Origin of the sequence: Marinovum algicola (genome assembly GCF_900109145.1) — a bacterium.
Classification (GTDB): Bacteria; Pseudomonadota; Alphaproteobacteria; order Rhodobacterales; family Rhodobacteraceae; genus Marinovum; species Marinovum algicola.
This window is the reverse complement of the sequence record NZ_FNYY01000007.1, coordinates 110,759-211,842: the sequence shown is the minus strand read 5'-3', so window position 1 is coordinate 211,842 and position 101,084 is coordinate 110,759. Positions and strand designations below refer to the sequence as shown.

84 protein-coding genes and 1 tRNA gene (1 of these 85 cut by a window edge) are annotated in these 101,084 nt (G+C 66.1%); 51 read left to right on the top strand and 34 right to left on the bottom strand.

Going from position 1 to position 101,084, the window contains the following annotated elements:
- The first annotated feature begins 307 nt into the window (after window positions 1–307).
- Window positions 308–1,045 carry a hypothetical protein gene (locus BMW90_RS12125; RefSeq protein WP_074836791.1) on the top strand — a complete coding sequence of 246 codons (738 nt, stop codon included), beginning with the start codon at window positions 308–310 and terminating at the stop codon, window positions 1,043–1,045.
- Window positions 1,046–1,110: 65 nt separating this feature from the next.
- Here the strand turns inward: BMW90_RS12125 and uvrA are convergent, their stop codons facing one another.
- Window positions 1,111–3,987: an excinuclease ABC subunit UvrA gene (gene uvrA, locus BMW90_RS12120; RefSeq protein ID WP_074836789.1), complete on the bottom strand. Its 2,877-nt coding sequence runs from the start codon at window positions 3,985–3,987 to the stop codon at window positions 1,111–1,113.
- A 168-nt stretch (window positions 3,988–4,155) separates the two neighbouring features.
- On the opposite strand from uvrA, the gene BMW90_RS12115 reads away from it, so the two are divergent.
- Window positions 4,156–6,597 (top strand): VWA domain-containing protein, encoded by a 2,442-nt coding sequence (locus BMW90_RS12115; protein ID WP_083416033.1) that lies wholly within the window; start codon window positions 4,156–4,158, stop codon window positions 6,595–6,597.
- A 60-nt stretch (window positions 6,598–6,657) separates the two neighbouring features.
- Here BMW90_RS12115 and BMW90_RS12110 read toward each other — a convergent pair whose 3' ends face one another.
- Both BMW90_RS12110 and dksA read right to left on the bottom strand, forming a co-directional pair.
- Window positions 6,658–7,833: an FAD-dependent monooxygenase gene (locus tag BMW90_RS12110; protein ID WP_074836785.1), complete on the bottom strand. Its 1,176-nt coding sequence runs from the start codon at window positions 7,831–7,833 to the stop codon at window positions 6,658–6,660.
- A 74-nt stretch (window positions 7,834–7,907) separates the two neighbouring features.
- Window positions 7,908–8,330 carry an RNA polymerase-binding protein DksA gene (dksA, locus tag BMW90_RS12105; RefSeq protein WP_048531962.1) on the bottom strand — a complete coding sequence of 141 codons (423 nt, stop codon included), beginning with the start codon at window positions 8,328–8,330 and terminating at the stop codon, window positions 7,908–7,910.
- Window positions 8,331–8,512: 182 nt separating this feature from the next.
- On the opposite strand from dksA, the gene BMW90_RS12100 reads away from it, so the two are divergent.
- The 5 genes from BMW90_RS12100 (at window position 8,513) to BMW90_RS12075 (ending at window position 13,010) form a co-directional block, all read left to right on the top strand.
- The gene (locus tag BMW90_RS12100; protein WP_048531963.1) at window positions 8,513–9,352 is read left to right on the top strand and encodes an AAA family ATPase; all 840 of its coding nucleotides are present in this window, start codon (window positions 8,513–8,515) and stop codon (window positions 9,350–9,352) included.
- Between the two features lie 430 nt (window positions 9,353–9,782).
- Window positions 9,783–10,232, top strand: coding sequence for a GNAT family N-acetyltransferase (locus BMW90_RS12090; RefSeq protein ID WP_074836782.1), 450 nt, complete (start codon window positions 9,783–9,785; stop codon window positions 10,230–10,232).
- 3 nt (window positions 10,233–10,235) lie between these two features.
- Window positions 10,236–11,609 (top strand): DUF2927 domain-containing protein, encoded by a 1,374-nt coding sequence (locus BMW90_RS12085; protein ID WP_074836780.1) that lies wholly within the window; start codon window positions 10,236–10,238, stop codon window positions 11,607–11,609.
- A 39-nt stretch (window positions 11,610–11,648) separates the two neighbouring features.
- Window positions 11,649–11,816, top strand: a complete 168-nt coding sequence (locus BMW90_RS12080) for an apolipoprotein acyltransferase (RefSeq protein WP_074836778.1) — start codon at window positions 11,649–11,651, stop codon at window positions 11,814–11,816.
- A gap of 9 nt (window positions 11,817–11,825) precedes the next feature.
- Window positions 11,826–13,010, top strand: a complete 1,185-nt coding sequence (locus BMW90_RS12075) for a vWA domain-containing protein (protein WP_048531966.1) — start codon at window positions 11,826–11,828, stop codon at window positions 13,008–13,010.
- 8 nt (window positions 13,011–13,018) lie between these two features.
- Here the strand turns inward: BMW90_RS12075 and BMW90_RS12070 are convergent, their stop codons facing one another.
- Together BMW90_RS12070 and BMW90_RS12065 are read right to left on the bottom strand one after the other, a co-directional pair.
- Complete coding sequence (locus BMW90_RS12070; RefSeq protein ID WP_048531967.1) at window positions 13,019–14,245, bottom strand: sigma-54-dependent transcriptional regulator; 1,227 nt, start codon at window positions 14,243–14,245, stop codon at window positions 13,019–13,021.
- Window positions 14,242–15,993 (bottom strand): sensor histidine kinase, encoded by a 1,752-nt coding sequence (locus BMW90_RS12065; RefSeq protein ID WP_074836776.1) that lies wholly within the window; start codon window positions 15,991–15,993, stop codon window positions 14,242–14,244. Before BMW90_RS12065 ends, BMW90_RS12070 begins: the two co-directional genes overlap by 4 nt.
- Before the next feature lie 58 nt (window positions 15,994–16,051).
- On the opposite strand from BMW90_RS12065, the gene BMW90_RS12060 reads away from it, so the two are divergent.
- The 10 genes from BMW90_RS12060 (at window position 16,052) to BMW90_RS12015 (ending at window position 32,654) form a co-directional block, all read left to right on the top strand.
- Window positions 16,052–17,236, top strand: a complete 1,185-nt coding sequence (locus BMW90_RS12060) for a cytochrome P450 (RefSeq protein ID WP_074836774.1) — start codon at window positions 16,052–16,054, stop codon at window positions 17,234–17,236.
- Between the two features lie 127 nt (window positions 17,237–17,363).
- A complete protein-coding gene (locus BMW90_RS12055) occupies window positions 17,364–19,742 on the top strand; it encodes a glycogen/starch/alpha-glucan phosphorylase (RefSeq protein WP_074836772.1) in 2,379 nt (792 codons plus the stop codon).
- Window positions 19,739–21,949: a 1,4-alpha-glucan branching protein GlgB gene (gene glgB, locus BMW90_RS12050; RefSeq protein ID WP_074836770.1), complete on the top strand. Its 2,211-nt coding sequence runs from the start codon at window positions 19,739–19,741 to the stop codon at window positions 21,947–21,949. The genes BMW90_RS12055 and glgB overlap by 4 nt, the downstream gene beginning before the upstream one ends.
- A gap of 46 nt (window positions 21,950–21,995) precedes the next feature.
- Window positions 21,996–23,255, top strand: coding sequence for a glucose-1-phosphate adenylyltransferase (gene glgC, locus BMW90_RS12045; protein ID WP_074836768.1), 1,260 nt, complete (start codon window positions 21,996–21,998; stop codon window positions 23,253–23,255).
- Between the two features lies 1 nt (window position 23,256).
- Window positions 23,257–24,696, top strand: a complete 1,440-nt coding sequence (gene glgA, locus BMW90_RS12040) for a glycogen synthase GlgA (protein ID WP_074836766.1) — start codon at window positions 23,257–23,259, stop codon at window positions 24,694–24,696.
- On the top strand, window positions 24,693–26,801 hold the full coding sequence (glgX, locus tag BMW90_RS12035; protein ID WP_244526493.1) for a glycogen debranching protein GlgX: 2,109 nt from the start codon (window positions 24,693–24,695) through the stop codon (window positions 26,799–26,801). Before glgA ends, glgX begins: the two co-directional genes overlap by 4 nt.
- A complete protein-coding gene (locus BMW90_RS12030; protein WP_074836764.1) occupies window positions 26,798–28,786 on the top strand; it encodes a 4-alpha-glucanotransferase in 1,989 nt (662 codons plus the stop codon). Before glgX ends, BMW90_RS12030 begins: the two co-directional genes overlap by 4 nt.
- Complete coding sequence (locus BMW90_RS12025) at window positions 28,774–30,405, top strand: alpha-D-glucose phosphate-specific phosphoglucomutase (RefSeq protein ID WP_074836763.1); 1,632 nt, start codon at window positions 28,774–28,776, stop codon at window positions 30,403–30,405. Before BMW90_RS12030 ends, BMW90_RS12025 begins: the two co-directional genes overlap by 13 nt.
- A 295-nt stretch (window positions 30,406–30,700) precedes the next feature.
- Window positions 30,701–31,744 carry an L-glyceraldehyde 3-phosphate reductase gene (gene mgrA / locus BMW90_RS12020; protein WP_074836761.1) on the top strand — a complete coding sequence of 348 codons (1,044 nt, stop codon included), beginning with the start codon at window positions 30,701–30,703 and terminating at the stop codon, window positions 31,742–31,744.
- Between the two features lie 25 nt (window positions 31,745–31,769).
- Window positions 31,770–32,654: a TolB family protein gene (locus tag BMW90_RS12015; protein WP_074836759.1), complete on the top strand. Its 885-nt coding sequence runs from the start codon at window positions 31,770–31,772 to the stop codon at window positions 32,652–32,654.
- Window positions 32,655–32,686: 32 nt separating this feature from the next.
- Here the strand turns inward: BMW90_RS12015 and BMW90_RS12010 are convergent, their stop codons facing one another.
- Complete coding sequence (locus BMW90_RS12010) at window positions 32,687–33,958, bottom strand: DEAD/DEAH box helicase (protein ID WP_074836758.1); 1,272 nt, start codon at window positions 33,956–33,958, stop codon at window positions 32,687–32,689.
- A gap of 376 nt (window positions 33,959–34,334) precedes the next feature.
- On the opposite strand from BMW90_RS12010, the gene BMW90_RS12005 reads away from it, so the two are divergent.
- Entirely contained in the window at window positions 34,335–34,628 is a 294-nt protein-coding gene (locus BMW90_RS12005; RefSeq protein WP_074836756.1) for a GNAT family N-acetyltransferase, read from the top strand.
- A 4-nt stretch (window positions 34,629–34,632) separates the two neighbouring features.
- Here the strand turns inward: BMW90_RS12005 and BMW90_RS12000 are convergent, their stop codons facing one another.
- The 3 genes from BMW90_RS12000 to BMW90_RS11990 form a co-directional block, all read right to left on the bottom strand.
- On the bottom strand, window positions 34,633–35,889 hold the full coding sequence (locus BMW90_RS12000) for an NAD(P)/FAD-dependent oxidoreductase (RefSeq protein WP_211568868.1): 1,257 nt from the start codon (window positions 35,887–35,889) through the stop codon (window positions 34,633–34,635).
- 90 nt (window positions 35,890–35,979) lie between these two features.
- Window positions 35,980–41,067 carry a DUF7507 domain-containing protein gene (locus tag BMW90_RS11995; RefSeq protein WP_074836753.1) on the bottom strand — a complete coding sequence of 1,696 codons (5,088 nt, stop codon included), beginning with the start codon at window positions 41,065–41,067 and terminating at the stop codon, window positions 35,980–35,982.
- A gap of 217 nt (window positions 41,068–41,284) precedes the next feature.
- Window positions 41,285–42,130, bottom strand: a complete 846-nt coding sequence (locus tag BMW90_RS11990; protein WP_074836751.1) for a LysR family transcriptional regulator — start codon at window positions 42,128–42,130, stop codon at window positions 41,285–41,287.
- A gap of 106 nt (window positions 42,131–42,236) precedes the next feature.
- Between BMW90_RS11990 and BMW90_RS11985 the strand changes: the two genes are divergently transcribed.
- From BMW90_RS11985 to BMW90_RS11965, 5 genes are read left to right on the top strand one after another with little or no spacing between them, the layout of a single operon-like run.
- Complete coding sequence (locus BMW90_RS11985; RefSeq protein ID WP_048531982.1) at window positions 42,237–42,836, top strand: amino acid synthesis family protein; 600 nt, start codon at window positions 42,237–42,239, stop codon at window positions 42,834–42,836.
- Window positions 42,808–43,587 (top strand): alpha/beta fold hydrolase, encoded by a 780-nt coding sequence (locus BMW90_RS11980; RefSeq protein WP_074836749.1) that lies wholly within the window; start codon window positions 42,808–42,810, stop codon window positions 43,585–43,587. The genes BMW90_RS11985 and BMW90_RS11980 overlap by 29 nt, the downstream gene beginning before the upstream one ends.
- Window positions 43,584–44,498 carry a flavin reductase family protein gene (locus tag BMW90_RS11975; RefSeq protein WP_074836748.1) on the top strand — a complete coding sequence of 305 codons (915 nt, stop codon included), beginning with the start codon at window positions 43,584–43,586 and terminating at the stop codon, window positions 44,496–44,498. The genes BMW90_RS11980 and BMW90_RS11975 overlap by 4 nt, the downstream gene beginning before the upstream one ends.
- A gap of 3 nt (window positions 44,499–44,501) precedes the next feature.
- On the top strand, window positions 44,502–45,536 hold the full coding sequence (locus BMW90_RS11970; RefSeq protein WP_074836746.1) for an LLM class flavin-dependent oxidoreductase: 1,035 nt from the start codon (window positions 44,502–44,504) through the stop codon (window positions 45,534–45,536).
- Window positions 45,537–45,544: 8 nt separating this feature from the next.
- The gene (locus tag BMW90_RS11965; RefSeq protein ID WP_074836744.1) at window positions 45,545–47,023 is read left to right on the top strand and encodes an aldehyde dehydrogenase; all 1,479 of its coding nucleotides are present in this window, start codon (window positions 45,545–45,547) and stop codon (window positions 47,021–47,023) included.
- A gap of 13 nt (window positions 47,024–47,036) precedes the next feature.
- On the opposite strand, the gene purU is transcribed toward BMW90_RS11965, so the two are convergent.
- The 3 genes from purU to BMW90_RS11950 form a co-directional block, all read right to left on the bottom strand.
- Window positions 47,037–47,921 carry a formyltetrahydrofolate deformylase gene (purU, locus tag BMW90_RS11960; protein ID WP_074836742.1) on the bottom strand — a complete coding sequence of 295 codons (885 nt, stop codon included), beginning with the start codon at window positions 47,919–47,921 and terminating at the stop codon, window positions 47,037–47,039.
- 33 nt (window positions 47,922–47,954) lie between these two features.
- On the bottom strand, window positions 47,955–48,857 hold the full coding sequence (folD, locus tag BMW90_RS11955) for a bifunctional methylenetetrahydrofolate dehydrogenase/methenyltetrahydrofolate cyclohydrolase FolD (RefSeq protein ID WP_074836740.1): 903 nt from the start codon (window positions 48,855–48,857) through the stop codon (window positions 47,955–47,957).
- Between the two features lie 244 nt (window positions 48,858–49,101).
- Window positions 49,102–49,863 carry a hydroxypyruvate isomerase family protein gene (locus BMW90_RS11950; protein ID WP_074836739.1) on the bottom strand — a complete coding sequence of 254 codons (762 nt, stop codon included), beginning with the start codon at window positions 49,861–49,863 and terminating at the stop codon, window positions 49,102–49,104.
- A 250-nt stretch (window positions 49,864–50,113) separates the two neighbouring features.
- Between BMW90_RS11950 and BMW90_RS11945 the strand changes: the two genes are divergently transcribed.
- The gene (locus tag BMW90_RS11945; RefSeq protein ID WP_074836737.1) at window positions 50,114–51,205 is read left to right on the top strand and encodes a helix-turn-helix transcriptional regulator; all 1,092 of its coding nucleotides are present in this window, start codon (window positions 50,114–50,116) and stop codon (window positions 51,203–51,205) included.
- Between the two features lie 165 nt (window positions 51,206–51,370).
- Here the strand turns inward: BMW90_RS11945 and BMW90_RS11940 are convergent.
- A tRNA-Val gene (locus BMW90_RS11940) sits at window positions 51,371–51,445 on the bottom strand.
- A 461-nt stretch (window positions 51,446–51,906) separates the two neighbouring features.
- Window positions 51,907–54,318 (bottom strand): endopeptidase La, encoded by a 2,412-nt coding sequence (gene lon, locus BMW90_RS11935; RefSeq protein WP_074836735.1) that lies wholly within the window; start codon window positions 54,316–54,318, stop codon window positions 51,907–51,909.
- Window positions 54,319–54,650: 332 nt separating this feature from the next.
- Here lon and BMW90_RS11930 point away from each other — a divergent pair, with 332 nt between their 5' ends.
- Window positions 54,651–55,517, top strand: a complete 867-nt coding sequence (locus BMW90_RS11930) for a hypothetical protein (RefSeq protein ID WP_211568867.1) — start codon at window positions 54,651–54,653, stop codon at window positions 55,515–55,517.
- Window positions 55,518–55,524: 7 nt separating this feature from the next.
- On the opposite strand, the gene BMW90_RS11925 is transcribed toward BMW90_RS11930, so the two are convergent.
- The 3 genes from BMW90_RS11925 to tgt form a co-directional block, all read right to left on the bottom strand.
- Window positions 55,525–56,337 carry an extensin-like domain-containing protein gene (locus BMW90_RS11925; protein ID WP_139211347.1) on the bottom strand — a complete coding sequence of 271 codons (813 nt, stop codon included), beginning with the start codon at window positions 56,335–56,337 and terminating at the stop codon, window positions 55,525–55,527.
- Between the two features lie 187 nt (window positions 56,338–56,524).
- Window positions 56,525–57,559: a fatty acid desaturase gene (locus tag BMW90_RS11920; RefSeq protein ID WP_048531993.1), complete on the bottom strand. Its 1,035-nt coding sequence runs from the start codon at window positions 57,557–57,559 to the stop codon at window positions 56,525–56,527.
- Between the two features lie 93 nt (window positions 57,560–57,652).
- Window positions 57,653–58,780, bottom strand: coding sequence for a tRNA guanosine(34) transglycosylase Tgt (gene tgt / locus BMW90_RS11915; RefSeq protein WP_074836810.1), 1,128 nt, complete (start codon window positions 58,778–58,780; stop codon window positions 57,653–57,655).
- Window positions 58,781–58,956: 176 nt separating this feature from the next.
- Between tgt and rimK the strand changes: the two genes are divergently transcribed.
- The 6 genes from rimK (at window position 58,957) to BMW90_RS11885 (ending at window position 63,308) form a co-directional block, all read left to right on the top strand.
- The gene (rimK, locus tag BMW90_RS11910; RefSeq protein ID WP_048531994.1) at window positions 58,957–60,342 is read left to right on the top strand and encodes a 30S ribosomal protein S6--L-glutamate ligase; all 1,386 of its coding nucleotides are present in this window, start codon (window positions 58,957–58,959) and stop codon (window positions 60,340–60,342) included.
- Between the two features lie 272 nt (window positions 60,343–60,614).
- Window positions 60,615–61,502 (top strand): SPFH domain-containing protein, encoded by an 888-nt coding sequence (locus BMW90_RS11905; RefSeq protein ID WP_074836731.1) that lies wholly within the window; start codon window positions 60,615–60,617, stop codon window positions 61,500–61,502.
- Entirely contained in the window at window positions 61,502–61,777 is a 276-nt protein-coding gene (locus BMW90_RS11900; RefSeq protein ID WP_048531996.1) for an NfeD family protein, read from the top strand. The genes BMW90_RS11905 and BMW90_RS11900 overlap by 1 nt, the downstream gene beginning before the upstream one ends.
- Window positions 61,778–61,952: 175 nt before the next feature.
- On the top strand, window positions 61,953–62,315 hold the full coding sequence (locus BMW90_RS11895) for an SUF system Fe-S cluster assembly protein (RefSeq protein ID WP_048531997.1): 363 nt from the start codon (window positions 61,953–61,955) through the stop codon (window positions 62,313–62,315).
- Window positions 62,316–62,321: 6 nt separating this feature from the next.
- Entirely contained in the window at window positions 62,322–62,888 is a 567-nt protein-coding gene (locus tag BMW90_RS11890) for a sugar O-acetyltransferase (RefSeq protein WP_074836729.1), read from the top strand.
- Window positions 62,889–62,912: 24 nt separating this feature from the next.
- Complete coding sequence (locus BMW90_RS11885; RefSeq protein ID WP_048531999.1) at window positions 62,913–63,308, top strand: HesB/IscA family protein; 396 nt, start codon at window positions 62,913–62,915, stop codon at window positions 63,306–63,308.
- A gap of 22 nt (window positions 63,309–63,330) precedes the next feature.
- Here the strand turns inward: BMW90_RS11885 and dddP are convergent, their stop codons facing one another.
- Together dddP and BMW90_RS11875 are read right to left on the bottom strand one after the other, a co-directional pair.
- Window positions 63,331–64,683, bottom strand: a complete 1,353-nt coding sequence (gene dddP / locus BMW90_RS11880) for a dimethylsulfonioproprionate lyase DddP (protein WP_074836728.1) — start codon at window positions 64,681–64,683, stop codon at window positions 63,331–63,333.
- Window positions 64,684–64,785: 102 nt separating this feature from the next.
- Window positions 64,786–65,694, bottom strand: coding sequence for an isopenicillin N synthase family dioxygenase (locus BMW90_RS11875; protein ID WP_074836726.1), 909 nt, complete (start codon window positions 65,692–65,694; stop codon window positions 64,786–64,788).
- Window positions 65,695–65,843: 149 nt separating this feature from the next.
- Here BMW90_RS11875 and tpiA point away from each other — a divergent pair, with 149 nt between their 5' ends.
- Window positions 65,844–66,599, top strand: a complete 756-nt coding sequence (gene tpiA / locus BMW90_RS11870) for a triose-phosphate isomerase (protein WP_074836724.1) — start codon at window positions 65,844–65,846, stop codon at window positions 66,597–66,599.
- A gap of 142 nt (window positions 66,600–66,741) precedes the next feature.
- Here the strand turns inward: tpiA and BMW90_RS11865 are convergent, their stop codons facing one another.
- The 3 genes from BMW90_RS11865 to BMW90_RS11855 all read right to left on the bottom strand — a co-directional run bounded on the left by BMW90_RS11865 (window position 66,742) and on the right by BMW90_RS11855 (window position 69,976).
- A complete protein-coding gene (locus BMW90_RS11865) occupies window positions 66,742–68,118 on the bottom strand; it encodes a TRAP transporter large permease (RefSeq protein WP_074836723.1) in 1,377 nt (458 codons plus the stop codon).
- Window positions 68,119–68,122: 4 nt separating this feature from the next.
- Entirely contained in the window at window positions 68,123–68,812 is a 690-nt protein-coding gene (locus BMW90_RS11860; RefSeq protein WP_048532004.1) for a TRAP transporter small permease, read from the bottom strand.
- 156 nt (window positions 68,813–68,968) lie between these two features.
- Window positions 68,969–69,976, bottom strand: a complete 1,008-nt coding sequence (locus tag BMW90_RS11855) for a DctP family TRAP transporter solute-binding subunit (RefSeq protein ID WP_048532005.1) — start codon at window positions 69,974–69,976, stop codon at window positions 68,969–68,971.
- Window positions 69,977–70,246: 270 nt separating this feature from the next.
- Here BMW90_RS11855 and BMW90_RS11850 point away from each other — a divergent pair, with 270 nt between their 5' ends.
- Window positions 70,247–70,849, top strand: a complete 603-nt coding sequence (locus BMW90_RS11850) for an HD domain-containing protein (protein ID WP_074836721.1) — start codon at window positions 70,247–70,249, stop codon at window positions 70,847–70,849.
- A gap of 9 nt (window positions 70,850–70,858) precedes the next feature.
- On the opposite strand, the gene BMW90_RS11845 is transcribed toward BMW90_RS11850, so the two are convergent.
- The gene (locus BMW90_RS11845; protein ID WP_074836719.1) at window positions 70,859–71,869 is read right to left on the bottom strand and encodes a Hint domain-containing protein; all 1,011 of its coding nucleotides are present in this window, start codon (window positions 71,867–71,869) and stop codon (window positions 70,859–70,861) included.
- Window positions 71,870–72,106: 237 nt separating this feature from the next.
- Between BMW90_RS11845 and BMW90_RS11840 the strand changes: the two genes are divergently transcribed.
- The 3 genes from BMW90_RS11840 to BMW90_RS11830 are packed head-to-tail and all read left to right on the top strand — an operon-like array spanning window position 72,107 to window position 73,793.
- On the top strand, window positions 72,107–72,475 hold the full coding sequence (locus BMW90_RS11840) for a hypothetical protein (protein WP_074836718.1): 369 nt from the start codon (window positions 72,107–72,109) through the stop codon (window positions 72,473–72,475).
- Window positions 72,472–73,083: a DedA family protein gene (locus tag BMW90_RS11835; RefSeq protein WP_074836717.1), complete on the top strand. Its 612-nt coding sequence runs from the start codon at window positions 72,472–72,474 to the stop codon at window positions 73,081–73,083. The genes BMW90_RS11840 and BMW90_RS11835 overlap by 4 nt, the downstream gene beginning before the upstream one ends.
- 26 nt (window positions 73,084–73,109) lie before the next feature.
- Window positions 73,110–73,793: a M48 family metalloprotease gene (locus BMW90_RS11830; RefSeq protein WP_048532008.1), complete on the top strand. Its 684-nt coding sequence runs from the start codon at window positions 73,110–73,112 to the stop codon at window positions 73,791–73,793.
- Window positions 73,794–73,853: 60 nt separating this feature from the next.
- On the opposite strand, the gene BMW90_RS11825 is transcribed toward BMW90_RS11830, so the two are convergent.
- A complete protein-coding gene (locus BMW90_RS11825; RefSeq protein WP_048532009.1) occupies window positions 73,854–74,393 on the bottom strand; it encodes an RSP_2648 family PIN domain-containing protein in 540 nt (179 codons plus the stop codon).
- Between the two features lie 86 nt (window positions 74,394–74,479).
- Window positions 74,480–75,673, bottom strand: coding sequence for an RSP_2647 family RNA methyltransferase (locus BMW90_RS11820; protein WP_074836809.1), 1,194 nt, complete (start codon window positions 75,671–75,673; stop codon window positions 74,480–74,482).
- A gap of 171 nt (window positions 75,674–75,844) precedes the next feature.
- Here BMW90_RS11820 and edd point away from each other — a divergent pair, with 171 nt between their 5' ends.
- On the top strand, window positions 75,845–77,650 hold the full coding sequence (gene edd, locus BMW90_RS11815; RefSeq protein WP_074836715.1) for a phosphogluconate dehydratase: 1,806 nt from the start codon (window positions 75,845–75,847) through the stop codon (window positions 77,648–77,650).
- 87 nt (window positions 77,651–77,737) lie between these two features.
- Complete coding sequence (gene eda / locus BMW90_RS11810) at window positions 77,738–78,382, top strand: bifunctional 4-hydroxy-2-oxoglutarate aldolase/2-dehydro-3-deoxy-phosphogluconate aldolase (RefSeq protein ID WP_074836714.1); 645 nt, start codon at window positions 77,738–77,740, stop codon at window positions 78,380–78,382.
- A 15-nt stretch (window positions 78,383–78,397) separates the two neighbouring features.
- Here the strand turns inward: eda and BMW90_RS11805 are convergent, their stop codons facing one another.
- A complete protein-coding gene (locus BMW90_RS11805) occupies window positions 78,398–78,661 on the bottom strand; it encodes a hypothetical protein (RefSeq protein WP_048532012.1) in 264 nt (87 codons plus the stop codon).
- Entirely contained in the window at window positions 78,658–81,441 is a 2,784-nt protein-coding gene (locus BMW90_RS11800; protein ID WP_074836712.1) for a [protein-PII] uridylyltransferase family protein, read from the bottom strand. Before BMW90_RS11800 ends, BMW90_RS11805 begins: the two co-directional genes overlap by 4 nt.
- A 180-nt stretch (window positions 81,442–81,621) precedes the next feature.
- Here BMW90_RS11800 and BMW90_RS11795 point away from each other — a divergent pair, with 180 nt between their 5' ends.
- The 4 genes from BMW90_RS11795 (at window position 81,622) to BMW90_RS11780 (ending at window position 84,092) form a co-directional block, all read left to right on the top strand.
- Window positions 81,622–82,098, top strand: coding sequence for a YbaK/EbsC family protein (locus tag BMW90_RS11795; RefSeq protein WP_074836710.1), 477 nt, complete (start codon window positions 81,622–81,624; stop codon window positions 82,096–82,098).
- A gap of 102 nt (window positions 82,099–82,200) precedes the next feature.
- Window positions 82,201–82,656, top strand: coding sequence for a DUF2852 domain-containing protein (locus BMW90_RS11790; protein WP_074836708.1), 456 nt, complete (start codon window positions 82,201–82,203; stop codon window positions 82,654–82,656).
- A gap of 58 nt (window positions 82,657–82,714) precedes the next feature.
- Window positions 82,715–83,152, top strand: a complete 438-nt coding sequence (locus BMW90_RS11785; protein ID WP_306456255.1) for an RDD family protein — start codon at window positions 82,715–82,717, stop codon at window positions 83,150–83,152.
- Between the two features lie 115 nt (window positions 83,153–83,267).
- A complete protein-coding gene (locus BMW90_RS11780; protein WP_074836704.1) occupies window positions 83,268–84,092 on the top strand; it encodes an arginyltransferase in 825 nt (274 codons plus the stop codon).
- On the opposite strand, the gene BMW90_RS11775 is transcribed toward BMW90_RS11780, so the two are convergent.
- From BMW90_RS11775 to BMW90_RS11755, 5 genes are all read right to left on the bottom strand, one after another.
- Complete coding sequence (locus tag BMW90_RS11775; protein ID WP_083416029.1) at window positions 84,089–84,892, bottom strand: metallophosphoesterase family protein; 804 nt, start codon at window positions 84,890–84,892, stop codon at window positions 84,089–84,091. The two genes, BMW90_RS11780 and BMW90_RS11775, sit on opposite strands and share 4 nt — an antisense overlap.
- Window positions 84,892–85,788, bottom strand: a complete 897-nt coding sequence (locus tag BMW90_RS11770) for a diacylglycerol/lipid kinase family protein (RefSeq protein WP_074836700.1) — start codon at window positions 85,786–85,788, stop codon at window positions 84,892–84,894. Before BMW90_RS11770 ends, BMW90_RS11775 begins: the two co-directional genes overlap by 1 nt.
- Window positions 85,789–86,012: 224 nt before the next feature.
- Entirely contained in the window at window positions 86,013–88,367 is a 2,355-nt protein-coding gene (locus tag BMW90_RS11765; protein ID WP_074836698.1) for a TRAP transporter large permease, read from the bottom strand.
- Window positions 88,368–88,379: 12 nt separating this feature from the next.
- On the bottom strand, window positions 88,380–89,303 hold the full coding sequence (locus tag BMW90_RS11760; protein ID WP_048532020.1) for a TRAP transporter small permease subunit: 924 nt from the start codon (window positions 89,301–89,303) through the stop codon (window positions 88,380–88,382).
- 113 nt (window positions 89,304–89,416) lie between these two features.
- Window positions 89,417–90,496, bottom strand: coding sequence for a TRAP transporter substrate-binding protein (locus tag BMW90_RS11755; RefSeq protein ID WP_048532021.1), 1,080 nt, complete (start codon window positions 90,494–90,496; stop codon window positions 89,417–89,419).
- Window positions 90,497–91,110: 614 nt separating this feature from the next.
- Here BMW90_RS11755 and BMW90_RS11750 point away from each other — a divergent pair.
- Both BMW90_RS11750 and ilvN read left to right on the top strand, forming a co-directional pair.
- Complete coding sequence (locus BMW90_RS11750; RefSeq protein WP_048532022.1) at window positions 91,111–92,865, top strand: acetolactate synthase 3 large subunit; 1,755 nt, start codon at window positions 91,111–91,113, stop codon at window positions 92,863–92,865.
- Between the two features lie 100 nt (window positions 92,866–92,965).
- The gene (gene ilvN, locus BMW90_RS11745) at window positions 92,966–93,529 is read left to right on the top strand and encodes an acetolactate synthase small subunit (protein ID WP_048532023.1); all 564 of its coding nucleotides are present in this window, start codon (window positions 92,966–92,968) and stop codon (window positions 93,527–93,529) included.
- 154 nt (window positions 93,530–93,683) lie between these two features.
- On the opposite strand, the gene BMW90_RS11740 is transcribed toward ilvN, so the two are convergent.
- Window positions 93,684–94,016: a hypothetical protein gene (locus BMW90_RS11740; protein ID WP_139211345.1), complete on the bottom strand. Its 333-nt coding sequence runs from the start codon at window positions 94,014–94,016 to the stop codon at window positions 93,684–93,686.
- Between the two features lie 297 nt (window positions 94,017–94,313).
- Between BMW90_RS11740 and BMW90_RS11735 the strand changes: the two genes are divergently transcribed.
- Entirely contained in the window at window positions 94,314–95,075 is a 762-nt protein-coding gene (locus BMW90_RS11735; protein ID WP_048532024.1) for a helix-turn-helix domain-containing protein, read from the top strand.
- A gap of 3 nt (window positions 95,076–95,078) precedes the next feature.
- On the opposite strand, the gene BMW90_RS11730 is transcribed toward BMW90_RS11735, so the two are convergent.
- Window positions 95,079–96,815 (bottom strand): divergent polysaccharide deacteylase family protein, encoded by a 1,737-nt coding sequence (locus BMW90_RS11730; RefSeq protein ID WP_139211343.1) that lies wholly within the window; start codon window positions 96,813–96,815, stop codon window positions 95,079–95,081.
- A 167-nt stretch (window positions 96,816–96,982) separates the two neighbouring features.
- Between BMW90_RS11730 and BMW90_RS11725 the strand changes: the two genes are divergently transcribed.
- The 6 genes in view from BMW90_RS11725 to BMW90_RS11700 are tightly spaced (each overlapping or abutting the next) and all read left to right on the top strand, a layout consistent with a single transcriptional unit that may run on beyond the window.
- Window positions 96,983–97,564: an anthranilate synthase component II gene (locus BMW90_RS11725; RefSeq protein WP_048532025.1), complete on the top strand. Its 582-nt coding sequence runs from the start codon at window positions 96,983–96,985 to the stop codon at window positions 97,562–97,564.
- Complete coding sequence (trpD, locus tag BMW90_RS11720; RefSeq protein ID WP_074836695.1) at window positions 97,561–98,577, top strand: anthranilate phosphoribosyltransferase; 1,017 nt, start codon at window positions 97,561–97,563, stop codon at window positions 98,575–98,577. Before BMW90_RS11725 ends, trpD begins: the two co-directional genes overlap by 4 nt.
- Window positions 98,574–99,227, top strand: a complete 654-nt coding sequence (locus BMW90_RS11715; protein ID WP_074836693.1) for a uracil-DNA glycosylase — start codon at window positions 98,574–98,576, stop codon at window positions 99,225–99,227. The genes trpD and BMW90_RS11715 overlap by 4 nt, the downstream gene beginning before the upstream one ends.
- Complete coding sequence (trpC, locus tag BMW90_RS11710; RefSeq protein WP_074836692.1) at window positions 99,224–100,033, top strand: indole-3-glycerol phosphate synthase TrpC; 810 nt, start codon at window positions 99,224–99,226, stop codon at window positions 100,031–100,033. The genes BMW90_RS11715 and trpC overlap by 4 nt, the downstream gene beginning before the upstream one ends.
- A complete protein-coding gene (gene moaC / locus BMW90_RS11705) occupies window positions 100,026–100,502 on the top strand; it encodes a cyclic pyranopterin monophosphate synthase MoaC (protein WP_074836691.1) in 477 nt (158 codons plus the stop codon). Before trpC ends, moaC begins: the two co-directional genes overlap by 8 nt.
- Window positions 100,499–101,084: the start of a molybdopterin molybdotransferase MoeA gene (locus BMW90_RS11700; RefSeq protein WP_074836690.1), read on the top strand. It continues 593 nt past the right edge of the window; only the first 586 of its 1,179 coding nucleotides appear in the window; the start codon lies at window positions 100,499–100,501; its stop codon lies off the right edge, out of view. Before moaC ends, BMW90_RS11700 begins: the two co-directional genes overlap by 4 nt.

Here is a 101,084-nt window from a genome sequence, read left to right as displayed (position 1 = left end):
CGGTACCTTCCAGCGCCACCACTTCGGCAAAGTCCCGATGAATGTCCATTCCTATGATCCGCATACTCCCTCCACTTCAAAAGCATTCACGTCGTGGGAGCAGGCGGGCACGCGGCAACTACAGATCCGTGCTCTCGGCACATCCGGGCAAGCCGCAGGGGCGACCAGATAAAGCTTCGGGCTCGCAGCCCATGTCTCAAGCTCGGTCTGCCCGCACTTTCGTGCTCCCGGCGCCCCAAATCCCGGATGGTGCTACCCTATCTCCGATCTGCACAGACTGGCAGGGTTTCGAAGCGCCGATTCTATCATGCCGGATAAAGCCAAGATCGAGGTCAAGGACGGCAAGTCCAAGGTCGAGATCGATGGCGACGCCGATTTTGCTCGTCGCGCGCTGTCGCGGATCGCCGGGCTGGGCGTGCCGCTGGCGGTGCTTGGCACCTCGGGGCTCAGCGACATTCTGATCGATTGCCCACCGGGGCTGGCCGGGAAAGACGTGCCCTGCGTGCCGCCCGGGCAGGCGAAAAAATCCGTTACCGCCGAGGATTGGGCCAGCCGCAACGACGAGGACGTGCACCTGCACCTGATCGAACGCCAGCGCGACATCGACCGCGAGATCGAACGGGAATATGACCTCGATATCGAGGTCGAGGACGGCGCCGACCTCGACCCCTTCGTCAATGATTTCGCCCTGACGCAAGAGCGGATCGTCGAGATTTTTGCGCTCGACCCGGCTCCCGAAAATCATGCCTATATCATCATCGACGGCCAGCCGGTGCTTCTCGACAAAGAGAATTATCGCCGCATCCGCCTGCTGCGCGGGTTGCAGGATGTTCAGGTGTTCGATGTCGAGGATCTCGACCTGACGTCATTGGCGGGGCATGACCGGCTGCTGGCAACCTATGACCTGCCCGAGCCCGAGCCCGATCATTATTACGCCGCCGTCGATGGCGAGGTGCTGCTGATGCCGCTGCGCGCCTACGAGATGATCCAGCTGCTGCGGATCGCCGCCATCGCGCCCTCGTCCCTTGTCGCCCAAGGCGGCTGAACGGCGCGGCCGGACGTCAAAGCGCCCAGGAAACAGGGCCGGGCCTCGGCGCCCGGCCCTGTTTGTCATTCCGCTGCCAATTTGCGTGGCTTGAGCATCGGCGCGAGGTAATGGCCGGTGTGGCTGGCCTTGACTTTGGCCACTTTCTCGGGCGTGCCGGTCGCGACGATCTTGCCACCGCCATCACCGCCCTCGGGGCCGATGTCGATGATCCAGTCAGCGGTCTTTATGACGTCGAGGTTGTGTTCGATCACCACCACGGTATTGCCGCTCTCGACCAGTTCATGCAGCACTTCCAAAAGCTTGCGCACGTCTTCGAAATGCAGGCCCGTTGTCGGCTCGTCGAGGATGTAGAGCGTGCGGCCGGTGGAGCGTTTGGCCAGTTCCTTCGACAGTTTCACCCGCTGCGCCTCGCCGCCAGAGAGGGTCGTCGCCTGCTGGCCGACCTTGATATAGCCAAGGCCCACCCGCATCAGCGCATCCATCTTGTCGCGGATCGAGGGCACCGCCTTGAAGAACTCCTGCGCCTCTTCAACCGTCATATCAAGAACGTCGGCTATGCTCTTGCCCTTGAACTTGATTTCCAGAGTCTCTCGGTTGTAGCGCGCGCCCTTGCAGGTCTCGCATTCGACATAGACATCGGGCAGAAAGTGCATCTCGATCTTGATGACCCCGTCGCCCTGACAGGCCTCGCACCGACCGCCCTTGACGTTGAACGAAAAGCGCCCGGGCTTGTAGCCGCGCGCCTTGGCCTCCGGCAACCCGGCAAACCAGTCGCGGATCGGGGTGAAGGCGCCGGTATAGGTGGCGGGGTTCGACCGCGGGGTGCGGCCAATGGGCCGCTGGTCGATGTCGATCACCTTGTCGAGATGCTCCAGCCCCTGGATCGTCTCGCAGGGCGCGGGCGTCTGCCGCGCGCCGTTGAGCCGCATCGAGGCGGTCTTGAACAGGGTCTCGATGGTCAGGGTCGATTTGCCACCGCCCGACACGCCCGAAACGCAGACGAATTTGCCTAGCGGAAACTCGGCGGTGACTTTGCGCAGGTTGTTGCCCGTGGCCTTGACCACGGTCACCGATTTGCCATTGCCCTCACGCCGTTCCGACGGCACCGCGATCTCGCGCTGGCCCGAGAGGTATTGGCCGGTGACCGACGACGGTTCCGCCGCCACCTGGGCCGGCGTGCCATGGGCCACCACCTGGCCGCCATGCACCCCGGCACCGGGCCCGATGTCAAAGACGTAATCCGCCTCGCGGATCGCCTCTTCGTCGTGTTCCACCACGATCACCGTATTGCCCTGGTCGCGCAGATTCTTGAGCGTGCCGAGCAGCCGGTCATTGTCGCGCTGGTGCAGCCCGATCGACGGCTCGTCGAGCACGTAGAGCACGCCGGTCAGGCCCGAGCCGATCTGCGACGCCAGCCGGATCCGCTGGCTCTCGCCACCCGAGAGCGTGCCGGCATTGCGGCTCAGCGTCAGATATTCGAGGCCGACATTGTTGAGGAACCCCAGCCGTTCGCGGATCTCCTTGAGGATGGCGCGGGCGATCTCGTTCTTCTGCGAGCTGAGGTGCTGCGGCACCTCATTGCACCAGTCAAAGGCCTCGCGGATCGACATCTGCACCACCTGGCCGATATGCAGCAGATGGTCCTCGGGCGCGCCGATCTTGACCGCCAGCGCCTCGTCCCGAAGACGGTAGCCGCCACAGGCATGGCACGACCGGTTGTTCTGGTAGCGTTCGAATTCCTCGCGAATCCAGTTGCTGTCGGTTTCGCGGTAGCGCCGTTCCATATTCGGAATGACGCCCTCGAAGACGCGGGAAATCTGATAGACCCGGCCGCCCTCGTCATAGCGAAACTCGATCTCCTCGTCGCCGGAGCCATAGAGGAAGACCTGCTGGACGTGTTTCGGCAGATCCTTCCAACGGGTGTTCTTGTCGAACTCGTAATGCTTGGCCAGCGCCTCGATGGTTTGCAGGAAATAGGGCGATTTGCCCTTGCGCCAGGGCGCCAGCGCGCCATCGTAGATCTTCAGAGTGGTGTCGGGCACCACAAGCCGTTCGTCAAAGAACAGCTCCATCCCCAGCCCGTCACATTCCGGGCAGGCGCCGAACGGCGCGTTGAAGGAAAACAGCCGCGGCTCGATCTCGGGGATAGTGAAGCCACTGACCGGACAGGCGAAATTCTCGGAAAAAGTGATCCGCTCCGGGTCTTCGTCGTCGCGCGGTGCGGTTTCCAGGATGGCGATGCCATCGGCGAGGTCGAGCGCGGTGCGGAAGCTGTCGGCCAGCCGCGTCTCCAGCCCCTCGCGCACTACGATGCGGTCGACCACCACATCGATGTCATGGCGGTATTTCTTGTCCAGCACCGGCGGCTCGTCGAGCTCGTAGAAGGCGCCATCGACCTTGACCCGCTGAAAGCCCTGCTTGCGCAGCTCGAGGAATTCCTTGCGGTATTCGCCCTTGCGGTCGCGGATGATCGGCGCCAGCAGATAGCCGCGCGTGCCCTCTTCGAGCGTCATCACCCGGTCGACCATGTCCTGCACCTGCTGCGCCTCGATCGGCTTGCCGGTGGCGGGGGAATAGGGCGTGCCGGCGCGGGCAAAGAGCAGCCGCATGTAATCGTAGATCTCGGTCACGGTGCCGACGGTTGAACGCGGGTTCTTCGATGTGGTCTTCTGCTCGATCGAAATCGCCGGCGACAGGCCGGTGATATGATCGACATCGGGCTTTTCCATCATGTCGAGGAACTGCCGCGCATAGGCCGAGAGGCTCTCGACATAGCGGCGCTGCCCTTCGGCATAGATCGTGTCAAAGGCCAGCGAGGATTTGCCCGAGCCCGACAGCCCGGTGATCACCACAAGCTGATCGCGCGGGATATCGACGTCGATGCCCTTGAGATTGTGCTCGCGCGCGCCGCGCACCTCGATATGTTTCAGTTCCGGCATTTCAGCCCCCCTTCGGCAGTGGTTAACACATAGGGGATGAGGCCGGTTTCGCCAATGGAAAAATGAGAACACAAGGCGAACATCTGCCGAGGCGAGGATTTCCCCTGTTGATCGGCGGGTCCACTTTACGCAGGGTTATCGCATTCAATTGGTCATTTGGGGGTCGGGATGTCATTTCTCCGCACATTGTTAGTTTCTCTGCTCGCGCTGCCGGGCCTGTTGTCGGCGCAGGAAAACCCGCGCACCATCCTGGTGCTCGATGGCTCCGGCTCAATGTGGGGCCAGATCGACGGCCGGGCCAAGATCGAGATCGCCCAGACGGTGATGGGTGATCTGCTGGCCGCCCTGCCCGGAGATCAGGAACTGGGGCTGACCGCCTATGGCCACCGCACCAAGGGCGATTGCAGCGACATCGAGACGCTGGTTGCCCCCGGTGCCGGCACCCGCGACGCCATCGCCACTGCGGTCAACGGCATTCAGCCGCGCGGCAAGACGCCGATGACCGATGCGGTGACCGCCGCCGCCGAGGCGCTGCGCTACACCGAAGAAAAGGCGACGGTGATCCTGGTGTCCGACGGCATCGAGACCTGCAACCCCGATCCCTGCGCCGCCGCCCGCGCGCTGGAACAGGCCGGCGCCGAGTTCACCGTGCATGTGGTGGGCTTCGACGTGAGCGACCCCGAGGCGCTGGAGCAGATGCAATGCCTGGCCGAAGAGACCGGCGGGCGCTTTCTCACCGCCGCCAATGCCGGCGAGTTGGGCGAGGCGCTGACCGAGGTCGCCGCCGCGCCCGAGCCGATGCCGGTGACCGTCGATTTCGCCGCCACCGACGGCGAGGACGGGCCACGCATCGCCACGCCGCTGATCTGGTCCCTTTCGCGGGGCGAGACCGCAATCCTCGATTTCGAGCGTGGCGCCACCGTCAGCGCCGATCTGCTGCCGGGTGATTACCTTGTGTCGGTGTTGCGCCCCGAGGACGAGGCCAGCGCCGAGATGACCTTTGCCCAGGGCGACGCCCCGCAAACCGTCACCCTGGCCCTGCCCGCGCTGTTGCCGCCCGCCAGCCTAGAAGCGGCCGATAGCGCGCCGGCCGGATCGACCCTTCCGGTGACATGGGACGGCCCCGATGCGCAGAACGATTACATCTCTGTCGCGCGCCCCGGCGATGACGGCTATGAAACCTATGCCTATACCCGCAAGGGCAGCCCGGCAGAGTTACTGCTGCCCGCCCTGCCCGGCGACTACGAGCTGCGCTATGTCCTCTCGGACGGGCGCAAGACTCTGGCAACCCGGCCGATCGCCGTCACCGAGGTGACCGCCAGCCTCGACGCCGCCGACAGCGTCGTCGCCGGGGCGCAGTTGCCCGTCACCTGGCAAGGGCCGGATTATGCCAATGACTACATCTCGGTCGCCCGGCCCGGCGATGATGGCTATGAGAGCTATGTCTACACCCGCAAGGGCAGCCCCGGACAGTTGCTGATGCCACCCCTGCCCGGCGACTACGAGTTGCGCTACGTGATGTCGCAGGACCGCACCGTTCTGGCGACCCGCAGGGTGACGGTGACCGAGGTCACGGCGACACTGGCTTCCGAAGACAGCGCGCTCGCCGGCGCCACCCTGCCGGTGACCTGGGAGGGCCCGGATTATGCCAATGATTACATCTCCATCGCGCGGCTTGGCGATGACGGTTACGAGAATTACGCCTATACCCGCAAGGGCAGCCCGGCGCAGGTGGTCATGCCGACGGTGCCCGGCGACTACGAGCTGCGCTATGTGATGTCGCAGGATCGCACCGTGCTGGCGACCAGGCCCATCGCGGTGGTCGCAATCAGCGCCACGCTCGAGGCCCCCGCCGAGGCCGCCGCCGGCCAGCCGCTCGAGGTGCGCTGGACCGGGCCGGATTATGCCAATGATTACATCTCTGTCGCCCGGCCCGGCGACGACGGCCACGAGGCCTATACCTACACCCGCAAGGGCATGCCGCTTTCGCTCACCATGCCGCTGGTGCCGGGCCGCTACGAGCTGCGCTATGTCATGTCGCAGGACCGCACGGTTCTGGCGAGCCTGCCGATCGAGGTGCAGGATGTGCAGGCGACGCTCGCTCTTCCCGAGACCGCCCGCGCCGGGGCCCCGATCGTGGTGAACTGGGAGGGCCCGGGATATGACCGCGACTATATCTCGATTTCGCGGCCCGGCGACAGCCGCCATGATGCCTATAGCTACACCCGGACCGGCTCGCCCCTGTTGCTGCGTACCCCGGCGGTGCCCGGCACCTACGAAGTGCGCTATGTGGCGGCCAGCAACGGCACCTCGGTCCTGGCCCGCAAGGAGATCACCCTGACCGAAGTAAGCGCGGATTTGCAGGCCGCCGAGCGCGGCGCCGCCGGCGGCAATCTGGCGGTGCATTGGGACGGGCCTGATTTCAGCGACGATTACGTGTCGATCGCCCGCGCCCAATCTTCGGACGATGAATACGAAACCTATGGCCGCACCAGTCAGGACAGCCCGTTGATCCTGAAACTGCCCGAACAGCCCGGCGCTTACGAGCTGCGCTATGTGGTCGGCCAGAACCGCAAGGTGATCGCCCGCAAGCCGCTGACGGTCGAATAGCCACCCCCGCCCCGGCCCCGCGCCGGGGCCTCCCCGACCGCAGCGCCGCAGCCCCGCGCGTCAGACCGCGCGGGTCACGTCATAGCCGTAGAGCCAGTCGAACTGCCGCAGCGCCCGCGCCGGGGCCAGCCGCGCGCCAAGGCGCAGCGTGGTATGCGCCGCCAGCCGCAGCGGCCCGGGCCGCAAATGGTATTTCCAGGCGTTGCCGGTGGCCGCGGCCACGATTTTCTGACAGCGCGCCATGCGCAGCGCCTGATAGGCGGCCAGCCCCGCGCCGATATCCTCATGCCCGGCCAGGCAGGCGCCGAGCGCCCAGGCATCCTCGAGCGCCATATTGGCCCCCTGCGCCAGATAGGGCAGCGTCGGATGGGCCGCGTCGCCCAGCAGAGCGCAGTGCCCCCCGACCCAGCGCGGCGCCACCCGATGGCGGAAAAGACCCCAGAGATGGACCGCCTCCACCGCGCCCAGCATCCGCTGCACCGCCGGACCGAACCCGGCAAAGGCCGCGCGCAGGTTGGCCGGATCGTCGCGGTGCTGCCAGCCTTCCTCGGCCCAGGCCGCGCGCTCCTGCGCCGCCACGAGGTTGAGCACCGAGCCGTCGCGCAGCGGATAACACACCAGATGCCGGCCCGGCCCCATGTGCACCTGCACCTCTGCACCCTGGCCGGTGACATTCGGGATTACCGCGCGCCAGGCCACCTGACCGGTGAATTGCGGACTGGCCGGGCCGATCAGCGCTTCGCGCAGCCGCGAATGCAGCCCGTCGGCACCGATCACCAGATCGGCGGTACAGGCGTCGCCATTGGCCATCACCAGTTCGGGCCCCGCGCCGGGCCGGACCTCCGCCACCTTTTGCAACAGCCGGAAGCGCACGCCGCGCGCCCGCGCCTCGGTGACCAGTAGATCGATCAGATCGGCGCGGTGGACAAAGAAATAGCGTTGATCCCGCGGCAACAGCCCGAGATCGAGCCGCGCCACCTCGTCGCCGGCGCGAAAATCGCGCAGCGACACCGCCCGGCCTTCGGCCGAGCGCGCCGCCAGCTCCGGCGCCAGCCCCAGTGCCTCGATCACCCGCAACCCGTTCGGGCTGATCTGAAGCCCGGCGCCGACCTCGCGGATCGCCTCGGCCTGTTCCAGAACTGTGACCTGTGCGCCCCGCCCGGCCAGACACAGCGCAGCGGCCAGCCCACCGATGCCCCCGCCGACGATGCGGATATCAAGACCAAGAAGGCTCATCTCTTTCCCTTCTGACAAAAACGCCGGGGCGAGCGCCCCGGCGTTTTCGGTATTTTGCAATGCAGCGCCGCGGCTCAATCGTCGCGATGCACCTTTTCGCGGCGCTCGTGACGCTCCTGCGCCTCGAGGCTCATGGTGGCGATCGGCCGCGCGTCGAGACGCTTGAGCGAGATCGGCTCGCCGGTCACCTCGCAATAGCCGTATTCCCCCTCGTCGATCCGGCGCAGGGCCGCATTGATCTTGGCGACCAGCTTGCGCTGACGGTCGCGGGTGCGCAGTTCAATGGCGCGGTCTGTCTCTTCGCTGGCGCGATCCGCAACATCGGGAATGTTGCGCGTGCTCTCCTGAAGCCCTTCGATCGTATCGCGGGTTTCGTCGAGCAATTCGTTTTTCCAGGAAATCAGCTTGCGGCGGAAATATTCAGTTTGCCGCTCGTTCATGAATGGTTCGTCCTCAGCGGGACGATAATCTTCGGGTAGAAACGATTCTTGTTTCATATCCGCTCCCTCTTTCTGGCCAGCCTCAGTTGAAATCAATTTTGAATGCTCCTTTTGACCGGCAACCCCTGCGCGCTCGGAGTACTCCCTGAGCACCGGAATGTCACTACACAAAGCGCTGTATTGCGGCGAATTCTCGGTATCGATAGGCTCCGCGCCAGAAGCCGAAACAAGGAGCAGGCATGAAATTTCAGGGCACCGAGAGCTATGTGGCGACCGAAGATCTCACGTTAGCGGTAAATGCCGCGGTAACGCTGGAACGGCCGCTGCTGGTCAAGGGCGAACCGGGCACCGGCAAGACCGAACTGGCGCGTCAGGTGGCCGATGCGCTGGGCCTGCGGATGCTGGAGTGGAACGTCAAATCCACCACCAAGGCGCAGCAGGGGCTGTATGAATACGACGCCGTTTCGCGCCTGCGCGACAGCCAGCTCGGCGAAGAGCGGGTGCATGACGTGCGCAACTACATCCGCAAGGGCAAGCTCTGGCAGGCCTTCGAGGCGGAAGAGAAGGTGGTGCTTCTGATCGACGAGATCGACAAGGCCGACATCGAGTTTCCCAACGACCTGTTGCAGGAGCTCGACAAGATGGAATTTCACGTCTACGAGACCGGCGAAACCGTCAAGGCCCGCCAGCGCCCGATCGTCATCATCACCTCGAACAATGAAAAGGAACTGCCCGACGCCTTCCTGCGCCGCTGTTTCTTTCACTACATCCGGTTCCCCGACGAGGCGACGATGCGCCAGATCGTCGAGGTTCATCATCCCGGTATCAAACAGGCGCTGCTGACCACCGCGCTGACCCAGTTCTACGAGATCCGCGAGCAGGCCGGGCTCAAGAAGAAACCCTCGACCTCCGAGGTGCTCGACTGGCTCAAGCTCCTGCTGGCCGAGGATCTCACGCCCGAGGATCTGGCCCGCGACGGGGCCAACGCCCTGCCCAAATTGCACGGCGCCCTGCTCAAGAACGAGCAGGATGTGCATCTTTTCGAACGCCTCGCCTTCATGGCCCGCCGCGGCCGCTGATCCGGGGCGGCCCGGTCCCGTTCCGGTCGAAAACCTGTGGCGGAGCGGGCCAGGGCCCATGGACGGAAAGACCGCCCTGCCCTGATCGGGAAACCGGCGCGATCGCGCGATAAAAGATCCGGCGGCCGGCGACGAATTTGCGGCGTGGCACGGCCAGTCGGACGGCCCCGCCCGGCATAGCCGGGCATTTGCATCCTGCCCTCGTGCATTACCTGTCGGCAAACGTCGGCAATTCACCATATCTGGTGTGATCCCGATTGCCCGCCCACAACCCAACCCCTTGATTCGGCTGAATTGCAACGCTTTCGGACGCCGGAAAAACTCGGCCGATTTACGGCTTAGGAAATCCCGGCTTTGCCGTATACTCCCCCATAAGGCGATAACGCCAAACGGGATGTCCTGATGCATCCGAAAGAGCAGGCAGACCAGAATGTCGATTGAAATGACTATCCGCGCGCTGCGGCCAGCAGATCGGGACCAATGGCAGGAGCTTTGGCGGCAATATCTCGCGTTTTATGAAACCGAGCTTCCGGCGCGGATTTATGACAGCACCTTTCATCGTTTGCTGGGAGACGACAGCCGCGATTTCAATGGCCTTGTCGCCCTTTCCGGGGACCGGCTCGTCGGGTTGACGCACTTCCTGTTTCACCGCCATGCTTGGAAAGAGGAAGAGGTCTGTTACTTGCAGGATCTCTACGCCGTGCCCGATCTGCGGGGGCGTGGCATCGGCCGCAAGCTGATCGAGGCAGTTTATGCCCGAGCCGATGCGGCGGGCGCGCCCTCGGTCTACTGGCTCACCCAGGAGTTCAACCACACCGCCCGCGATCTCTATGACCGGATCGGCGTGTTGACCCCGTTCATCAAATACCAGCGAGCCTGACACATGCGCCGCAGCCGTCTTTTCCTGCCGCTTTACATGTTGCTCTCGGCCTGCGTGCCGATGGCCTCTTCGGATATGCCGACCCGCGCCGCCAGTCTGGAATCCACATTGCCGGTGATGAAGACCTTTTCGCAGCCCCGCCCGCTGCCGGCGGCGCGGTCGAATACCGATATTGCCCGCGATTTCATCGACCTGCACTTCCAGCTTGAAAGCGGCCGCCCGCTGCCTCGGCTGACCCGGTTCGAAGGGCCGATCGGGGTGCGGGTGACCGGCGATGCCCCGGCCCAGCTCGACCGCGATCTCAAGCAGCTCCTGCATCGGCTGCGCAGCGAGGCGGCGCTGGACATTCGCCAGGTGGCGCCAGACGCGCCGGCGGCGGTGACGATCGAGGCGATCAGCTCGGCCGAGATCCGCCGCGCCCTGCCGATGGCGGCTTGTTTCGTGGTGCCCAATGTCACTTCTCTGGCCGATTACAAGCGCAAGCGCCGCTCCGGCAAATTGAATTGGGCGCAGCTGCAACAGCGCACCACGGTGGCGATCTTCGTGCCCAATGACACCACCCCGCAAGAGATGCGCGATTGCCTGCACGAAGAGCTGGCCCAGGCGCTGGGGCCGCTCAACGATCTTTATCGCCTGCCGGATTCGGTGTTCAACGACGACAATGTGCACACCGTCCTGACCGGTTTCGACATGCTGATCCTGCGGGCGACCTATGACAGCGCGCTGCGCTCCGGCATGGACCGCGCGAGTGTCGCCGCTCGCCTGCCCGCCATTCTCGCCCGGCTGAACCCGCGCGGCGCCGGCATCGGCACCAACCGGCAGTCGCGCACGCCCCGCGCCTGGATCGAGGCGGTGCAGGAGGCATTGGGGCCCGGCGCCAGGCATTCTCAACGCCGGACCGCCGCCACCCGGGCGCTCAGGATCGCCGCCGCCATGGGCTGGCAGGATCACCGCCGCGCCTTTTCGCATTACGCCATGGGCCGCATTCTTCTGATCAGCGACCCCGATCGGGCGCGCGCCGAATTCGAGGCCGCCGACCGGTTCTATCGCATGAGCCCGGCGACCGAGCTGCATCTGGCCTATGTCGCCTCGCAGCTCGGCGCGCTCGAATTGACGCGCGGCCGGCCGGACCAGACGCTGGCGCTGGTGGCACCGCATTTCGACACCGCCGCGCGCCATGAAAACGCGGCGCTGCTGAGCACGCTGCTGCTGTTGCGCGCCGAGGCGCTCGATCTGACCGGACGGGTTTCGGAAGCGCGCGAGGTGCGGATGGACTCTCTGGGATGGGCGCGCTACGGCTTTGGCGCGGATTGGGCGGTGCGCGCGAAACTGCGCGAGATTGCCGCGCTCAACCCGCTCAAGGGCCCGCGCGGGTAGTTCCGGCGGCGCCGGCGCAGACAGAAGGACAAGGAACAGATGCTGGTCATCATCGGCGCCATTATCGGCGGTATCATCGGCGGCACGATCGCCAGGCGGCGCGGCGGCAAGACGCTGGACGTGGTGCAATATGTCGGCATCTATGCGCTGGCCTTCGCGCTTCTGGGCATGTTGGCCACGCTGGTGATCCACCGCCTGGCCCTCTGAGGCGCGGCGATGTTCGTTCCCTTCTTCGAAACCCTGCGCCGCGCCGGCGTTCCGGTGTCGCTCAGGGAATATCTCACCTTTCTCGAAGGCATGAGCGCGGGTCTGGCGACCTATGACGTCGATGCCTTCTATTACCTCGCGCGCACCGCGATGGTGAAGGACGAGCGCAACCTCGACAAGTTCGACCGCGCCTTTGCGCACAGCTTCAAGGGGCTGGAAGAAATTTCGGCGCAGGACGTGCTGAGCGCCGTCGATCTGCCCGAGGACTGGCTGCGCAAGATGGCCGAGAAACACCTCAGCCCCGAGGAAATGGCCGAGATCGAGAGCCTCGGCGGTTTCGATCAACTGATGGAGACGCTGAAGAAGCGGCTCGAGGAGCAGAAAGGCCGCCATCAGGGCGGCAACAAATGGATCGGCACCGCCGGCACCTCGCCCTTCGGGGCCAATGGCTACAACCCCGAAGGCGTGCGCATCGGCCAGGAGAAAAGCCGCCACCAGCGCGCCGTCAAGGTCTGGGACAAGCGCGAGTTTCGCAATCTCGACGACCAGATCGAGCTTGGCACCCGCAACATCAAGGTGGCGCTGAAACGCCTGCGAAACTGGGCACGGACCGGTGCCAATGACGAGTTGGACCTCGACGGCACCATCCGGGCGACGGCCGAACACGGCTACCTTGACGTCAAGACCCGGCCGGAGCGGCACAATGCGGTCAAGGTGGTGCTGTTTCTCGATGTCGGCGGCTCGATGGATGCGCATATCCGGGTGGTGGAAGAGCTGTTCTCGGCCGCGCGCTCCGAATTCAAGCACCTCGAATATTACTATTTCCACAATTGCCTTTACGAAGGTGTCTGGCGCGACAATCGCCGCCGCTGGTCCGAGGTAACGCCGACCTGGGAGGTGCTGCGCACCTATGGTTCGGACTACAAGTGCATCTTTGTCGGCGATGCCAGCATGTCACCCTACGAGATCGCCTTTGCCGGCGGCGCCAACGAACATTGGAACGAGGAAGCCGGCCAGGTCTGGCTGGCGCGCGCCCGCGACCAATGGCCCGACAATCTCTGGATCAACCCGGTGCCCGAACAGCAGTGGCGATACACCCAGTCGATCGGCATGATCCACGAGATCTTTGAGGGCGCCATGGTGCCGATGACGCTCGAAGGGCTGGAACGCGGCATGAAGGCGCTGGCGCGTTAGCCGGCCCGTCAGCGGCGGTAGTCCTCCGGCTTGATGCCATAGCGCGCGAGCTTGTCGTAAAGCGTCTTGCGCGGCAGTTTCAGCTGTTTCGCGGCCTCGGTGGCGCGTCCGTTCTGGCGGCTGAGCGCGGCGATCAGAAGCGAGCGTTCGACCTGCGCCATCTGCGCCGCCAGCCCCTGTTCGGCATTGCGCGCCACCTCTTCCGGCATGCCCAGCACAAACCGCATCGCCGCCGACATCAGCGAGCGCGCATTTCCCGGCCAGCTCTGCGCCATCAGCGCGGCCGCATGATCCGGGCTGATTTCAGGCGCGGCGATGCCGGCCTGTTCGGCGGCCTGGTCGACGTAATGGCGAAACAGCACCGGGATGTCCTCGGGCCGTTCCGACAGCGCCGGAATGCGCACCACATGGACATTGAGCCGGTAATAGAGATCGGCGGTCACCCGGCCCTCGGCAAAGGCCGCATCGATCCCGTCGACCGCCCCCGCGATCAGCCGCAACCCCTGGCCGGAGTCCAGCAGATCGAGCAGCACAAGCTGGCTGTCGGCCGAAAGATCGGCAATGCCATCGAGAAACAGCGCCCCGCCCTCGGCGCGCGAGAACACGTCGCGCAGGCCGGCGGGATCGAGGCTGCGCGCGGCGCGTTTCTCGAACGGCGTCTTGCCGCGGGGCGAGGACAGGTGAATGACCTCGGCCACCTTGGAGATGCCCGATCCCTGCGGCCCGATGATCAGCGCATCGGCGGTCGATGCCGCCACCTGACGGACCTGCGCGCGCAGCGCCTCGGCCAGCGCCGAGGTGCCGAAGATCATCCGCGCCGCCGGATCGCCGGCCTCGATCTGGCTTTTGAACCGGCGGTTTTCCAGCACCATGGCGCGGGCCTTCAGCGCCCGGTCCAGCACCTTGAGCAGATCCTCGGTGGCGCAGGGCTTTTCGAGAAAGGCGAAGGCCCCGGCGCCAAGCGCGCGCACCGCCATCGGGATGTCGCCCTCGCCGGTCAGCAGAATCACCGGCAGGTCGGGATCGACCTGCTGGGCGTGGTCGAGCAGATGAAAGCCATCGCGCCCCGGCATGCGGATATCGCTCAGGATCACCCCGTCGAAGTCCGGTGTGATATGATCCTTGGCGACCACGAAAGACCCCGCCGGAACCGGTGCATACTCTGCCAGTTCCAGCGATTGGCACAGCGCCTCGCGCAGGCCCGCGTCGTCGTCCACCAACAAGACCTGCCTCATGCCGCCGCCTCCTGCGCTTCACGCCATTGGTCGAGCTCGACGGTAAAGACCGCCCCGCCGCCGGGCGCGTTGCTGCCGCGGATGGTGCCGCCAAAGCTCTGCACCAGACCATAGGAGATCGACAGGCCAAGCCCCATGCCGTCGGGCCCGCCGACCTGTTTGGTGGAATAGAACGGGTCGAAGATACGGTCGGGATCGGCAATGCCCGGCCCGGTGTCTGCCACCGTCACCACCGGACGCGTGCCGGCGTCGAGCGTGATGGTCAGGGCGCGGCGCGGGGCGTCCTCCATGGCGTCGGCGGCGTTCGAGATCAGATTGACAAAGACCTGTCCCAGCCGCACCTCGCCGCCCCAGACCCAGACCGGCGCCGGCGGTGGCTGCCAGTCCAGCGTCACCGCGCCCTGGCGCAGCCGCGGCTCGGCCAGTTCGATGGCGCTGTCGATCACCGCGACGATATCGACCTTGCCCATCGGCTCGCTTTCGTTGCGGGCAAAGGCGCGCAGGTTCTTGATGATCCGCGCCATGCGGCGCGCCATGGCGGCGATGCGACCCAGGTTCTCGCGTGCGGTCGCGGGGCGGTCGCGGTCAAGGAAGGCCTGGGCGTTCTCGGCATAGTGCTGGATCGCCATCAGTGGCTGGTTCAGCTCGTGGCTGATGCCGGCCGACATCTGCCCCAGCGCCGAGAGCTTGCCGGCCTGCACCAGATCGGCCTGGGCGCGTTTCAGCGCCGCCTCGGCCTCCTGGCGTTCGCGCACCTCGTGGCGCAGCGCGGTGTTGGTCTGCGACAGCTGGGCGGTGCGCGCGGTGACCCGGCTCTCGAGCCGTGCATTGGCCTGTGCCAGCGCCCGCCGGCGCGCCCCGGCCAGGAACAGCAGCGCGCCGAAGGTCGCCATCAGCGCGGCCACCGCCGCCGCCTGCCAGAGCGCCAGCCGCAGCGCCGGGCTGGTGTCGATCAGTGCCTCGGCGCGCATTCCGATCACCGGCAGATCCTGGCTCAGATGCAAGGCGCGGCGCGGCACATAGGGCGACCAGTCGAGCCACCAGACCTCATGCGCGCCCACCTGCACCGCGCGCGGCGTTTCGCCCGCCGGCGTCTCCGGCCCCAGCGCGCCGGGCGGCTGACGCCAGTACAAGAGCTCGGAACGGTTCGAAATGAAGACCCGGCCGTCGCCGTCGACGAAATAGATCGCCGGGCGGTCGCCGCGCCAGTTCTCTTCCAGCCGGTCGATGTCGACGCCGAGGATCAGCGCCCCGCGCACCTTGCCGGCGGCATCAAAGGTCGGCGCGGCAAAGAACCAGGCGCGCACGCCGAAGGTCTCGCTCACCACATGCGCCGAGCCCAGCGCGCCCTGCATCGCCCGGCGGAAATAGGCGCTGTCGCCCAGAGCCTCCGGCGTGCGTGGCCCAGAGGCCGCCAGCACCCGGCCCGAGGCATCGACGTAATGCATGGTCAGCGCCGAGGTCTTGTCGGCCACGTCGAGCAGCAGCGCATCGGCCGGTGCGCGGTCGCCTCCATCGTGCAGCGCCGCCAGCGCCGGGTGATCGGCGGTCAGCACTGCCACCTCGGCGTGATGCTGCAATTGGGCGGTGAGTCGGTCGGCGGCCAGCGACAGCCCGGCCTCGCCGCGCCGGGCGATCTGATCGAGGCCCTGACGAAAGCCGGTGTGCCAGACGCCGGCGCTCACCGCCGCTATACATGCGATGTAGAGCGCCGCCAGACCGCGAAGTGAGGAAGATTTCGACGACATGACGATACTTTAGCGCGTCCCCCCTTGCAAAGGAAAGCCAGCCCGTCAGGATGATCTCATGGCAGAGCTTTCGCAATCTCCGACCGACCCGGGTTTTGTCCAGAATCCCTATCCGTTTTACGCCGAGGCGCGGGCCAGGGGCGCCGTGCACCAATGGCGCGACTATGGGATCCACTGCGCCTTTTCGCATGCCGCCGTCAATGCCGCCCTGCGCGACAGCCGCATGGGCCGCGAGGCACCCGACGAGCTGAAAGAGCCGCGGCCCGCGCATCTGCGCGACTTCTATGCAATCGACGACAATTCCATGCTGGAACTGGAAGCGCCGCGCCACACCCGGCTGCGCATGCTGGTGCTGCATGCCTTCACCGCTCGCGGCATTGCCGGGCTGGCGCCGGAGATCGAGGCGCTCTGTCACCACTTGATCGACGCGTTCCCCGAGGGCGATTTCGACCTGTTGCCGCAGTATGCCACCCAGGTGCCGGTGATCGTGATCGCCCGGCTGCTGGGCGTGCCCGACGACATGGCCGACCGGTTGCTGGCCTGGTCAAACGACATGGTGGCGATGTACCAGGCCCGGCGAGACCGGGCGATCGAAGACGGCGCCAATGCCGCCGCGCGCGAGTTTTCGGCCTTTCTGGCCGATTACATCGCCACCCGCCGCCGCACCCCCTCGGACGATCTGATCACCCGGCTGATCGCAGCAGAGGCCGATGGCGAAAAGCTGAGCCTGGACGAGCTGATCGCCACCTGCGTTCTGGTGCTGAACGCCGGCCATGAGGCCACGGTGCATACTCTGGGCAATGGGGTGAAGGCGATGCTCGAGACCGGCATGCGCCCCGAATGGACCTCTGATTCGATGATCGATGCGACGGTCGAGGAAATCCTGCGGTTCGATCCGCCGCTGCACATGTTCACCCGCTGGGTATACGAAGACCTCGAGATCGGGCGCAGCCCCTTGCGACGCGGCGACCGCATCGGCCTCTTGCTGGGGGCGGCCGGCCGCGATCCCGAGATGTGGGTCGACCCCGACCGTTTCGATCCGAATCGACATCTGAAGCCGCATGTGGCCTTTGGCGCCGGCCGCCATTTCTGCGTTGGCGCGCCGCTGGCCCGGCTCGAGTTACGCATTGCGCTTCAGGTGCTCTTCGCCCGCCTGCCCGGCCTGCGCCTCGCCGCGTCGCCGCGCTACGCGAACCTCTACCATTTTCACGGGCTTGAGCGTCTCATGCTGTGTGCGCAATGACCTGCCGCCGGTCTCGGGCCCACGCGACCGGGCAATGTGGCAAATTGGCCGGACGCGACGTTCCGAGTGGAAAAATGGCGGGTTTAGCGCTAACAGTACCTCAAAGAAATTGCTGTGAGCAAGCCAGATGAAAGACGAAATCCTTCACCATATCCGCTATTCGCTGGGCAAGGACGCCGAGCATTCCTCGGTTTACGACTGGCGCATCGCGCTGTCGCTGGCGCTGCGCGACCGGATGGTCGATCATTGGTATCGCTCCACGCGCGAGACCTATGCCTCGAACGCCAAACGCGTCTATTACCTCTCGCTCGAGTTTCTGATGGGCCGGCTGGTCGAGGACATGGCCGCCAACCTCGGCCTCGACCGCGAAGCCCGCCACGCCATCGAGGCGCTGGGCCAGGATTACGAGGAAATCGTGCATGACGAGCCCGATGCGGCGCTGGGCAACGGCGGCCTCGGGCGTCTTGCCGCCTGCTTCATGGACTCGCTGGCGACCCTGGGCATCCCGGCTTATGGCTACGGCATCCGCTACGAACACGGGCTGTTCGAGCAGAAGTTTTCCGACGGCAAGCAGGTCGAGACCGCCGAGACCTGGCTGACCCAGCGCCACGCCTGGGAATTCGAACGGCCGGAGGTGAAATACCGCATCCAGTTCGGCGGCCATGTCGAGCATCACGAAGGCAAGGCGCGCTGGATCTCGTCCGAGACCGTGCTGGCCACCGCCTATGACACGCCGGTGATCGGTTGGAAGGGCACCTGGGGCAACACTTTGCGGCTCTGGTCGGCCAAGGCGCCGGGGGCGTTTGACCTCGAGAGCTTCAACCGGGGCGATTACCTTGCCGCCGGCCGCTCCGAGGCGCTGGCGCGCACCATCAGCCGCGTGCTTTACCCCGATGACACCACCGACGCCGGCAAGCAGCTGCGGCTGAAGCAGGAATATTTCTTCACCGCCGCCTCGCTGATGGACCTGATGCGGCGCTACCTGAGCGATCACGACGATCTGCGCGCCCTGCCCGATCACGTGGCGATCCAGCTCAACGACACCCACCCGGCGATTGCCGGGCCGGAACTGGTGCGGCAACTGGTCGACGTGCACGGGCTCGAGATGCCCGAAGCCATCGAAATCGTCCGCAACTGCCTGGGCTACACCAACCACACGCTGCTGCCCGAGGCGCTGGAGAAATGGCACGTCGGGCTGATGGCCTATGTGTTGCCCCGGCATCTGGAAATCATCCGCGCCATCGACCACGACCACCGGGAACGCCACCCCGGCAGCCCGCGCATCATCGAGCATGACCATGTGCAGATGGGCGAACTGGCCTTCATCATGGCGCACAAGGTCAATGGCGTCTCGGCGCTGCACAGCGAGCTGGTCAAGGAGACGGTGTTCGAGGATCTGCACAAGATCCACCCGACCCGGATCATCAATCAGACCAACGGCATCACCCCGCGGCGCTGGCTGTATACCTGCAACCAGCCCCTCTCCGATCTCATCACCCGCGAAATCGGCGACGGCTGGGTGGCCGATCTCGAACAGCTCAAGGCGCTGAACGAGAAATCCGGCGACAAGGCGTTCCTCGCCGAGTTCCAGGCCGCCAAGCGCGCCAACAAGGTGCAACTGGCGCAATGGATCAGGCAAACCTGCGGCACCGAGGTGAACCCCGACGCGATGTTCGACGTGCAGATCAAGCGGATCCACGAATACAAGCGCCAGTTGATGAACATCCTCGAGACCGTGGCGCTCTGGAACGAGATCCGCGACAATCCGGGCGGCGACTGGACGCCGCGCGTCAAGATCTTTGGCGGCAAGGCGGCGCCGGGCTATCACGTCGCCAAGCAGATCATCCACCTGATCAACGACGTCGCCACCCGGATCAACAACGACCCGGTGACCGGCGATCTGCTCAAGGTGGTCTATCCGCCGAACTACAATGTCACCATGGCCGAGAATCTGATCCCCGCCGCCGACCTCAGCGAACAGATCTCGACCGCCGGCAAGGAAGCCTCGGGCACCGGCAACATGAAATTCGCCCTGAACGGCGCGCTGACCATCGGCACGCTCGACGGCGCCAATGTCGAGATCCGCGAGCATGTGGGCGCCGAGAACTTCTTCCTCTTCGGTCTAACCGCGCAGGAGGTGCAGGAACGCCGCCTGCAACATGGCTTCGCCCGCGCCGCCATCGAGGCCAGCCCGCGGCTGAGCCGGGTGCTGGGCCAGATCGTCGATGGTGTGTTTTGCCCGGACGAAGTCACGCGCTACCATGAACTTGTCGGCAATCTCTACGATCACGACTACTTCCTCGTGACCTGCGATTTCGACAGCTATTTCGACGCGCAGCGCCGTGTTGATGTCGCCTATCGCAGCAAGACCGGCTGGGCGGCCATGGCGCTCAAGAACACGGCCAACATGGGCTGGTTCTCGTCGGATCGCACGATTCAGGGCTACGCGCGCGATATCTGGCATGCGGGCCCGGTCAACACTGGTGGAATGGAGAAAATTGCATGATTGACGCCCCCCTGATCCACCCCGAAGAAGCAGCCTCCCTTGCAGATGGGTCGCACGGCAATCCCTTTGCCGTGCTCGGGATGCACGAGACCGACGGCAAGCTTGTCGTGCGTGTGTTCCGCCCCGAAGCAGACAGCGTCGAACTGATCGATGCCAAGACTGGCAAGGCGGTTGTTTCGCTCGGGCGGGTCACGGGGGGCGACGGCGTTTTTGCCGCCGAGGTGCCGCGGCGCAAGAAACGCTTTGACTACAAGCTGCGGATGACCCGGGGCGGCAACGTTTGGACGGAATACGACCCCTATGCCTTTGGCAACGTGCTGGGCGAATTCGACGAATACCTGCTGGGCGAAGGCACGCACGGATATCTGTGGAAAGCGCTCGGCGCGCATGTGATGACCCATGAAGGTGTCGAGGGCACGCATTTCGCGGTCTGGGCCCCGAACGCCCGGCGGGTTTCGGTTGTCGGCGATTTCAACGGCTGGGATGGCCGCCGGTTTGTCATGCGCCGGCGGGGCGCGACCGGTGTGCACGAGATCTTTGTGCCCGACGTCGCCGATGGCACCGCCTACAAATACGAGGTGCTGGGCATCGACGGTCAGCTGATGCCGCTCAAGGCCGATCCGGTGGGCTTTGGCGCAGAGCTTCCGCCGCGCACCGCCTCGGTGGTGCGCGACCTGTCGCGCTACGACTGGCAGGACGGCGACTGGATGGCACGGCGCAGCGGCGCGCACCGCATCGACCGGCCGATCTCGGTCTACGAGGTGCACCTCGAAAGCTGGCGGCGGGTGCCCGAAGAGGATGGCCGCTCGCTCACCTATCGCGAAATGGCCGACGCGCTGGTTTCTTATGTCAAGGAGATGGGGTTCACCCATATCGAGACCACGCCGATCAGCGAATATCCCTTCGGCGGCTCCTGGGGATATCAGCCGGTGGGGCTCTACGCCCCCACCTCGCGCTTCGGCACGCCCGACGATTTCCGCTATTTCGTCGATGCCTGCCACCAGGCGGGAATCGGGCTGATCATCGACTGGGTGCCGGGCCATTTCCCGACAGACGAACACGGCCTTGGCCGGTTCGATGGATCGGCGCTTTACGAACATGCCGATCCGAAAGAAGGCTATCACCCGGATTGGAACACGCTGGTCTATAACTACGGCCGGACAGAGGTGGCCAATTATCTGATCGCCAACGCGAAATTCTGGGTGCAGGAATATCACATCGACGGGCTGCGCGTTGATGCCGTGGCTTCGATGCTCTATCGCGACTATTCCCGGAAAGAGGGCGAATGGGTGCCCAACATCCACGGCGGCCGCGAGAACCTCGAAGCCATCTCCTTCATGCAGCGGATGAACGAGGCGGTCTATGCCGACCAGCCCGACATCATGACCATCGCCGAGGAAAGCACCGCCTTCCCCGGCGTCTCCGCCCCCACCGACACCGGCGGCCTTGGCTTCGGCTTCAAGTGGAACATGGGCTGGATGAACGACACCCTGCGCTACATGGGCGAAGATCCGATCCACCGGAAGTATCACCACGACAAGATGACCTTCGGGCTGCATTATGCCTTTTCCGAGAATTTCGTGCTGCCGCTGAGCCATGACGAGGTGGTGCATGGCAAGGGCTCGATCCTCGACCGGATGCCGGGCGACGATTGGCAGCGCTTTGCCAATTTGCGGGCCTATTACGGCTTCATGTGGGGCCATCCGGGCAAGAAGCTGCTCTTCATGTCCTGCGAGTTTGGCCAGTGGGATGAGTGGAACAACGAAAAGAGCCTCGACTGGCACCTGCTCGAGTATCCGACCCACAAGGGCGTGCAGTCGCTGGTCCGCGATCTCAACCACCTCTATCGCGACACCCCTGCGCTCTACGAGCTCGACAGCAAGCCCGAGGGCTTCCGCTGGATCGACGGCGGCAACGCCGGCGAGTCGGTGTTTTCCTGGCTCCGCCACAGCAAGGACGGCAGCGACCCGGTGCTGGTGGTCTGCAATTTCACGCCGGTGACACGACCCGGCTATCGTATCGGCGTGCCGCTGGCGGGAACCTGGGAGGAAGTTCTGAACACCGATGCGGCCGCCTATGCCGGCAGCAACCAGGTCAACGCCACCCCGCTGGCCACGACGGAAGAGCCGGCGCATGGCTGCGCGCAGTCGATCGAGCTGACCGTGCCGCCGCTGGCGACAACCTTCCTGCGCTATAAAGGCACATGAATTTCAACCATTTATTAGACCATCCGATCAAGTCTGGGAGGACCCGATGACACAGGCACGACACGAACTCGCGCAACAAACGATGGCCTATGTTCTGGCCGGGGGGCGCGGCAGCCGATTGAAGGAAATGACCGATATCCGGGCAAAACCGGCGGTGTTCTTTGGCGGCAAGACGCGGATCATCGACTTTGCGCTGTCGAACGCCGTCAACTCCGGCATTCGCCGTATCGGGGTCGCCACCCAGTACAAGGCGCACAGCCTGATCCGCCACCTGCAACGCGGCTGGTCCTTCTTCCGCGCGGAGCGCAACGAAAGCCTCGACATCCTGCCCGCCTCGCAACAGATGGACGAAGAGAACTGGTACAAGGGCACCGCCGACGCGGTGACGCAGAACATCAACGTGCTGCGCGGCTACGGGCCGAAATACATCCTCGTTCTGGCCGGCGACCATATCTACAAGCAGGACTATTCGGTCATGATCGAGCAGCACGTCAAGACCGGCGCCAAGGTCACGGTCGGCTGTATCGAAGTGCCGCGCGACGAGGCCAGGGCCTTTGGCGTGATGGGAGTGGACGCGAACGACAAGATCCTCGAATTCGTCGAAAAGCCGGAAAATCCCCCCGCCATGCCCGGCGACGAGAGCCGCGCGCTGGCCAGCATGGGGATCTACGTCTTCGAGGCGGAATACCTTTACGAGTTGCTGGAAAAGGACAATGACGATCCGGACTCCAGCCATGATTTCGGCAATGACATCATTCCCGATATCGTGGCCCAAGGCGGCGCCTATGCCCATCCCTTCGGGCGCTCCTGCGTGATGTCGGGGCTGGAGGACCGGCCGTACTGGCGCGATGTCGGCACTATCGACGCCTATTGGCAGGCCAATATCGACCTGACCGATTTCAAGCCCGAGCTCGACCTCTATACCCAGAACTGGCCGATCTGGACCTATTCCGAGCTGACCCCGCCGGCCAAGTTCATTCACAACGAGGAAGGCCGCCGCGGCTCTGCCACCTCGTCGATGGTTTCGGGCGGCTGTATCATCTCGGGCTCGCAACTGCATCGCTGCCTGCTGTTCACCGGCGTGCGGACCCACAGCTTTGCCGAACTCGAGGGGGTCATCGTGCTGCCCTATGCCGATATCGGCCGCAACGCCAAGCTCAAGAACTGCATCGTCGACCGCGGCGCCATGATTCCCGAGGGCCTTGTGGTGGGCGAGGATGCCGAGGCCGACGCCAAGCGGTTTCGCCGCACCGAAAACGGCATCTGCCTGATCACCCAGAAGATGATCGACAAGCTGGATGGCTGACATGAATGTCCTGATGGTCACCTCGGAATGCGCGCCCTTCATCAAGACCGGCGGGCTGGCGGATGTGGCGGGCGCGCTGCCGGGGGCGCTCGCGCCGCTTGGCATCGACCTGCGCACCATGCTGCCGGCCTATCCGGCGCTCATGCCGCTGGTGGCCCGGGGCACCGAAGTCGCCAGCTTCGGCGACCTGCCCGGCGGCCCTGGCCGCGTGGTGCAGGTCGAGGCCGAGGGGCTCACCCTGCTATTACTCGACGCGCCGCAGCTCTTTGACCGGCGCGGAGGCCCTTATTCCCACGAGGGCGGCCACGACTGGAACGACAACCACCGCCGCTTTGCCTCGCTGGCGCAGGCGGCAGCGCGGATCAGCTTTGACGGGCTGGCGGACTGGAAACCCGACATCGTGCATGCCCACGACTGGCAGGCGGGGCTGACGCCGGTCTATCTGAAACAGCCCGGCGTGCCGGCCCCCAGATCGGTGATCACCATTCACAACATCGCCTTTCAGGGCCGCTTCGCCGCGCATGAAGGCCAGCAGCTCGGGCTGCGCTGGGATTGGTTCACCCCCGATGGGTTCGAATACCACGGCGACATTTCCTTTCTAAAGGCCGGGCTGGTCTATGCCGACCGCATCAACACCGTCAGCCCGACCTATGCCCGCGAGATCCTGACGCCGCGGTTCGGCATGGGGCTCGAAGGCGTGCTGAGCGCCCGGCAGTCGGTGCTCTCGGGCATTCTCAACGGCATCGACACCGACGTCTGGAACCCGGCGACCGACCCGGCACTGGCCCGCAACTATGACGCCGACAGCCTCGCCGGCAAGGCGGCCAACCGCGCCGAAATCTGCACCCGCCTCGGCCTCGATCCGGCCCACAAGGGACCGCTGTTCTGCGTCATCAGCCGGTTGACCGAGCAAAAAGGGCTGGATGCGCTGGCCGAGGCCATTCCGCATCTTGTCGCCAACGGCGGCCAGCTCGCGGTACTGGGTTCCGGCGCGCCGGAGCTCGAGGCCGCGTTCCGCAGCGCGGCCGAAGCGCATCCCGGCAAGGTCGGCTGCCACATCGGCTATGACGAAGGCTTTTCGCATCTGCTGCAAGGGGGCAGCGATGCCATCTTGATCCCGTCGCGCTTCGAGCCTTGCGGCCTGACCCAGCTTTACGGCTTGCGCTATGGCACCTTGCCGGTGGTGGCCCGCACCGGTGGCCTGGCCGACACGGTGATCGACGGCAACCTGGCCGCACTGCGGGCAAAGACCGCGACCGGCTTCCTGTTTGATGACGTCGGGGTCGCGGGTGTCACCGAGGCGCTCGACCGCGCCATTCGCACTTATGCCAGCACCGATGACTGGCAGAGCATGCAGCGCGCCGCTATGTCTCAGGAAGTGGGCTGGGACAGCTCGGCCCGCGCCTATGCCGATCTGTACAAAGAGGTTCTGAGCGAATGAACACCCGTGCGCCGATGACGGTCGAAATCCGTCCGGGCCGCTCGCATCAACTCGGGGCGCATTTCGACGGCGAAGGCACCAACTTTGCGGTCTTTTCCGAAAATGCCACCCGGATCACCCTGTGCCTGTTCTCGCCCGACGGACGGCGCGAGGAACACCGCGTCGACCTGCCCGAGCGCAACGGCGCGGTTTGGCACGGCTATGTGCCGGGGCTGGTGCCAGGCACGCTTTACGGCTACCGCGTCGACGGCCCGTACGAACCGTCGCGCGGCCACCGCTTCAATGCCAACAAGCTGTTGATCGATCCCTATACCCGCGAGCTGCGCGGCGCCTTTTCCGACCATGACGCCACCTATGGCTATGACGCGGCGGGCGGCGGTGACGACCTGAGCTTTTCCGCCAGCGACAGCGCACCGCATGTGCCGAAATCTGTGGTCTCCGATCCGGCGCTGTTCCCGCTCGACGCAAGGACGCTGACCTGCGGCCATGACGGCGGGCTGATCTACGAGGCCCATGTCAAGGGCGCCACCATGCTGAACAAGGGCGTCGAGGAAGACTTGCGCGGCACCTATGACGGCATGGCCTCCGACGCGATGCTCGACCATCTGACCCGGCTGGGCGTCGCGGCGGTGGAGCTTCTGCCGGTGCAGGCGCTGAAATCCGAGCCGATGCTGCGCGACAAGGGGCTGGTGAATTACTGGGGCTACAACACCATTGGCTTTTTTGCGCCCGAGCCGCGCTATTTCGGGCCCAAGGGGGTGGCCGGGTTCCGCGCCATGGTCGAGAGGTTCCACAAAGCCGGGATCGAGGTCATCCTCGACGTGGTCTACAACCATTCCGCCGAGGGCGATCAGCTTGGGCCGACACTGTCGTTCAAGGGCTTCGACAACGCCGCCTATTACCGCCTGCTCGACGGTCAGCCGCGGTACTACGTCAATGACACCGGCTGCGGCAACACGCTGGATACCACCCATCCCTTCGTGCTGCGGATGATCATGGACAGCCTGCGGTTCTGGGTCCAGGCGATGGGCGTCGACGGCTTTCGCTTCGATCTGGCCACCACGCTCTGTCGGGGGCGGCAGGGTTTCGATCAGCATGGTTCCTTCCTGACCGCGCTGCGGCAGGATCCGGTGCTGGCCGGGGTCAAGATGATCGCCGAGCCCTGGGACATTGGCCCCGGCGGCTATCAGCTCGGGAATTTCCCGCCGATCTTTGCCGAGTGGAATGACCGCTACCGCGACACCGTGCGCCGTTTCTGGCGCGGTGACGGCCACAGCGCCCAGGATTTGGGATCGGCGCTGCTGGGGTCGGCCGATCTCTTCGATCAGCGTGGGCGGCGGGCCTGGTCCTCGGTGAATTTCGCCGCCGCGCATGACGGTTTCACGCTGGCCGACACCACCGCCTATGTCGAACGCCACAACGAAGCCAATGGCGAGCACAACCACGACGGCCACCACGCCAACCATTCCGACAATTTCGGCGTCGAAGGCGAGACCGACGACCCGATGATCCTGGCCGGGCGCAAGCGGCGGCAGCGCAATATCCTCGCCACGGTCATGCTGTCACAGGGCACGCCGATGATGCTGGCCGGCGACGAGGGCGGCCATTCGCAGGGCGGCAACAACAACGCCTATTGCCAGGACAATCCGACCACCTGGATCGACTGGGACAAGCTCGACCAGGAACAGATCGCCTTTACCGCAACGCTGACCAATTTCCGCAAGGCGCACCCGCTGGTGCGGCAGAAATGCTTTCTGCATGGTGCCAAACGCGCCAGCGACGGCGAACGCGACGTGGCCTGGATGGGCTTTGACGGCGGGCCGCTGAACTGGCGCGATCCGGGGCTGTCGAGCCTCTGCCTGGTGCTGCGCGGTTGTGCCGAACATCCCCTGGGCGACGCCATGGACGACACCATCCTTCTGGCCTTCAACCGTGAGGCGCGGACCGAGGTGCTTGTCCTGCCCGATCCCGGACGCCGCCAATGGGTGCGCGAGATCGACACCTCGCAGGCCGAGCAGTCAGCGGTGGTGATGCCGGTGCGGCGCACCCGCGTGGCGGCGAATTCGGTGGCGGCCTTTGTCCTGAGCAAAGAGGTTTCGGAATGAGTGACGACGGGGCGCTGCGCCAACTGGCCCAGCTTTGCGGCGTGCACCTGGACTTTCACGACCTCTCCGGCACCCGGCGGGAAACTCCGGTGCCCACCCTGCGCGCGCTGTTGCGGGCGCTGGGCGTCGAGGCCGAAAGCGCGGCCCAGGTTTCCGAGGCGCTCGCCCTGCGGCGCGCCGGCACGGCGCATCGCCATCTGCCCGACGAGATCCTGTTGCGGGCCGGCCAGCCGACCGAGATCGCGATCGCCACGCCCTGCGGCTGGCAGCTGCTGGACGAGGACGGCGCCGAACTGGCCGCCGGCAAGGCCGATGACAGCCTCGCGCTGCCGCCGCTCGAAGTCGGTTATTACAGCCTGCATCTGACCGGCGGCGGCTGGCGCGAAGAGAGCTTTCTGCTGGTGCGCCCGGCCCATGCGCCGCTTTTGTCCGAGACTTCGGGCCATTCCCGCAGCTGGGGGGTGACCACCGCGCTCTACGGTCTGCGCTCGGCCCGCAATGGCGGGCTCGGCTCTTATGACGACCTCGCGGTTGCCGCTCGCGCACTTGGTGCACAGGGCGCGCAGTTTCTCGGGATCAACCCGGTCTCGGCGCTGGGCTGGGCCGCGACCGAGACGATCAGCCCCTATTCGCCGACCCATCGCGGCTTTTTCAATGCCGATCATATTGCCGTTGCCGCCGGCCTCGGCCCCAGCCCGGACGGCGCGCTGATCGACTATGCGGCGTTTCGCGCCCGGCAGCGCCCCGCGCTGGAGGCGGATTACAAGAAGACCGCGAGGCGCAAGGATTTCAAGAGCTTCTGCGCCAAAGCCGATGCATCGCTTGAAGATTTCTCTTGCTTCGAGGCGCTCAGCGATCGCTATGGTCCGGATTGCCGCCGCTGGCCCGCCGAGTTGCAACAGCCAGGACCGGCGGCAGTGGCCGCCGCCGGCCAACGCGCCGAATTTCACCGCTGGCTGCAATGGCGTGCCGAAGCCGAGATCGACGCCGCGCAGGCGGCGGCCAGGGGCGCGGGCATGTCGCTCGGGCTTTATCTCGATCTCGCAGTCGGCGCCCGCCCGGGCGGCGCCGAGGCCTGGATGCATAACGACACCATTGCCCATGGCGTCACCATCGGCGCCCCGCCGGACCAGCTCAGCCCCCAGGGCCAGTCCTGGGATCTGGTGGCGCATGCGCCGGGCCGCCTCGCCCGGGCGCGCTACCGACCGCTGCGCCGCATGTTGCGCAAGCTGATGGAGAAATGCGGGCTGCTGCGGATCGATCATGCGCTGGGCCTGATGCGCAGCTACTGGCTGCCCGAGGATGGCAGCCCGGGCGCCTATATCTCGCAACCGTTCGACAGGCTGCTTGCGGTGATCGCCATCGAGGCCCACCGCGCCCGCTGCGTCGTCGTGGGCGAAGACCTCGGGTTAGTGCCCGCCGGGTTCCGGCAGACGATGAACGAGGCCGGGCTCTATTCTTATGCCGTCTGGCAATACGAGACATTCGACGACGGCAGCCTGCGCCCCGCAGGGGATCTGCGGCCCTTCAGCCTCGCCTGTTTCTCGACCCATGATACCCCCACCCTGCGCGGCTTCTGGTATGGCGCCGATGTCGAGGTCTGGCGCGGAATGGGCTGGCTTTCGGATGCCGGGGCCAAGCGCCGCCATGGCGACCGCAGCCACCAACGCGCCGGGTTGCGACGCGATTGCAACATTGCGCCCACCGCCGGGCCGGACGAAATCGCCGGGGTGATCCACGGCGCGCTGACCGCCGCGCCGGCGGCCATGGTCGCGGTGCAGCTCGACGATGTGCTGGGCCAGATCGACGCGCCCAACCTGCCTGGCACGATCGACGAACACCCCAACTGGCGCCGCCGCACCGGCCTCGCCGTCGAGAATTTCGAGACCTCGCCGCGCCTCGCCGAGATCGGCGCCACCATGCGGGCCGGCAACCGCCAACCGCCTGTTCCAGCAGAGAAAGGACCGATGTCATGTCCCGAGTAACCCACTCCTGCACACCCTTTGACGGCCAGAAGCCGGGCACCTCCGGTCTGCGCAAGAAGACCAGGGTCTTCATGCAGGCGCATTACCTCGAATGTTTCGTGCAATCGATCTTCAACGCCATCGGCGGCGCCAAGGGCAAGACCTTCGTGATTGGCGGCGACGGCCGTTACTTCAATGCCGAAGCGATCCAGACCATCCTGCGCATGGCCGCCGCCAATGGCGCGCATCGCGCCATCGTCGGGCAGAACGGTCTCTTGTCCACCCCCGCCGCCTCGAACCTGATCCGCCAGCGCGAGACCGACGGCGGGCTGATCCTCTCGGCCAGCCACAACCCCGGCGGCATCGACGAGGATTTCGGCCTGAAGTTCAACACTGCCAACGGCGGCCCGGCGCCGGAAAAGGTGACGGCGGCGATGTATGAAGAGACCAAGCGGATCTCGGAGTACCACACGCTCGACGCGCAGGACATCGACCTCGGCTCGATTGGCGAGACCCGCCTCGGCGAGATGACGGTCGAGATCGTCGACCCGGTCGAGGATTACACCGCTCTGATGAAGACCCTGTTCGATTTCGATGCCATCCGGGCGCATATCGCCGGCGGGTTCAGCCTGAAGTTCGACGCCATGCATGCCGTCACCGGGCCTTATGCCAAGGCGATCCTCGAAGGCGCGCTGGGCGCGCCGGCGGGCACGGTGCTGAATGGCGAGCCGAAAGTGGATTTCGGCAAGGGCCATCCCGACCCCAACCCGATCTGGGCCAAACCGCTGGTCGACATGGTGATGGCCGAGGATGGCCCGGATTTCGCCGCCGCCTCGGACGGCGATGGCGACCGCAACATGATCCTCGGCAAGCGGTGTTACGTGACCCCCTCCGACAGCCTGGCCGTTTTGGCCGCCAATGCGCATCTGGCGCCGGGCTATGACACGGGGCTGGCCGGGGTGGCGCGGTCGATGCCCACCAGCCAGGCCGCCGACCGGGTGGCCGAAAAGCTGGGTATCGAGTGTTTCGAGACGCCCACCGGCTGGAAGTTCTTCGGCAACCTGCTGGACGCCGGTCGCGCCACGCTCTGCGGCGAGGAAAGCGCCGGCACCGGATCGGACCACGTGCGCGAAAAGGACGGGCTCTGGGCGGTGCTGCTCTGGCTCAACATCCTGGCCGAGCGCAAGGCCTCGGTGGGCGAGATCCTGTTGCATCACTGGCAGACCTATGGCCGCAACTACTATTCGCGGCACGACTACGAGGCGGTCGACAGCGACACGGCCAATGCGCTGATGGCCGATCTCGAGGCCAGACTGGGTGAGCTGCCGGGCACCGAGGTGCACGGGCTGACGGTGACCAAAGCCGACCAGTTCGCCTATCATGATCCGGTCGATGGCTCGGTGAGCAAGAACCAGGGCATCCGCATCTTCTTCGAAGGCGGATCACGCGCGGTGCTGCGGCTGTCGGGCACCGGCACCGAAGGCGCGACACTGCGGGTCTATCTCGAGCGTTACATGCCCGCCGAGGGCGCTCTGACCATCGAGACCCAGACCGCGCTTCGGGAGGTGGCGGCGGCGGTCGCCGAACTCAGCGCCCTCACCGCCCGCACCGGCCGCGAGACACCGGACGTGATGACCTGATCCGATCTGTGGTTTCGGGCGGGCGTGCCGCCGGAGACGGCGGCGGGCCTGCGCGGGGTCGTTTGCGCGGTGATAGGGTTTCGGCCGGCTGCTCAGCGGGTTTATTTCCATCGCAGCGGCGCAACGCCCGCCAGCGCCCCGTCCAAGGCCCCCAACCCACAGCCCGATTATTTCACTCCGGGTGGTGGACCTCGGCCGCCGCTTCCGGCATCCATCGCATACAAGTATCCCAACGGCCTGCCCTGCCCGCCACCCCAAGGCGCGCATCCGGGGCCGCGATCTCAGGAGACATACCATGGTCTGGACCGCGTCCGACACCCGCTATGACACCATGCACTACCGCCGATGCGGGACTTCGGGCCTCATGCTGCCGGCGATCTCGCTGGGGCTGTGGCACAATTTCGGCGACGACACCCCGCATGAGACGAAACGCGCGATCACCCGCACCGCGTTCGATCACGGCATCACCCATTTCGACCTGGCCAACAACTACGGCCCGGAACCGGGCTCGGCCGAGCTGGCCTTTGGTCACTTGATGCAAGAGGATTTCGCGCCCTATCGTGACGAGATGATCATTTCGTCCAAGGCCGGCTATCGCATGTGGCCCGGCCCCTATGGCGAATGGGGCAGCCGCAAGTATCTGATCTCTTCCTGCGACCAGTCGCTCAAACGCATGGGGCTGGATTACGTCGACATCTTCTATTCGCATCGGTTCGATCCGGACACCCCGCTGGAAGAAACGATGATGGCGCTCGATCACATCGTCCGTTCGGGCCGGGCGCTTTATGTCGGGATTTCGTCCTACAACGCGCAGCGCACCCGCGAGGCGGCGGCGATCCTCAAGGAACTGGGCACCCCCTGCCTGATCCACCAGCCGTCTTATTCCATGCTCAACCGCTGGGTCGAGGAGGACGGACTGCTCGATGCGCTCGACGATCTGGGCATCGGCTCGATCGTCTTCTCGCCGCTGGCCCAGGGCATGCTGACCAGGAAATACCTCGGCGGCATCCCCGAAGGCAGCCGCGCCAGCCAGGGCAAATCGCTGCGCGAGGGGTTCCTGACCGAAGAGGCGCTGGCCAACGTCCGCGCGCTCAATGCCATCGCCGAAGAGCGCGGCCAGACGCTGGCGCAGATGGCGCTGGCCTGGGTGCTGCGCGGCGGCCGGGTCACGACGGCGCTGATCGGCGCGTCGAAACCGTCGCAGATCGAGGATTGCGCCGGCGCCGTGGCCAATCTCGACTTCACCGAAGACGAGCTGGCGCGGATCGACCAGCATGCCAAGGACGCCAACATCAACCTGTGGGCGGCCTCGGCGGAACGCGAGGGGCCGTCGCGGTGAGGGCTAGCCCGGGCGGCGCGCGCTGATGCGCGCCTCGCTCGAGATCATCGATGTTGCCAGCGGCGAAACCCGCGTGGTGCTGCAAAGCGACCGGCACATCGAGGCGCCGAATTGGACGCCGGACGGCAGCGCGTTGCTGGTCAATGCCGAGGGCGCGCTTTACCAGGTCGATCTGGCCGAACCGGCCCTGGTTCCAGTCGATACCGGCTGGCACCAGACGCTCAACAACGACCATGGGCTCTCGCCCGATGGCCGGCTGCTGGCCTTCTGCGACAAGACCGATACGGCGGCCTCCTGCATCTATACCCTGCCCCGCGACGGCGGCCCGCCCCGGCGGATCACGCCGCTGCTGCCCAGCTGGTTTCACGGCTTTTCGCCCGACGGCACGCGGTTGACCTATGCCTGCGTGCGCGCCGGCCAGTTCGCCATTGCCACCTGCGCGCTGGATGGCAGCGACGAGCGGCTTCTGATCACCAGCCCGCATCATTATGACGGGCCGGATTACACCCCGGATGGCGGATGGATCTGGTTCAACTCGGATCGCGGTGGCGGGATGCATCTCTGGCGGATCCGGGCGGATGGCCGGGACCCGGAGCAGATGACCTTTGGCGCCAGCGTCGACTGGTTTGCGCATCCCTCGCCGGATGGCCGCGCGGTCTGTTACCTGGCCTATGCGCCGGGAACCGAGGGGCACCCGGCGGGCTGCGAAGTCGAATTGCGGCTGATGCCGGTCGCGGGCGGCACTCCGCGGACCCTGCTGGCCTTCCATGGCGGGCAAGGCTCCCTCAACGTGCCCAGCTGGGCGCCCGACGGCGGGCGGTTTGCCTTCGTGCGCTATGCCCGACACGAGACCGGTGCACGCGCGCCAACCGCCTCCGGAACGGCGCGGCGGCCGCACCGACGCAAATGAAAAGGCCGGGGAAACCCCCGGCCCTTTCCCATTCAGGCGGCCTTGCGACGGCGCGGCCGGCGGCGTTTGGCGCCGTTGCCCGAGGGCGCGCCGGCATTGCCTTGCGGACCCCGGCGACCGCCGCCACCGCGGCGCTGGCCGCGGTTGCCGCCGCGGGTCGGATCCTTGACCGCCGCCGGCATGGTGCCGCTGGCGACCGGGATCTCGATCTTCATCAGCTTCTGGATCTGCAACAGCAGATCGACCTCTTCCGCCGAGCAGAAGGCAATCGCCTCGCCTTCACGGCCGGCCCGCGCGGTGCGGCCGATGCGGTGCACATAGCTGTCGGGCACTTCCGGCAGATCGTAGTTCACCACATAGGCCACGCCCGGAATGTCGATGCCGCGCGCCGCCACATCGGTCGCCACCAGCACCTTGATGTCCCCCTCGCGGAAGCCCTTGATTGCCCGGTCGCGCTGGCCCTGGCTCTTGTTGCCGTGGATCGAGGCGGCGTTGTAGCCATCGGCGACCAGCCCCTTCATCAGCTTTTCGGCCCCGTGCTTGGTGCGCGAGAACACCAGCGTCAGCGCCTCGGTGTCGCGCGACAGAATCTCGCGCAGCCTGGTCGGCTTGGCGGCCTTGTCGAGGAAATGCACCGACTGGGTGATCTTGTCGGCGGCCTTGCCCGGAGGCGAGACCTGCACCTTGCGCGGATCGGTCAGATAGGCGCGCGACAGCTCTTCCATCTGTTTCGGCATGGTGGCCGAGAACAGCATGGTCTGGCGTGGCGTACCCAGCCGCGGCGCGATCTTGCGCAGGGCATGGATGAAGCCCAGGTCGAGCATCTGGTCAGCCTCGTCGAGGATCAGGTGCCGCACCTGGCCCAGATCCACGGCGCGGCGGTCCATCAGATCGATCAGCCGGCCGGGCGTGGCGACAAGGATGTCGGTGCCGCGCGCCAGGGCGTTGATCTGGCGGTTGATCGACTGGCCGCCGACCACGGTGACCACCCGGATGCGGGTGTCATGGGTCAGGTTCTTCAGGCTGTCGGCGATCTGATTCACCAGTTCGCGGGTCGGCGCGAGGATCAGCGCCTTGGCGGTCTTGGGCGCCGGTTTGCCGGGCTCGGCCAGCATGTGGTCGATCAGCGGCAGGCCAAAGGCCAGGGTCTTGCCGGTGCCGGTCTGGGCCAGGCCCAGGATGTCGTGGCCTTCCATGGCCAGCGGAATCGCCTTGGCCTGGATCGGCGTGGGTTTGTCGAATTTTGCGCGGGTCAGCGCATCGTTGAGCGCGGGCGCCAGGCCCAGCATGTCGAAATCGAACAAGTCGTATCCTTCGGAGCCGCACCGGGGGAGACCGGCGAGCCCGTTGTTGCAGGCCGCATCCGCAGCCCTGTGAGGGTGCGCGGGGCCTCTGGACGTGCGGGCGTGTCCCGCCGCATCCGGCCGTCGCGTCAGGAACCCTGCGTGATGGGGAACTGAAAATCGCTGTCGCTGAGAGCCCCTTGCAAGGGGCGGCATGCTCACGCGGCAGCGCAGCGACACCTGTCAGATGCGCTCTGCCGGCGGAAAAGTCAAGCGGGGTGTCGCCGGGCGCGGCGGGACAGCGCGCCTCGGGCTCCGATGTCACACCCCGCCGGTTGACCCAGGGTCGGCGCCTGTCGCAGGGTGCCGGGGCGCAACGCAGCCGTCAGGAGCCCCGATGTCCGACCCCGAAATCACCCGCGAAGAGAACGACAGCAAGGGCCGTTATATGCTCCGCCAGGAGGGCGGGACAGCAGAGCTGACCTATTCCCGCCTTGGCGGCGCGGTCATCATCATCGATCACACCGCCGTGCCCGATGCCCTGCGCGGCACCGGCGCCGGGCGCCGGCTGGTCGAGCGGGCCGTCGCCGACGCCCGCGCCGAAGGCCGCAAGATCGTGCCGCTCTGCCCCTTTACCAAGGCGCAAATCGACCGCACGCCGGAGTGGCAGGACGTGCTTCAGGGCCGCTGAGTTTTCAGAACCGGTCAATGCGATACGGCGCCATGTCGATCGGCGGCGCGGCGCCGGTGACCAGATCGGCCATCAGCTGTGCGGTGGTCGCCGCCTGGGTCATGCCAAGGTGGCCATGGCCGGTGGCGTAAAAGACACCGGGCGCCCGCGCCGAGGACGAAATCACCGGGATGGTGTCGGGCAGCGCCGGCCGATGGCCCATCCAGCGGCTGGTTTCTTCCAGCCTGAGCCCCGGCAGGATCGTCTTTGCCCGCTGCGCGGTGATCTCGGCGCGGCGCCAGTTCGGCGGCGCCTCCAGACCGGCGAATTCCACGGTCCCGCCGATGCGGATGCCGCCGCCGGTGGGCGAAACCATGAAGGCCCGCGCCGGCCAGATCAGCGCATGGGTCAGGCTGATCCCCGGGCGGCCGATCTGGGTGTGATAGCCGCGCTCGGTCTCGAGTGGGATCGGCTCGTCCAACTGCCGCGCCAGCGCCCCGGTGTGCGCCCCGGCGGCAAGCACGACGCGGTCAGCCGCCAGCGTTTCGCCGCCGTCGAGACGCAGCCCCGTCGCGGCCGCGCCCCGGCGTTCGACCCCGGTGACGGCGGCGCGCACCAGCCGGCCGCCGCGGGCTTTCACCACCTCGGCCAGCCGGGTAACGAGGGCATGGGGGTCGCGCAATGTACGGTTGTCGGGCATCAGCACCGCCTTGTGCAGCCCCGGCCCGAGGGCGGGCTCGCGGGCGCGCAGGGTCTCGGCATCAAGCACGTCGTAGCCAAAGCCGAACCGGTCGAGCATTTCGAGCGCTTCGCGGTCGGCGGCAAATTCGGCCGGCGTGGCATAGAGCGAGAGGCAACCGGTCTCGCTCATGTGATCGGCAAGCCCGATGTCGCCGAGCAGCGCCCGGGTGTCGGCCAGGGCGCGGGCGCAGAGCGCCGCCCCCTGCCCCTGCAAGGCACGCAGCCGGCCCGGCCGCCCGGCCGAGAGAAACCGCAGCATCCAGGGCACAAGGCGCGGCGCATAGCCCGGCGCGACCCGGATCGGCCCCTTCGGATCGAGCAGCCAACCCGGCGCCTGCATCCAGACCCGCGGCCGGGAAATCGGCATGAACCCCGAAACCGCGATCGAGGCCATATTGCCGAATGAGGCGCCGCGGCCCGGCGCATCCCGGTCGATCAGCGCCACTGCATGGCCGCGCTGTTGCAACGCATGGGCGATGCTGGTGCCGATGATCCCGGCGCCCACCACGGCGGTTCTGATCTGCTCTTTGGCCTGCGTCACCCGGCGCCCCCATGGCTGCATCCGTTTCGGGGCCACTGTGCTACGACAGGCCGCCGGGTGACAGCCCCATTTTTTGGCGCGGCCCGGCGGCTAGTCGAGGATGCGCACCTCGAAGTTGACAAAGCCGCTGTCGCCCGGAGGCAGCATGCCGCTGCAATCCCATTGCAGCACCCCGGCATAGCCCGGCGCCGCGCTGGCCGGAACGACCAGCAGGCAATTGAGCTGCGACGCCACGGCCGAGGGCGAGGTCGGCGCCGCGCCGAGCACGGTATATGGCGGCGTCCGGTCGTGGATCGTCAGGTTCGAGACCGTCTCGCTCGAGGTGTTGTCGAGGTAGATGCGATAGGCCAGAACATCGCCCGGCGCGCCCGCATTCGTAGTGCCCTCGGCCGAGCCGAGCGTCAGGTTGCGCACGGTCTTGCGTAGCACCACGGCGGCCTCGCTCGAAGCAGCGATCCGGTCGGTGTTGCGGGTGACATGGCTGGCGCTGGTGCGGGCAAAGCCGGTGGTGGCGATCAGATCATAGGTCAGCGCCGATCCGGCGCCGACCCCGGCCCCGGCCGAGACCCGCACCACGAGGCACAGCTCGGCCCCGGGCGAGACGCCCACCGGCGCGGACAGCGGGCTGTCAGCGGCGCCGTCGCAATCGGTGTCGCGGAAGACCGCGATCGAATAGGCGCCGGCCGGGGTCTCGGTGGTCACATTGGTCGAAAAGGCAACCGTGGCTTCCGAGCTGGCGGTGTAGCGGTGCGGCAGCGCGATCACCTGGCCGGCCATGATCGCGGCAACCTGATCCTGGGTGAGCCGCGGCGTTTCGATCACGCCGAAATCGAGATCGGTGTAGTCGCTGCCTGGATCGGGGGTGAAGGTAAAGCGCCCGTCGTTCGGATCGGCATTGCTCAGCGCGGGCAGCCCGGCGGTGCGTTCGGAAATCGCGATCCGGCCTTCGGCGGCGATCAGCTCCAGCGTGACCGCCCCGGTGACGCTGCTGGGCAGGCTGGCGCTCCAGCTGCCATCGGAGCCGATCACCGGCGCGGCGATCTCGGTTCCGGCGCTGTCGATCAGGCGCAGGGTTCCGCCGCCGACGCCGGCTTCGGCGCCGTTGACCAGCGCGTCATGGGCGCTCCCGCCGCCGGCGCCGGTGTCGAGGAAGACCCGGCCCGCCAGGCGCCGCGTATCGACGATGCGGGCCAGCGCATAGGCGGCTTCGTCGTCGTCGACGCTGCCGTCGCCGAGGTCATCGACCAGATGGCCGACATCCGGATCGCTGTCGGGATCGGGCAGCGAACTGTAGACGATTTCCGTGCGGTTGGTGGTCTCGCCGGTGTCGCGCATCCGCACGGTCACGGTCAGCGTCTCGGAGGTGCCGGCGAGGATCTCGTCGACAAACCACAGCCCGGTGGCCGGGTCGTAGGTGTCGCCGGTGTTGGGCGCGCTGTCGGAGACGTATTCATAGCCGTCGGGGATCCGGTCGATCACCTTGACGCCCGAGGGCGAGCCCGGCCCGATGTTCTCGACGGTGATCACCCAGTCGATCAGGTCGCCCGGTGTGGCCGAACTGCGCGGCGTGGCCGTGCCGGAGGCGGCGGCGAACTTGGTGATCGAGAGGTCGGCCTCGGCGGCGTCAAATCCGAAGTCCTGATCTTCGGTCACGGCGTTGCCGTCCACCGCGACCGAAGTCAGCGGGTTCGAGGTGCCGATGGTGGCGCCGGGGCCGAGATCGGGGTCGGTCTCGTCCAGCAGGATACGGTAGGTGGTGTTGATCAGCAGGTCGCCGAACCCGTAGGTGCCATCGGGCAGTGTCTCGGTCACCGCGACTTGCAGATCGTCGCCGAAATTCGCCGGCGTGCCATTGTCGGCAAAGATCGTCAGGCCGATGCCGGCGCCGTAATTCGGCTCGCCCGCCTCCTTGATGTCCGAGGCGTCGCGATCCTCGAAGACATTGCCCGACACCGCGCCAAAGGGGATCGGCGCCGGACCGCGACAGGAGGCGCCATCGCTTCTGTCGCCTTCGTCGAAGGGCAGCGTCATGATCAACTGCGCCTCGCCGGTGACGGTGGAGATCAGATAAAGATTGTTGGTCGAGTTGGAATAGCCGTACAGCCGGCCGTCCCGATCGAACCAGAGGGAATCGAAAACACCGGAATAGATCGCGGGGCCGATCAGCTGCGGCGTGCGGGTGCCGGGCACCCCGCCGTTGACCGCGACACTGAACAGCCGGCGGCTGGAGCGGTCGATGCCGTAGACCAGTCCATCGATCGGGTTGTAGGCAAGATCATCCGGAAAGACATCGAAGCTGAGATCGATATCGCCAACCGCAGTGGCTGCGCCCGCACCGCTCAGGTCGACGATATGCCACCTGGCCTCGTCGACCTCATAGATCATCCGGCCGTTGGGCAGGATATCGCCCGCGTCCGCCGCGGTCCTGGCGCCCGAGATATTGCCGAGATCGGTGAACGTGCCGCCGCCGTCGACGCGGTAGAGCCTGCGCCGGCCCTGATCGACGCCATAGAAATAGCCGTCGAGCTCGTTGAACCCCCAGGGCCCGTCCCGGTTCGACCCGGTCGAGCCGACCGTCGTCGCCGTGACCGCATAGCTGCCGCCGGCATCCGAGAAGGCCAGCCGCGACAGGGTCGTCCGCCTGGTCGAGAAGGCATAGAGCGACGCGTCGCAGATGAAGGGCGGCGGATCGGACGAGATCGTCAGCCCGTAATCCTCGACCTCGCCGTCAAAGGCGGTCTCGGCGCCGGTCAGATCGGTGGACCAGCGGAACCGGGCATGGGTGGGCAGCGTGGTGGCCCCGGCGGGCACGGTGAATTCAAAGGTGATGGCGCCATTGACCGCCCCGTCCTTGTCGAGCGTGCCACCGTCCTGAAGATCGCTGGCCACCTGTTCGCCGGCAAATGTGCCGTCACCGTCGAAATCCACGAAGGCCTGAAGGTAGGCGGTGCCGGCGGCGGGCTCGGCCACATTCACCGTCACTTCAGTCAGACCGCCGGCGTAGAGCTGCGGCAGGGTCACGCCGTCCTCGTCGTCACTGCCGTCAAGATCGTCACCGGTGGCGCCTGCGCCCGCCTGCGACACCAGGTCGACATCCGGCGGCACGCTGCCCAGATAGATGGTCGGCGCACCCGGCCCTTCGACGACATGCTGCGGATCGCCATAGCTGGCCGGCGCATCGCCCCGGTCGGCATCGGGCGGGGTCTTGAGCGTGATCGCATGGTCCTCGACCTCGCCATCGGCGGCTGCGGCAATGGCATTCAGGCCGGCCACGCTCGACCAGCGCAGCCGCGCGAAGGTCGGGACCAGCGGCGCCGTGGGCGGCACTGCGACGGCAAAGCTGATCTGGCCATTGACCGCCCCGTCAAGATCCTGCGGCCCGCCATCGCGCAGATCGGTGCCAACCTGATCGCCGGGCGTCAGAAAGCTGCCATCGGCGCCGAAATCGACAAAGACCTGCAAGCGGCCGGTGCCCGGCGCGGGCTCGCTCACCGGGATGGTGACGGTCCGCGTCAGGCCGCCATAGAGCTGCGGCAGCATGGTTTCGTCTTCGTCGTCATTGCCGTCGAGATCGTCGCCGCTGGCATCGGCGCTGTGCTGGGCGCTGCTGTCGCCGTCGCCGTTGACCGCGCCGATGCGGTATTGCGCGGTGTCGGCATGCTGCGGATCGCCGTAACTCAGCGGCGCATCGCCCCGGTCCGGGCCAGAGCCGGCATAGATTGTCGTCGGATCGTCCCGGCCCGCCCCGGGGCCGTTCCGGGCCTCGCCATCGCCATCCGACGGGTTCTCGGAGTCCGACAGGTCCGAGACCTCGGTGCCGCCCGGCGTGGTGGCGGTGGCGCGGGCCTGATTGCTGATCGTGGTGTCGAGGTCTTCGGGCACCAGGGTGTAGGTCGCCGTATAGACCGCACGCTCGCCGGGTTCGAGCGTGCCTTCCGGCGACAATCCGGTCGCCGCCTGGAACTGCATCACCGGCGTGGCGCCCTTGCCGCTGAACTGGGTCTCGGCCAGGGTGACATTGGTCAGAGTGACATTGCCGAAATTCTCGGCGGTGAAGACATAGGCGATGGTCTCGCCCGGATCGGCATAGCCATTGACGTTGGTGTCGACCAGCGTCGCGGTCTTGAGCAGACCGAGCGCGCCGATGTCGATGGACACCCGGGCCGGGGCCGAATAGGCCACGCCGGTGGTGTTCTCGGGGCGCTGAAAGCGATAGTCGATCGGCGTCGGCACACCGAAGAAGGCGGCAAAGGGGGTGAAGGTCAGCTCGCCGGTGTCGTCGTCGTAGCTCCAGGTGCCTTCTCCGACGACGTCAAAACCGACCAGATGGCCGGAACTGTCGGTCACCTGGTTGATCGCCCCGGTCGGCGCGATCAGATCCACCGCCTGGGTGCCATAGGTGCTCGGCAAGCGGGACGCGTTGGCCGGGCCATTGTTGTTTTCGGTCGACACGGTGTCGTTGAAGAGGATGTTGAGCGTCACCGGCTGGCCCAACACCTGTTCCTTGAGGTCATCGACCAGCGTGATGGTGCGGAAATCGCCGCATTTCAGATCGAAGGTATCGGCCTCGTCATAGGTCGGGTTGGCGAGGCGCACCAGAAACCGGCTGTTGGCGGTGCGCCCGAAACGGAACACCGAGGTCTGCGGGTAATAGATCTCGAGGCCCGAGACCGGCTGATTGCTGTAATTCCGGTCGCCCGACAGGACGAAGATTTCGGTGCCCACCGGCGCCGGCCCGGCCACGAAGGAGCGGCGGGTGGTGGCGTTGCGGTCGATGCGGACGTATTCCACCTGGCCCGAACACAATTCGACATAGACCTGTTCGTTGGACGGCCCGTCGATATCGTTGATCTGGATATGCACGTCGGCGATGACCGGAACGCCGCCGCTGTCGCTGGCAAGATCATAGGTGCCGGCGCTGTAGATGTACATGTCGAGGTAATGCACGTCCTGCGCGGCCGAGGTGATCTGGATCTGGCCATTGCCGGTGGTCAGACTGTGATCGAGCGCCGCGTCGGTCATCACGCCGACGATGTCCACCGTCGCGCCGCCGACCGTGCCGGCATTGCGCCACACCGCGCGCTTGCCGGCTCCGGCGCCGGTCACCTGCGGCGCCCCCACCGGCTGAAGGATGAGCTCCTGCGCCGCCGCGACAAGCGCGGTGGTCAGCAGGAGCAAGAAGGAAACAAGGACACTTTTTACCGCCCGTGCATACGGTATCGCCAAACATACATTCATTAATTTCACCGCAGCCCGAAGAGACACATGGACAAGGCATATGTCGCACGAAAGACCGGACAGGCGCCATTGATCGCCCGGGTAGCCGGGCCGCGCATCCGGTGTGCGCCCCTATCCTTTCGAGGTAGACCGCGCCTGTCGACTCAACCGTGGAAGATCACCCGCCGAGCTGTTCCAGCAGCCAGCTTCGAAAGGCCGTGGCGGCGGCACGATGTTCTTTGATCGAGAGGAAATACCCCTCCTGACAGGGGATCGAGCCCGGATGCGCGCGCTGTACCAGCCCGGTCATGACCGCATGCTGCGCCAGAAGCTCGCTCACCAGCGCCACCCCGTTGCCATGTGCGGCGAGTTGCAGGGCCATTCCATAGGTATCGGCATAGAGCGTCGGATGCAGCGCGCCGCCGCCCTGTATCTCGGCCCAGGCGCGCCAGCCGCTCGACGTGCCCACCGCCTCGATCAGCGGCAGATCGGCGAGCGCCCCGGACAGACCTGGCGATTTCAGCGCCACAAGCCGGTTTGGCAGCAACAGTTCGGCATCGCTGCCCACCTGTTTGAGAGACCCGAAACGGATTTCCACATCGGCACGGGCGGATTGGAAATCATCGGGCCAGATCGCGCTCAGGAACCGCGCCCGGATCTCGGGGTGACGGGCGGTGAAATCCGGCAGATGCGGCGCGATCACCCATTGCGCCACGCTGACCGAGGTGGCGACGGTCAGCAGATCGGTCCCCGGCCCGGCTTCGAACCGGGCGGTGGCCGCGGCCAGCGCCTCGAGCGGCGCGCCGACCTCGGGCAGAAGCCGCCTTCCGTGATCTGTCAGCGCCAGCCCGCGCGGCTGCCGCACGAACAACGGCACCCGAAGACGCATCTCGAGCGATTTGACCTGCTGGCTGACCGCCGATTGGGTCATGCCGATCTCTTCCGCCGCGGCGGTAAAGCTCAGATGCCGCGCCGCCGCCTCGAACGAGCGGAACCAGGTCAGGGGAGGAAGTGATTTGGCCATGAGGTCAACTTAGCCATAAGTCTTGCTAATGGCTAAGGGGGGAAATCCTTCGTTTGTGAAAAAAGCAACGGGTTTCTAGCGTTTGGTCACACGAACAGGAGTGACCATGCGCCCCGAAATCCGCAAAATCGTAACCTATGCCGAAGACGTTCTGATCGAGGGGTTTCGCCCGGCCGACCCACCTTGGCGCATGTTCGCCGTGGCCGCCGTGGTCAGCAACCCCTGGGCGGGCCGTTTCGTCGAGAACCTGAAGCCCGAGATCCAGGCCTATGGCCCGGTTCTGGGCGCTCTGCTGACCGAGCGGATGATCCGCCTTGCCGGAAGCGGCGCGGCGATCGAGGCCTATGGCAAGGCGGCGGTGGTGGGCCTTGACGGCGAGATCGAACATGCCTCCGGGCTGATCCACACGCTGCGGTTCGGCAATCACTACCGCGAGGCGGTGGCCGCGAAATCCTACCTCGCATTCACCAACACCCGTGGCCCGGCCAATGCGCCGATCATGGTGCCGCTGATGGACAAGGACGATGCCGGCCGCCGCTCGCATTATCTGACGCTCCAGTTCGCCATTCCCGACGCGCCGCGCGCCGATGAGATCGTCGTCGTGCTGGGCGCCGCCACCGGCGGCCGGCCGCATCACCGCATTGGCGACCGCTACCAAGACCTTAAGGACCTGGGCCATGACCTGGACAACCCGGCCGCGGTCTGAGATCGGCGGGCTGGCCGCGATCCGCTGCGGCGAGGGCCCGCCGGTTTTGCTCCTGCATGGTGTCGGCCTGCGCGCCGAGGCCTGGAACCGGCAGATCGACGCCTTGGCCCGCCGCTACCGGGTGACCGCGCCCGACCTGCCGGGCCATGGCGAAAGCCCCCGGCCGGCCGCGCCGATGGCGCTGGCCGACTACACCGAGGCGGCCTTGGCCGTTCTGGCCGAACCGGCGCTGATCGTCGGTCATTCGATGGGGGCGATGATCGCGCTCAACATGGCCGTGCGTCATCCCGAAATGGTCCGCGGCGTGGCGGCGCTGAACGCGGTGTTCGAACGTGATGCTGCGGCCGCCGCAGCGGTCGAGGCCCGCGCCGCCAGCCTCGACGGCGAACGCGCGGCCGATCCCGGGCCGACGCTGGCGCGCTGGTTCGGTCCGGACGAGACGCCAGAGCGCCACGCCTGCGGCGACTGGCTGCGCGCCGTCGATCCGGCAGGTTACAGGATGGCCTATGCTGCCTTTGCCCGCGCCCAGGGCCCGGCCCGCGAAGCCCTGGCCCGCCTGCCCTGCCCGGTGCTCTTCATGACCGGCGCGCTGGAGCCCAACTCCACCCCGCAGATGTCGGACACCATGGCCCGCCTGGCGCCACGGGGCCGCGTGCGGATCGCCGCGGGCGCCGCTCACATGATGCCGATGACCCATGCCGGAGACGTCAATGCCGCGCTCATCGACTTGGCCACGGAGGTTCTGCCATGACCGCCCTCGACCCGCGTGCGCTGCGCCGCGCCTTCGGTAGTTTCATGACCGGCGTCACCGTCGTCACCAGCCGCACGGACGACGGCCGGCCGCTGGGCTTTACCGCCAATTCCTTCACCTCCGTCTCGCTCGATCCGCCGCTTCTGCTGGTCTGTCCGGGCAAGTTCCTTTCGACCCATGACCGTTTTGCCGCCAGCACGGGGTTTGCCGTCAATATCCTCGCCGAAGGCCAGCAGGAGGTTTCCAATACCTTTGCCAGCTTCAAGGGCGACCGCTTTGCCCGTGTGCCGCACCGCAGCGACGCTCGGGGCAATCCGCTGATCGAGGGCGCGCTGGCGCAGTTTTCCTGCTCCACGGAACGGGTGCTCGACGCCGGCGACCACAGCATCCTGATTGGCCAGGTGCAGGATTTCGCCTGTGCCGAAGGGCGCGGGCTGGGCTATGCTGGCGGCCAGTATTTCAGCCTCGGGCTGGAACGCGCGGCGCTGGAGCGCCGCCCCGGTGCCACGATCTGCGGCGCGATCCTCGAACGCGGCGACCGTGTCCTGCTGGAGCGCACGCCGCACGGCCACCGCCCGCCACAGGTCGCGCTGCCCGACCGGGGCCGGCTGCGGCACGACCTGTCGCAGGACCTGGCCGGACGGGGGCTGCCGGCCCGGTTGCACGCCGCCTATTCCGTCTTTGACGTGGCGGACACCCGTTTCACCTATCTGCGCGCCACCACCGAGGCCACGCCCGCCGGCGACATCGAGGCCATCGCCACCGCCGCGCTGCCGCATCTGACCTACACCGCCCCGCCCATCGCCGACATGATGGCGCGTTTCGCGCGCGAGGCCGGCAGCCGCAGCTTTGGCTTCTACCTCGGCGATGGCCAGCGCGGCGATGTTCACACCCCGTCTGAAAGGACCTGACCCATGGAGTTCTCGCTCTTCGTGCATATGGAACGGCTCACGCCCGACCAGCCGCAGGCCCGGCTGAACGATGAATTCATCGAACTTTGCAAGATGGCCGATGCCGCCGGCATGCGCGCCATCTGGACCGGCGAGCATCACGGCATGGAATTCACCATTGCGCCCAACCCTCTGACGACGCTGGTCAACCTCGCCCATCACACGAAACGGGTCCGGCTTGGCACCGGCACGGTGATCGCGCCGTTCTGGCATCCGATCAAACTCGCCGGAGAAGCCGCCGCCGCCGATCTGATGACCGGTGGACGGATCGAGCTTGGCGTAGCGCGTGGGGCCTATGCCTATGAATACGAGCGTCTGATGCCCGGCATGGACGCCTGGGAAGCCGGCCAGCGAATGCGCGAGATGACGCCGCTTCTGCCTCGGCTCTGGGCCGGGGACTGCGCCCATGACGGCCAGTATTTCGCCTTTCCCGCCACCACCTCGGCGCCGAAACCGGCACAGCCCGGCGGCCCGCCGATCTGGATTGCCGCACGTGACCCCAACAGCCATGAATTCGGCGTGCACAACGGGTTCAACATCCAGGTCACCCCGCTCTGGCAGGGAATGCGCGAGATCGAAACCCTGATGTCCCGGTTTGACGCCGCCTGCGCCAGCCACGAGGGCGCGCGACCGAAAATAATGCTGCTGCACCACACCTATGTCGGAGCCGACGGCGACGACGTGGCGCAGGCCGCGAAGGATCTGTCGCGCTTCTACTGTTATTTCGGGGCTTGGTTCCAGAACAAGCGACCGGTGGAACAAGGGCTGATCGCGCCGCTTTCGGCGGCGGAAATCGCCGGCAATGCGATGATGGCGCCGGAAAACCTTGCGCGCGATCTGACCATCGGCACCGCGCCGGAGGTGACGCGGCGGATCAAGGCCTACGAGGCCCTGGGCTACGATGAATTCGCCTTCTGGATCGACAGCGGCATGAGCTTCGAGCGCAAGCGCTCCTCGCTCGCGCGGTTCATCGACGAAGTCATGCCGGCCTTTCAATGAGGGATCAGATGACCGACACTCCGCATTACCAGCTTTTCATCGACGGCCAATGGACCGAGGGCGCGGATGGCCAGACCATGAGCACGCTAAACCCCGCGACCGGTGAGGAATGGGCGACCTTCGCCTGCGCCGCGCCCGCGGACATCGACCGCGCCGTGACTGCCGCCCGCCGCGCGCTGTCCGATCCGGCCTGGCGTGACCTCAGCCAGACCGCGCGCGGCAAGCTGCTCCATCGCCTCGCCGATCTGATCGAACAACACGCCGCCGGGATCGGCCGGATCGAGACCACGGACAGTGGCAAGCTCCTGGCCGAAACCGCCAGCCAGACCGCCTATGTGGGCGATTATTATCGCTATTACGCCGGCCTCGCCGACAAGATCGAAGGCGCGGTGCTGCCGATCGACAAACCCGACATGCATGTCTTTACCCGCCGCGAGCCGATTGGTGTGGTTGTGGCGATCGTACCCTGGAATGCGCAGATGTTCCTGACCGCCACCAAGCTCGGCCCGGCCCTGGCGGCGGGCTGTGCGGTGGTTCTGAAAGCCTCCGAGGTGGCCCCCGCCCCGATGCTCGAGTTTGCCCGGCTGATCGAGGAGGCGGGATTTCCGCCCGGCGTCGTCTCGGTGCTGACCGGTGACGCCGAGGCCTGTGCCATTCCGCTCACCCGTCACCCCGGGGTCGACCGGATCGCCTTTACCGGCGGGCCCGAGACGGCGCGCCATGTGGTGCGCAATTCGGCCGAAAGCTTCGCGGTGACGACGCTGGAACTCGGCGGAAAATCCCCGATCCTGGTGTTCGAGGATGCCGATCTCGAAGGTGCGGCCAACGGGCTGATTGCGGGCAATTTCGGCGCCTCCGGGCAGAGCTGTGTCGCCGGTTCGCGCGGGCTGGTGCATCGCCCGGTCTTCGACGCGCTTGTCGCCCGGATCGAGGAAAAGATGGCCGGGGTCACCATTGGCGACCCGCTGGAGGCGCAGACGCAGATCGGCCCGCTCTGCACCGCGGCGCAGATCGCGAAGATCGAGGCCACGCTGGCCGCCGCCACGGCCCAGGGCGCGACGATCCGCTTTGGCGGCGCGCCGCTCGCGCGTCCCGGCAACTACATGCCCCCGACGCTGGTGGAATGCGCCGGCCCCGACACCGCGACATTGCATGTCGAGATGTTCGGCCCGGTGATGTCGCTGCTGCCGTTCGACAGCGAGGAAGAGGCAATCGCCCTGGCCAATGACACGCCGTTCGGCCTCGGCTCGGGCGTCTTTACCGAAAACCTCGCCCGCGCGCACCGGGTCTCGGCGCGGCTCAAGGCGGGGATATGCTGGGTGAACACCTACCGCGCGGTGTCGCCGATCGCGCCGTTTGGCGGCTATGGCCAGTCCGGCTACGGGCGCGAGGCCGGGATCGAGGCGATCCAGGACTACACCCGTACCAAGACCACCTGGATCAGCACCTCGGACCGGCCGATGGCCAATCCCTTCGTGATGCGCTGATCCGGTCCGGCGCTCATCCCATGCGCTCGGAGGCGTAGGAGCCCGGCGAGGCCGGAAAGACCACCGTCTTGTTGCCGTTGAGAAAGACCCGGCGGTGAATATGCGCGTGGATCGCCCGGGCCAGCACCTGGCTTTCGACGTCGCGCCCGAGCGAGACGTAATCCTCGGGCGATTGGGCGTGGGTGACGCGCACGATGTCCTGTTCGATGATCGGCCCCTCGTCGAGATCGGCGGTGACGTAATGCGAGGTCGCGCCGATCAGCTTGACGCCGCGCTGAAACGCCTGCTTGTAGGGGTTCGCACCCTTGAACGACGGCAGGAACGAGTGGTGGATGTTGATGATCCGGCCCGACATCTTCTGGCACATCTCGTCCGACAGGATCTGCATGTAGCGCGCCAGCACCACCAGTTCGGCGCCGGTCTCTTCCACCACCTGCATGATCGCCGCCTCGGCCTGCGGCTTGTTTTCCTTGGTCACCCGGATGCAGTGGAACGGGATGTCGTGGTTCACCACCACCTTCTGATAGTCCATGTGGTTCGAGATCACCGCCACGATGTCGATCGGCAGCGCACCGATGCGCCAGCGATAAAGCAGATCGTTCAGGCAATGGCCGAAGCGCGAGACCATGATGATGACCTTCATCTTCTCGGCCTCGTCATGGAAATCCCAGGTCATGTCGAACTCGGCCGCGGTGTCGACAAAGCCGGCGCGCAGGGTCGCCAGGTCGACGCCGTCTTCGCTGGTGAAGCTGATACGCATGAAGAAATTGCCGGTCTCCATGTCGTCGAACTGGGCGCTGTCGGTGATGTTGCAGCCGTTCCCGACCATGTATCCGGCGATGGCGGCGACGATGCCGCGGGTCGAACGGCAGGCAACGGTGAGGGCATATTTGCTCATTGGGGGCTCCGGGCGAATTTGTCTGTCAGGGGATCAGGCGGTCAGGCCGTCGGGTTCGGGCAGACCGTGGCTGCGGCAACAGGCGGTCAGCGTATTGGCCAGCAGGCAGGCGATGGTCATCGGCCCCACTCCGCCGGGCACCGGGGTGATGGCGCCGGCCACGGCGGCGGCCGAGGCGAAATCCACGTCGCCCACGAGCCGGGTCTTGCCTTCGCCCTTTTCCGGCGCGTCGATGCGGTTGATGCCGACGTCGATCACCGTGGCGCCGGGCTTGACCCAATCACCGGTCACCATCTGCGGCCGGCCCACGGCGGCCACCAGGATATCGGCCTGGCGGCAGAGCGCCTCGATATCGCGGGTGCGGGAATGGGCGAGCGTCACTGTGCAACTGTCGCGCAGCAGAAGCTGTGCCATCGGTTTGCCGACGATGTTCGACCGGCCGACCACCACGGCATTCAGCCCCGACAGGTTGCCATGCGCCTCGCGCAGCATCATCAGGCAGCCCAGCGGCGTGCAGGGCACCATTGCCTTCTGCCCGGTGGCCAGCAGGCCGACATTCGAGATGTGAAAGCCGTCAACGTCCTTTTCGGGTGCGATGGCGTTGATCACCAGATCCTCGTTCAGATGATCGGGCAGCGGCAGCTGCACCAGGATGCCATGCACCGCCGGATCGGCGTTCAGCTGCGCGATCAGCGCCAGAAGCTCTGCCTCGGAGGTGCGGGCGTCAAGCTTGTGCTCGAAGGAGGCCATGCCGCATTCGACGGTCTGCTTGCCCTTGTTGCGTACATAGACTTCGCTGGCCGGATCTTCGCCCACCAGCACCACCGCCAGCCCGGGCGTGAGCCCGTGGTCCTCGCTGAGCCGGGTCACCTGCCCTGCTACCTGTCCCCGCACTTTGGCCGCAAAGGCCTTGCCATCGATGATCCGGGCCGTCATATCCGCTCTCCTGCACTCGCTCTGGCCGCGGCGTTCCTGCGCAAACGGCCCTGAGGTGGATCACGACCACGCCCGGAGCGCGGACGCCAGCCCGAATTGCCGCCCGGTCAGACGGAAATGACCGCAGAGAGGCGGCAGGCTTTTCCAATAGCAGCTTGGCGGTTCCTTTAGTGGTCACCTGCCCCGATCCGGCCCCCGGCACATGCGCCGCGACGGCCCGGAAAAGTGCGCCCCGGCGCCGGGATCAGCGCAGCGCCGTCAGCCAGCCGAGGCTGTCCTCGGTCGCGCCGGCGGGCTTGTATTCGGCGCCAAGCGGCATGGGAAAGCCAAGCCTCTCGATCACCTGAAAGACATGGGCGTAATTGACCTCGCCATGATCGGGCGCGCCGCGATCGGGCACCGAGGCAAACTGGATATGACCGATCTGCGCTTGCAGCGCCTCGAGCCTGCGGCTCAGATCGCCCTCCATCAACTGTACATGATAACAATCGAACATCAGTTTCAGGTTCGGCGCCCCGACGGCGCGGATCACCTCATCCGCCTGCACCGTGGTGGTCAGGAAATAGCCCGGCGCGTCATAGCGATTGAGCGGCTCGATCAGGATCGTGATCCCGGCGTCGGCCGCCTCCTGGCAGGCATAGGCCAGGTTGTCGACAAAGGCGCGCTGCGCCGCCGGGCCGGCGGCAAAACCGGCCATCACATGCAGGTTCCGCGCGCCGATTTCGCTGGCATAAGTCAGCGCCTCGTCAATCGCGGCACGCGCCTCGGGTTCGCGCCCGGGCAGCGCCGACAGCCCGTTGTCGCCCGCCGCCAGGTCGCCCCGCGCGGTGTTGAGGCCCAACATCTCCAGCCCGGTCTCGCGCAGCGCGGCGCGCACCTCCTGGGCCGGCGTGTCATAGGGCCAGTGGCATTCGACGGCATCGAACCCCGCCGATTTGGCCGCCCGGATCGCCTCTGGCAAAGGCCTGTCGGCCCAGAGAAACCCGAGATTTGCCGAAAATTTCATGTGTTCCACTCCCTGTCAGCCCTGCGCGCCGGCACCTTCCGACCCCTCCGGCACGCCGGGCAGTCAGACTGGAAACAGCTTTACCCGCCCCGGCGGCCCGATGCCAGCGCGGAGGCGGATGATCGCGCGTGAGACGTGCGCCCGGCCAGGCGGGATCGCCGAACGGGCCCCGGTTCACAAGATGTTGCTCACGCCCGAAAGTTCTGCCACCTTTCGGGCGAAGGCAGTCCAGCGTCGTAAGTATGCCCAAATGAACGAAAAACTTACCCATCACGAGATTTATGATGCGGCCCTTGACAACGAACTCTTCGAGACACTGCCCCGGCAATTGGCCCGCGACATGGATGTGCCGTCGGCGATGTTCTTCTGGCTGCATCCCGGTGACCTTCAGGAAGTAAGCGCCGGGACGCAGCCCGAAACCAATGACGACTACGCCGAGTTCATGCGCCGCGATCCGTGGATGGCCCAGGTCAATGATGAAAGGATCGGCACGGGCGCCTTTCGGCTGACCCAGTTCGTAAGCCCCGAGACGTTTCAGAAAAGCCTGATGTACAACGAGTTCATCGTGAAGAATCGCCTCGAGCGCTTCTGGTGTCTCGGGCTGGTGCAAGACACCCGGGACGGGCGGGTGGTCACGGCCTTTCACAAGGGCAAGCACGCCGGCGATTTTTCCGACGATGAGATGGCGCTGCTCAATCGGCGCCAGTCCGACCTCGGTCGGATGCACGCAATCAGGCGGGAGCTGATCAGAAACCGGGTTCGCGACATCGCGGCCGCGGACGGTTCCCTGAACGGCGAAGTTCCGATGTTCGAGCTGGACCATGAGGGCCGCTTGCTTCGCCTGAACGGACTGGCGGATTTCCTGCTGCGGCAACACCCGAATTTCATCTTTCGCAACGATCAGGTCGTGACGCTGAGCGGTCCGATGGCCGCGCAGTTCCAGGCCGGTGTCGGACTTGCCACGGATGCCACATACGGCCGGGCGAACACATTGGACCTGCCCCAGGTTCGCGGTGCCGACGGACGAATTTTGCCCGGGATGCGGGTGAATTTCTTGCCTCAAACCAACGGCGGGCGACATGTCCTTGTCATCGCGACAACCGAGGAACTGCCAGCCCTGAAAGCCGCGGCCTACGCTCCCGAGGAAAAGGCCGTCTTGACCGCCCGCGAAGCGGAAGTCCTGCGCGGCCTGATGAAAGGTCAGCGGCGTGATCAGCTCGCTTTCGACCTCGATATCTCTGTTGCCACCGTCGACCTGCACAGCAGCAACGTTCGGCGCAAGCTCGGGGCGCGGACAATGCTCGAGGCTGTTGCCCGGGCCCTGAAAGGCGGTCTTTTGTAACCGAACCGGTGGCAAGATCGCCCGCGCGCCCTGATGCCCGGATTGATCAAAGCTCTTTTTCCGGTTTCGTCCCTCTGCCGGCTATCCGCGCAACCCAGTCTGTTCGGCGGGAACGGAGGCAGTGCGATTGGGGAAAAGGTGTTCTTGGTCGCAAAGGGGGGAAGATGGTGGGTGATAAGAGATTTGAACTCCTGACATCTTCGATGTGAACGAAGCGCTCTACCACTGAGCTAATCACCCGGTAGCGCGTCTATTAACGCCCCTTTTCGGGCCGTGCAAGGGGGGATCGGGAGAAAATTCCGCACCGCCAATCCCGCGCCCCTGCCCCTGTCTGCCCGGCCCGATCGCCGGTGCGTGAGATCCCCGCCGGACCGGCGAAGGCGTGACCGGTTGCACCGGCGGCGCCCACCTCGGGCGGCGTAGGGAAAGGCGGTCTGCAAAGATGAAGGCATCATTGATCGCAGTCACTTGCGCGGCGCGCGTTGCCAACGCGGCGCGGGCCGGCAGCCCGCTGTCCGGCCCGTGGTCGTCGCGGTCAGGCCCGAGGCGGTCCGCGCATCCTTGGCCGGCAACGGCGCTTCTGCCGATGCTCCTTGTGGTCTTTGGCGCGGCGCAGTCGTGCAACGGCCTCGGGTTGTCCCCGCACGAAAAAGGCCGCCCGAGCGGATCGGACGGCCTCGGTCATTTCTCTCGCGACAGGCTCAGTGCGCCACGGCGCTCGTCGTGTCGTCTCCCTTCGAGAGCGCGCGCCGGGCTGCGGCCTCTTCTTCGGCAGCCTCATCCCATTCCACCGGTTCGGGCTTGCGGATCAGCGCCTGTTCCAGCACATCCGAAACATGGGTGACGGGAATGATCTTGAGCCCCGAGGTGACGTTGTCGGGGATATCCGCCAGGTCCTTTTCATTCTCTTCCGGAATGAAGACCGTCTTGATCCCGCCGCGCAGCGCCGCCAGAAGCTTCTCCTTCAGCCCGCCGATCGGCATCGCATTGCCGCGCAGCGAGACCTCGCCGGTCATGGCGATGTCCTTGCGCACCGGAATGCCGGTCAGCACCGAGACGATCGAGGTCACCATCGCCAGACCGGCCGAGGGGCCGTCCTTGGGAGTGGCGCCATCGGGCACGTGGACGTGGATGTCCCACTTCTCGAACTTCGGCGGCTTGACCCCGATCTGCGGCGAGATCGAGCGCACGTAGCTCGAGGCCGCGTCAATCGATTCCTTCATCACGTCGCCGAGCTTGCCGGTGGTCTTCATCCGGCCCTTGCCCGGCAGGCGCAACGCCTCGATCTGCAACAGGTCGCCGCCGACAGAGGTATAGGCCAGCCCGGTCACGACCCCGACCTGATGCTCATCCTCGGCCAGGCCAAAGCGGTGTTTGCGCACGCCGAGGAAATCCGAGAGGTTCCCGGAGTTCACGACCACCTTGTCGCTCTCGCCCTTGACGATCTGCGTCACCGCCTTGCGCGCGGTCTTGGCGATCTCGCGCTCGAGGTTCCGCACCCCGGCCTCGCGGGTGTAATAGCGCACCATGTCCGACAGCGCCTCGTCGGTCAGCTCGAACTCGGTCTTTTTCAGACCGTGGTTCTTGATCTGCTTGCCGATCAGGTGCCGTTTGGCGATCTCGGTCTTCTCGTCCTCGGTGTAGCCGGCCAGCGGGATGATCTCCATCCGGTCAAGCAGCGGCCCGGGCATGTTGTAGCTGTTCGAGGTGGTCAGGAACATCACGTTCGACAGGTCGTATTCCACTTCGAGATAGTGGTCGACGAAGGTGCCGTTCTGTTCCGGGTCGAGCACTTCGAGCATGGCCGAGGCCGGATCGCCACGGAAGTCCTGCCCCATCTTGTCGATCTCGTCGAGCAGGATGAGCGGATTGGTGGTCTTGGCCTTTTTCAGCGCCTGGATGATCTTGCCCGGCATCGAGCCGATGTAAGTCCGGCGGTGGCCGCGGATCTCGCTCTCGTCCCGCACGCCGCCGAGGCTGATGCGGATGAACTCGCGTCCCGTGGCCTTGGCGACGGATTTGCCCAGCGAGGTCTTGCCCACGCCCGGAGGGCCGACAAGGCACATGATCGGGCCCTTCAGCTTCTTCGAGCGCTGCTGCACCGCAAGGTATTCGACGATGCGTTCCTTGACCTTTTCCAGACCGTAGTGATCGTCATCAAGCACGCCCTGCGCCTTGTTCAGATCCTTCTTGACGCGGCTTTTCACACCCCAGGGGATCGACAGCATCCAGTCGAGGTAATTGCGCACAACCGTGGCTTCGGCCGACATCGGGCTCATGTTCTTGAGCTTTTTCAGCTCGGCCTCGGCCTTTTCCTTGGCCTCTTTCGACAGCTTGGTGCCGGCGATCTTCTCTTCCAGCTCGGCGATCTCGTTGGCGCCGTCCTCGCCGTCGCCCAGCTCCTTCTGAATGGCCTTCATCTGCTCATTCAGATAATATTCGCGCTGGGTGCGCTCCATCTGGCTCTTGACCCGGGTCTTGATCTTTTTCTCGACCTGAAGGACGGACATTTCGCCCTGCATCAGGCCATAGACCTTTTCCAGCCGTTCCGAGACCGACAGCGTTTCCAGCAGATCCTGCTTCTGATCGACCTCGATGCCCAGATGCCCGGCCACCAAGTCCGCCAGCTTGGCCGGCTCCTCGGTCTCGGACACGGCGACAAGCGCCTCTTCGGGGATGTTCTTCTTGACCTTGGCATAGCGCTCGAACTCGGCCGTGACGGTGCGCAGCAGCGCCTCAATCGACGCCTGGTCACCCGGCATTTCCGTCAGGTAATCGCAACGCGCCTCGAAAAACTCTTCGTTTTCCAGGTATTCGACGATACGCACCCGCGCCACGCCTTCGACCAGCACCTTGACGGTGCCATCGGGCAGCTTGAGCAGTTGCAGAACGTTGGCCAGCACGCCCGCCTTGTAGATGCCCGAGGCTTCGGGGTCATCGACGGCGGGGTCGATCTGGCTCGACAGCAGAATCTGCTTGTCGTCGGCCATCACCTCTTCCAGCGCGCGAACCGATTTCTCACGGCCCACGAAAAGCGGCACGATCATATGCGGGAAGACCACGATATCGCGCAGCGGAAGCACGGGATAGCTTGAGTTGAGGGGGTCTTGCATGCTCTTTCCTTATTCTTGGCAAACTGGCACGGCCCCGCTTTGCGGCAGCACTCACCAGTTCCTGTCAGGCTAATCAAGTAGGGCGGTGCCCTGTCCCATTCAAGGATGGGCGGTTGGTCTTGTCCGGTTCAGAATGCCCGCGCGGCGGCGGCGGGGCAAGCGGGTATCTTGGGTCAGCCCCGGGATTCGGGCCGCAATCCACCCGGCCATCGCTCGCAAAATCGCCACAATTGTTGGCCATACCGCGCGCAATCCTTGGGCCATCGTCCGGCCCGACGTATTTTATCCCGGCCGGCAGCACGCCGCGCCGGCTGTCATATATGGGGTACCGCATGAAGGCGATGATTTCCGACCTGCTTTATTCGCGCGAGTTTCGCAATTCCATGGCCGGGGCGCTGACCCGCAAGCTGATCCGCGCCACCGCGTCGCGGATGAAGTATTCGGTCGATTTCCAGGTCGACATGCTGGCCGTCGAGCGCCCGCATTACGCCTGGTGCATGCTCAATGCCGCGCGGCTGGGCAAGGCACTGGGCCATGACCGGATCTCGGCCATCGAGTTCGGCGTCGCCGGCGGCAACGGGCTGGCCTACATGTGCGACTTTGCCGAACATGTGAAGGCGGTAACCGGGGTCGCCGTCGAATGCTACGGCTTTGACACCGGCGCCGGCATGCCAGAGCCGGAAGGCGCCTATGACCTGCCCTATTGGTTCGCCGCCAAGCAATACCGGATGGACCAGGCCGCGCTGCAAGCCCGGGTGCCACAGGCCAAGCTGGTGATCGGCGACATCCGCGAAACCATCGCCGGCTTTCTCGATGCCCACAAGCCCGCCCCGATCGGCGTGATGTTCAATGACACCGATTACCATTCCTCGACCCGCGAAAGCTTTCGCATCTTTGACGAAGTGGCAGAGAAGCCCGAACATTTCCTGCCGCGGATCTTCATGTATTTCGACGATGTTCTCGGCTCCGAGCTCGAAATGTACGGCGAACACAATGGCCAGCTGCGCGCCATTGCCGAATTGAACGCCGGGCAGGAGGCGATCCGCATCCACCGCAACCAGAACCTGATCCATCAGGATTACCTGCCGTACCGCCACCAGATCTATTATGGCCACCTGTTCGAGCACCCCGATTACAACCGCTACATCGGCGAAGGCCGTCAGGACGCGATTGAAGGTCTGCTGAAGCTCCGGGCGTGAGCGGCACTCACTGACAGAGCCGGAAGCCGCTGCTCCGGGCGATCACGTCCAGGTGCAGGTGATCGGAATGGGTGGCATCCGTCCCCGGCCCCAGCACCGTGGTGAAATGCAGGCAGGCCGTGGCGCGCACCGTGTCCTGGAACGCCTCGGCCATGCCGCCGTCACGTTCGCGTGGCTGGATCGGGATCGGCGCGCCGGACGCGAAGCGGAAACCTGTGATATCGATGCCATTGCCGACCGCATGTTCCGACAGCTTGCCATCGGGCTGCGAATTGCGGCGGCGGCAGATGTAGCTGCTGCCCTGGTCGATCGCCGCCAGCGCCCCGCGCTCGGGCAGCCTCTCTGCCGCCGGAATGACAAAATCCTGCACCCATTGCCCCAGCGCCAGCGCGGTTTCGCAGCGCATCTGGCCCGCCGGCTCCAGCGCCACCCCGCCCGGCAGGGCGCTGACCTCGACCGGCTGGCGGATGCCGCAGGCGGCATCCTCCGGTTCACTGATCGGGGCAATCGTCTGATATTGCACGCCAAGGAGATCGAGCGCGGCAAGACAGGCCGCCAGCTCAGCCGTCCCCATGGCGATGCGGTCGGGTTTCGGCGGCGTCTCTGGCGCCAGAGCTTGCCCGGCGGCGAGCGGCGCGTCGCGGCCCGGTTCATCGGCATCGGGCGTGCCGGCGCGGTCAGCAGGCCGGGCCTGCGGTTTCAGGGAAGTCTCGGGCGGCACCTCGGGCCGGGCGGGCGCGTCCGCCTCCTGCGCCACGACGGGAAAGGCGACCAGCGCCGCGACCAGAACCGCGCCCCACATCCCGCCAGATTGTGACACCCGGTCGCCAGCCGCCGCCGCCGGCGGCATGTGTCGCGGCCGCGCGTCCCCGCGCGGCGCTGGCCGGGCCGGCGGCGAACTCACATAAGCGGTGTGGCGGATTCGGCGTATCATGGCCGGTCAACGCCGGGTTTCGCCTCGGGTTCCCGTCCAGGCCGGCCGGTGGCGACGACCTGCCGAAGCCGCCCTAGCCGATCAACGTCCGCGCCTCGCGGAACGACAGCAGCCGGCGGCTGTCTTCGTCCCAAAGATGAAGGCGCGCGTTCTGAAAGCTTTCGCGGATCGTCATCCGGTTGCCGGTGGCCAGATCTGCGTGATCGCGCAGCACACGCGGCAGGCGATAGAACGGGATGCGGCTGTGCAGGTGATGCACGTGGTGAATGCCGATATTTGCGCTCAGCCATTGCAGCACCGCCGGCATCACGTAATGCGAGCTGCCATGCAGCGCGGCATCGTGCAACTGCCAGTCTTCCTCGGCCTCCCAATGGGTGGTCTCGAACTGGTGCTGCACATAGAACAGCCAGACCCCGGCGGTGGCGGCCAGCAGCGTCGAGGGCAAGAAGATCAGCAGGATCGGCATCAGCCCGCCAAACCAGAAGATCAGCCCCAGCAGGGCGAGGATCGCCGCATTGGTGCACATCGCGCTGATCCAGTAGCGCGCGGTCTCCATCAAGCCGAGCGGCAGGCGGTTTTGCAGAAAGAACAGATAGCCCGGCCCCAGGCCGAACAGTACCAGCGGATGACGATAAAGCCGGTACATCAGCCGGTTGTAAGGCGTCAGGTCGCGATATTCCGCCACGGTCAGGGTGTGGATATCGCCCATGCCGCGCCGGCCGAGATTGCCGGCAGAGCTGTGGTGAATCGAATGCGACCGCCGCCAGACGTCATAAGGTGTCAGCGTCAGCACGCCGAGCACCCGGCCCAGCCAGTCGCTGAGCGTGCGGTTGCGGAAAAACGCGCCATGGCCGCAATCGTGCTGGATGGCAAAGAGCCGCAGCAGAAAGGCCGCGTTGAGCGACGACAGCGCCAGCGTCAGCCAGTAGCTCACCCCGAGCGACCACCAGGCCAGCGCCCAGAGCAGCACGAAGGGCCCGATGGTCACCGCCAGCTCGAACCAGCTGCGCGTGGTATCGGGATCACGGTATTCCGAAAGGAGTTTGACCCAGTCGCGCGCGGCGCGCGGTTCGGGGGATCGCCGGGGCGATTGCGGTGTCTCGGTCATGCGCCTGCTTGCTCGTTGGTTGGCCGGCTTCATAGAGCAATAACCCAAGCATGCAAACGTTAGCTTAACGTCATCCGGCTCTGCGGCGCGGCTCTACAGCGGATCGATGTCGCCCTGGGCCCGCTGGGCATGGAACTCGGACGCCCATTGGGCAAAGCCGCCCTTGGCGATGGCGGTGCGCATTCCGTCCATGAGTTCCTGGTAATAATGCAGGTTGTGCCAGGTCAGCAGCATCGACGAGATGATCTCCTGGCTGCGGAACACATGATGCAGATAGGCCCGCGAATAGTTGCGGCAGGTCGGACAGCCGCAGCTTTCGTCCAGCGGCCTGGGATCGTCCTGATGGCGCGCGTTCTTGATGTTGAGCTGGCCCAGCCGGGTAAAGACCTGCCCGGTGCGCCCCGATCGCGACGGCAGCACGCAATCCATCATGTCGACGCCCCGCGCTACCGCGCCGACGATATCGTCGGGCTTGCCCACCCCCATGAGATAGCGTGGCCGGTCCTCGGGCAATTGTCCGGGCGCGAAATCGAGACAGCCGAACATCGCCTCCTGGCCTTCGCCCACCGCCAGCCCGCCGATGGCGTAGCCGTCAAAGCCGATCTCCCGCAAGGCCTCGGCGGAGTGCTGGCGCAGGTCCTGCTCCAGCCCGCCCTGCTGAATCCCGAACAGCATGTGCCCGGGGCGGTCGCCAAAGGCCGCTTTCGAACGCGCGGCCCAGCGCATCGAAAGCTCCATGCTCTCGGCGATCCGGTCGCGGTCGGCAGGCAGGGCCGGGCATTCATCGAAACACATCACGATGTCAGAGCCCAAAAGCCGCTGGATCTCCATCGAACGTTCCGGGCTGAGCATGTGTTTCGAGCCGTCGATATGCGATTTGAACGACACGCCCTGCTCGGTCAGCTTGCGCAGGCTCGCCAGGCTCATCACCTGAAAGCCGCCGCTGTCGGTCAGGATCGGCCGCTGCCAGTTCATGAAGACATGCAGCCCCCCCAGCCGGTCGATGCGCTCTGCCGTAGGCCGCAGCATCAGGTGATAGGTGTTGCCCAGCAGGATATCGGCCCCGGTCTCGCGCACGCTTTCCGGCAGCATCGCCTTGACGGTGGCGGCGGTGCCGACGGGCATGAAGGCGGGGGTGCGAATATCGCCCCGCGGGGTCGAGATCACCCCGGTGCGGGCGCGGCCATCACTGGCGTGAAGCGTGAAGGAGGTCTGTGTCATGCGCCCGGATTTGCCCGGTTTGACGGCATTTGTCGAGAGCGCGGATTTGACCCGCGCCGGCTCTGCCTTAGCTTGCAGCCCATGCATGATGATCCCAGCCCCCTGCCCGTTCTTTCCTTGCTACATCGCCCCGTAATCGCTACCGCTGCCCCGCACGGCAACCGGGGGCATGAAACATGAGCGAAGAGATCAAGCTGGGATGGGAAGAATGGGTATCGCTGCCCGACCTGGGCCTGCCGGCGCTGCGCGCCAAGGTCGACACCGGCGCGCGCACCTCGGCGCTGCACGCCTATGAGATCGAACGCTTCGGCCCGGCGTCCAAGCCCAAGGTCCGCTTTGCCGTCCACCCGATCCCCGGCCGGGACGATCTCTCGATTCCCTGCTCGGCCGAGATCATCGACCGGCGCGAGGTGATCTCGTCCAATGGCGAGGCCGAGAGCCGCTACGTGATCCGCACCAACATCAAGGTCGGCACCAAATCCTGGCCGATCGAAGTGACACTCACCGACCGGCGCGGCATGTCGAACCACATGCTGCTGGGCCGTCAGGCGCTGACCGAGGCGGTCACCGTGGTGCCGGCCGAGAAATTCCAGCAGCCCGAGCTGAGCTTTGACGTCTATCATTCGACCCGCGTGCGCAAGATGGCACCGAACCGGGCGCTTCGGGTGGCGGTGCTGTCGCGCGAGGCGAATTATTCCACGGCGCGGCTGGTGGCCGAGGGCGAGGAACGCGGCCATGTGGTCGAGACCATCGACACCACCCGTTGTTACATGGCGATCAACGCTTTGGCGCCGGATGTCTATTACGATGGCAAGCGGCTGCCGCGCTATGACGCGGTGATCCCGCGCATCGGCGCCTCGATCACCAGCTATGGTACCGCCGTGGTGCGCCAGTTCGAGACCATCGGCACCTATTGCATCAACGGTTCGGCCGGTATCACCCAGAGCCGCGACAAGCTCTGTGCCCATCAACTCATGGCGCGGCACAAGATCGGCATGCCGAACACCGCCTTTGCCGCCTCGCCCAAGGACACCGACGGGCTGATCGGGCTGGTGGGCACGGCGCCGCTGATCGTCAAGCTGCTGGAATCGACGCAGGGCAAGGGCGTGGTGCTGGCCGAGACCAAGAAGGCCGCGCAATCGGTGATCGATGCCTTCCGCGGGCTCAAGGCCAATTTCCTGGTGCAGGATTTCGTCAAGGAGGCGGCCGGCGAGGACATCCGCTGCCTGGTGGTCGGCGGCAAGGTGGTGGCGGCGATGAAACGCACCGGCGCCGAGGGCGATTTCCGCTCCAACCTGCACCGTGGCGGATCGGCGCAGGTGGTGCGCATCTCCAAGGCCGAGCGCGAGGCAGCGGTCAAGGCGGCGCGGGTTTTCGGGCTGAAACTGGCCGGGGTCGATCTGCTGCGCTCGGAAGGCGGGCCGAAGGTGCTCGAGGTCAATTCCTCGCCCGGGCTCGAGGGGATCGAGAAGGCCAGCGGCAAGAACATCGCCGGTCTGCTTTACGATCACATCGAGACCCATGTGCGGCCGCAGCCGGTGCGGCGGCGGAAGACGGATTGAAATCATGCCGCGCGGGTTGCCGGCGGGCTGCCTGCCCGCAGGCGCATTGTTCAGCGGTCGGATGGGCCCGGCGGGCATAAACCGTTTCGGCACACGCCGAGGATCGCCGCGCCGCGGCCCGGGGATGCGCCGCTTCGGGAGGTCTTGAAAAATCAGACAGTTCTCATGAAAGCGCCCTTCCCCGCCTGCCTTCGAACGTTATACTGACCACAGCATTACAAAACGATCCGCCCGCGATTTCGGGCCTCAGACCCGGAGCTCGCAGAGAACCCATGGAAGACGTGATCCTTCCCCTGTTGCAGGACAATCTGGTGATCCTGCTGGCGGCGCTGTTCCTGATCCTCGTTGTCGTGCGCGGGGTCAAGATCGTGCCGCAATCCGAAAAATTCGTCGTCGAACGCTTCGGCCGGCTGCATGCGGTGCTTGGTCCCGGCATCAACTTCATCGTGCCCTTCCTCGACCGGGTCGCGCACCGGATCTCGATCCTCGAACGGCAGCTTCCCACCCATTCGCAGGACGCCATCACCTCGGACAACGTGCTGGTGCAGGTCGACACCTCGGTGTTCTACCGCATCATCGAGCCGGAAAAGACCGTCTATCGCATCCGCGACATCGACGCCGCGATCGAGACCACGGTGGCCGGCATCGTCCGCGCCGAGATCGGCAAGATGGAGCTCGATCATGTGCAATCCAACCGGTCGGCGCTGATCGACACCATCAAGCACAGCGTCGAGGACGCGGTGGACAACTGGGGGATCGAGGTGACACGGGCCGAGATCCTCGACGTCAATCTCGATCAGGCGACCCGTGAAGCGATGCTGCAACAGCTCAATGCCGAACGCGAGCGCCGGGCACAGGTGACCAAGGCCGAGGGTGCCAAACGCGCCGTCGAACTGAACGCCGATGCCGAACTCTATGCCGCCGAACAGACCGCCAAGGCACGCCGCATCCAGGCCGATGCCGAGGCCTATGCCACCGCCGTGGTGGCCCAGGCGATCTCCGACCACGGCATCGAGGCGGCGCAATACCAGGTGGCGCTGAAACAGGTCGAGGCGATGGCCGGCCTAGGCGCCAGCGCCGGCAACCAGACGGTGGTGATCCCGGCGCAGGCGCTCGAGGCCTTCGGCGATGCCTTCAAGCTGCTCAAGGGCCGGGCGTGATGGCGGAACTGGTCAACACATGGTGGGTCTGGCTGGCGGCGGCGCTGGTGCTGGGCAGCCTCGAGGTGCTGGTGCCGGGCTTCGTCTTTCTCGGCTTCGCGATTGGCGCGGCGCTGGTCGGGCTGGCGATGCTGGGGCCGCTGGCCTGGCTGTCACCGGCGATGATTCTGCTGGTCTTTGCGGCCCTGTCGCTGCTGGCCTGGCTGGTGCTGCGACGGCTGTTTTCGCTGCCCAAAGGCCAGGTCAAACATTTCGACCGCGACATCAACGACTGACGTCTCGGTTCCCGGCCCGCCCCGGCGCCGCTGCCGAGGCCTCGGTTTTTCGCGGCTCGGGCCAAGAGGCCCCGGGTCTGGCCCGGGGCGCGCGTGCTGCCGCGGCATCGGCCCCTCTGGACCCTGCCGCCCCCATTCCCTATATGTTTGGTAAGAAATCAAACGAGGCCCCGTGATGAATGACGCCACCGCGCCAATGGAAGGCGCGCCGCTGATCAAGCCTTCGAGCACCGAACACCCGCTCTACGACAATATCGTCGAAGCCTGCCGGACGGTCTATGATCCCGAGATCCCGGTGAATATCTACGATCTCGGTCTGGTCTACACGATCGAGATCAGCCCCGAAAACAAGGTCATGATCATCATGACCCTCACCGCGCCGGGCTGTCCGGTGGCCGGCGAAATGCCCGGCTGGCTGGTGGATGCGGTCTCGCCCGTCGATGGCGTGCAGGAGGTCGATGTCGAGATCACCTGGGATCCGCCCTGGGGCATGGACATGATGAGCGACGAGGCCCGGCTCGAGCTGGGGTTCATGTAGGCGCCGATGACGTCGCAGAAGGCGCGCATGCAGGCCGGCGAGCTTTATGATGTCGGCGATCCTGAGCTGGTGGCGGCGCGGCAGCGCGCCCAGAGCCTGATGCGCGACTACAATGCCACGATCTACGGCGAAGGCGCGGCCCGCGCCGCCATTCTGGATGAACTTCTGGGCCGCCGGGGCGACGGCTGCGCCCTGCGCGCCCCGCTTTTTGTCGATTACGGCTGGAACGTGTTTCTGGGCGACAAGGTGTTTCTCAACTATGGCTGCGTGCTGCTCGATGTCTGTCCGATTACCATCGGCGACATGACCCAGATCGGCCCTTATGTGCAGATCCTCACCGCCGATCACCCGCGCGACGCGGAAACCCGTGATCGGGGGCTGGAATTCGGCCGGCCGGTGACCATTGGCCGCAATGTCTGGATCGGCGGCGGCGCGATCCTTCTGCCCGGCGTCAGCATCGGCGATGACGCGGTGATCGGCGCCGGCGCCGTTGTCACCCGCGACGTGGCCGCCGGCATCACGGTTGGCGGAAATCCGGCCCGCCCGCTTGTTTCGCGCCGGGTGCAGGCTTAGGTAAGGCGCAAAGGAGACCCGCTCATGTTTGGCATCCCCGGCAAGCAAGCCGTGACCATGACCCCCGCCGCGATCCGCCAGATCGTGAAACTGATGCAGCAGAAAGGCCATGCCGGCCTGCGCATCGGCGTCAAGAAAGGCGGCTGCGCGGGCATGGAATACACCATGGATTTCGCCGACGAGATCGGCGAAAACGACGAGGTGGTCGATCAGGATGGCGCCCGCGTGATGATTGCGCCGATGGCACAGATGTTCCTCTTCGGCACCGAGATCGACTACCAGACCTCGCTTCTGGAAAGCGGCTTCAAATTCAACAATCCCAATGTCGAAGACGCCTGCGGCTGCGGCGAATCGATCAAGTTCAAGGATGTCGAGGAGCTGGCCGAGGAATTCCCCGACGGCATTCCGAAGCTGAGCTGAGCCACGCCGCTCCGCCGGCCGCTCAGTGCCCGGTCAGCCGCGGGTCATAGGGATAACGTGACAGCAGTTCATAACCGGTCTCGGTGATCAGCACCTGATCCTCCAGCTTGATCGAGAAATCGCCACCCTCAGGGCTGATCAGCGCCTCGACACAAAGCGTCATGCCCGGTTCCAGCGCATAATCGAAGGCGCCGGGCATCGTGTGATCGGGATAGGCCACCAGCGGCCATTCATCGCAGAGCCCGACACCATGGGCCAGACAGCTGTATTTCTGCATCTCGAACTCCGGCCGCAGGCGGTGGCAATTGCGGCTCAGATCCTCGATCTGCACGCCCGGCCCCAGCATGTCCATGTTGCTTCGGATGTGGTCGAGCCCGTGGCGCATCGCGTCGACCATGTCGGGCCGTGGCGGCCCCGGGTCGATCCACCAGGTCCGGCTGATGTCGGTGCAGAAGCCATAGGCGCCCACCAGATCGGTGTCGAAGGCGAGGATCTCGTTTTCCTGCACGATCCGGCCGCCGCATTCCTGAAACCAGGGGTTGGTGCGCGGCCCCGAAGTCAGCAGCCGCGTCTCGATCCATTCGCCGCCCCGGCGGATGTTCTCGGCATGCAGCACCGCCCAGATGTCATCTTCGCTCACATCGCCGCGCGGCACCTCTGCCCGGGCAAAGCGCTCCATTTCGGCCATGGCCGCCTCGCAGGCATGGATCGCGCAGCGCATTGCGCGGATCTCGTCCGCCCCCTTGATGCTGCGGGCCTTTTCCGTGGCCTCTTCGCCGGGGAAGAGGCGTATGCCCAGCCCCTCCAGCGCCCGCAGCCCGTGCTGCATGATCTTGTCCACCCCCAGCCGCATCTCGCCGCCGCCATGGTCAGCCAGCAGATCGCGCACCTCGCCTGCAAAGACCGTCGCTGCCGCCTCCAGCCCGTCGCCGCGGCTGAAGTAGAACAGATCGGCGCCCGAGCGCTGTTCGCGCACCAGCGGGTTGAAGCCGGAAAGAAACGGCGCCACCCGGTAATCCCAGATCACCATGTAGTCGTCGGCACAGACCAGCACGGCGCGGAACGGGTTGTGGGTGTTCCAGAGCTGCATGTTGGTGCTGTCGGTGGCATAGCGGATGTTGAGCGGATCGAAGATCAGAAGCCCGCCCCAGCCGCGCGCCTGCACCGCCTGCACCAGACGCTGCCAGCGCCAGCGCCGCATCGCCTGAAGATCGGGCAGCGCCAGCCCCGCCGCCGCCCATTCGTCATAGGCCAGCCGCGTCGGCCCGATCTCGACCCGATCAGCATCGTTGGGCGTGTTGTCGGCCAGCCGCCGCCCCCGGCCCGGATCGATCTTGCGCCGGGTGCTGTAGGGTTCGAACCTGTCCTTGCTCATGGGGCCTCCGGGATCGCTCGCACCGAGTATGACCCGATGCCAGACGCCCCGATGCGCCGGATTGCGACCTGTCGGGGCGGCGGAAACGACCTGCCGTCCGCCTCAGCCCTTCAGATGCAGGTACGTCTCGTTGAACCGCTTGGCGAGGTGATCGCCGGCGCGGATCACCACACCCGAGCCCGGCGGCGCGACATTGGCGTCATGATTGGGGTTGAAGAACATCGGCACCGAGATTCGCTCCTGCTCGGAGCCCTTCACCCGATGCAGCGTCGCCACCACCTGCCCCTCGGTCCACATCTCGAGCATTTCGCCGAAATTGATGATGAAGCTGCCGGGCTGTGCCGCGACCGGCAGCCAGCGCCCGTCGCGGGTCTGCACCTCGAGCCCGGGCACCCCGTCGGTGGCCAGCAGCGTCAGACAGCCGTAATCAGTATGCGGGGCGATGCCGAAATCCTTTTCGCCGGCCCAGGTCGGGCGTTCTGGATAGTAATTGCCCCGCAAGAGCGCCATCGGCCGGGTGAACTTGTCGTCGAAATAATCCTCGGGCGCGTCGATGGCCCGCGCGATGCCGCGCAGCATGTCGCGCGCCACGACCAGCGCATCGCTGTAATAGGCCTGCACGATGCGCCGGAACCGCGCGGGCCGCGCCGGCCAGAGGTTGTCGGCATAGACCGGCAGATCAAGGCCGCGCAGCGGATCGCCCGCCGCCAGTTCAAAGCCGCAATCGAAGACCTGCTTGTAATCGGGATTGGCGCCGGGATCGACCTGTTCGCTCTGCGCCGCGCCCCAGCCCCGGTTCGACCCGGTGCGCGCCATGTCGACCGCGCGTTTCTCGGCCTCGGGCCGGCGAAAGAAATCGCGGTAGGCGGCGATCACCGCCGTCACCCGGGCCGCATCGAGCGCGGTACCGGTCAGGACGAGAAAGCCGATCTCCTGCGCCGCCACCCGCAGGGCATCGAGCGTCAGCGGATCGCCCGCGCGCAGCGAACAGGCGTCGATCCTCGGTATCATGCTGGCGCCTCCCTTGCCGGCCGGCCGCTGTGCGTCGGGCCCCTGTGCCTCGGCCCCCTGTGTTTCAGAACCCCCGCGGTCCTGCAACCGGGGTTGACCTTTGGCCGGCAGCGGCAATGATGCGCGCCAATCAAACCAGAGGAGTGGTCATGCGCAGAAAACTTGCCGCCGGCAATTGGAAGATGAACGGAACCTCGGCCGAGCTCGCCCGGCTGACAACCCTGGCCGAAAGCCACGGCTCCGCCGGCTGCGACGTGCTGATCTGCCCGCCCGCCACCCTGCTCAGCCGCGCCGCCGAGGCGCTCTCGGGCAGCGCCATCGCGGTTGGCGGACAGGATTGCCACGGCGCCACCAGCGGCGCCCATACCGGCGACATCTCGGCCGGGATGCTGAAGGACGCTGGCGCCAGCCACGTGATCCTCGGCCATTCCGAGCGCCGGGCCGACCATGGCGAAGGCGATGCCCTGGTGCGCACCAAATCCGAGGCCGCCATTGCCGCCGGGCTGACCGCGGTGATCTGCCTCGGCGAAAGCCTCTCAGAGCGCGACGCCGGGCAGACGCTCGACGTGATCGGCACCCAGCTCGAAGGTTCCACCCCCGATGGCGCCAGCGGCGCGCGCGTGGTCATCGCCTATGAGCCGGTCTGGGCGATCGGCACCGGCAAGGTGCCCACCACCGATCAGATCGGCGAGGTGCATGATTTCATCCGCACGGGCCTCACCCGCCGGTTCGGCGCCGAGGCCGGCGATGCCATCCGCATTCTCTACGGCGGTTCGGTCAAGCCGGGCAATGCGGCCGAGATCTTTGCGGTCTCGAATGTCGACGGTGCGCTGGTGGGGGGCGCCAGCCTGAAGCCTGAGGATTTCGGCCCGATCATCGACGCCCTCGAGGCCAGCGCGGGCTGAGACTGCGGCAGCGAGGGGCCAGCCCCTCGCGCTCCCCGCGGTATTTCCGGCAAGAGGAAAGCAGACTGCAAAGGCGACGCCCGGATGGAGCGTCGCCTTTTTGGTTTGTCGGGAACAGGCGCGCGGCGGCGCGGGCTCCGGTCTATTGAACCACGATCTCCGGCCCCATGAAGGTGGTGGGAAGCCAGGTCGAGAGCCAGGGGATGTAGGTCACCATGATCAGGAAGACAAAGAGCACCGCGAGGAAGGGCAGCGCCGCCTTGACCACCCGCATCATCGGCATCCCCGCCACCCCGGAGGTGACAAAGAGGTTGAGGCCGACCGGCGGGGTGATCATGCCGATCTCCATGTTGACGACCATGATGATCCCGAGGTGGATCGGATCGATGCCGAGTTCGATGGCAATCGGAAACACCAGCGGCGCCACGATCACGATCAGCCCCGAGGGCTCCATGAACTGACCGCCGATCAGCAGGATCACGTTCACGATCACCAGGAACATCACCGCGCCGAAGCCCGCCGCGAGCATCGAGGCGGCGATCTGTTGCGGGATCTGCTCGTCGGTCAGCACGTGTTTCAGGATCAGTGCATTGGCGATGATGAACATCAGCGTGACCGTCAGCTTGCCGGCCTCGAACAGCGTGTCGCGGGTGTCGCGGTGCACGAAGGCGGTGACCAGCGCGATGGGTTTCTGCATCAGCGACAGGTTGCGCTCGCCCTCGGGACGCGACAGCGGCCCCATGTCACGATAGACGAAGGTGGCGATGAAGAAGGCATAGACCGCCGCCACCGCCGCCGCCTCTGTCGGGGTGAAGATGCCGCCGTAGATTCCGCCCAGGATGATGACGATGAGGAACAGGCCCCAGCCGGCCTCTGCGCCGGACTCGAAGACCTCGCCCCAGCCCTTCCATTCGCCCTTGGGCAGCGCGCGGATGCGGGCGATGATGTAGATCGTCACCATCAGCATGGTGCCCGCCATCAGCCCCGGAATGACACCGGCCAGAAACATCCGCCCGACCGACACATCCGTGGCGGAGGCATAGACCACCATGACGATGGAGGGCGGGATCAGGATGCCCAGGGTGCCGGCGTTGGCGATCACGCCGGCGGCGAAATCCTTGGAATAGCCGACCTGGCGCATGCCGGCGATGACGATCGAACCGATGGCCACCACGGTTGCCGGCGACGAGCCGGAGAGCGCGGCAAAGAGCATGCAGGCAAAGACGCCGGCGATCGCCAGGCCGCCGTGGAAATGGCCGACCAGCGCGATCGAGAAGCGGATGATCCGTTTCGCCACGCCGCCGGTCGACATGAAGCTGGACGCCAGGATGAAGAACGGGATCGCGAGCAGCGTGTAATGGCCTGCCATCGCCTGAAAGAAGGTCTGGGCAATCGAGGCCAGCGAGGTGTCCGACAGCAGCAGCAGGAACAGGATGGACGACATGCCGAGCGAAACGGCGATGGGCACGCCGATCAGCATCAGGCCGATCACCATGACAAAGAGGAAGACGACTTCCATTGGGTTATTCCTCGTAGTTCATGTGGCGGACATCATCGACGGCGTCTTCGGCCTCATGGCTGACAATCAGCCCCTCGGCCTTGTCAGTCACCAGACGCAGGAAGGCCTGGATGAAGCGAAAGAGCAGCAGCGCCGCGCCGAAAGGCAGCATGGCATAGGGGATGAAGCGCGGGATCTTCTCGTAGGCCTCGCCTTCGTTCATCGCATCGCCGAGCCAGGCCAGAAAGGCCGGCATCGGGATGTCGTTGACCTCGTACCAGGCGCGGAACGACGAACGCCCCATCTCTTCCAAGCCGGTGGGGAACCAGCGGCCGGTGGTCTGCGGCAGATTTGCGAAATTGGCCCAGTAGTCCCAGGACCCCTTGAGCAGCAGGAAGGCATAGACGATGCAGATCACCCCGGCGATCAGCGCCAGCGCCTTGCGCACCGGCCGGTCGAACAGGTTGATCACCGCGTCGACGCCGAGATGGGCGGTGACCTTGACCGCATAGCTCACCCCGAAGAGCACCAGCCAAGCGAAGAGAAAGGCGGTCATCTCCAGCCCCCAGATCAGCCCGGTGTTGAAGCCATAGCGCAAAACGACGTTGATGAAGGTGATGATGGTCATGGCGCCGAGGATCAGCGCGATGAAGGTTTCCTCGAGCTCATGGACCATGCGGCCCAGAATCCCCTTGGGTTCGTAATGGGCTGACATCGCCCGTCCCCTTTTCGTCTGGAAGTTGCCGGACACCCGGCGCGTTGCCGGCCGTGCCCCGGAAGTGAAGCGGGCCGGGATCGTTGCGGATCCCGGCCCCTGTCCCCGCGGTCTGGCGGTCCCGGCCCGCAAGCGGGCCGGGTCGGCAGTGCCGGATCAGTTCATGTTGTTGATCGCCTGCGCGGCGTCGATGTTCTCCTGGCCGACGTCCTCGGTGAATTCCGCCCAGACCGGCTTCATTGCGTCCACCCAGGCCTGGCGCTGATCGGCGTCGAGCTGGCGCACGGTGCCGCCGGCATCGATGATCGCCTGCTTGGCCTCGCCGTTCACCTTGGCCGATTCCGAGTTCCGGGTTTCGGTCACCTCGTCGACGATGGTGCGGAGCTGCTCGCGCACATCATCGGGCAGGTTGTCCCAGAAATCCACCGAGGTCACGAGCAGGTAGTCGAGAATGCCGTGGTTGGTCTCGGTGATGCCGTCCTGCACCTCAAAGAACTTCTGGCCGTAGATGTTGGACCAGGTGTTTTCCTGACCGTCGACAACGCCGGTCTGAAGCGCGCCGTAGACTTCCGAGAAGGCCATCGGCTGCGGCGAGGCGCCCATTGCCGACATCTGCGCCTTGAGCACGTCCGACGATTGCACCCGGAACTTCAGGCCTTCGGCGTCGGACGGCACCAGAAGCGGCTTGTTGGCCGACATCTGCTTCATGCCATTGTGCCAGAACGCCAGGCCCAGCAGGCCGCGGCGGGTCATCGATTCCTTCATCGCCTGGCCGGTTTCCGAGTTCTGGAAGGCGTCGACGGCGTTGATGTCGTTGAACATGAACGGCAGATCGAAAATCCGGAACTGTTTGGTGAAGCGCTCGAATTTCGACAGCGAGGGCGCCGCGAACTGGACGTCGCCGTTCAGCATCGCCTCGAGCACCTGGTCATCGTTGTAGAGGGTCGAGTTCGGAAAGACCTCCATGCAGGCTTTGCCGTTCATTTCCTCGTTGACGCGCTTTTCCAGCAGCGAGGCGGCAATGCCCTTGGGGTGTTTGTCGGTGTTGGTGACATGGGCGAACTTGATGACGATCTCGCCCTCTTCGCAGGCCGCCAGCGCACCGGATGCGGTGGTGACGGTCAAGGCCACGGCAGTTGCGGCGGTTGTCAGGAATGTTTTCATGGTCTCTCCTCCCGAGAATTGACGCGCCCGGAGTGCGCTCCGGACCGATGACCGTACTAGACAGCGCGGCGGGAATCCGCTCAAGAGGTTGTGATCTCAGGTGAGAATAATCCTTCAACCAACTGATTTTATTTAAATTTCAAATTTCAAGTCCGAGCACCACATGACACCTGTGCGAAATTCCGCACAAGGTTAGCGGCAAACAGTGCGAAAATCCGCACAGGTCGGCGGGGCTGGCGAATCTCCCGCGGGGCGGTCACCCTGTCCCGCATGACGCAGCCCGAAGACATCCCGCCCGACCGGCTCGACCGGCTGCTTGCCTTTCTGCAACGGGCCGAACGGCTGAAGGATACCCTGCGCTCGGGCCGGACCGCCGAAGGGCGGCCCGAGAGCGTGGCGGCGCACAGCTGGTCGCTCTGCCTGCTGGTGCTGCTGCTCGAGGACGAGATTGCCGGCGCCGACCTTTTACAGCTCCTGCGGCTTTGCCTGGTGCATGATCTGGGCGAAGCGATCTCGGGCGACGTGCCGGCGATCCACCAGACCACGGAGGACGACAAATCCGCCCGTGAGCGTGCCGATCTTCTGACGCTCTGCGACGGTTTGCCCGAGGATGTCACCACGCGGCTGCTCGCGCTCTGGGAGGAATACGACCGGGGCGAGACGCCGGAAGCGGCGCTGGCCAAGGGGTTGGACAAGATCGAGACCATGGTGCAGCACGTCACCGGCACGCAGCAGCCCGATTTCGACTACCTGTGGAACCTCGGCTATGGCGTCAGCCGCACGGCGCAGACCGATCTTTTGCGGGATCTGCGGCATCGTGTGGACGCGATGACGCGGCACAAGGCGGCGCAGCCCCGCGGCGGCGCCCTCTGAGCCGCCGCCTCAGCGCAGACAGACCAGCCGACGGTCCCGGATCGCGGGCAATGCGGTGGGCGGCGCAACCTCGGCGTCGGTCTCGAAATAGGCGGCCAGGCCCTGCGCCACGTCACCGAGGAACGATTCGCAGCCCAGCCCCTCGCAGATCAGCACCTCATGCCCCGCGAGCGCCACATGCACATAGACAAGATCGCCCTCGGGCGCCACTTGGCGAATGCTGTCGCCATTGGTCAGCTTGATGGCGGGGACAAGCACGGCCTCTTCGCCGAAATAGATCTGGGCCCGCCAGTCGCGCACCAGAACCCGGTGCTGCGGCGACAGCTCGACCGCGCGGCGCGGCCGTCCCGGGCCCAGTGCCTCGGGACCGATGCGCACCGGCCAGAACCGCCGGTCCTCGCGCACCGCGGCCAAGGGATAACGCTTCATCAGCACCTGCCGCACCTCGGCCGTGCCGCCGCCATGCAGCTTGACCCGCATGCCCGGCGCCAGCGCCTCGACCCGGACCGGGCCGGTTTCGGTGGCGATGCGGCTGCCGGCGCGGAAACAGACCGGTGTGGCCAGTTCTTCATAGGGGCGCGATCCGCCCTCGGAGGCCGACACCACCGTCAGCGGCACACCCGGCGGCGGAAAGCCCCCGGGGCCGCCCATGAAGGCCAGCCCTTCGACCGTGCCATAAGAGGCCCCGCCGCCCGGTTCGTTGATGTTGAAGCCGATCAGCGTGTAGCTGTTGCCGTCGGGATCCTGCACCACAAGCTGATATTCGGCCTCGACCCGCAGGCCGCTGTCATATGACACTCCGTCAAAGCTCTGCGCGCCGTCCAGCGTCTGGCTGCTGTCGGTGTCCTCGAAATTGTTCTCGCTGTCGTCGACGTCAATCGTTTCCCAGGCGGTGGAGTTCAGCGTGATGGTCTCGCCGACCAGATGCGAGCCGTCGCCCTGGTCGTACCCCGAAAGCTCGGCCCCCCCGGAGATCGAAATCTGCGACTCTCCCAGGGAATAGATCGTATAGCTGGGCATTTTTTACCCTTTTTTCTGACTGTTATTCATTCTGCTCGGCGCCGAGAATGCGGCATGCCGGAGGCCGGCGTCAATCCGGCCCGCGCCCTTGCCCGCGCAGCGCGGCGCAAACACCACAGGCGGGGCGGATCGGGGCTTGGTCCTCCGTCCACGGGCCGCTAGGCTGGCGGCGATGTTTCCGAGGAGGCGCGCCATGGTCCTGCGAAGCTCTGCCCTGCCCGTGACCGGCCTGTCGTGATGGGCACGCTGGCCCTGTTGTGGCGCGACAACAAGCTGCTGCTGAGCGGTTTCGTGCTGGCGCTGGTGCTGGCCGGATTCTTTGCGGTGCGGGCGGTGGGGTTCTGGATCTACTGGGCCGATCCGGCGCATCGCAATCAGGCGATCGAGCCCTGGATGACACCGCGTTATGTGGCGCATTCCTGGCATGTGCCGCCAAAGGTGGTGGCCGAGGCGCTGGGGCTCACCCCCGGCGGCGGACGCATCACCATGGCCGAGATCGCGGCGCGCGAAGGCGTGAGCCTGCCGGAAATCGCCGCCCGGGTGATCGCCGCCATCGAAGCCGACCGCGCGGCGCGCGGCGGGCCGACGCCGGGACCGCGCGGATGAGCGAGGCGCTGTTCGAGCTTGTCGCCAGCAATGGCATCTGGCTGCTGGCCGGAGCCTGTTTCCTGTCGTGCCTGCTGGTGCCGATCCCCTCGTCGCTGCTGATGCTGGCCGGCGGCGCCTTTGTCGCGGCGGGCGATCTGGAATTCACGGCAATGTTCCTCGCCACCTGGCTGGCGGCAGTGGCGGGCGATCAGACCGGCTATCTGATCGGCCGCAGCGGCGCGCCTTTGCTCGACCGGCTGTCCGCGCGCCATGCCAAACAGGCTGCGCTGATTGCCCGCGCCCGGGCACTGGTGGCGCGGCGAGGCGGGCTCGGGGTGTTCTTTTCCACCTGGCTGGTGGCGCCGCTGGGGCCTTACGTCAACTTCATCGCCGGGGCCAGCGGGCTGGGCTGGCTGCGCTTTTTGCTCTGGGATGCCGCCGGCGAGGCGATCTGGGTCGGCGGCTACATCACCCTGGGCTATGTCTTTGCCGATCAACTGGCGCAGGTGGCGGATATTGCCGCAAATGCCTCGGGTTTCCTGGCGGCGGCGGCGGTGGCGCTGGGTCTGGGGCTGCTCCTGCGGGCGCGGGTGCGCCGGGCCCGGGCGCGGGCGGGCTCGACATGAGCCCGCGCCGGCCCCATATCTGAGCCATGTTGAAATTCACCCCGATCCTGCTCGCCCTTCTCTATGGCCTGGCGATGTATCACTTCTCGGCCTGGCGCACCCGCAAGGAGCTTGACGCGCGGTCGACCGAACTGGCCGATCCGGCGCTGAAGCGGCTGACCGACCGGATGGCCGCGGCGCTCGATCTGGCGCGCATTCGGGTGCATATCTACGAGATCGATCCGGTCAACGGGCTGGCGGCGCCGGACGGGCGGATCTTCATCACCCGCGGCTTCTATCGCAAGTATCGCAACGGCGAGGTCACCGCCGAGGAGATGGCCAGCGTGATCGCCCATGAGCTGGGCCATGTGGCGCTGGGCCATTCGCGGCGGCGGATGATCGATTTTTCCGGCCAGAACGCGCTGCGCACCGCGCTCGGCATGGTGCTGAGCCGCTTCCTGCCGGGGATCGGTGTCTGGATTGCCGGGGCGCTGACCTCGTTGCTGGCGGCGCGGCTGTCCCGGTCGGATGAATACGAGGCCGATGCCTACGCGGCGGCGCTGCTGACCAAGGCCGGGATCGGCGTGGCGCCGCAGATCAGCCTGTTCCACAAGCTGGACGCGCTGACCGCGAAACGCGCCGGTGCCGCACCGGCCTGGCTGATGAGCCACCCGAAGACCGCCGAGCGGGTGGCGGAGCTGGAGAAGCTGGAAGGCCGCTGGCAGTCCTAGGGCGGGTGTGCACCCCAACGTGGCGCGACGGCCGGCCTGCCCGGGTGGGTTCGATGCTCCCTAGGCGAGAGCCTTGGCCAACCGGGGGAGACGCGCCTTTTTCAACAGCGGCCGCATCTGCCAGTCATGTTCTGAAAGGCTGCGAGCCTTGGCGAGCACGTTTGTCGCCACCGGCTCCACCAGCTCCGGCCGGGCCTGCCAGATGCCATGCAGGAAACCGTCGGGATCGAGCCGCGACAGCCCCTCTTCGGCCAGGATCTGACGGGGGAAATCCTTGGCGTTCATGGTGCAGATCATGTCGGCCGAGCCGGCGATCGCCGCCGCCAGCACATGTATGTCGGCCGGATCGGGCAGCCACAGCCGCGCCTCCAGCGATGGTGGCCAGCTCACCTCCGCCTCCGGCCAGTCGATCGCCAGGAGCGCGATCTCGCCGCGTGCCTGGGCCTCGCCGCCCGGTCCGATCTTGCGCGCCGCCCGCGCCCATTCCTCGAGGATACGGGCCGACCAGAGCGGTGTGAAGGCGCCCTGCGCCGCCACGCCGAGCAGCATCTCGCGCATCACCGTCGGATAGATCACGCAGGCGTCGAGCAGGACTTTCACGATACAGGCTCCGTAACGGGGAGAGTGGGGCCGTGCCCCTCGGCCTGCGGCCTCACCCCAAGGGTATTGGCAAACTGAGGACGGGATCAGAGGCGGTAGAACAACGCCTTGAGGTAACCCGATTCCGCCAGCTGCGGCATCAGCGGATGGTCCGGCCCGGCAAATCCGGTGTGGATCAGCGCGCCCTGCCGCCCGGCGCGGCCGATGCCGCGGGTGCAGGCGGTGCGGAAGGCGCCGAGATCGGCGGCATGCGAGCAGGAACAGAGGCCCAGATAACCGCCATCACGGACCAGCGGCGCCGCCAGCCGCGCGATGCGCTCATAGGCTCGCAGCCCGGCCTCCAGCGCCTGTTTCGAGGGCGCGAAGGCCGGCGGGTCGCAGACCACCACGTCGAATTGCGCGCCCGCCTCGGCCAGCACGGTCAGCGTGTCGAAGGCATCGCCCTGACGAACCGAGAGCCTGTCGCCGAAGCCCGAGGCCTCGGCCCCCGCCTCGGCCAGCGCCAGCGCCGGGGCGGAGCCATCGACGCAGAGCGCCGTCCTTGCGCCGGCCGCCAGCATGGCCAGGCCGAAGCCGCCGACATGGGAAAAGACGTCGAGCACTTCGGCCCCCGGCGTCACCAGCCGGCGGGCAAAGGCATGCGAGGCCCGCTGGTCGAAGAACAGGCCGGTCTTCTGGCCGCCGGTCAGATCGGCCATGTAGGTGGCGCCGTTCATCGTGACCGGCAGCGGCGCGTCGGGCGCCTGCCCCGCCAGCACGCCGGATTGGTCGTCGAGCCCTTCGAGCGCCCTTGTGCGGCCGCCGGCGTTCTTGAGCACATGCTGGACCCCCGTCACCTGTTGCAGGGCCGCGGTCAGCGCCTTGAGCCGGACCTCGAGCCAGGCCGCGTTGGGCTGCACCACCGCAGTGTCGCCGAACCGGTCGATCACCAGCCCCGGCAGCCCGTCGGCCTCGGCATGCACCAGTCGATAGAAGGGCGCATCATAAAGCTGCGCCCGCAGCGCCAGCGCCTTGCTCAGCCGCGCCGCGAACCAGGCCTGATCCACGGTCTCGCCCGGATCGCGCGACAGCACCCGGCCGATGATCTTCGAGGTCGGATTGGCCGCCACCAGCGCCAGTGGCGTGCGGTCGGCATCCTCGAGCACGGCCAGCGCGCCCGGCGCGATCGAACGGGTGCGGCGGTCGGTGACCACCTCGTTGGCAAAGACCCAGGGCGCGCCATGGCGAATGGCGCGGGCGTTGGCTTGGGGTTTCAGGCGGATCACGGGTAAATCTGTCATAGCGCGCTGATAGGGCCAAAACCGCGCCGAGGAAAGACCCGTCGCCATTCCGCGCCACTGTGTTATCCTGCGCGCGGGACGAGGGTTGCAATCCCCAGGCCGGCCAGCTAGAAGACCCAGGAAGTTAGCGCTAACAGCCGCGACAGACCTGCCGCCGCGATAGGAGCCAGCATGACCCTGAACGCCATCATTGCCGATGTCACCGACAAGATCCGCAAACGCTCCGAGGCGCGCCGCGCCGGCTATCTCGACAAGATGCGCCGCGCCGCCGAGGAGGGCCCGCGCCGCGGCCATCTGAGCTGTGGCAACCAGGCCCATGCCTATGCCGCGCTGGAGGAGGACAAGGACGCCCTCGCGGCCTCGCAAAAGCCCAACCTGGGAATCATCACCGCCTATAACGACATGCTCTCGGCGCACCAGCCCTTCGAGACCTATCCGCAGCTGATCAAGGCGGCCGCCCGGCGCGCCGGCGGCACGGCGCAGGTCTCGGGCGGCGTGCCGGCGATGTGCGACGGGGTGACCCAGGGTCAGGTGGGCATGGAATTGTCACTGTTCTCGCGGGACGTGATCGCGCTGGCCACCGGGGTTTCGCTGTCGCACAACACCTATGACGCCGCCGTTTACCTCGGGGTCTGCGACAAGATCGTGCCCGGTCTGATCATCGCCGCCGCCACTTTCGGCTATATTCCCGGGCTGTTCATCCCGGCCGGGCCGATGACCTCGGGGCTGCCGAATGACGAAAAATCCAAGGTGCGGCAGAAATTCGCCACCGGCGAGGTCGGCCGGGACGAGTTGATGAAGGCCGAGATGGCCTCGTATCACGGGCCGGGCACCTGCACATTCTACGGCACCGCCAATACCAACCAGATGCTGATGGAGTTCATGGGGCTGCACCTGCCCGGCACCAGCTTTGTCAACCCCGGCACCGCGCTGCGCGAGGCGCTGACCGAGGCGGCAACCGAACGCGCGCTGGCGATCACCGCGCTGGGCAACCAATATACCCCGGTCTGCGACGTGCTGGACGAAAAAGCCTTTGTCAACGGCATCGTCGGGCTGATGGCGACCGGCGGCTCGACCAACCTGGTGCTGCACCTGCCGGCGATGGCGCGGGCGGCGGGCGTCGAACTCGAGCTCGAGGATTTCGACGCGATCTCGAGCGTCGTGCCGCTGATGGCCAAGGTCTATCCCAACGGGCTGGCCGATGTGAACCATTTCCACGCCGCCGGCGGGCTCGGCTTCATGATCGGCGAGCTGCTCGACGCGGGACTGCTGCATGACGATACCACCACGGTGATGGGCAGCGGGCTCGCAGCCTATGCCCAGGAACCCAAGATCAAGGACGGCACGCTGGTCTGGGAAGACGGTGCCAAGGTGACCCAGAACGACAAGATCCTGCGCCCGGTGGGCGAGGCCTTTCAGCCGACCGGCGGGCTCAAGCAGATGTACGGCAACCTCGGCCATGGCATGATGAAGGTCTCGGCCGTGGCTCCCGAACGTCACATCATCGAGGCGCCGGCCCGCGTGTTCCACGATCAGGCCTCGGTGAAACAGGCCTTCAAGAACGGCGAATTCACCTCCGACACCGTGATTGTCGTCCGCTTTCAGGGGCCGAAATCCAACGGCATGCCGGAACTGCACGGGCTGACCCCGACACTTGCGGTGCTGCAAGACCGCGGGCTCAAGGTGGCGCTGGTCACCGATGGCCGGATGTCGGGCGCCTCCGGCAAGGTGCCCTCGGCGATCCACATCTCGCCCGAGGCCGCCGCCGGCGGCCCGCTGGCCAAGCTGCGCGACGGCGATATCGTCCGGGTCGATGCCACCAATGGCAGGATCGAGGCGCTGGTCGAGAATTTCGACAGCCGCGAGGCGGTGGTGGCCGATATCACCGGCAATGGCCATGGCGTCGGACGCGAGCTCTTCGAGGCCTTCCGCCAGAACGTCGGTCTTGCCTCCAATGGCGCGGCGGTGGTTGTCTAATCGTCGCTCCCGTGCTTCTTCTCTTGTCAAATACGCAGCCCCGCCGCCGGCCGCAGCTCCGGCCCCAAGCAGAAAGGTCCCAGTGACATGACCCCGCAAGACGCCTCCAAGGAAACCGAAGCCCTCTGCCGCCGCGCACCTGTGGTGCCGGTGCTCGTGGTCGAGGACGTGGCCCATGCCCGGCCGCTGGCCGAGGCGCTGGTCGCGGGCGGACTGCCGGCGCTCGAGGTCACCCTGCGGACGCCGGCCGCGCTCGACGTGATCCGCGAGATGGCCAAGGTCGAGGGCGGCGTGGTCGGCGCCGGCACCCTGCTGACGCCGGAAGACGTGCAGAACGCCAAGACGGCCGGCGCGCGCTTTGGCGTGACACCGGGCTGCACCGACCGGCTGCTCGACGCCGTCGAAGCGGCCGATTTGCCCACCCTGCCCGGCGCGGCCACCACCACCGAGGCGCTGCGCCTGCTGGAACGCGGCTATACCGTGCAGAAGTTCTTTCCCGCCGAGGCCAACGGCGGCGCCAAGGCGCTGGGCTCGATCGGCGCGCCGCTGCCGCAGATCAAGTTCTGCCCGACCGGCGGCATCTCGCTGAAGAACGCGCCGGATTACCTGGGCCTGTCGAACGTGCTCTGCTGCGGCGGCAGCTGGGTCGCGCCGAAAAACCTGGTGCAGGCCGGCGACTGGAAAGCCATCAAGGAACTGGCCCGCGAAGCGGCCGCCCTGGCCCGCGGCTGAGCCGCCCGCCGGGCCTTACCGGTCGCGCGACCGCCAGCCGCCCCGGCGGCGCGGTTTTGCGGCCGGGGCGCGGCCTTCGCGCAGAACGCCTGTCATCGGGTGGTCCGGGTGGGCTTGGCCGTGACGCTCCAGCAGCGCATCGATGGTGGTGGTGACATCGCCCTCCACCGCCAAGGCCCAGTCGAGAAAGATCGACCGGCATTCGCCTTCGGTGATCCCCTCCATCCGATAGCTTTCGTGGATCAGCCCGCGCGGATCCAATGCATCGCCCTTGCTCATGACACCTCCTCCAGCCCGGGCAGCGCGGCGCTGATCGCCTGATCCGCCTGATCCCGAAAATCCGCCAACATCCCGCCGAGATCGCTCAGCGTCTCGGCACCGCATTCGCGCAGCACGAAGCCCGCGCCGCCGCCGACAAGCGTTTCGGGGTCCAAAGCCCGCTCGCTCAACAGCCGCGAGGCCATCTGCAAGGCCCCCTGCAAGGCATAAGCCTCGGTCAGATACCCCGCCGACGCCGCCGAAATCACCCCGGCCCGGGCCGCCGCCGCCAGCCCCTCGGAGGTGCTGCGTACGGCGCAGCCGTCGATCAGCGCGCCGGCCTGAGCCAGAAGTTCGATGTCCTGCATCCGGCCGGGGCCGATCTTGGCGTCGAGCGGGCCATCGGGCGATTTCGCGGCGGCGATCCGCGCCCGCATCTTCGCCACCTCGCGCAGCACCTCGGCGCGCGGGCGTTGCCCCAGCAGATCGCGGCGCAGCGCCTCGACATCGGCCCCCAGCGCCGCGGTGCCGGCCACCGCCCGCGCCCGGGTCAGCGCCAGATGCTCCCAGACCCAGGCCTCGTTGCGCTGGTAGTTCTCGAAACTCTGCCAGGAGGTGGCCACCGGGCCCTGCGTCCCCGAGGGCCGCAGCCGCATGTCGACCTCGTAGAGCCGTCCCTCGGCCATCGGCGCGGTCATCGCGGTCACCAGCGCCTGGGTCAGCCGGGCGTAGTAGGTGCGCGCCGCCAGCGGGCGGCGGCCCTGCGACTGTTCCACCCCCTCGGCGTCATAGATCACGATCAGGTCGAGATCCGACGCCGAGGTCAGCCGCCCGGCGCCGAGGCTGCCCATGCCCAGCACCACCGCGCCGCGGCCCGGCGGGTCTCCGTGCTTGAGGCTGAACTGCGCCACCACCTCGGGCCAGAGCGCGGCGAGGTTGGCACTGGCCAGGTCGGCATATTGCGCCCCGGCCCGACGGGCATCGATCAGCCCGCGCAGGTGATGCACGCCGATACGGAAATGCCATTCCTTGGCCCAGCGTCGCGCCGCGTCGAGCTTGCGCTCGTAATCGCCCTCGCGCGCCAGCACTTCGGCCAGCTCCTCGGTCAGCGCCTCGGTGCCGGGCCAGTCGGCAAAGAAATCGCCGCCGATCACCGCGTCGAAGACCGAGGAATTGCGTGACAGGTATTTCGCCAGCGCCGGCGAAGTGCCGGCGATGTCGACCAGCAGGTCGATGAGCTGCGGATTGGCCTCGAAGAGCGAAAACAGCTGCACCCCGGCGGGCAGCCCCGACAGGAACCCGTCAAAGGCATTGAGCGCATCGTCGGGCCGCGCGGTCTCGGCCAGGCGGCGCAGGATCTCGGGGCGGATGCGGGTGAAGATCTCGACCGCGCGCGGGCTGCGCAGCGCCGCATAGCTGCGCCAGCGGCTGGTGACACCGCTGTCGAACTCGGTCTCGGGGGCGCCGGGCTCGGTTTCGGGATCGGGTGCGAAGAAACCCTCGGTGCTTTCGTGAACCTCGGTCAGCCGGGCCATCAGATCGGCCTCGAGCGCGGCGCGTTCGGTGCCCATCATCGCGGCGATGCGGTCGAAGCCCTCCTGGCTGGTGGGCAGGGTCTGGGTCTGGGCATCGGCCACCATCTGGAGCCGGTGCTCGACCTCGCGGTGACAGCGGTAATGGTCGGTCAGCAGCTGCGCCAGATCGTCGGGGATCCACGCCTTGTCCGCCAGCACCGCCAGCCCCTCGACGGTGCCGCGCACCCGCAGATCGGGATCGCGGCCGCCGGCGATGATCTGCTGGGTCTGGGTGAAGAACTCGATCTCGCGGATGCCGCCGCGGCCGAGCTTCATGTTGTGCCCTGGCAGGGTGATCGGCCCGCCCAGCCCCTTGTGCTCGCGAATCCGCAGCCGCATGTCATGGGCGTCCTGAATGGCGGCGAAATCCAGGTGCCGGCGCCAGACGAAGGGCCGCAGGGTATGCAGGAACCGCTCGCCCGCCGCGATATCGCCGGCACAGGCGCGGGCCTTGATATAGGCGGCGCGCTCCCAGGTGCGGCCGAGGCTTTCGTAATAGCGTTCGGCGGCCTCCATCGTCATGCAGACCGGGGTGACCGAGGCATCCGGGCGCAGCCGCAGGTCGGTGCGGAAGACATAGCCCTCGCCGGTCTGGTCGTTGAGCATCGCCGCCATCTTGCGGGTGGCCCGGATCAGCGCGGCGCGGGCCTCGTGATAATCGTCGCGTTCGAACTGGCTCTCGTCGAACAGGCAGATCAGGTCGATGTCGGAGGAATAATTCAGCTCATGCGCGCCCATCTTGCCCATCGCCAGCGCCACCATGCCGGCGCCGGTTTCGGCATCCTCCTCGGTCTTGCCGGGGATCTTGCCGCGGCGCAGTTCGTGGCCGACGCAGGCGCGGATCGCCAGGTGGGTGGCGAGATCGGCAAAGCGGGTCAGCGTGCCGGTGACCTCTTCCAGCGACCAGACACCGCCGAGATCGGCAAGCCCTGCCAAGAGCGCCACCCGGCGCTTGCCCCGCCGCAGCGCCGAGGCGAGCTGATCCGGGGCGGTGGCGCGAAGCGTGTCGAAGAGCGCCTCGATTTCCGCTTCGGCATCGTCGAGGGCGGGCGCCAGCCAGGCCTGCTCCTTTTCGCAGAGTCCTTTGAGATAGGGGCTGCATCCGCCGGTGCCGGCCAGAAGATCACCGACCCCCTGCTCGACCCCGGGAAAGAGCGCGCGGGTCTCGGCGCCGCGGTCGGGCTCGAAGGGATGGGGCAAGCGGGTGATGCGGCTGGCGAAATTCATGCCGCCACGTTGTGCATGGGGGCGGGACCCCGTCAAGTGGCGCTTGGAACCGGCGGGATCACAGGGGGCGCTGCCCCCGGCCTGCGGCCTCCCCCGAGGTATTTCCGGCAAGAGGAAGACCGGAGCCCGCTTGACCCCGGCCGGCGTTTTGCGTTTGTGACGGTGAGACAGGAGGCTGACATGAGCAAATCGCTGAAACGGGTGGCGCGCGCCCTGGCAGAGGCCGGGATCGAGACCGAGATCGTCGAAGTGGGCCAGTCGCGCACCGCGCAGGAGGCGGCCGATGCCGTCGGCTGCCATATCGACCAGATCGCCAAGTCGATCATCTTTCGCGGCGAGGCGAGCGGCGCGGCGATCCTGTTTCTCACCGCCGGCGGCAACCGGGTGGATGGCGCCAAGGCCAGCGCCCTGGCCGGCGAGCCGCTGGGCAAGGCGGACGCGGCACTGATCCGGGCGCAGACCGGCTTTGCCATCGGCGGCGTGGCGCCGATCGGCCATCTCGCTCCGATCCGCGCCTTTCTCGATCCGCGCTTGCAGGCCTTTGCCGAGGTCTGGGCCGCAGGCGGCACGCCGCGGCATGTCTTTGCCATGCCTTCGGCGGAATTGCAGCCGCTGACCGGGGCTCAAGTGTCTGATTTTGTTATAGAGTCAAAATAAATGTAAAAAACATTCACATGGAGGCTTGCGCCCCGGGGACCGGCTTCCCATCTGTTGTGATGTGAAGAGCATTCACATTGAACCCAACAACGGAGAGCCCCGATGACAACCGTCGCCACCGAAGTCCACCCGATCCGGTCCACCCAGGGCTGGTTCTCGCGCAGCGAGGCCTGGCTCGACAGCAAGGGCAGAGGTGCCTGGATTGCTGCGATGGTCCTGGGCTTCATCTTTTTCTGGCCCGTCGGCCTCGCCCTTCTTGCCTATATGATCTGGAGCAAACGCATGTTTGGAAAATGCAGCATGGCTTCCCGCCGTCACAGCCGCCACGCGGCGCGCTGGAACGCGATGAAACCCTCGGGCAACAGCGCCTTTGACGCCTACAAGGAAGAGACCCTGCGCCGGCTCCAGGAGGAACAGGAGAGCTTCGAGGCCTTCCTCGAACGGCTGCGCGCCGCCAAGGACAAGGCCGAATTCGACCAGTTCATGGACGAGCGCGCCCGCGACGCCCGCAAGGCCCGCGCCGAAGACAGCGCCGACGACGACCGTCGCGACGCCTGAGCCAGAGCATGACCGGGTGGTCCCCCGAAGGGGGCCACCCTTGCCAACGGAGGACATGATGCATACCGCCGCCCTGCCCGATCCGCAGTATCAGCCCGAGTTCTACGCCGATATCGCTCCCAAGCGGCTGATGGCCTGGATGATCGATGTCGGCCTGATCCTGGGCCTGACGCTGATCGCGCTGCCGTTCACCGCCTTTATCGGCCTGTTTTTCCTGCCCTTTCTTTATGCGATTCTGGGCTTTGCCTATCGCGTGATGACCCTTGCCGGCGGCTCGGCGACGCTGGGCATGCGGGTGATGTCGGTCGAATTGCGCAATGCGCGGGGCGAAAGGCTCGACCTGGGCGGCGCCTTTCTGCACACGCTGGGCTATTATCTGAGCTGCCTGATGGCGCTGGTGCAGCTGGGGTCCGTGGTGCTGATGCTGACCTCGGAGCGCGGCCAGGGCCTGACCGACATGGTGCTTGGCACGGTGATGGTGAACCGCCGGATCTGAGCCCGCCGCCGGTGCCGCCCGAGGCCTGCCACGCAAAGGACCGCCGCCGCCCCAGTCTTGCGCTTGGCGGCGGCGATATTCGTTGTTATCTTCTGGGAAGCTCAGGGATGTCCACATGCGCCATACGCTTCCACTCGCGCCACAATTCTACGTGACGGCTCCGCAGCCCTGCCCCTATCTCGACGGGCGGCTGGAACGGAAGCTGTTCACCGCCTTGCAGGGCGAAAGCGCGGAAAAGCTCAATGACAGCCTGTCGAAACAGGGCTTTCGGCGGTCGCAGAACGTGCTCTACCGGCCGTCCTGCACCGATTGCGCCGCCTGCATGTCGGCGCGGATCTCGGTGGCGGATTTCGCCCCTTCCAGAAGCCAGAAGCGCACCCTGCGCCGCAATGCCCACCTCGACCGCCGGGCGACCTCGCCCTGGGCCACCGACGAGCAATACGACCTGTTCCGCAGCTATCTCGAGAGCCGTCATGCCGAAGGCGGCATGGCCGACATGGATGTGTTTGAATTCGCCGCGATGATCGAAGAGACGCCGATTCGCAGCCGGGTCGTCGAATACACCGACCGCGAGGCCGACGACGACCTGACGGCGGTCTGCCTGACCGATGTGCTCGATGACGGGCTGAGCATGGTCTATTCCTTCTACAAGCCCGAACTGCCGCGCCAGAGCCTCGGCACCTACATGATCCTCGATCACATCGAAATCGCGCGCGAGGCCGGCCTGCCTTATGTCTACCTCGGGTATTGGGTGCCGGGCAGCCCCAAGATGGGCTACAAGGCCAAATTCGCCGGTCTCGAGGTCTATCGCGGCGGGCGTTGGACCCGGATGCGGAACCCGCAGGATTATGACGCCGATCACCATCCGCTGTCGACCGATCCGATTGCCGAACAGGTCGCCAATATCTCGCTGCCCGACCTGAGCCCCAGAGGCCGCTAGTCCTCGGACAGCGCCCAGTCGCCCGCTTCGATCACAAAACACCAGCGTCCGGCCGCGTCAAAGCCGGTTTCGGCGCTCTCGGCCACCATGCGGCGGATTTCCACCGCGTGATCATGGATCTCGATCAGGGCGAATTCGTTCGGCTCGCCGCGCAGGCGGGTCGAGAGCCCGGTGCCGCAGTGCACCTGCAAGGTGGCCGACCGGTTCTTGCGCGAGACGAAGGGCTCGACCAGCCAGCGGTGCAGATGGCCGGTGAGGATCACATGCGGCCCCGCTTCGGCCCAGGCCTCGAGCGCCCGTGGCGCACCGCGCATCAGCTTCTTGGCGATCTCGGCACCCTGGTGAAACGGATGGTGGGCGGCGATGAGCACCACCCGGTCGGCCGCATGCTCGCGGATGAAGCCGGCGACACGCTCGATCTGGGCCGGATCGACCCGCCCGCCCTGCCGGCTCCAGCGGTGGGTGGTGTCGAGACCGAGGATGGCGCAGCTGTCGGTCACCAGCATCGGCTCTGTGTCGTCGGCGATCCAGCGGCGATAGGCGCGGCGCGGCCAGGCCACCCGGGCCAGCAGGTTGAACAGCGGAATGTCGTGGTTGCCGGGCACCGCGAGCCAGGGCGCTGGCAGCCGATCGACGAAGCTGCGCGCCATGTCGTATTGGCTGGCCCGGGCGCGCTGCACGAAATCGCCGGCGATGACGATGTGATCGGGCGCGGCCCGTTCCAGCGCGGCAAGCAGCGGCGGCACCAGCTCGGGGCTGGCCCGGCCGAAATGCAGATCCGAGAGCAGGGCCAGTCGCATCACCGCACCCCGTCGGTCGGGCGCGGCACACGGACCGTCAGGGCGTCTTTCCTCAGGTGAAAGCGATAGGGGCCCGGCATGCGCTCCTTTTCGCCGTCATGGGCGATCAGGCGTTTGCTGCGCTTGGTTTCGATGGTGATGTCCTCGCCGGTCAGCAGTACGTAATCGGTGCCCGAGCGGGCGCCGCGAAAGAAGATGCGCACCGCCCGCCACAACAGATGCAGCCGGCCGACGTCGCGCGCCACCAACAACGCCAGCTTGCCGTCAGAGACCGCATCGGCGCCGTCGAGATCGAACTGCTCAAGCTGATAGGCGCTGATCGCGACAAAGGCCATTGGCGATTTCACCCGGTGGGTCTTGCCGTCGACGGTGATCGTCATTTTGAGCGACTTGTAGATCGTCGTCATCGCCACGATCACCGACCAATAGGCCGCCAACCGGCTGCGGCCCCAGTTCTTGTAGATGCTTTCGCGCACGCTGAGCACCGAGGCATAGGCGCCGAGGCTGGCGTTGTTGAGAAAGACCCGGCCGTTCACCTCGCCGACAGAGACCGCGCGGGTGTCGCCCTCGAGCGCCGCGGTCAGCGCCTGTTCCGGGTCTTCCGGCAGGCCCAGGCTGCGCGCGAAATAGTTGAAGGTGCCCATCGGCAGGATTCCCAGCGCGACGTCGGTGCCGGCCAGGGCGGCGGCCAGGGCGCCGATGGTGCCATCGCCGCCGGCGGCGATGATCGGATCGCAGCCTTCGGCCAAGGCGGTGTCGACGGTGTCGCCCAGCTTCGACGGGGACGGCACCTCACGAATTTCGACCCCGGGGAATTTCGCCGCGGCGGCGCGGATTGCGTCACCCCTGTGGTCGCCGCGCCCCGACGCGGGATTGAGAATGATACATGCGCGCATTTGCGGTCACTGTCCGTGGTTTCCAGCCTCGCCGAAACAATGCGCGAGACCGGCCTCGGTTCCATCGCCGGGCCACGGTGCGGCGCACCTCCCTTTCGGAACACCGCGCGGCCGGAGGGCAAATCGCCCCCCTTGGGACGGGTTTCCAACCCATCACCCTGCCCCACCCGCAACAAAAAAGGCCGGGCGCTGAGCCCGGCCTTTCCGATTTCCTTGAAACGACCCTAGTTCGGGATCAGATCCGGCACGATGGTCACGATCGCCGGGAAGAACCACAGGATCGCGATCCCCACCACCTGGATCAGCACGAAGGGCAACACGCCCTGATAGATGTGCCCTGTGGTCACCTCCTTGGGCGCCACGCCGCGCAGATAGAACAGCGCAAAGCCGAAGGGCGGCGTCAGGAAGGAGGTCTGAAGGTTGACCGCGATCATGATCGTCACCCATTTCGGATCGAAGGTGCCGCCATAGATCACCGGCCCGACGATCGGGATCACGATGTAGATGATCTCGAGGAAGTCGAGCACGAAGCCCAGCACGAAGAGCACCAGCATCACGATCAGGAAGACTTTGAACTCGTTGTCGAAGCTCTGAAGGAAGGTCTGGATGTAATGCTCGCCGCCGAAGCTGATCACCACGAGGTTCAAGAGCTGCGAGCCGATCAGGATGGTAAAGACCATCGAGGTCACCTTGGCCGTCTCGCGCACCACCGGGGTCAGCACCCCGCCGGCAAAGAGCACCCAGAGCGCATAGAACAGCCCGAAGATGGCAAACAGATAGGCCGCCTGCGCCACGACATAGGCGATCCAGCTTTCCAGCGCCACGTCGGCCAGCCCGACCCGCAGATCGAAGTTGATGCCGACGAGGATCATGATCACCACCGCGAAGGTGGTCCAGATGATCAGCCTGCCCGACCGGTTCTCGTCCGCCAGCTTGCGATAGGCCGCCAGCATGATCGCCCCGCCCGCACCAAGCGCGGCCGCCGGCGTCGGGTTGGTGATGCCGCCGAGGATCGAGCCGAGTACGGCGACGATCAGCACCAGCGGCGGGAAGACCACGCGCAGAAGCTCGTTCTGCGACAGGATACCGGTCGCGTAGCGTACGCCCCAGAGCGTCAGCGCCAGAGGCACCAACAGGATCAGGAAGGTCACGCCCGCGCTGGCCAGCGGCGAGATGAAGAGCGCGTCGAACAGCAGTGCCAACACCACCCCTGCCGCGCCGACAATCAGCGGCAGCGGCTCGGCGGTGGGCGACACCCCCCGCGCCACGCTGAGCGCCAGCGCCAGCAGCAAGAAGCCCACCGCCACGCCGGTGCCGATCACCGGGCTGTTGGCGATCTTGGCGTCACGCAGGGCGTCGCGTTCCTCTTCGCTCAGCGCGCGCGCCTGTTCGACACCGCCCGCCTCGTTGATCGCCTGCTGTTCGGCGACCGCCCGGTCCCAGGCAGCCTGGCCGTGCAGATCGATCATCGACGCGCGGCACTGCTCGCCTACGTTGGTGCGCAGGCTGGCGGTTTCACCCGCGTCGGAATAGGTGTCGACGGTCACATCCTGCGAACCGATCACGCCGACCTGCCCCAGCGCGAGCATGCCGACGATCAGCAGAGTCGGCACACCGAGGAACCAGGTCATTGCCTCGCCCCGGGTCACCGGCTCGGAGCCGCCATCGCCCAGTTCAACCGCCGGGGCCTTGGAGGGGTTCACCAGCGCGTAGCCGAAGGCATAAAGCCCATAGAGCCCGGCCAGAAGGATGCCCGGCAGCAGCGCCGCCTGGAACAGCGTACCGACCGAGACCACCGCCGGTTCGCCCAGGAAGGTCAGCGCATCGGTACAGCCCGCCAGGGTGGCGCGCTCTTCCTGCGCGGCGGAATAGAGATCGCCCGCCAGCGTGCCCAGAAGGACGATGACGATCGACGGCGGAATGATCTGCCCCAGCGTGCCCGAGGCGGCAATCACGCCGGTGGCGAGCTGTGGCGAATAGCCGGCACGCAGCATGGTGGGCAGGGACAGCAGACCCATGGTCACCACGGTGGCACCGACGATCCCGGTCGAGGCAGCCAGGAAGGCCCCCACCACAACCACCGAGACGGCGAGGCCGCCGGGCAGCGGGCCGAAGACCCGCGCCATGGTGGTCAACAGGTCATTGGCGATCCGCGACCGCTCCAGCGTGATGCCCATCAGCACGAACATCGCCACCGCCAGCAGCGTCTCGATCGACTGGCCGGCCAGAACGCGTTCGTTCATCCGGTTGACCACGAAAGAGATGTTGCGGTCGAGCGCCACTTCCCAGCCGCGCGGAAACACCGGTTCGCTGTATCTGGGCAGATCCGGGTATCGGAAGGTCGATATCGACTCTGGCCGCACCCCCTGCGCCACCAGATCGGCATACATCGCCGATCCGGTGTCGATCGCCTGGTGCAGCAGCAGCCCGGCGCTGTCGAGCGCGGCAATGATGCCGAATGAGATGATGCCGGCGCCGCCGATGGCAAAGGCCACCGGAAAGCCGGAAAGAATGCCCCCGAAGAGGCAGAGGAAGACGATGATCAGGCCGATCTCGACGCCATCAAGTCCGAATAGCATGTACCCTGCCCCTTAGTGATGTTCTTCGATCGCGTGAACGAGTTCGGCTTCGTCGCTGCCAAGCACGTCCCGGTCGAGGTATTTGTGTTCGCTCTCAGGTCCTTCGCGCCATTCCAGGTAGGATCGGTAGAAGAACGCCCAACCGTGGATGAAGACCAGCCCGGCATAGGCCACGAGCAGGACTTTAAAGAGGAAATAGGCGTCGAAGCCGTTCGGCGAAAAGCCGATGGTCTCGACGTTCCAGCGCAGCGCGCGCGCCTTGGCGATCAGCCGGTCGAGCGTGTCCGAGGCCGAGGGTTTGGGCACCACCAGATGCCGCCACAGGAAGTACCAGCCGTACATCCAGGTCAGCACCGCCGCCGGGATCATGAAGATCATGCAGCCCACCATGTCGACCAGTCGTTTGGCGCGGAACGAGATCGCGGAATAGATCAGGTCGACGCGCACATGCCCGCCCTGGACAAAGGTGTAAGTGACACAGAGCGCCACGATCATCGCGTTATAGAGCTTGAGCTCCTCGGCCCACCAGCTGATGTCGCGGGTCAGCACAGAACCGAAGCCCAGCGAAATTTCCGGCGTCGCGAAAATCCGCTGGTTGAAGACGATCAGGATCTGCTGGATCACCATCAGGATCCCGGCCCAGGCAAAGAACCGTCCGATGCCATTGGCAAATCCTTCGAGCCCGATCACCACGCCCCAGAGGAACTTCCGGCTCCAGAGGCCGACCAGGAAGATCACGAGGAACAGGGTGAAGACGACAAAGAAAAATTCTGTCGACCCGCCGTAGTAGATGAAGCGCATCAGCGCCTGCTTGTCCTCGGGTGTTTCCATCCCGCCGGTCCAGCTCATCCACTGGTCCCAGTTTATCAGCGCGTTGGCGAAATTGAAAAACGCCAGCACAAGGTTTTGCAGCGCCCAAACAAGACCGTCCAGCATCGTGCCCCCTTTCGATATCCCCGTGTCTGGCCGGGCCTCTGGCCCGTGCCGTCGGTACAGCAAAGCCCCCGGCACGGATGCCGGGGACCTTTTTCAGTGAAGTGTCGGAGCGATCAGCCCAGGACGCGGTCGCGCTGCTGGCGATAGGCGTCGTCGGAAACCGAGGTCCATTTCGACGATTTCTTCAGCGAGGCGTTGAAGCTTTCGCGGATGCGGGCATAGAGCTCGTCGCCCATATGCTCGTCGAGCGCCTCTTGCGAACCCTTGCCGAAGGCTTCCCAGACGTCGTCGGGGAAGGTCATCAGCTTGGTGCCGCCCGATTGCAGACGCTCGAGCGCCGCCGCGTTGTTGGCATAGCTCTGGGCGAGCGACCAGTGGTGGGTGGCCTGCGCCGCGATCTCGACGATCTTCTGATCGGCAGCGTCCAGCTCGTTGAAGACGTCGCGGTTGAAGGCACAGGACAGCGCCGAGCCCGGCTCGTGGAAACCGGCGGTGTAGTAGAATTCGCAGACCTCTTGCAGGCCGAGGCGTTCGTCGGCGAAGGGACCGATCCACTCGGCACCGTCGATCGAGCCCGAGGACAGGGCCTGATAGATCTCGCCGCCCGGCACGTTCTGTACCGAGGCGCCGGTGAGGCCCAGCGCGCGGCCGCCGAGGCCCGGCATGCGGAACTTGAGGCCCTGAAGGTCTTCGGCCGAGTTGATTTCCTTGTTGAACCAACCGCCCGGCTGAAGCCCGGTGTTGCCCGCGAGGAAGGACTTCAGGCCGAAGATCTCGCCCAGCTCGTCATGCAGCTCGGCGCCGCCGTCGTGCAGATACCAGTTCATCAGTTCCTGGCCGGTGCCGCCGAAGGGCACGGCGGTGAAGAAGTAGTAGCCCGGGTGCTGGCCGCCGAAGTAGTAGTCGGCCGAGTGATACAGATCGGCCTGACCAGCGGTCACCGCGTCGAACACCTCGAAGGCGCCCACGAGGGTGCCGGCCGGGTTCTTCTGGATGGTGATGTTTTCCGACATCGCGTTGACCGCGTCGGTGAAATACTGCGCGGCGTCGTCAAACACGGCAAAGCCCTCGGGCACCGAGGTGACCAGACGCAGGGTGCGCTTGCCTTGGGCATAAGCCGGGGCGGCCAGCGTGGTGGCCGCGGCCGCGGTGCCGCCAAGTGCGGAATTCTTCAGAAATGAACGACGATCCATTCATACCTCCCATGGTTTTTTGATTGCCACGCTCCTGCCAGCGGCCTGCGCCGGTCGCAGCATGGCGGATCGTTGGTAACGAGGCGGAGGTTAGCGGCTGTGTCGCCATGTGGAAATACCCACAATTTCCGGATTGGACATTTTTTCGACTTGCATCCGAAGGGGTTTGAAGGCAGCGCGCCCCACCCCCGGAAAGCTGCCGTTGCGGCAGGCAAGTGCCTGTATTTCAGACATATTTATCTTGTTAAATGACCGGTAACGCTCACAGGTTCGGCCGGCGGAAATTCCCTAGCGGCGGCGCGACCGGCGCACCGTTTTCCAGACCGGGCCGCCACTCCGGGAAACTTTGCATTCCTGTCGCCAGATCGGCTCGCGGGGCAATATTTGGAAAGAAAACCCGTCAAACAGCGGTTGACCCTCCTGCCGCCCTCACCTAGTGTCGCGCCCACGCACAAGGAAGGACGCATTCAATGACACGTCTAGTCGTCGTAGTAGGCAAGTGGCGCATGGGCCGGTAACGGACACCCTGAACGGTACCCCATGCGCCCCCGAAATTTCGGGGGCTTTTTTGTGCGCAGAAGAAAAAATGATGACGTCATGAACGGAGCAACAAGATGACACGTCAGATGACCGGAGCAAAGATGGTGGTTCAGGCCCTGAAGGATCAGGGTGTGGACACGGTATTCGGCTATCCCGGCGGTGCTGTGCTACCGATCTATGACGAGCTGTTCCAGCAGAACGAGATCCGCCACATCCTGGTGCGCCACGAACAGGCGGCGGTGCATGCCGCCGAGGGCTATGCCCGCTCGACCGGCAAGCCGGGCGTGGCGCTGGTGACCTCCGGCCCCGGCGCCACCAACGCGGTGACCGGGCTGACCGATGCGCTGATGGATTCGATCCCGATCGTCGTGCTGTCGGGCCAGGTGCCGACATTCATGATCGGCTCGGACGCCTTTCAGGAGGCCGATACCGTCGGCATCACCCGGCCCTGCACCAAGATGAACTGGCTGGTGAAGGACACCAAGGACCTCGCGTCGCTGATCCACGAAGGGTTCCACGTCGCCTGCCAGGGCCGCCCCGGCCCGGTGCTGATCGACATTCCCAAGGACGTGCAGTTTGCCTCGGCCCAGTACACCCCGCCGGCCAAGGCCGATCTTGGCCATTACCAGCCGCGGGTGAAGGGCGACATGGAGACGATCACCGAGCTGGTCGAGGCGATCGAGAACGCCGAACGCCCGGTGTTCTACACCGGCGGCGGCGTGATCAACTCGGGCGCGGCGGCCAGCCAGCTTCTGCGCGAGCTGGTCGAGGCCACCGGCATTCCGATCACCTCGACGCTGATGGGTCTTGGCGCCTATCCCGCCTCGGGCAAGCACTGGCTGGGCATGCTGGGGATGCACGGGCTTTACGAGGCCAACCTGGCGATGCACGGCTGCGACCTGATGATCAACATCGGCGCCCGCTTCGACGACCGGATCACCGGCCGGCTCGATGCCTTCAGCCCGCACAGCCGCAAGGCGCATATCGACATCGATCCCAGCTCGATCAACAAGGTGATCCGCGTCGACATGCCGATCATCGGCGATGTCGGCCATGTGCTCGAGGATGTGCTCAAGGTCTGGAAGGCGCGCGGCCGCAAGGTCAACCGCGAGGGGCTGCAAAAGTGGTGGGCTCAGATCGACGACTGGAAGCGCGTCAACTGCCTGAGCTACAAGAACGACGGCCCCGGCATCAAACCGCAATACGCGCTCGAACGGCTCGAGGCGCTGACCAAGGGGCACGACCGCTATATCTGTACCGAGGTCGGCCAGCACCAGATGTGGGCGGCACAATACCTGGGCTTCGAGGATCCCAACCGCTGGATGACCTCCGGCGGGCTCGGCACCATGGGCTATGGCTTCCCGGCCTCGGTCGGGGTGCAGGTGGCGCATCCGAAATCGCTGGTGATCAATGTCGCCGGCGAGGCCTCGTGGCTGATGAACATGCAGGAGATGGGCACCGCGGTGCAGTTCAACCTGCCGGTCAAGCAGTTCATCCTCAACAACGAGCGTCTCGGCATGGTCCGCCAGTGGCAGGAGCTGCTGCACGGCGAACGCTATTCGCATTCCTGGAGCGAGGCGCTGCCCGATTTCGTCAAGCTGGCCGAAGCCTTCGGCGCCAAGGGCATCCTGGCCAAGGACCCCGGCGAACTCGACGATGCGATCATGGAAATGATCGAATATGACGGGCCGGTGATCTTCGACTGTCTGGTCGAGAAGCACGAGAACTGCTTCCCGATGATCCCGTCGGGCGAGCCGCACAACAAGATGCTGCTGGGCGCGGCCTCGACCAAGGATGCCATCGGCGCCAAGGGCGCGGTGATGGTGTGACGATGCGCTGTCTGGGGGCTCTGTCTGTCGACATTGGCCCTCGGACCAATGGCGGGTCAAAGTCGACCCCTCGCGGTATTTTCAAACAGAAGAAGAGATCATGTCTGCGCTAAAGATCAAAAAAGGCTCGTCCAAACACTCCGCTTATAACCTGCGGCCGAATTTCTCGGACGTGCAGGAAAGCCATACCCTGGCGGTCATCGTCGACAACGAACCCGGGGTTCTGGCGCGGGTGATCGGGCTGTTCTCGGGCCGGGGCTACAATATCGAGAGCCTCACCGTGGCCGAGGTCGACCATACCGGCCACCTCAGCCGCATCACCGTGGTCACCACCGGTACACCGCAGGTGATCGAACAGATCAAGGCGCAGCTCGGCCGCATCGTGCCGGTGCACGAAGTGCATGACCTGACCGTCGAAGGCCCCTCCGTCGAACGCGAGCTGGCGTTGATCAAGGTCGCCGGCAAGGGCGACGACCGGGTCGAGGCGCTGCGGCTGGCGGATGTGTTCCGCGCGCATGTGGTTGATTCGACGCTGGAAAGCTTTGTCTTTCAGATCACCGGCGCGCCCGACAAGATCGACGCGTTTGCCGATCTGATGCGGCCGCTGGGCCTTGTCGAAGTGGCGCGCACCGGCGTCGCGGCGATCAGCCGGGGATCGCACTGATCCCCGCCCGGCGCCTGGCGTTGCGCCGCTCGCAATAAAAAACGCCGCCGCGGCCCAGAGCCGTCGGCGGCGTTTTCAGGTCTGCCGCGCCCCCACAGAGCGGCGAGACCTCTCTCAGGCCGTGACGTGAGTGGTAGCTATCGAATTGGCCCAGTCACGCGCCCGGCGGAAGGGCACGACATTGCTGTTTGTATCCGCCCCGGAGGGCGCGACACCGCCGGAATTGGCGCAGCGGCCCAGCTTGGCCACCAGCTCCGGCGCGTGGGTCCTGCACCAGAAGCGTCGGGTTGGTCACCCGGCGGAACTGGCGGTCTTCTCTCAGTTCGAATTCGATCAGATCGCCGGCATCCAGCGCCACGCCCGACATCGCCGTGTCTTTCGGCTCGACGTAAAAGGCCAGATCGCCCTGATCTTCACACCAGACTACCGCTTTCTGGTCGTCTGAGTTGGCCCAGAGCACCAATCCGCACATGCGTCCAAGTGACATTGCCTTCACCTTTATTGCGTCTCGTTGGGGACAAATGTGGCACAATTTTCGTTCTTGCGAAGGTACGTAGAGGGTCACCTGCTCTTGTAATTTGTGCCAGCTTGGTACAGGTTTGAAGCTAATTCGCGTCGGCTGACGCGGCATAGCATCATTTGGAGTTCAGATCGTCCGGTTTCGTGAGTTGTCCCGGCGATTTGTAACTGAATAGACCTGACCATACGCTGCGAGACGCAAAACTTGTCGAATACTGCTACAACCCTGTCCCGATCTTCTGCCTCCCCGGCCGAATTGCGCGCCATGTTCGGCGCAAATCTCAAACATCTCTGCCGCGACGCGCCTTCGATTTCAGCCCTGTGCCGCGATCTTGGCATCAATCGCACGCAGTTCAACCGTTACCTGAGCGGCGAGAGTTTCCCTCGCCCCGACGTGTTGCATCGTATCTGCACCTTCTTTGACGTTGATGCGCGCATACTGCTCGAGCCGGTGGAACAAATAGCGACAACTTCGGGCTTTGTGATGCAGCACCCGGAACTGGCCGGGTTTCTCGGGCCGGAAGTCACCCAGATCGGCCAGGAACTTCTGCCGGACGGCTTCTATCGGTTCATCCGCCGGTCCTTCATGGATCAGCAGAAATTCGTCGAGGCGCTGGTCTATGTCTATCGGCTGGGCGATTTCTGTTTCGTGCGCGGCCATGAGGCCCGCGAGGCGATGTCGCGTGTCGGCCTGCCGGAAAGCCCGCGAGGGCGCGAATTCGGCGGCTTCTTCTTTCGCCAGGATCGCGGTGTGGCGGCGATCGTGGCGCGGCGCGGGGCGACCAGCGGCTCCTTCACCTTCCTGCACCGGGTGCCCTCGCTCGAGAACCGGACTTGGACCGGCTTTACCGCGCGCATCACCCATGAGAGCGAGAACAGCCACCGCATGGCGCGCATCGTCTGGGAACATCTCGGGCGCGGCATGTCGGGGGCGCTCAAGGTCGGGCGCAGCGCCGGTTTCCGCACCTTCAGCCAGCTCAGCGAAAGCGATCAGGCGCTGCTGCGCCCCGACAAGCCCTTTGCCTGAGACCTAGCTGTCGGCCCCCTCGGGCAGCAGCACCCGCGTCACCGGCACAAAGGCGACGCGGCTGGCCCGGTCCTGCAAGCCCCAGATCAGCAATGCCGAGATCGTCTCGGGGCGCAGCCGGCCCAGCATGATCACCGACCCCTCCTGCCCCGCCTTGAAGGCGGCCTGATCGAGAAAGCGGCGGATCACCGTGGCGGTCTGACCCTTGCTGTCGAAGTCGCGGAACAGCGTCGCCGCCGGCACCCCGGCGCGCGCCGCGATCGCCTGGCCGGTGTTGAGCCCCTGCGGATAGAGCACCAGACCATGGCCGCTGTCGGCCAGGATGCGCGCCACCTGATCCGAGACCTCGCGACTTTCCTGCAATCCGCCGGCATCACCTTCGAGCACCGCCACCGCCTCGGGCACGGCCGACAGCGCCGATCCGAGCGAGATCTCGGCATCCTGCGGCCGCGCTCCGGCGGGCAGATTGGCCAGCGCCATCACCTCGAACCCGGCATCGCGATAGCGGCGCATCGCCTCGGCCGCGCCCTGCCACGCGGTGTCGACGGCAAAAGTGATCGGATAGGGAAAGGCCTCGAGCGCCTCGAGACCCATCGGCGTGCTGCCGTCGTCGATCAGCACGATCGACATCAGCGGCTTGTCGCTGTCGACCTCCGCCGGCACCGCGAAGGCCTCGACCGGGCGGCGCGGCGCGGCCGCTGCCCCGGTCTCGGGCGGAGTGTCGAGTGTCGGCAGGCGGCCGACGATCACCCCGGTCGCGCGGTCGGTCAGCGTGGTGGCCGGGGTGCCGATGTCGGGGCGGCCATCCTCGCCCGCGTCGCGCTCGATCAGCGACGAGACCTGCGGCCGGGCCGGCCGGCTGTCTCGCACCGCCTCTTCGGCGGCTGGCGCTACGGGGGCCAAATCCTCGGTCACCGCGGGTTCGGGCGCCAGGGCGATGACCGCCGGCGGCTCTTCGGGCACCACCACGGGGCTGGGCCGCGCCTGTTCGCCGCCGGGCGCCTGCGGCGCGGCGGCGGTCTGCGGCGCCTCCGGTTCGGCTGCCGGTGGCGCTGGCAGATCGGTGCTGTCCGGGGCGGCGGCGGTCATCGGCGTGTCATCGGCGGCCTCGGGCGCGGCGGCCGGGGCACCGGGGGCGATGCTGCCGTCGGCCTCGGCCTCGGCCCGGGCGCGGGCCGGATCGGCCTCGCTGGCGCCGACCGGCGCTTCGGCCTCGGGGGCCACCGGCCCCGCCCCTGCCTCGGGCTCGGCCGAGCCCAGCCGGGGCGCGGCTTCGGTCACCGCCGGCGCCGCCGGCTGTGCCGGGTTGTTGGAAATCGACAGCTCATCCGCCTCGGGGCGCGCCGGCGGGGTGCCCGGCGTGCCGGGCTGCACCGGCGAGACGCCGCGGGCGACCACCTCGCCGGCGCCCTCGCCGTCGGGTCCGGGGCCGAGATCGGCCACATCGCCGGTTTCCGGCCGGCCGGTCGAGGCGGTGTCGGCCAGCCCGCGCGCCTCTTCGGCTCCGGAGTCGGGCTCTGGAATGCCCGGCGAGGCGGCCTGCGGCGAGCTGCCATCGCCGGTGCCCGCCCGCGGCAGGGCATCTGGCGCGGCGGCGGGCGGCGGCGTGCCGGCGGCGGGCACCACGGCCACATCCGGACTTGGCGACAGCACCGGCCCCATCAGGACCGAAACGGTCCCCGCGCCGATGCCCGCCACCACAAGGCCCGCGAGCGCCCCTGCCACGAAATTCTGTGCCATGACTGCCTACTCCTCGATCCCGGACCGCGCCTCTTTTTCACCGGGTGCCGCCCTCTGCAAGCCCCGACCGCCCTTGACGCTGGCGGCCAAGCCTGAACATGTATACCCCGATCCTTATACTGCGGTGAAGGCCCCCCTTCCCAGCCCCTAACGGCAAAGTTCATCCCATGCTGCTGCTCATCGATAACTACGACAGTTTCACCTATAACCTGGTCCATTACCTCGGCGAGCTGGGCACCGACGTTCAGGTGCATCGCAACGACGCGCTCGATGTGCAGGAGGCGATGGCGCTCAACCCCGCCGGCATCCTGCTGTCGCCGGGGCCCTGCGATCCCGATCAGGCCGGCATCTGCCTGGCGCTGGTCGAGGCCGCGGCCGAGACCGGCATTCCGCTGATGGGCGTCTGCCTCGGCCACCAGGCGATCGGCCAGGCCTTTGGCGGCAAGGTGGTGCGCTGCCACGAGATCGTGCATGGCAAGATGGGGCGGATGCATCACACCGCCAAGGGGGTCTTTGCCGGCCTGCCTTCGCCGTTCGACGCCACCCGCTATCATTCTCTGGTGGTCGCGCGCGAAAGCCTGCCCGACTGTCTCGAGATCACCGCCGAGCTCGAGGATGGCACCATCATGGGGCTGCAACACCGCGATCTGCCGATCCACGGCGTCCAGTTCCACCCGGAATCGATCCGCTCGGAGCATGGCCACGCGCTGCTCAGGAATTTCACCGATCTGCTGAAGGTGCCGGCATGAGCGAGAAACTGAAGCCGCTGATCGGTGCCGCCGCCGACCGGCCGCTGAGCCGCCAGGAGGCCGAAACCGCCTTTGACATCCTGTTCGAAGGCGAGGCCACGCCGAGCCAGATCGGCGGGCTGCTGATGGCGCTGCGCACGCGCGGCGAAACGGTCGAGGAATATGCCGCCGCCGCGGCGGTGATGCGCGGCAAATGCAACCCGGTGAAGGCGCCCGAGGGCGCGATGGACATCGTCGGAACCGGCGGCGATGGCAAGGGCACGCTCAATATCTCCACCGCCACCGCCTTTGTGGTGGCCGGCGCCGGGGTGCCGGTGGCCAAGCATGGCAACCGCAACCTCTCGTCCAAATCCGGCGCCGCCGATGCGCTGACCCAGATGGGCGTGAACGTCATGGTCGGGCCCGAGGTGGCCGAACGGGCGCTGGCCGAAACCGGCATCTGCTTCATGATGGCGCCGCTGCACCACCCGGCGATCGCCCATGTCATGCCGACGCGGCAAGAGCTGGGCACCCGCACGATCTTCAACATCCTCGGCCCGCTGACCAACCCGGCCGGCGTCAAACGCCAGCTCACCGGCGCCTTTTCCCGCGATCTGATCCGGCCGATGGCGGAAACCCTGCTGACACTGGGGTCCGAGCGCGCCTGGCTGGTGCATGGCTCCGACGGCACTGACGAGCTGTCGATCGCCGGCGTCAGCTGGGTTGCCGCGCTGGAGAACGGCCGCGTGACCGACCGCGAAATCCACCCCGAGGAGGCCGGCCTGCCGGAACATCCCTTCGAGGCGATCCTCGGCGGCACGCCGGCGGAGAACGGCCGCGCCTTCGCCGCCCTGCTCGACGGCGAGACCTCGGCCTATCGCGACGCGGTTCTGCTCAATGCCGCCGCAGCGCTTGTGGTGGCCGACAAGGCCGCCGATCTGAAGGCCGGCGTCGAACTGGCGGCACAATCGATCGACAGCGGCGCGGCCAAGGCGCGCATCATCGCCCTGGCCCAGGCCACCCGCGCCGCATGAGCGCCCGCACCGTCCCGGCCGCCTGGGCGCATCTGCCGTTCTTTGCCGAGACCTGGCCGGCGCTCGACGCCGCCCTGACGGCCGAAACGCGCGAGATCCTGCCGCCGGCACCGCAGACCTTTGCCGCGCTCGAGGCCTGCGCGCCCGCGGATGTCCGCGTGCTGATCCTCGGGCAGGATCCCTATCCGACCCCCGGCCACGCCCATGGCCTCGCCTTTTCGGTCGCGCCCGAGGTGGCGCCGCTGCCCCGCTCGCTGCGCAACATCTACGCCGAGATGACCGAAGACCTCGGCCAAAGCCCCGCCACCGGCGACCTGCGGTTCTGGGCCGACCAGGGTGTCCTGCTGCTCAACACCGCGCTCACCGTGCCCTCCGGCGAGGCCGGCGGCCATCTCAAGCTCGGCTGGTCCGGTCTGACCGCCGAGATCCTCGCCGAGCTCGACCTCGCGCCCCGCGCGCTGCTGCTCTGGGGCAAACCGGCGCAGAAGCTGGGGACGCGGCTCACCCATCCCGATCACCTGCGGATCGAAACCGCCCATCCTTCACCGCTTTCGGCACGGCGCGGATTTTTCGGTTCGCGACCCTTTAGTCGCGTCAACGACTGGCTTAAGAAGCAAGGTGACCCCGCGATAGACTGGACAGGCAGATGACCCAGACCGTTCTCGACAAGATCAAGGCCTACAAGCTCGAAGAGATTGCCGCCGACAAGGCCGCGACCCCGCGCTCTGCCGTCGAAGAGGCCGCCCGCGCCGCGGGCCCCACCCGCGGCTTTGCCGAGGCCCTGCGCCGTGCCTCGCGCGAGGCCTATGGGCTGATCGCCGAGGTCAAGAAGGCCTCGCCCTCCAAAGGGTTGATCCGCGCCGATTTCGATCCGGCCCAACTGGCCCGGGCCTATGAGACCGGCGGTGCTACCTGTCTTTCCGTGTTGACTGATACTCCCTCCTTTCAAGGCGCCAAAAGCTTCCTCACCGAAGCCCGCAATGCCACCAGCCTGCCGGCACTTCGTAAAGATTTCATGTACGACACCTATCAGGTTGCGGAGGCGCGCGCGCTGGGGGCCGATTGCATCCTGATCATCATGGCCAGCGTCTCCGACGCCCAGGCGCAAGAGCTCGAGGACGCGGCCTTTTCCTGGCACATGGATGTTCTGGTCGAGGTGCATGATGGCGAAGAACTTGACCGCGCGCTGGCCTTGAAGTCGCCCCTTCTGGGCGTAAACAATCGCAATCTCAAGACCTTCGAAACCACTCTTGAGACGACGCGTGAACTTTCCAGACGAGTGCCCGAGGGCAAGCTGCTGATTTCGGAAAGCGGATTGACCGGCCCCGCCGATCTGGCCGACATGGCCCGCCACGGCGCGCGCACTTTCCTCATCGGCGAGAGCCTGATGCGTCAGGCCGATGTCGCCGCCGCCACCCGCAGCCTTCTGGCCGACCCGGTGCCCGCCAATGGCTGATCTCACGCATTTCGATGCCAAGGGCGACGCCCATATGGTGGATGTCTCGGACAAGGCGGTGACCGCGCGCATTGCCACCGCCGAGGGCTACATCAAGATGACGCGGGAAACTTTTGATATCATTACGGAAGGTCGTGCCAAGAAGGGGGATGTCATCTCCGTCGCGCGGCTCGCGGGGATCATGGGGGCCAAGCAGACATCGAGCCTCGTTCCGCTGTGCCACCCGCTGCCGATTACCAAAGTCTCTGTCGATCTGACGCCCGATCCCGATTTGCCCGGATTGCGGCTCAGCGCCACGGTCAAGACAACCGGGCAGACCGGCGTCGAGATGGAGGCGCTGACCGCCGTCTCGGTCACCGCGCTGACGGTGTATGACATGGCCAAGGCCGTGGACCGGGCCATGGAGATCGGCGGCATTCGCGTGAAATTGAAAGACGGCGGTAAATCAGGGCGTTACGAGGCGACATGATATCGGTTTCGCAGGCGCTTGATCACCTCTTCGCGCTGACCCGGCGCCTGCCCGGCGAAGAGGTGCCGCTGCGCGAGGCCGCCGGCCGGGTACTTGCCCGCGATGCCATCTCGACCCGAGATCAGCCGCCTTTCGCGGCGTCTGCCATGGACGGCTACGCGGTGATCGGAGCCGAAGCGACGCCCGGGGCCCGGTTCGAGGTGGTCGGCGAAGCCGCCGCGGGCCACCGCTACGACGGTGAGGTCCGCGCCGGTCAGGCCGTGCGCATCTTCACCGGCGCTCCGGTGCCATCCGGGGCCGATCGCGTGGTGATCCAGGAGGATGTGCACCGCGACGGCGATGTCATCACGCTCGGGCAAGGGCTCGGCGAGGCAACCAACATCCGCCCCGCCGCCGGAGATTTTCGTGCCGGTAACCGGCTCTCGGCGCCCCGGCGCCTGAGCCCGGAAGACATCGCGCTCCTGGCGTCGATGAACGTCGCAAGCGTCACTGTGGCCCGACGGCCGTCCGTCGCCCTCATCTCGACCGGCGACGAGCTTGTCATGCCGGGCGAAAACCCCGGCCCGGACCAGATAATCGCCT

Coding starts and splice junctions, on each gene's coding strand:
- BMW90_RS12115 (WP_083416033.1), top strand. CDS start 4,156: ATGTCATTTCTCCGCACATTGTTAGTTTCTCTGCTCGCGCTGCCGGGC.
- BMW90_RS12075 (WP_048531966.1), top strand. CDS start 11,826: ATGTTCGTTCCCTTCTTCGAAACCCTGCGCCGCGCCGGCGTTCCGGTG.
- BMW90_RS11945 (WP_074836737.1), top strand. CDS start 50,114: ATGAACGAAAAACTTACCCATCACGAGATTTATGATGCGGCCCTTGAC.
- purU (WP_074836742.1), bottom strand. CDS start 47,921: ATGAGCAAATATGCCCTCACCGTTGCCTGCCGTTCGACCCGCGGCATC.
- BMW90_RS11725 (WP_048532025.1), top strand. CDS start 96,983: ATGCTGCTGCTCATCGATAACTACGACAGTTTCACCTATAACCTGGTC.
- BMW90_RS11950 (WP_074836739.1), bottom strand. CDS start 49,863: ATGAAATTTTCGGCAAATCTCGGGTTTCTCTGGGCCGACAGGCCTTTG.
- BMW90_RS11835 (WP_074836717.1), top strand. CDS start 72,472: ATGAGCGAGGCGCTGTTCGAGCTTGTCGCCAGCAATGGCATCTGGCTG.
- BMW90_RS11820 (WP_074836809.1), bottom strand. CDS start 75,673: ATGACAGATTTACCCGTGATCCGCCTGAAACCCCAAGCCAACGCCCGC.
- BMW90_RS11780 (WP_074836704.1), top strand. CDS start 83,268: ATGCGCCATACGCTTCCACTCGCGCCACAATTCTACGTGACGGCTCCG.
- trpD (WP_074836695.1), top strand. CDS start 97,561: ATGAGCGAGAAACTGAAGCCGCTGATCGGTGCCGCCGCCGACCGGCCG.
- BMW90_RS12090 (WP_074836782.1), top strand. CDS start 9,783: ATGTCGATTGAAATGACTATCCGCGCGCTGCGGCCAGCAGATCGGGAC.
- BMW90_RS11905 (WP_074836731.1), top strand. CDS start 60,615: ATGGAAGACGTGATCCTTCCCCTGTTGCAGGACAATCTGGTGATCCTG.
- glgB (WP_074836770.1), top strand. CDS start 19,739: ATGATTGACGCCCCCCTGATCCACCCCGAAGAAGCAGCCTCCCTTGCA.
- glgA (WP_074836766.1), top strand. CDS start 23,257: ATGAATGTCCTGATGGTCACCTCGGAATGCGCGCCCTTCATCAAGACC.
- BMW90_RS11805 (WP_048532012.1), bottom strand. CDS start 78,661: ATGAGCAAGGGCGATGCATTGGATCCGCGCGGGCTGATCCACGAAAGC.
- BMW90_RS11895 (WP_048531997.1), top strand. CDS start 61,953: ATGAATGACGCCACCGCGCCAATGGAAGGCGCGCCGCTGATCAAGCCT.
- BMW90_RS12030 (WP_074836764.1), top strand. CDS start 26,798: ATGAGTGACGACGGGGCGCTGCGCCAACTGGCCCAGCTTTGCGGCGTG.
- uvrA (WP_074836789.1), bottom strand. CDS start 3,987: ATGCCGGAACTGAAACATATCGAGGTGCGCGGCGCGCGCGAGCACAAT.
- BMW90_RS11885 (WP_048531999.1), top strand. CDS start 62,913: ATGTTTGGCATCCCCGGCAAGCAAGCCGTGACCATGACCCCCGCCGCG.
- BMW90_RS11750 (WP_048532022.1), top strand. CDS start 91,111: ATGACACGTCAGATGACCGGAGCAAAGATGGTGGTTCAGGCCCTGAAG.
- folD (WP_074836740.1), bottom strand. CDS start 48,857: ATGACGGCCCGGATCATCGATGGCAAGGCCTTTGCGGCCAAAGTGCGG.
- BMW90_RS12080 (WP_074836778.1), top strand. CDS start 11,649: ATGCTGGTCATCATCGGCGCCATTATCGGCGGTATCATCGGCGGCACG.
- glgX (WP_244526493.1), top strand. CDS start 24,693: ATGAACACCCGTGCGCCGATGACGGTCGAAATCCGTCCGGGCCGCTCG.
- BMW90_RS11775 (WP_083416029.1), bottom strand. CDS start 84,892: ATGCGACTGGCCCTGCTCTCGGATCTGCATTTCGGCCGGGCCAGCCCC.
- BMW90_RS11755 (WP_048532021.1), bottom strand. CDS start 90,496: ATGGATCGTCGTTCATTTCTGAAGAATTCCGCACTTGGCGGCACCGCG.
- BMW90_RS11840 (WP_074836718.1), top strand. CDS start 72,107: ATGGGCACGCTGGCCCTGTTGTGGCGCGACAACAAGCTGCTGCTGAGC.
- BMW90_RS12110 (WP_074836785.1), bottom strand. CDS start 7,833: ATGAGCCTTCTTGGTCTTGATATCCGCATCGTCGGCGGGGGCATCGGT.
- BMW90_RS11730 (WP_139211343.1), bottom strand. CDS start 96,815: ATGGCACAGAATTTCGTGGCAGGGGCGCTCGCGGGCCTTGTGGTGGCG.
- BMW90_RS11740 (WP_139211345.1), bottom strand. CDS start 94,016: ATGTCACTTGGACGCATGTGCGGATTGGTGCTCTGGGCCAACTCAGAC.
- BMW90_RS11770 (WP_074836700.1), bottom strand. CDS start 85,788: ATGCGCGCATGTATCATTCTCAATCCCGCGTCGGGGCGCGGCGACCAC.
- eda (WP_074836714.1), top strand. CDS start 77,738: ATGACCCCGCAAGACGCCTCCAAGGAAACCGAAGCCCTCTGCCGCCGC.
- BMW90_RS11715 (WP_074836693.1), top strand. CDS start 98,574: ATGAGCGCCCGCACCGTCCCGGCCGCCTGGGCGCATCTGCCGTTCTTT.
- BMW90_RS12015 (WP_074836759.1), top strand. CDS start 31,770: ATGCGCGCCTCGCTCGAGATCATCGATGTTGCCAGCGGCGAAACCCGC.
- BMW90_RS11900 (WP_048531996.1), top strand. CDS start 61,502: ATGGCGGAACTGGTCAACACATGGTGGGTCTGGCTGGCGGCGGCGCTG.
- BMW90_RS12070 (WP_048531967.1), bottom strand. CDS start 14,245: ATGAGGCAGGTCTTGTTGGTGGACGACGACGCGGGCCTGCGCGAGGCG.
- BMW90_RS11990 (WP_074836751.1), bottom strand. CDS start 42,130: ATGGCCAAATCACTTCCTCCCCTGACCTGGTTCCGCTCGTTCGAGGCG.
- edd (WP_074836715.1), top strand. CDS start 75,845: ATGACCCTGAACGCCATCATTGCCGATGTCACCGACAAGATCCGCAAA.
- BMW90_RS11830 (WP_048532008.1), top strand. CDS start 73,110: ATGTTGAAATTCACCCCGATCCTGCTCGCCCTTCTCTATGGCCTGGCG.
- BMW90_RS11890 (WP_074836729.1), top strand. CDS start 62,322: ATGACGTCGCAGAAGGCGCGCATGCAGGCCGGCGAGCTTTATGATGTC.
- BMW90_RS11975 (WP_074836748.1), top strand. CDS start 43,584: ATGACCGCCCTCGACCCGCGTGCGCTGCGCCGCGCCTTCGGTAGTTTC.
- glgC (WP_074836768.1), top strand. CDS start 21,996: ATGACACAGGCACGACACGAACTCGCGCAACAAACGATGGCCTATGTT.
- BMW90_RS11855 (WP_048532005.1), bottom strand. CDS start 69,976: ATGAAAACATTCCTGACAACCGCCGCAACTGCCGTGGCCTTGACCGTC.
- BMW90_RS11760 (WP_048532020.1), bottom strand. CDS start 89,303: ATGCTGGACGGTCTTGTTTGGGCGCTGCAAAACCTTGTGCTGGCGTTT.
- BMW90_RS12125 (WP_074836791.1), top strand. CDS start 308: ATGCCGGATAAAGCCAAGATCGAGGTCAAGGACGGCAAGTCCAAGGTC.
- tpiA (WP_074836724.1), top strand. CDS start 65,844: ATGCGCAGAAAACTTGCCGCCGGCAATTGGAAGATGAACGGAACCTCG.
- BMW90_RS11800 (WP_074836712.1), bottom strand. CDS start 81,441: ATGAATTTCGCCAGCCGCATCACCCGCTTGCCCCATCCCTTCGAGCCC.
- BMW90_RS12060 (WP_074836774.1), top strand. CDS start 16,052: ATGGCAGAGCTTTCGCAATCTCCGACCGACCCGGGTTTTGTCCAGAAT.
- BMW90_RS11860 (WP_048532004.1), bottom strand. CDS start 68,812: ATGTCAGCCCATTACGAACCCAAGGGGATTCTGGGCCGCATGGTCCAT.
- rimK (WP_048531994.1), top strand. CDS start 58,957: ATGAGCGAAGAGATCAAGCTGGGATGGGAAGAATGGGTATCGCTGCCC.
- BMW90_RS11785 (WP_306456255.1), top strand. CDS start 82,715: ATGCATACCGCCGCCCTGCCCGATCCGCAGTATCAGCCCGAGTTCTAC.
- BMW90_RS11965 (WP_074836744.1), top strand. CDS start 45,545: ATGACCGACACTCCGCATTACCAGCTTTTCATCGACGGCCAATGGACC.
- BMW90_RS11875 (WP_074836726.1), bottom strand. CDS start 65,694: ATGATACCGAGGATCGACGCCTGTTCGCTGCGCGCGGGCGATCCGCTG.
- BMW90_RS11920 (WP_048531993.1), bottom strand. CDS start 57,559: ATGACCGAGACACCGCAATCGCCCCGGCGATCCCCCGAACCGCGCGCC.
- trpC (WP_074836692.1), top strand. CDS start 99,224: ATGACCCAGACCGTTCTCGACAAGATCAAGGCCTACAAGCTCGAAGAG.
- BMW90_RS11985 (WP_048531982.1), top strand. CDS start 42,237: ATGCGCCCCGAAATCCGCAAAATCGTAACCTATGCCGAAGACGTTCTG.
- tgt (WP_074836810.1), bottom strand. CDS start 58,780: ATGACACAGACCTCCTTCACGCTTCACGCCAGTGATGGCCGCGCCCGC.
- BMW90_RS12055 (WP_074836772.1), top strand. CDS start 17,364: ATGAAAGACGAAATCCTTCACCATATCCGCTATTCGCTGGGCAAGGAC.
- ilvN (WP_048532023.1), top strand. CDS start 92,966: ATGTCTGCGCTAAAGATCAAAAAAGGCTCGTCCAAACACTCCGCTTAT.
- BMW90_RS12085 (WP_074836780.1), top strand. CDS start 10,236: ATGCGCCGCAGCCGTCTTTTCCTGCCGCTTTACATGTTGCTCTCGGCC.
- dksA (WP_048531962.1), bottom strand. CDS start 8,330: ATGAAACAAGAATCGTTTCTACCCGAAGATTATCGTCCCGCTGAGGAC.
- mgrA (WP_074836761.1), top strand. CDS start 30,701: ATGGTCTGGACCGCGTCCGACACCCGCTATGACACCATGCACTACCGC.
- BMW90_RS11795 (WP_074836710.1), top strand. CDS start 81,622: ATGAGCAAATCGCTGAAACGGGTGGCGCGCGCCCTGGCAGAGGCCGGG.
- BMW90_RS11790 (WP_074836708.1), top strand. CDS start 82,201: ATGACAACCGTCGCCACCGAAGTCCACCCGATCCGGTCCACCCAGGGC.
- lon (WP_074836735.1), bottom strand. CDS start 54,318: ATGCAAGACCCCCTCAACTCAAGCTATCCCGTGCTTCCGCTGCGCGAT.
- BMW90_RS11865 (WP_074836723.1), bottom strand. CDS start 68,118: ATGGAAGTCGTCTTCCTCTTTGTCATGGTGATCGGCCTGATGCTGATC.
- BMW90_RS12100 (WP_048531963.1), top strand. CDS start 8,513: ATGAAATTTCAGGGCACCGAGAGCTATGTGGCGACCGAAGATCTCACG.
- BMW90_RS12065 (WP_074836776.1), bottom strand. CDS start 15,993: ATGTCGTCGAAATCTTCCTCACTTCGCGGTCTGGCGGCGCTCTACATC.
- BMW90_RS11980 (WP_074836749.1), top strand. CDS start 42,808: ATGACCTGGACAACCCGGCCGCGGTCTGAGATCGGCGGGCTGGCCGCG.
- BMW90_RS11930 (WP_211568867.1), top strand. CDS start 54,651: ATGAAGGCGATGATTTCCGACCTGCTTTATTCGCGCGAGTTTCGCAAT.
- BMW90_RS11765 (WP_074836698.1), bottom strand. CDS start 88,367: ATGCTATTCGGACTTGATGGCGTCGAGATCGGCCTGATCATCGTCTTC.
- BMW90_RS11735 (WP_048532024.1), top strand. CDS start 94,314: ATGTTCGGCGCAAATCTCAAACATCTCTGCCGCGACGCGCCTTCGATT.
- BMW90_RS12005 (WP_074836756.1), top strand. CDS start 34,335: ATGTCCGACCCCGAAATCACCCGCGAAGAGAACGACAGCAAGGGCCGT.
- BMW90_RS12025 (WP_074836763.1), top strand. CDS start 28,774: ATGTCCCGAGTAACCCACTCCTGCACACCCTTTGACGGCCAGAAGCCG.
- BMW90_RS11970 (WP_074836746.1), top strand. CDS start 44,502: ATGGAGTTCTCGCTCTTCGTGCATATGGAACGGCTCACGCCCGACCAG.
- BMW90_RS11850 (WP_074836721.1), top strand. CDS start 70,247: ATGACGCAGCCCGAAGACATCCCGCCCGACCGGCTCGACCGGCTGCTT.
- dddP (WP_074836728.1), bottom strand. CDS start 64,683: ATGAGCAAGGACAGGTTCGAACCCTACAGCACCCGGCGCAAGATCGAT.
- moaC (WP_074836691.1), top strand. CDS start 100,026: ATGGCTGATCTCACGCATTTCGATGCCAAGGGCGACGCCCATATGGTG.
- BMW90_RS11845 (WP_074836719.1), bottom strand. CDS start 71,869: ATGCCCAGCTATACGATCTATTCCCTGGGAGAGTCGCAGATTTCGATC.